Annotated in this window: 80 protein-coding genes, 4 tRNA genes and 1 pseudogene; 18 read left to right on the top strand and 67 right to left on the bottom strand. The window is 58.8% G+C overall.

Annotated features, from left to right (window positions below; genetic code table 11):
• Positions 1–205: 205 nt before the first annotated feature.
• The 36 genes and pseudogenes from DWV58_RS06125 to DWV58_RS05950 all read right to left on the bottom strand — a co-directional run bounded on the left by DWV58_RS06125 (position 206) and on the right by DWV58_RS05950 (position 37,151).
• A complete protein-coding gene (locus tag DWV58_RS06125) occupies positions 206–1,363 on the bottom strand; it encodes a hypothetical protein (protein ID WP_117776528.1) in 1,158 nt (385 codons plus the stop codon).
• 379 nt (positions 1,364–1,742) lie between these two features.
• Positions 1,743–1,817 (bottom strand) — tRNA-Val (locus tag DWV58_RS06120).
• A 138-nt stretch (positions 1,818–1,955) separates the two neighbouring features.
• Positions 1,956–2,610: pseudogene (locus DWV58_RS09940) on the bottom strand (DUF3825 domain-containing protein).
• A gap of 292 nt (positions 2,611–2,902) precedes the next feature.
• Entirely contained in the window at positions 2,903–3,580 is a 678-nt protein-coding gene (locus DWV58_RS06105; RefSeq protein WP_117776526.1) for an RloB family protein, read from the bottom strand.
• Positions 3,573–4,868: an ATP/GTP-binding protein gene (locus DWV58_RS06100; protein ID WP_117776525.1), complete on the bottom strand. Its 1,296-nt coding sequence runs from the start codon at positions 4,866–4,868 to the stop codon at positions 3,573–3,575. Before DWV58_RS06100 ends, DWV58_RS06105 begins: the two co-directional genes overlap by 8 nt.
• 199 nt (positions 4,869–5,067) lie before the next feature.
• Positions 5,068–5,997, bottom strand: coding sequence for an FRG domain-containing protein (locus tag DWV58_RS06095; protein WP_117776524.1), 930 nt, complete (start codon positions 5,995–5,997; stop codon positions 5,068–5,070).
• 253 nt (positions 5,998–6,250) lie between these two features.
• Positions 6,251–7,297 carry a hypothetical protein gene (locus DWV58_RS09815; RefSeq protein WP_147345866.1) on the bottom strand — a complete coding sequence of 349 codons (1,047 nt, stop codon included), beginning with the start codon at positions 7,295–7,297 and terminating at the stop codon, positions 6,251–6,253.
• 89 nt (positions 7,298–7,386) lie between these two features.
• A complete protein-coding gene (locus DWV58_RS10155) occupies positions 7,387–7,686 on the bottom strand; it encodes a type II toxin-antitoxin system YafQ family toxin (RefSeq protein WP_117641041.1) in 300 nt (99 codons plus the stop codon).
• On the bottom strand, positions 7,683–7,958 hold the full coding sequence (locus DWV58_RS06080; protein ID WP_117641040.1) for a type II toxin-antitoxin system RelB/DinJ family antitoxin: 276 nt from the start codon (positions 7,956–7,958) through the stop codon (positions 7,683–7,685). Before DWV58_RS06080 ends, DWV58_RS10155 begins: the two co-directional genes overlap by 4 nt.
• 208 nt (positions 7,959–8,166) lie before the next feature.
• The gene (locus DWV58_RS06075) at positions 8,167–9,261 is read right to left on the bottom strand and encodes a hypothetical protein (protein WP_117776522.1); all 1,095 of its coding nucleotides are present in this window, start codon (positions 9,259–9,261) and stop codon (positions 8,167–8,169) included.
• 545 nt (positions 9,262–9,806) lie between these two features.
• Positions 9,807–10,361, bottom strand: a complete 555-nt coding sequence (locus DWV58_RS06070) for a DUF2971 domain-containing protein (protein ID WP_117776521.1) — start codon at positions 10,359–10,361, stop codon at positions 9,807–9,809.
• A 242-nt stretch (positions 10,362–10,603) separates the two neighbouring features.
• On the bottom strand, positions 10,604–11,686 hold the full coding sequence (locus DWV58_RS06065; RefSeq protein ID WP_147345865.1) for a hypothetical protein: 1,083 nt from the start codon (positions 11,684–11,686) through the stop codon (positions 10,604–10,606).
• Between the two features lie 1,656 nt (positions 11,687–13,342).
• Complete coding sequence (locus DWV58_RS06055) at positions 13,343–14,176, bottom strand: DNA adenine methylase (protein WP_117776518.1); 834 nt, start codon at positions 14,174–14,176, stop codon at positions 13,343–13,345.
• 37 nt (positions 14,177–14,213) lie between these two features.
• The gene (locus DWV58_RS06050; protein ID WP_117776517.1) at positions 14,214–15,824 is read right to left on the bottom strand and encodes an AAA family ATPase; all 1,611 of its coding nucleotides are present in this window, start codon (positions 15,822–15,824) and stop codon (positions 14,214–14,216) included.
• A gap of 622 nt (positions 15,825–16,446) precedes the next feature.
• Entirely contained in the window at positions 16,447–17,166 is a 720-nt protein-coding gene (locus DWV58_RS06045) for a hypothetical protein (protein ID WP_117776516.1), read from the bottom strand.
• A gap of 30 nt (positions 17,167–17,196) precedes the next feature.
• The gene (locus DWV58_RS06040) at positions 17,197–17,964 is read right to left on the bottom strand and encodes a UDP-N-acetyl glucosamine 2-epimerase (RefSeq protein WP_304465961.1); all 768 of its coding nucleotides are present in this window, start codon (positions 17,962–17,964) and stop codon (positions 17,197–17,199) included.
• Positions 17,928–18,314 carry a UDP-N-acetylglucosamine 2-epimerase gene (locus DWV58_RS10110; RefSeq protein WP_304465960.1) on the bottom strand — a complete coding sequence of 129 codons (387 nt, stop codon included), beginning with the start codon at positions 18,312–18,314 and terminating at the stop codon, positions 17,928–17,930. Before DWV58_RS10110 ends, DWV58_RS06040 begins: the two co-directional genes overlap by 37 nt.
• 67 nt (positions 18,315–18,381) lie before the next feature.
• On the bottom strand, positions 18,382–19,641 hold the full coding sequence (locus DWV58_RS06035) for a nucleotide sugar dehydrogenase (RefSeq protein ID WP_117776515.1): 1,260 nt from the start codon (positions 19,639–19,641) through the stop codon (positions 18,382–18,384).
• 71 nt (positions 19,642–19,712) lie between these two features.
• On the bottom strand, positions 19,713–20,732 hold the full coding sequence (rfbB, locus tag DWV58_RS06030; protein WP_117776514.1) for a dTDP-glucose 4,6-dehydratase: 1,020 nt from the start codon (positions 20,730–20,732) through the stop codon (positions 19,713–19,715).
• Between the two features lie 2 nt (positions 20,733–20,734).
• Positions 20,735–21,622: a glucose-1-phosphate thymidylyltransferase RfbA gene (gene rfbA, locus DWV58_RS06025; protein WP_117776513.1), complete on the bottom strand. Its 888-nt coding sequence runs from the start codon at positions 21,620–21,622 to the stop codon at positions 20,735–20,737.
• Between the two features lie 178 nt (positions 21,623–21,800).
• The gene (locus tag DWV58_RS06020; RefSeq protein ID WP_117776512.1) at positions 21,801–22,799 is read right to left on the bottom strand and encodes an NAD(P)-dependent oxidoreductase; all 999 of its coding nucleotides are present in this window, start codon (positions 22,797–22,799) and stop codon (positions 21,801–21,803) included.
• A 2-nt stretch (positions 22,800–22,801) separates the two neighbouring features.
• Positions 22,802–24,013, bottom strand: a complete 1,212-nt coding sequence (locus DWV58_RS06015) for an acetyl-CoA carboxylase biotin carboxylase subunit family protein (RefSeq protein ID WP_117776511.1) — start codon at positions 24,011–24,013, stop codon at positions 22,802–22,804.
• Complete coding sequence (locus tag DWV58_RS06010) at positions 24,010–25,149, bottom strand: DegT/DnrJ/EryC1/StrS aminotransferase family protein (protein WP_117776510.1); 1,140 nt, start codon at positions 25,147–25,149, stop codon at positions 24,010–24,012. Before DWV58_RS06010 ends, DWV58_RS06015 begins: the two co-directional genes overlap by 4 nt.
• Positions 25,150–25,224: 75 nt before the next feature.
• On the bottom strand, positions 25,225–26,685 hold the full coding sequence (locus DWV58_RS06005; protein ID WP_158564534.1) for a lipopolysaccharide biosynthesis protein: 1,461 nt from the start codon (positions 26,683–26,685) through the stop codon (positions 25,225–25,227).
• Between the two features lies 1 nt (position 26,686).
• The gene (locus DWV58_RS06000) at positions 26,687–27,730 is read right to left on the bottom strand and encodes a glycosyltransferase (protein WP_158564533.1); all 1,044 of its coding nucleotides are present in this window, start codon (positions 27,728–27,730) and stop codon (positions 26,687–26,689) included.
• Between the two features lie 7 nt (positions 27,731–27,737).
• Positions 27,738–28,826, bottom strand: coding sequence for an EpsG family protein (locus DWV58_RS05995; protein ID WP_158564532.1), 1,089 nt, complete (start codon positions 28,824–28,826; stop codon positions 27,738–27,740).
• A gap of 1 nt (position 28,827) precedes the next feature.
• Positions 28,828–29,601, bottom strand: a complete 774-nt coding sequence (locus DWV58_RS05990; protein ID WP_117776506.1) for a glycosyltransferase family A protein — start codon at positions 29,599–29,601, stop codon at positions 28,828–28,830.
• A gap of 11 nt (positions 29,602–29,612) precedes the next feature.
• Positions 29,613–30,398, bottom strand: a complete 786-nt coding sequence (locus tag DWV58_RS05985; protein ID WP_117776505.1) for a glycosyltransferase family 2 protein — start codon at positions 30,396–30,398, stop codon at positions 29,613–29,615.
• Complete coding sequence (locus DWV58_RS05980) at positions 30,398–31,066, bottom strand: sugar transferase (RefSeq protein ID WP_117776532.1); 669 nt, start codon at positions 31,064–31,066, stop codon at positions 30,398–30,400. The genes DWV58_RS05985 and DWV58_RS05980 overlap by 1 nt, the downstream gene beginning before the upstream one ends.
• 40 nt (positions 31,067–31,106) lie before the next feature.
• Entirely contained in the window at positions 31,107–32,360 is a 1,254-nt protein-coding gene (locus DWV58_RS05975) for a DegT/DnrJ/EryC1/StrS aminotransferase family protein (RefSeq protein WP_117776504.1), read from the bottom strand.
• Positions 32,361–32,375: 15 nt separating this feature from the next.
• Positions 32,376–34,256, bottom strand: coding sequence for a nucleoside-diphosphate sugar epimerase/dehydratase (locus DWV58_RS05970; RefSeq protein WP_233540526.1), 1,881 nt, complete (start codon positions 34,254–34,256; stop codon positions 32,376–32,378).
• 87 nt (positions 34,257–34,343) lie between these two features.
• Positions 34,344–34,688 carry a KOW motif-containing protein gene (locus tag DWV58_RS05965; protein ID WP_233540525.1) on the bottom strand — a complete coding sequence of 115 codons (345 nt, stop codon included), beginning with the start codon at positions 34,686–34,688 and terminating at the stop codon, positions 34,344–34,346.
• Positions 34,689–34,709: 21 nt separating this feature from the next.
• A complete protein-coding gene (locus DWV58_RS10010; RefSeq protein WP_233540524.1) occupies positions 34,710–34,895 on the bottom strand; it encodes a transcription termination/antitermination NusG family protein in 186 nt (61 codons plus the stop codon).
• A 770-nt stretch (positions 34,896–35,665) separates the two neighbouring features.
• Positions 35,666–35,741: transfer RNA gene (locus tag DWV58_RS05960), tRNA-Ala, on the bottom strand.
• A gap of 69 nt (positions 35,742–35,810) precedes the next feature.
• A complete protein-coding gene (locus DWV58_RS05955; RefSeq protein WP_117776502.1) occupies positions 35,811–36,452 on the bottom strand; it encodes a thiamine diphosphokinase in 642 nt (213 codons plus the stop codon).
• Positions 36,453–36,461: 9 nt separating this feature from the next.
• Positions 36,462–37,151: an HAD family phosphatase gene (locus tag DWV58_RS05950; protein WP_117776501.1), complete on the bottom strand. Its 690-nt coding sequence runs from the start codon at positions 37,149–37,151 to the stop codon at positions 36,462–36,464.
• Between the two features lie 331 nt (positions 37,152–37,482).
• Here DWV58_RS05950 and glgB point away from each other — a divergent pair, with 331 nt between their 5' ends.
• The 7 genes from glgB (at position 37,483) to DWV58_RS05915 (ending at position 50,946) form a co-directional block, all read left to right on the top strand.
• Complete coding sequence (glgB, locus tag DWV58_RS05945) at positions 37,483–39,759, top strand: 1,4-alpha-glucan branching protein GlgB (RefSeq protein ID WP_117776500.1); 2,277 nt, start codon at positions 37,483–37,485, stop codon at positions 39,757–39,759.
• A gap of 94 nt (positions 39,760–39,853) precedes the next feature.
• On the top strand, positions 39,854–42,280 hold the full coding sequence (locus tag DWV58_RS05940; protein ID WP_117776499.1) for a glycogen/starch/alpha-glucan phosphorylase: 2,427 nt from the start codon (positions 39,854–39,856) through the stop codon (positions 42,278–42,280).
• 106 nt (positions 42,281–42,386) lie between these two features.
• Positions 42,387–43,535 (top strand): glucose-1-phosphate adenylyltransferase, encoded by a 1,149-nt coding sequence (locus DWV58_RS05935; RefSeq protein WP_035138263.1) that lies wholly within the window; start codon positions 42,387–42,389, stop codon positions 43,533–43,535.
• A 4-nt stretch (positions 43,536–43,539) separates the two neighbouring features.
• Positions 43,540–44,667: a glucose-1-phosphate adenylyltransferase subunit GlgD gene (gene glgD, locus DWV58_RS05930; protein ID WP_117776498.1), complete on the top strand. Its 1,128-nt coding sequence runs from the start codon at positions 43,540–43,542 to the stop codon at positions 44,665–44,667.
• 90 nt (positions 44,668–44,757) lie between these two features.
• Positions 44,758–47,109: a glycogen synthase GlgA gene (glgA, locus tag DWV58_RS05925; RefSeq protein WP_199586012.1), complete on the top strand. Its 2,352-nt coding sequence runs from the start codon at positions 44,758–44,760 to the stop codon at positions 47,107–47,109.
• A 215-nt stretch (positions 47,110–47,324) separates the two neighbouring features.
• Complete coding sequence (locus DWV58_RS05920) at positions 47,325–50,621, top strand: 4-alpha-glucanotransferase (RefSeq protein ID WP_117776497.1); 3,297 nt, start codon at positions 47,325–47,327, stop codon at positions 50,619–50,621.
• Positions 50,622–50,709: 88 nt separating this feature from the next.
• Positions 50,710–50,946: an FmdB family zinc ribbon protein gene (locus DWV58_RS05915; protein ID WP_117583493.1), complete on the top strand. Its 237-nt coding sequence runs from the start codon at positions 50,710–50,712 to the stop codon at positions 50,944–50,946.
• Between the two features lie 140 nt (positions 50,947–51,086).
• Here DWV58_RS05915 and DWV58_RS05910 read toward each other — a convergent pair whose 3' ends face one another.
• The 5 genes from DWV58_RS05910 to gltX all read right to left on the bottom strand — a co-directional run bounded on the left by DWV58_RS05910 (position 51,087) and on the right by gltX (position 58,430).
• Positions 51,087–52,487: an RsmB/NOP family class I SAM-dependent RNA methyltransferase gene (locus tag DWV58_RS05910; protein ID WP_117776496.1), complete on the bottom strand. Its 1,401-nt coding sequence runs from the start codon at positions 52,485–52,487 to the stop codon at positions 51,087–51,089.
• Positions 52,484–53,404, bottom strand: a complete 921-nt coding sequence (fmt, locus tag DWV58_RS05905) for a methionyl-tRNA formyltransferase (RefSeq protein ID WP_117776495.1) — start codon at positions 53,402–53,404, stop codon at positions 52,484–52,486. The genes DWV58_RS05910 and fmt overlap by 4 nt, the downstream gene beginning before the upstream one ends.
• 330 nt (positions 53,405–53,734) lie before the next feature.
• Positions 53,735–54,271, bottom strand: a complete 537-nt coding sequence (gene def / locus DWV58_RS05900) for a peptide deformylase (protein WP_117776494.1) — start codon at positions 54,269–54,271, stop codon at positions 53,735–53,737.
• Between the two features lie 18 nt (positions 54,272–54,289).
• Positions 54,290–56,683: a primosomal protein N' gene (priA, locus tag DWV58_RS05895; protein ID WP_233540527.1), complete on the bottom strand. Its 2,394-nt coding sequence runs from the start codon at positions 56,681–56,683 to the stop codon at positions 54,290–54,292.
• Between the two features lie 271 nt (positions 56,684–56,954).
• Positions 56,955–58,430 carry a glutamate--tRNA ligase gene (gene gltX, locus DWV58_RS05890; RefSeq protein WP_117776492.1) on the bottom strand — a complete coding sequence of 492 codons (1,476 nt, stop codon included), beginning with the start codon at positions 58,428–58,430 and terminating at the stop codon, positions 56,955–56,957.
• 283 nt (positions 58,431–58,713) lie between these two features.
• On the opposite strand from gltX, the gene metK reads away from it, so the two are divergent.
• The 6 genes from metK (at position 58,714) to DWV58_RS05860 (ending at position 67,318) form a co-directional block, all read left to right on the top strand.
• Entirely contained in the window at positions 58,714–59,994 is a 1,281-nt protein-coding gene (gene metK, locus DWV58_RS05885; protein ID WP_117583487.1) for a methionine adenosyltransferase, read from the top strand.
• A 313-nt stretch (positions 59,995–60,307) separates the two neighbouring features.
• Positions 60,308–61,915 (top strand): L-serine ammonia-lyase, iron-sulfur-dependent, subunit alpha, encoded by a 1,608-nt coding sequence (sdaAA, locus tag DWV58_RS05880; RefSeq protein WP_117583486.1) that lies wholly within the window; start codon positions 60,308–60,310, stop codon positions 61,913–61,915.
• A 140-nt stretch (positions 61,916–62,055) separates the two neighbouring features.
• Complete coding sequence (locus DWV58_RS05875; RefSeq protein WP_117776491.1) at positions 62,056–63,780, top strand: L,D-transpeptidase; 1,725 nt, start codon at positions 62,056–62,058, stop codon at positions 63,778–63,780.
• A gap of 132 nt (positions 63,781–63,912) precedes the next feature.
• Positions 63,913–65,334 (top strand): efflux RND transporter periplasmic adaptor subunit, encoded by a 1,422-nt coding sequence (locus DWV58_RS05870; protein ID WP_158564531.1) that lies wholly within the window; start codon positions 63,913–63,915, stop codon positions 65,332–65,334.
• The gene (locus tag DWV58_RS05865) at positions 65,334–66,107 is read left to right on the top strand and encodes an ABC transporter ATP-binding protein (RefSeq protein ID WP_117776489.1); all 774 of its coding nucleotides are present in this window, start codon (positions 65,334–65,336) and stop codon (positions 66,105–66,107) included. Before DWV58_RS05870 ends, DWV58_RS05865 begins: the two co-directional genes overlap by 1 nt.
• Positions 66,104–67,318 (top strand): ABC transporter permease, encoded by a 1,215-nt coding sequence (locus DWV58_RS05860; protein ID WP_117776488.1) that lies wholly within the window; start codon positions 66,104–66,106, stop codon positions 67,316–67,318. Before DWV58_RS05865 ends, DWV58_RS05860 begins: the two co-directional genes overlap by 4 nt.
• Positions 67,319–67,530: 212 nt before the next feature.
• Here DWV58_RS05860 and cobK read toward each other — a convergent pair whose 3' ends face one another.
• Genes cobK through cobM form a run of 17 tightly spaced genes read right to left on the bottom strand, consistent with a single transcriptional unit; the run spans position 67,531 to position 83,958 of the window.
• Entirely contained in the window at positions 67,531–68,304 is a 774-nt protein-coding gene (cobK, locus tag DWV58_RS05855) for a precorrin-6A reductase (protein ID WP_117776487.1), read from the bottom strand.
• Entirely contained in the window at positions 68,301–68,942 is a 642-nt protein-coding gene (locus DWV58_RS05850) for a precorrin-8X methylmutase (protein WP_117776486.1), read from the bottom strand. Before DWV58_RS05850 ends, cobK begins: the two co-directional genes overlap by 4 nt.
• Positions 68,943–69,458, bottom strand: coding sequence for a cob(I)yrinic acid a,c-diamide adenosyltransferase (locus DWV58_RS05845; protein ID WP_117776485.1), 516 nt, complete (start codon positions 69,456–69,458; stop codon positions 68,943–68,945).
• A complete protein-coding gene (locus DWV58_RS05840) occupies positions 69,455–70,954 on the bottom strand; it encodes a cobyric acid synthase (protein WP_233540523.1) in 1,500 nt (499 codons plus the stop codon). The genes DWV58_RS05845 and DWV58_RS05840 overlap by 4 nt, the downstream gene beginning before the upstream one ends.
• Positions 70,947–72,170, bottom strand: a complete 1,224-nt coding sequence (locus tag DWV58_RS05835) for a histidinol-phosphate transaminase (protein WP_158564530.1) — start codon at positions 72,168–72,170, stop codon at positions 70,947–70,949. The genes DWV58_RS05840 and DWV58_RS05835 overlap by 8 nt, the downstream gene beginning before the upstream one ends.
• Positions 72,167–73,141 (bottom strand): adenosylcobinamide-phosphate synthase CbiB, encoded by a 975-nt coding sequence (cbiB, locus tag DWV58_RS05830; protein WP_117716085.1) that lies wholly within the window; start codon positions 73,139–73,141, stop codon positions 72,167–72,169. Before cbiB ends, DWV58_RS05835 begins: the two co-directional genes overlap by 4 nt.
• Entirely contained in the window at positions 73,141–74,097 is a 957-nt protein-coding gene (locus DWV58_RS05825) for a histidine phosphatase family protein (protein WP_233540522.1), read from the bottom strand. The genes cbiB and DWV58_RS05825 overlap by 1 nt, the downstream gene beginning before the upstream one ends.
• Before the next feature lie 41 nt (positions 74,098–74,138).
• On the bottom strand, positions 74,139–74,906 hold the full coding sequence (cobS, locus tag DWV58_RS05820) for an adenosylcobinamide-GDP ribazoletransferase (RefSeq protein WP_117716083.1): 768 nt from the start codon (positions 74,904–74,906) through the stop codon (positions 74,139–74,141).
• Positions 74,903–75,451, bottom strand: a complete 549-nt coding sequence (locus DWV58_RS05815; RefSeq protein ID WP_117716082.1) for a bifunctional adenosylcobinamide kinase/adenosylcobinamide-phosphate guanylyltransferase — start codon at positions 75,449–75,451, stop codon at positions 74,903–74,905. Before DWV58_RS05815 ends, cobS begins: the two co-directional genes overlap by 4 nt.
• Positions 75,448–76,590 (bottom strand): nicotinate-nucleotide--dimethylbenzimidazole phosphoribosyltransferase, encoded by a 1,143-nt coding sequence (cobT, locus tag DWV58_RS05810; RefSeq protein ID WP_117776481.1) that lies wholly within the window; start codon positions 76,588–76,590, stop codon positions 75,448–75,450. The genes DWV58_RS05815 and cobT overlap by 4 nt, the downstream gene beginning before the upstream one ends.
• Positions 76,583–77,965, bottom strand: coding sequence for a cobyrinate a,c-diamide synthase (locus tag DWV58_RS05805; protein WP_233540521.1), 1,383 nt, complete (start codon positions 77,963–77,965; stop codon positions 76,583–76,585). Before DWV58_RS05805 ends, cobT begins: the two co-directional genes overlap by 8 nt.
• Entirely contained in the window at positions 77,962–79,434 is a 1,473-nt protein-coding gene (cbiE, locus tag DWV58_RS05800; RefSeq protein ID WP_117776480.1) for a precorrin-6y C5,15-methyltransferase (decarboxylating) subunit CbiE, read from the bottom strand. The genes DWV58_RS05805 and cbiE overlap by 4 nt, the downstream gene beginning before the upstream one ends.
• Complete coding sequence (gene cobJ / locus DWV58_RS05795) at positions 79,422–80,165, bottom strand: precorrin-3B C(17)-methyltransferase (protein WP_117776479.1); 744 nt, start codon at positions 80,163–80,165, stop codon at positions 79,422–79,424. Before cobJ ends, cbiE begins: the two co-directional genes overlap by 13 nt.
• Positions 80,165–81,298, bottom strand: coding sequence for a cobalt-precorrin 5A hydrolase (locus DWV58_RS05790; RefSeq protein ID WP_117776478.1), 1,134 nt, complete (start codon positions 81,296–81,298; stop codon positions 80,165–80,167). Before DWV58_RS05790 ends, cobJ begins: the two co-directional genes overlap by 1 nt.
• Positions 81,299–81,988, bottom strand: coding sequence for a precorrin-2 C(20)-methyltransferase (gene cobI, locus DWV58_RS05785; RefSeq protein ID WP_117776477.1), 690 nt, complete (start codon positions 81,986–81,988; stop codon positions 81,299–81,301).
• Positions 81,981–83,165, bottom strand: a complete 1,185-nt coding sequence (cbiD, locus tag DWV58_RS05780; protein ID WP_255413162.1) for a cobalt-precorrin-5B (C(1))-methyltransferase CbiD — start codon at positions 83,163–83,165, stop codon at positions 81,981–81,983. Before cbiD ends, cobI begins: the two co-directional genes overlap by 8 nt.
• Position 83,166: 1 nt before the next feature.
• Complete coding sequence (gene cobM / locus DWV58_RS05775) at positions 83,167–83,958, bottom strand: precorrin-4 C(11)-methyltransferase (protein WP_022094563.1); 792 nt, start codon at positions 83,956–83,958, stop codon at positions 83,167–83,169.
• 458 nt (positions 83,959–84,416) lie between these two features.
• Here cobM and DWV58_RS05770 point away from each other — a divergent pair, with 458 nt between their 5' ends.
• The 5 genes from DWV58_RS05770 (at position 84,417) to DWV58_RS05750 (ending at position 89,959) form a co-directional block, all read left to right on the top strand.
• Positions 84,417–85,343 carry a sirohydrochlorin cobaltochelatase gene (locus DWV58_RS05770; protein WP_117639389.1) on the top strand — a complete coding sequence of 309 codons (927 nt, stop codon included), beginning with the start codon at positions 84,417–84,419 and terminating at the stop codon, positions 85,341–85,343.
• 144 nt (positions 85,344–85,487) lie between these two features.
• Entirely contained in the window at positions 85,488–86,021 is a 534-nt protein-coding gene (locus DWV58_RS05765; protein ID WP_117639387.1) for a hypothetical protein, read from the top strand.
• Between the two features lie 4 nt (positions 86,022–86,025).
• Positions 86,026–87,597, top strand: coding sequence for an ABC transporter substrate-binding protein (locus DWV58_RS05760; RefSeq protein WP_147345864.1), 1,572 nt, complete (start codon positions 86,026–86,028; stop codon positions 87,595–87,597).
• A 22-nt stretch (positions 87,598–87,619) separates the two neighbouring features.
• The gene (locus DWV58_RS05755; RefSeq protein WP_117776475.1) at positions 87,620–88,642 is read left to right on the top strand and encodes an iron ABC transporter permease; all 1,023 of its coding nucleotides are present in this window, start codon (positions 87,620–87,622) and stop codon (positions 88,640–88,642) included.
• Positions 88,643–89,959: an ABC transporter ATP-binding protein gene (locus tag DWV58_RS05750; RefSeq protein WP_117776474.1), complete on the top strand. Its 1,317-nt coding sequence runs from the start codon at positions 88,643–88,645 to the stop codon at positions 89,957–89,959.
• A 112-nt stretch (positions 89,960–90,071) separates the two neighbouring features.
• Here the strand turns inward: DWV58_RS05750 and DWV58_RS05745 are convergent, their stop codons facing one another.
• The 9 genes from DWV58_RS05745 to DWV58_RS05705 form a co-directional block, all read right to left on the bottom strand.
• Positions 90,072–90,683, bottom strand: a complete 612-nt coding sequence (locus DWV58_RS05745) for a TetR/AcrR family transcriptional regulator (protein WP_117776473.1) — start codon at positions 90,681–90,683, stop codon at positions 90,072–90,074.
• A 118-nt stretch (positions 90,684–90,801) separates the two neighbouring features.
• Positions 90,802–92,106 carry a lysylphosphatidylglycerol synthase transmembrane domain-containing protein gene (locus DWV58_RS05740; RefSeq protein WP_117776472.1) on the bottom strand — a complete coding sequence of 435 codons (1,305 nt, stop codon included), beginning with the start codon at positions 92,104–92,106 and terminating at the stop codon, positions 90,802–90,804.
• A 150-nt stretch (positions 92,107–92,256) separates the two neighbouring features.
• A tRNA-Glu gene (locus DWV58_RS05735) sits at positions 92,257–92,333 on the bottom strand.
• 22 nt (positions 92,334–92,355) lie between these two features.
• Positions 92,356–92,432 (bottom strand) — tRNA-Glu (locus tag DWV58_RS05730).
• A 127-nt stretch (positions 92,433–92,559) separates the two neighbouring features.
• Positions 92,560–93,954 (bottom strand): CCA tRNA nucleotidyltransferase, encoded by a 1,395-nt coding sequence (locus tag DWV58_RS05725; RefSeq protein WP_117776471.1) that lies wholly within the window; start codon positions 93,952–93,954, stop codon positions 92,560–92,562.
• A 164-nt stretch (positions 93,955–94,118) separates the two neighbouring features.
• The gene (locus tag DWV58_RS05720; protein ID WP_117776470.1) at positions 94,119–95,051 is read right to left on the bottom strand and encodes a 1-phosphofructokinase family hexose kinase; all 933 of its coding nucleotides are present in this window, start codon (positions 95,049–95,051) and stop codon (positions 94,119–94,121) included.
• Positions 95,052–95,234: 183 nt separating this feature from the next.
• On the bottom strand, positions 95,235–96,167 hold the full coding sequence (locus tag DWV58_RS05715; RefSeq protein WP_055250439.1) for a 1-phosphofructokinase family hexose kinase: 933 nt from the start codon (positions 96,165–96,167) through the stop codon (positions 95,235–95,237).
• 74 nt (positions 96,168–96,241) lie between these two features.
• Entirely contained in the window at positions 96,242–97,945 is a 1,704-nt protein-coding gene (ptsP, locus tag DWV58_RS05710; RefSeq protein ID WP_035138206.1) for a phosphoenolpyruvate--protein phosphotransferase, read from the bottom strand.
• A 133-nt stretch (positions 97,946–98,078) separates the two neighbouring features.
• The gene (locus DWV58_RS05705; RefSeq protein ID WP_022094575.1) at positions 98,079–98,342 is read right to left on the bottom strand and encodes an HPr family phosphocarrier protein; all 264 of its coding nucleotides are present in this window, start codon (positions 98,340–98,342) and stop codon (positions 98,079–98,081) included.
• Positions 98,343–98,549: the final 207 nt, after the last annotated feature.

Here is a 98,549-nt window from a genome sequence, read left to right as displayed (position 1 = left end):
CCGGCCCATCTACTACGTTTGGGCGACATCCCCCGACCATGGCGTCTCGGGCAGAAATAAAACCGCAGGTAGACGGCCTGCGGTTTTCGCGAAATACGGGGTATGGTCGAGGGGTCGGGGTTAAACGTAGTAGATGGGCCGGTTTCGTGGCGGCGGCATCGCAGGCAGCCGACCGAGGGCGTCCGGAAGTGAGCAGGGCATCCGTCTAACGACCGATTTCCAGCCAGTTGCACAGTACGTTGGCTCGTAGCTCCATTTCCGTTGTCTTTTGCGCCTTAGTTTTGCACCTATAGCGTAATTCCAAGCGTGAGCAAAGACTTCTCACGATCGCATCAAGCTGCTCGGCATCGTTAAGCATGTCGTGCGTAACCAGGAAGACGTCATACCCCATACTTTGCAGCGCTGTCATGCGTTTGGCATCGTGGGCCAGCACAGCGCCTGATCCGTGGATGACCTCCCCCTGAATCTCCACGATGCCTGCTTTCATTATGGTTGGATTTACGATCACGATATCCCCGTAGCAGACTCTTTGCCCCGCAATGCTCTGCGCCGATGCGGTAAGCGGTGTAAGGTCGTTAACGTAAACGCTTCGAAAGCCGGCACCGCCGCGAGAGCGAGGAAGCGACAGCAATAAAATTCCTGCAACTTCAAGCGGAGAAGCTGCTATACCTGTCACCAGCTGCGCGGCGTTGTAAAACTTCGTACCCCACTTTCGTCTTTTCATCTTACTGGCGTACTCATGAAGCTCGTGTAATTCGATGAGCGGCTTCCTCATCCAGAGCGAAGTGCCCTTTAGCCTTGTGACCTCCTTCGTTTTCTTTTGCCCGTTGGGCCCCTTCGTATTTACCTGTTCTTTGGCATTTATGCGCGCATAAACGCGTTTCCATTGTGGTTCGTCTTGGCTTTCATCGAGGTCAAAGAGGGATTCGGTGGTTGCATTCTCGGCAGCGTCATTGGTTTTGTCTAGTTCCGCCTCTGCTGCTGCGGTGGGCTCAAAGACTGAGAACCATCCGCAAAATTCGTACATGGCAAGGACAAGATCGGTTGGAGACACAAAGCGCGCCATGGTAAATAGCGTCGCAAGAGGATTGGTAACCCTAAAGCTCATCGCGGTTTCCAGCGTGCTATCCACTCCCGAAGCATCATCACAGTGGATTGTTGTCCGTAATCCCGAATGGTAGTTAACGCCACCGGGCACTGTGGTGGTAATAATCGGGGTCTTGAGGATATCGGTTACGAAAGGGGCTTGGGCTAGAGCTCGCCAGCCGTCTTCTGGGCTTGGCAGTCTTGGGTAGAGGTCGCGGACCTGCGGTGGGCAGCGCCAGTAGCGGAACGCGGTGTTTGCACAAATGATCTCGTCCATATGGGCCTCCCCTAGCTTTGGCTGCGTGCCGTTATGTTTGCAGGTAGATCGATTATCAATGGCGGCATCATGCCGGTAAGTACCGGAAGCTGACCAAATGCCGACAAATAGCTCGACGCATTTCGTCTAAAGATCGCCGCGTGGCACAAATCTGCTGGCAGGCGTTCTGGGGTCGTGGTCCCTATCTCCACATTTGTGCGTGAATCCCATGGCAAATTCAATGAAAGATCGCATGAGCTTTATGCAAAACGCGCGATGACGTCAGCACATGTGAGATCAGCTAGAAACGCGTTTAAATTTTTCGATTCGAGTTTGGTGTCAAGCTTGGTGTCAAAAAGAAAAAGGCCAGAGACTTAACACCTCTGACCTGTTCTTTAGATGGTGGGCGATACAAGATTCGAACTTGTGACCCCATCCGTGTGAAGGATATGCTCTACCCCTGAGCCAATCGCCCGTCGCCTTTCGGCAAAAGAGATACTATCATAGCCGCGCGTGGTTTACCAAGAACTTTTTGCCCTCGATTGTAAATTCGTGAGAGCAAATCGCACTGTTTCAACCCAGTCAACCAACAAAACCGCAGCTTAACCACCCTTTATCGTTTAATCCACGAGGTTTCGGGACGGCAGATAAGTCGCGCGTTGTTGTAAGCCATGTCGAGCGTGAGACAGGTACGCGCGGCGTGCGGCCTCGACGACGGTGCCCTCAAAGGCGCGGCGCAGCAGCAGCGAATTGCCCTCCCCCATCAGGCTGGCGGGGATGCGCGTCAGGTTCTCCTCATCACCCAGAATGTGGTCGATGTTGGAACGGATAGGCAGGCGATAGTCAAAGACCAGCTCGGAGGGGTCCTCGGCAAAGCGCACGCGGCACGGCAGGTACTCAAACGAGACCAGCATGGGGTCGCTTTCCTTAAAGAAGCCCTTCAAAAACCAGCGTTGGCGCGCGTCGGGCTTGGTGTTGGGCTCAAAAAAGCCATAGATGGTCTCGTAGCGGCGCGTGTACAGGCCGGTGTTAAACAGGCAGCGGTCGTCGTCGAACACCAAAGGCAGGTTGGACGGCGCGGTCTGGTCCACGTCGCGCTCGGTTAGGAACACCGCGCGGCTAAACGAGAACGACAGGTAGTTTTTGAGGATGCGGTTGCCGGGACCCCAGTCCTCGGGGTCGGCGAGGTCGACCAGGCGGTCGTAGCAGGGCTCGGGGCAAAATTCGAAGTCGCACACATTGCTGCACAGGATGCTAGGGAGTTCCATGTGGCGTCCAATCAAGATAATGGCAGGCGTGCGGATGCTTTGATTTTATACGTGCGACGGATCGCCCATGCCCACAACGCAACCGCGGCGCAGCTCGTCGGCGAGTTCTTCTCGCGTGCGGTTTCCGGAAACAAGGTCCTGGATCCATGCAAAGTACTGGTTGTCTTTGGGCTCGGGGCTGTCAGACAGCGCGTCCAGTGCCGTCTTCTAGCTGAACATAGCTCCATAGCATTGCTACCTCGTTTACGAATTTTTGAGTTAAAAGCCTGCCCCTAACGCTGGATGAATCACACTAGTTACCCGACCCAAATACGTCATCTACAAGATCAGGCAAGTCTGTCCATACTTGATAGGCGGCAACGTTGTCCGGATTCATTTCTCTTGCACGACGTTTATCGTCCGTATTGTGCTTTGCGGCATTGGTCAAAGCCAGGCCCTTGTTACCATCAATCATTTCGAGATTTACCGACTTGAACTTTGACGCGGAGGACCTGTTGGGGTCAGTAGATTTTAGAACGCCAAGGTCGCGCGCTCTTTTCTCACATTGTGGCGTCGATGCAAAAGTTTCCGGGCATGGTGAGACATGATCGATTAGCCATACTTCAAAGCATGGATTGGAGATCGCGAGCCTAACTCCTTTTGTCTTTGCTTCTCGTTCTGCTGCGGCTAGATTTCTGAACTCATCTGAATCGACCACGATCCATGCGGAACTCAATGCTTCGATTTCGCCCGCTTTAACGGCCTTTTTATCTGAATCGAGCTCTCGCGAAAGCTGCTTGGCGACCTTCAAAGGGTCTCCGTCAATATGCCGATACCGCACGCTTCCGCGAACGTCCATTTCAGTAATAAGGAAGTTAAAGTATTCGGTTTCGGTCACCTTGCCATTGGACACAATTAGGTGGCGCTTTCTTTTGGCTCTTGTTTGCTTTTTGCGGCCACGAGCAAGTCCTCTCCTTTCCGCCTTAGCCATTTATGTCAGCGCCTTCCTTCATGAGTTGGGCCACAAGTTGATGAAAACTTGGGTTGGGCAGCGGCACATAGACACCGTTTAAGTAATTGCGCCCCAGATTCTCATTTGCACGAGGGGAATACTCCATCGCAGCAATTAATTGCGAAGCACCTTCAGAGTCCTTTTCCACAAACCAGACTTGGTCACGTTCGAGTACCTCTTCCATAGGGCTGGTTCGCGTCATCAAGGTGACATCATGGGTTGAGAAGATTAGCTGCGCGCCCTTTGGATTTGTGTCGGGATCGGCGAACAGTGAGACGAAGTCGCGCAGGAGCGTAGGATGAAGACTCGAATCAAGCTCGTCAATTACTGTTGTGGCCCCACTGCTTAAAGAGCGTAAGGCTACCGAGAAAAACGCGAGCGCAGCTTTTGTGCCCTCCGATTCATGGGCGGAGTCCAGCCAAAAGCCATCTCCCGAGCCTTTATGGTGGAAGAACAGATCATAAGCGAACGACCATTTAAAGTCTTCTGCTTTTTTATTGCGCGGCTCTTTTGGAATATCATCGGGTCCGATGAGTGAATCTTTTAAACTAGGGACGCCTTCAGCTTGACGAACGTCCATGCCATCAATTCCGATGTCAGCATATTTAATGAGCTGAGATAACATTTGGGCTCGCGGGTCATCGTTGATAAACAGTTTTTTAATGGTTGCAAGTTCTGCTAGATAATGCGTTGCGTCGTAGAGATAGACATCGTTGGCGAGAGCGGCGAATGCCGGCTGAATCACATTATTGCCTGCCGCCGCAACAACAGATAAGAACAAAGAGTTTTTACGTGTGATATCCCAAAGCTGTTTTTTAGCGCCCGTAAAGGAGCTGCCAAATTTAATCGACTGTTTCCCGTTAACCGAAGTGCGGTCATAGAGGAGGGACGGCTGTTTTGACCGGTATACGGTGAGGTTCTCATAAGTAACCTCATTTTTGTTTACACCAAATGAAAACTCATACTTCAAATTGCTGGCGGTAAATTCAATCGAGAACTCGGTATCACTTGATCGAGACTCTGAGTCAAGTAAAAAAGGAATGACAGGTATATGAGATTTCGAATCACCTGTTGCGTAACCGTTGCGAATAAAATAAGAGACAAAGTCTAGGGCGTCTAAGAAATTTGATTTGCCTGACGCGTTTGCACCGTAAACCGCAGCCACTCGCACGGGTCCAAGTTCCTTTTTGCTCGAAATCGGTTCAAACGAGAACTGCTGAGTATCTCGAAAGCTCTGAAAGTTCTTAAATGAAAAATTGAGGATCATCTTTAGAATCCTTCTCAAATAAATCGATTATTCACAGACATCCTTAAATAACAAAAACAATTATATAGTTTTAAAACCGATATTTGTTAGCTTTGAACAAATATCGGTTTTAAATTGAGATATTAGACAATGAACCTTATAAGTACGTATGACATAATGCCTGAAGCATAATTCTCTACACTGATATTAAGAGCAATCTTCAGTGACAGTGTCTCTTAATCTCACTCACTATGCCGGCGCATCTCTTCTCAATGCTGTCGGGAAAGAGCGAAGCTTCGGTAATGCCAAGTTTACTCAACTCGTTCAGTATTGATGCTTTCCTATCAGATGGCACTATGCAACGACCGGTTATTACGGGGCTGTCTTTGGGTAGTGGACTTATGAATTCCTCAAACGAAAAATAAGGATCTTCACCACGAATGTCATTTGGGAAAAGGATATATTGCCCCGACTGAGCGGCCTGTCTATCAAGATATCTAGTTCCGTAGACAAATAACGTGTCTTCGCAGCACTCCTTAAACCATTTTGCCTGATCGGTTGGTTCAGGGCAATTTGAAAGCACTAGATCACGTTGATAGTCAAAGTATGGTCTAGATATTGCAAGTGAAGCAAAGTCTGATAACACTTTAGAGTTCATAAACAGATGCCACGAGTCCGCGATTGCCTGACAGATGGGATATTCCTGCTTATCCCCTCCCGGTCGCCTAAAGATAAATACTTCGCCCACGTCATCCAGATTTCCGCAGGCGAAATAGAGGGCTGCAAGTGCATTTGAAGTGACATCTAATAGTCTGGTGGGGACTCCGTAGTGCTGGAGACAGGCTAAAAGATCAATTGGAAGCAAATCTCGATTAAAAACATTTGGCAATATGCGGCACGCAGTTTCAATAATATCCGCCTCGTGCTTAAGGGTGCCTATGGTAGGAGAAATGGCGTCACTTCCCGGTTTACGCCAAAGACTGTCTCTTCCGATTGACGGAACAAGATCAAACTTAGTGGATCCTTGTCCACGAAACACAAATGTAGACTCAATTGTTCTGGCGTCACCATTTATTGTTGGTGAAAGACCTTTGATGTATTTGATATACGAGGCTACATCTTCAACCTCAACTTTAGCTTCATTAGACATATATCAATCCTTTAGCGGAACAAGAAGCTTTATAAACGGCAGTATTTGAATTGCAATTATCTTATCGCTCTGGCAGATGGGGTGTAAGGTTCAACATCGGTAATAGATCGAGAGGCAGTTGAGCTGAATAAAATAGTGCCGTCGCAGCGATAGCTGATACGGCACCAATCTCTAATAAATTGATTTAGTAGAAGGCTAAAGACTTCTGCAATGGCTGCATTCACTTCTCCCCTGGTCTCACTTAAACGAGGCCTTAGCAGCGATATGCGGCAGCAAGGAGCGCTGTTCCCAGAATGAAAAGCGTTAAGGAAGCGGCGATCCAGCTGTTGTCGGCAGTCTTGGGGAGTGTCACTGCAGTCGCAGCGGCGGTTTTTGGTTTGGAGGACGCGGTCACCGTCGTCTTGGTCGTTATGTTTGTTTTGGGCGACGTGGCCGCAGGCTTCACCGCGGGATCGGTCGGCGAACTAGCACCGGGCTGCCCTGCAGCAGGACCGGCACCACCAGCAGTTTCACTAGCCCCGCCACCTGGCACCTCGCCCCTGTCCGTCTCCCCCGCCGGAGGCGTGGCGACATCGGGCACAACCACCACATGCGGTGCCATCGCACCGGAGGCATCCAACACGCCGCTAGCACCAAAAGCCCCACCAACAGGTGCTACAAACCGCGCAGACACAAGCGACCCGCTCAAGCACGCAACGCCGCCGTCGGCGCCGGTCGCATCAAGCCACGAGGCGTCGACGGAAAGCCGACAGCCGGCCGCACCATCGCCAAGGCCCGCGTCCTGCAGATACACACCGTAAGCGCGCACGCCCGCTCCGGTCCCTGCGCCCGCGGCAACGACGCGCCCGCCGGCGCGCACGGCCATGTCGCCAGCGATCACGCCGGCGACCGCCTCGTCCGTGATATCGGCCCCGTCCGCACGGACATCGACGGTGCAGCCGTCCACCGCGAACGCCTGCGAAACGTGGATCCCGCACTGCGAGCCCGTCGCCTTCAGTGTCCCGGTGCCGCGAAGCGTCAGGTTGCCCCACACCTCCATGCCGCACAGCGTGATGTCCGCATCGGGCGCATGCGACTCCGTCACGGAGTTTTGCCCGGCAAGCGTCAGCACCAGGTCGCCCTCGGCGCCGATGGCCTCGCCCGCGTAGTCGTTAAGTTCCAGGTGGTCGGCATCGGTCCAGGCCCAGCCGGGGCCCGACACGCCCGGCTCGTAGTACGTCGCGCCCGCGATGATGAGGCTCTCCGCGCCCGCTGCATAAGAAGGCCCGCCCAGCAAAACGCATAGGCAGGTAATCGTCATTGTGCAGCTACATATCCAACAAGATTGAACAAATTGGATGCCATTAGGTTGAAATCCGAATGGTTTTGGTGGTTTCGATATTGAGGGGATTATCGGAACAGCTCATCATGGCTGCCAGTGCGTTCAAAGAAAGCTACCTCTTCGTTTGATGACCATATGACAAGCCAGTCGCCAGAGTTTGCTACGTGACATTCGTTTCGCCCTGCCCAGTTGCCGCTTAGCCGGTGCATATTATGACGTCGCTTTAATATGTCCATTGACTCAGGTGTATTCTGTAGCACCAGGTCAATTAGCTTTTGAAGCTCAGATAAATCCCATTTACGGCGCTTTGCTTTTTTCTTTAAATCTCGGGAGAAGGCTGCAGAGAACTCTGCGGTTAACGTGCTCATTGTGCCATCGCCGCAGCGATCAGATCGGCGCCATTGTCAAAGCGTCCTTTTTTGCCAGATGCAAGAAAAGCGTCCCCCTCGCGAATGGCCTCAAGGCTTTCGGCACTGGGCTCCTCAGGGGCAAAAGTCAACGGGATGCGATGGGTGTTGACCATTTGCTTGAAGAAAGCGCGAGTCACGGACGACAAATCAAGTCCATAGTAATCAGCAACTTCCGCCGCCTCGCGTTTGAGGTCGTCGTCAACCCTGATGGTTAATGTTGAGCTTGCCATTTTTAGACCTTCCAATCGCGTGAGTGTACCCTTAGTATAACGCACATACAATAGTTGATTATGTTATTGCAAGTAATTACATAGTCATTTAAGTGGTATGGCACGTCATACATTGCATGCACGAAAAAGGCAACGCTCCCTATCCGGAAATGTTGCCCTTAAAGCTTCAACAGAGGTCTTGTATTGCAGCTAGGTGCGTCGCGCAGTCTCAGCAGCGATATGTGGCACCAAAAAGCACCAACCCCAGCAGGAATAACGATAAAGATGCAGCGATCCAGTTGCAGTCGCCGGTCTTGGGGAGTGCCGCAGTTGTCGCGGTGGCAGCCTTGGGCTTGGTTGTCTTGGCGACCGTGGTCTTGGTTACTGTCTTTGTTGTCTTGGTTGGCGTGGCCGCGTGTTTCAGAGAGGGATTTGCCGTGGGGCCTGTGGTGGGCTCTCCGGCTGCGGGGCTAGCATCGGTGGGTGACTTTTCCGCGCTATCGCCAGTCACCTCGCCCCCACCGGTCTCCCCCGCCGGCGCCGTGGCGCCCTTGGGTTCAATCACCACATGCGGCGCCATGTCGCCGGAAGCATTCGCCACGCCGCCGGCACCGAAGGCCCCTCCCGCAGGCGCCACGAACCGCGCAGACACAAGCGACCCGCCCGTGCACGCAACACCGCCGTCGGCACCGGTCGCATCGAGCCACGAGGCATCGACGGAAAGCCGACAGCCGGCCGCGCCAGCGCCAAGGCCCGCATCCTGCAGATACACGCCGTAGGCGCGCACGCCCGCTCCGGACCCGGCGCCCGCGGCAACGATGCGCCCGCCGCCGCGCACGGCCATGTCGCCTGCGATCACGCCGGCGAACGCCTCGTCCGTAATATCGGCCCCGTCCGCCCGGACATCGACGGTGCAGCCGTCCACCACGAGCGCCTGCGACACGTGGATCCCGCACTGCGAGCCCGTCGCCGTCAGGGTCCCGGTGCCGCGAAGCGTCAGGTTGCCCCACACCTCCATACCGCACAGCGTGATGTCCGCATCGGGCGCATGCGACTCCGTCACGGAGTTTTGCCCGGCAAGCGTCAGCACCAGGTCGCCCTCGGCGCCGATGGCCCCACCCGCGTAGCCGTCAAGCTCCAGGTGGTCGGCATCGGTCCAGGCCCAGCCGGGGCCCGACGCGCCCGGCTCGCAGTACGTCGCGCCCGCGATGATGAGGCTCTCCGCGCCCGCGGCATAAGAAGGCCCGCCCAGCAAAACGCATAGGCAGGCCATGGCAACAATCGCAATGTAATGACGGCTGGTGTAGGACTCGGCAGCAAACATACCCGCTCCGATCTTCGCAGGAGCCAATAGAATGTGCACCAGAAAATGCCCTGGTAGCAGCAGTTATTAGTTTAGCGAGATCAAGCCGTAAACAAAGAAAATGTCCCTGAGCAGCGCCAATAATTAGGTGTAAATCGTTTTGCCAATCGGTGAAAGTAGAGATAGCGTCCGGCTCGGGCGCCTAGAGGCCACTATGAGAACGCCCTTAACCTATAAGCGCTTCATGAAGCTATGGATAGGGTTCGAGAGGAGCTGTCAGGGTGGGAACCTACCTATGCCAGCTCAATCGAGCTCTCTGCGACCTCAATGCCTGGTGCGTATTTCTCTACCAGCGCGTCCAGAATTACGCGGTTGCCATTTGTCATCTTTGGAGAAGAAACGATCTTCATTGACGAAAAAGCTTCATCAGAGATAACGAGATCGTAATAGGGCGGGATTCCAGGATTGCACTTATCAAGTATGATGTCATTCGCTCTCTGAACCCGATCTATTCGGACATTGCTTACACTAGCGATACCTATTGGAACGGCTGACAAGATATAACGTCACTCTTGTTGATATGACCACGCAGCGGCTTTGTGAACTCCAAGGGCAAGTATTTTAGCTTCAACCCCACCATTTCCAAAAGTGCTAATCACTTTTGGAAATAAAAGGGACTCGTCATTTGTATATTCGACCTTGTGAAGCATGTTGATATTACGGGCGGTTTCAAAAAAGAAATAGTCTTTATCCCAAAACTCCTCGAGAGGCAGATGAAGGCCATCAAATGAACCACCAAGGGCATTCAGAACTGCTTCACTTGATAACTTATTGAGGCTCTCAGTAGACACAGAGTACCGCCTAAACGGATGACTCTTCATCTGGATTCTTACGCCACATTCAGCTCCAGCATACTCGCGCCACATGGGGATGCTCTCCTCATCAGAAGAGGTCCAACAACTGACGAGCTTCATTTTTCCAAGATTTTGAGAGTCTGCTGAATGCTGTTCTTGTGGGTCATCAACCTTATCTAACCGGCTGAACCTGATAGTCCGATTATGCAGAATCAAGGCCAGCGTATCTAGGCTTACATAATGATAGAGAACGGCGGGTGTTTCCATGTTTGGCTCCTAGCTATAACAATGAGTCCATATCGCAGTTCATAAAAATTTATAGACGCGATCGTCGACGCGCCAATGCCAATTAAGGCAGTAAACCTTAATTCTTGCCTTGCGAGCGCAAACACGGAGATGGCCAGAGATGACGTCGATGGCATATCGCTTTCACACCCCTAGCACGATGATTGACGCACATATGCACCACGATTTACGCCGTGCATACACATCAGCGTTAAGCCCAATCGTCACCACAGCCCTCTTCCAATGAAATGGAATATGACACTACGAATTACCATAATTTCCCGAGCCATCAAAATGCAATCGCGAACCATTTCAAGCAAATAGGTGTTGCCTTGAGAATCGTTGGTCCCATCCTCACGCAAAGTGCGAATGACTTGAGTCGCGCAATCGAAATCTGTCCGATTATGACTAAATGCATTGCGCAGAACCGGATTCCAACACTGCTTGATAAGGCCAGTAAATGGGCCCGTACCGACAGCGTTGAATCGCTTTGCCTTAGGGGCTGTAGAAAGTTTGTCGAACGACTTTGCACCTAGGTCTACGCCTTTGGGCATGACATCGAACGCCCCGTTACATTCGATGTTGTCGAGCCCGATAAACAGAACAAGCAGGCTGCCAATAAGCTCATATTCCCGACAATAAAGCTTCTCAATATCACTAGGAGTGCAGCAGAACGTACCGTACTTTTCCAAGTCATAGGCGTCTCCCGCCACAAGAAAAGTAAAACCGTTGAGGAGAACCGGATAAGATTCGGCTACGGAATCCAGAACTTCGTTGATTTCAGCAAGCAGCGACTTGGCACTCATATCGGTTTTGAGATAGTAACCTGCTAGGCCGGAAAGCGCCCCTGCCTCTAGACCAGAAACGAGTTTTTCACATTCAACAGCGCGCTCATACGCGTCACTTCCTGCAATCATGGGGAAACCGAGCCAAGACATTCTCGCGATTCGGCTCAGCAAGGGATAGTGTCGATTGTCCTCGTCGAGCAGTTTGCGTTCGAATTCCGAAAGAACCTTATCCGCATAATCGTCATGCCCATCGCAGTACAGTTGAAAAGCGGTCCTCAGGGCAGGCCAGTCTTCGCGGTAATAATGAAGACAATAAACCATATCGCTCACGTGCTCGCTGAGTTCATCAAACGGAATCAGCCCAGAGGCTCTGATAAAGGGGCTTGTCATGCAGGCACAATGTTCTACTGATATTTTATATGACGGAAGCTCACCAGATAACTCCACCATAACTCGGGCGCAATCTAAATTTCCATCCATGGAGGCAACCGTGCCAGGGTCGAGATTAAAATCAATCAAAGCGCAGCTCGGGTCAAGGCGAACCGCTCCGTCGATTCGGTTCCGGCACTGCGGACACAAGTATCTAACCGGATAGTCATTAACAAATCCAGCCTGGACGCGCAAACGATGCACGCATCCACATACTCCGCAAGTGACAAAGAAGTTCTTAACAACAAACACCTCTATTCAACTTCGCTGATTGCGTGAATCATAATTAACCAACCGATGTTAAATCTGATGCAAAGGCTATAGAAGAGAATTACAAAATCTCCTCGCATCTCCCGCGAACATCCTCAAATTCATGCTGTCGTCTTTATTCTATAAATAATGCCCAAAGCGACGCCTTGATAGCCCCTCGCCAATTGCCGAATCGGCAAATCCGCGTGAGCGACAAGATAATTCATCGGGCGAAAATCAAAAACTGGATAAACCTCGACGAGAGCTGCCACAAGATTACGGCGAACGCCTCACTCGAAGTCCTTCTTCCTCAATCTCGATACGTAACGATCGAGCTCGTAAAGAGCATCAATGTAGAGCTAGGCGACATCTCGAATACCCCCAATGTCAAAGCTAAGCCCTTGGAAATGGAGTCCTCCGTCCTCGTTCCAATCTTCCGAGTTTGTTGCCAGGACGACATCATTGTCCCGAACGCTTTCGGTCTCTACGATACCCTCTATGTATAGGCGATAGAGCTTCGCCTTAGGAAAGCCATCCATGATTGACTTGGTGCGGACATCCGCACAAATCCGTCCGCCGTCGAATTCGTACTTAGGGTGTTTGTTCGTTCTTTTTGGGTGCTCGACCACGAAAGAGCGGATAGACTCAAAGAAGTCCAGGCAAAGCTCAAGCCTTGCGTGATCTGAGAACTCAAATCCGTTCGAGACATCGTCACGCAGGCAGTTCTTGACCAGCCAATAAGAGCGCTTAATCCAATCGTCGAGAACAACAAGGTATACGACATCCTATGGCTTGCCGCTGAACCTGCCTTCGATTGTCGCGTTGAAATCCTGAATGCTATATTCAATTTTCAGTATCAATTCCCAAATCAGCTTACGGCGAGCCCCGTCTTTCGCGAGTCACTTTTTACCTATGCCAAGGTCCTTTTTATCAAGTCCGTCAGTCGTGCGAAGAGGCATCAATGTCTGCATAGATTCGCCTCCCAAGGAAATACAGTTCTGGTTACACTCGAAGGATACCGTGCTAAAAAGCCCAAACGATTGCCAAATCAATGGATCTGGACGAACAGCAAGAGATTTATCGGACAAAAGCTCGAAACCGGATAAGTCTTGGCAACATCAGAAAAACAAAAGCAAGACGCTATGAGCAGGACATGAAAAGCCGGGAAACCCTCCTGCATGCTTATCCGCGGATTAGGCCGACAATAATGGCGTTCAAACAACCAGCGCCTACGCCGCATTCATGGAAGGGGCATTCGATGAACAATGCTAACACTTTCACAGGGCTCGACGTTCACGCCCGTTCGATAAAGGCCAGCCGCCGACCGCGGCCGTAAGATGGGCTGTCGCGACGCGCATATCCTAGCTGCGTTCAGCACCAATGCAAACGCAGGCGAACGGTAAGGAGGGTTTAGGGCAGCGCATCAAGGCTCAACTTTTGGGTTATGTTTCAAAAAGTGTGGCATTTTTGAAACATAGTGGGGGTGAGCCCCAAGCGTCAGAGCTCTTCAGGCCAGACAAGGCCCGGTCCGAGAATGATTTTCTCCCTGCCGACGGTCTTCACATTGGCCGTGTAGCTAATCTCTAGGTCCCCGCGCTCGTAATTGCCGTAGATGTCGTCGATGAGCTTGTCGGCATCGTAGGTCACGACCCACTTGCTCCTGGCATCGCCGACCTTTCGGGCGAGCGACCTATGCTTCGCCTCGTCGAACGCGCTGCGATACAGACCGGGGCCCTTCTGCACATACGGCGGGTCGAGGTAGGCAAACAGTTCAGAGTCGCCCATCCTATCGTCGATGAAGTCCTCCGCGTCGAGTCTCGTCACCTCAATGTCGTCCCTTCGCGCCGCGATGTCCATGACCTTTTTCTTCAAGGTCCTGCGGTTGAAGCGAACGTCCATCTTGTAGTTGCCGGTCTGCTCGAGCCCGCCTATGACGCCGCCACTCAAGATACCCGATACGTTCGTCCTGTTGAGGTAGAAAGCCGCTTTGCCGAGCTCAAAATCACCCACCCCGTCATGATTCTGGTACATGTCGCGCATCTTCTTCCAGGTCTCGATGTTCAAGACGGCGGAGTCGATGAACTCGCACATCTCTTCGGCGTGATTGACGATGGCACCCCACATGCAGTACACGGCGCGGTCGTAATCATTAATCACGATCGAGGACACGTCGCCCTTCAGGAGAAGTTTGATGGCCAGCCCCGCACCGCCGGCGAACAGCTCGGCGTAGGGATGCCCAAGCAAGTCGTTCATCTCGAGGATCGCCCTGATCTCGGGGTACAGCTTCGTCTTCCCGCCAGGATACCTGATGGGCGTGTACGTAGTCGCCATCTTCTCACCTCCTCAATGTGTCGAACAAGCGGCCTCTCTATTGTTCCCGTTCATACTGCTGCCGTTTTATGATTGCGTCAACTCTTCGCTCGAGTTTCTCGTTAAAGTCCCTAATCTCCGACTCATACCTCTCTTTCCAGATGGCGGCGACAGCCAAGCCGTTTTCGCCCCACAGCCCTTCGGCCTTCTCTCTCCTGAACCATTTCTTGTAGTGCTTGCGCTCCTTATCCCCGCCGTTGTGCTCGAAGTCGCGCTTTGAGTCGGCAAATCGGCTGAGCATGACCTGCTTGGTGTAATGCCTGCCATTGCTCCAGAAGTCGTCTTCGTCCGAGAGGCCGCAAAGCAAATCGTATATGGACTGCTCAGGCGACTTGTCGCCTCCGGGTAGCACGAATCTTCTGGCGCAATCCTTTATCTTCTTTGCCGCATCCCTGTTTGAATCGGCGTCCACAACGAAGCACACGCCTCGCAGCGAGGCTATGTCCCTAACGGCGAGCTCTCCCAGCTCGCCGCAGCTGAGCTTCGCGGAGACAATATCGCATTTCCGCTTCAGCCGCGAAGGCATTATCTGCCCGAGCACCCACTTCGCCTCGTCGTCCTCGCACCAGATTTCGACCTTGGGGCCCTTTTTCGGCCTCAGCGGCTCAACCATGAGGTCGGCTTGAATCTCGTCTATCGGCGGATTTATCGTCAGCCTGATCCCGGACTCCCTCTTCTTGAGATACAGGACCTTAACCGCATCGTTTTTGCCCTGCGTCTCCTTGACGGCCTTCTCAAGGAGCGTCATCGAGTGGGTGGTGAAAACAACCTGCACCCTCTGAGCAGCGGCCCGCTCCTTCAGCAAATCGAAAAGTCTCACCTGGGAGGAGGGGAACAGGGTCACGTCGAGCTCGTCGATCAGGAGAAGGCCACCCCTGTACTCCTCGCCCATGGCGTCGGCGAGCCGCTCAAAGGAGATGAGGGCGCCCAATATCTGTCCAAGGTTGTCCTGCCCGGCGGAGTTGGCGAGGTAGTCGTAGGTGGCGGTGTTGACGAGAAGGGTCTCCTTCTGGCCGTGCTTCGACATCCTGACAACATCGGTGGTTTTATCCTGGTCGACCATAACGCGAGCGTACCACTGGTTAAAGCGCTCGATCTCGCTTTCCGAAAAGTCCGTCTGCTCGGCCTGCGGGTTAAGGAACTCGCCGACTGGGTTGGTCCTTTTCAGGCCGAGGTAGATTACGGGGTAGTCAATGTTACCCTCGCCCTTGGCTCGGGAGGAGCCGGTCACGATACGAATGGAAGATTTGTCTTTTGCGGGACGCTTAAACGATTTGACCTGGACGTGCTGCCCCTGGGATCCGGAAATGGCCTCGTCCCTGAAATCGACGTAATAGAGATGCTCGCCCGGGATATCGTGATCGGGCGACATGTTGAATATGTCGGTGAACTTGGTGCTGAACGGCCTACCGAAGATGGTCCTCCTGTCCCTGAGCCCGAACGGTTGCCCCAGCATGCCCAATATGGTGGACTTGCTCGTCCCATTCTGTCCCGCTATCACGGTAACGAGCCGCCCGAGCCCAATCTCGAGATCGTGCATGGCACGGAACCTGGAGACTTCAATCCCCTTGATGCCGAACGGTTCGAGACGCTTAGGTTTGCGCGACATGCCAGTGCTCCTGCTTCCTCAATCGAGCCTTTGGTACATCGGCCATTTTCCCACTTTGTAGCTTTTAGCGAAAGCGGACGACAGCGGCCACTCGGCAAAAAGAACGCCCGTTTCGGCAAAAGGTGCGGCCACACTGCCCGAAGTAGCTAAGCAGCGAGGCCCAGCGCCATCGTCGCGACGTTGACCGCGAACGTAGCCCTCGTCAGAAGAATCGTAGCTATGTCCTCTGAGCTGACCCGCCTGCCGATGCCGAGGGCTTTTCACAGCTCTCGAGAGAACAGGTCCTCCCTCACAGCGACAGGGCTGCCCGCTCCCCGTCCTGCGCCCAAGCCCGCTCGCTCTCGGTCAAAGCGTTATGGCGCCAGCGGGCGACGAGCCTGTCGATAAATATCTTGAAGCAGACAAACAGCACGGCGAAGGCAATGTAGCCGATGGCCAGAATGGCGAGCAATGTGAACGTGAACAGCGAATCGCCCGCAGCATCTCCGCGGATGTCAACGCAGGCCGATTAGTTTCTATCAAACGCACAGACTATGAACCAATCTTAGTAATTTTTCTTCTCCGGATATCAACAACAGTTGCAGCTAGAAGCTCTAAGCACAAACGCCAAGTAGGCTAGAAACTAACCAACAATGGCATCCGCAATCATTAGTACGTTGCCGTTTAAATGGCCCTCATCTACATTTTCTATAGCTTTGAATTCAATCCATTCGGCACCAGAAATATCTAAGTTCTCAAGCTGAATTGGAGAGGTCGATTTACTAATGTTTTTTTCAGTATGAATGCATCTGAAATCGGAATCGCCTTTGTATTTAACAAGAATTTCGAATGAAGTAGAGCTGCCCTTTCCATCAATATTTGTGCTGGAAGGGGCGATGGTAATGGACAGCTTGGAATAGTTTCCGCCCAAATAGTAGTCGGCAAAGCCACTGCAAGCTGAGCAAGATCCAATAATTCCCCAGCGGTTGGGGTCATAGCGATTTCCCGCAGTATCTTTCGCGTTCGTATCGCCTGACTGTGAATAATTGGATGACGAGCCGGGCTTATCTTTCAATAATGCCCGGCTAGAATCATCTGATGCAGCACTGGAAACAGAACCACCGCCATTATTCGAGTTCAAGCTCACGCGCTTTAGTTCATTAAGCTCATCTTCGAGCTCTTGGATTCGGTCAGTTGCCTTTTCATAATCGTCTGTAGATACAACAACATTATTGTTAACTACTATCGGATTTTGCACCTGTGGCACCAAATAGGCTACAGCCACTTCGGCGCCAATAGTAAACAGGCCGGTTATAACCGAAATTGCTAAATTCTTAGCAAAGCTATCGGATTCTTTTGCCATCCAGCGACTCCATAGTTCAAACCTCGTCGATTACAGATACTTCTTCCACACCATCTTGTCCACGATGCCGGTGTAGCTCTGGATGATCTCGACCACCTTGGTGGACACGGTCTCGTCGGCGTAGTCGGGAACAGGAGCCTTGGGCAGCGACCCCTCCGCGTCGAGCTCGACGGCGGTGTGGACGGCCTGGAGCAGGCCCCTCTCGGAGATGCCGGCTAGTGTGAAGCGGGCCTTGTCCAGCGCCTCCGGGCGCTCGGTGGAGGTGCGGATACACACCGCGGGGAACGGACGGCCGACACTTGCGAAGAAGCTCGACTCCTCGGGCAGGGTGCCCGAGTCGGAGACAACCGCGAAGGCGTTCATCTGCAGGCAGTTGTAGTCGTGGAAGCCCATGGGCTCGTGCATGCGCACGCGCGGGTCCAGCTTGAAGCCGGTGGCCTCCAGGCGCTTGCAGGACCGCGGGTGGTAGGAGTACAGGATCGGCGTGTCGTACTTCTCCGCCAGCGCGTTGATCGCGGTGAACAGGCTCATGAAGTTGGCCTTAGTGTCGATGTTCTCCTCGCGGTGTGCGGTGAACAGCATATAGCGCTTGGGCTCCAGGCCGAGCTCGGAGAGGATGTCCGAGGCCTCGATCTTATCCAGGTTCGCGCGCAGGACCTCCGTCACGGGCGAGCCCGTGACGGAGGTGCGCTCCGGGGCGCAGCTAGTATCCTTGAGGTAGCGGCGGGCGTGCTCGGAGTAGGCCAGGTTGACATCGGAGATCACGTCGACGATGTGGCGGTCTCCTTGGGCAGGCACTCGTCCTTGCAGCGGTTGCCGGCCTCCATGTGGAAATTGGGGATGTGCAGGCGCTTGGCCGCGATGGCGGACAGGCAGCTGTTGGTGCCACCCAAGATAAGCAGCGCGTCGGGCTGGACCGGGACCATCAGCTTGTACGAGGCCGCGATGATGTTGCCCACGGTCTCGCCCAGGTCCGCGCCCACGGCGTCTAGGTAGACGTCCGGGTCGGCGAGCGATAGGTCGCGGAAGAAGATGCCGTTGAGCGTGTAGTCGTAGTTCTGCCCGGTGTGCGCCAGCAAGCAGCCGAAGTGGCGGCGGCACTTCTTGATGACCTCGGACAGGCGGATGACCTCGGGGCAGGTACCCACGATGATGAGCAGCTTTAGGCGGCCTTCATTTTTGAACTGAAAATTTCTTTCCTTTATCTCCTTTCAGCTAATCGCGTTTAAATAGGTCCCTTGTATAAACCTTTTCTGAAACATCCGCGAGCTCGTCGCTCCAGCGGTTGGCGACAATCACGTCGCAGCCGGCCTTGAAGGCCTCCAGGTCGTGGGTCACCTCGGAGCCGAAGAACTCCGGCGCGTCCAGCGTGGGCTCGTAGACCACCACGGGCACGCCCTTGGCCTTCACGCGCTTCATGACGCCCTGGATGGAGCTCGCGCGGAAGTTGTCGGAGTTGGACTTCATCGTCAGGCGGTAGACGCCCACGACCGGCTTCGGCTTGCCCTCGTACACGCGGCCCCATACCATCTGCAGCACCTCGTCGGCCACGAAGTCCTTGCGGGTGCGGTTGGCCTCCACGATGGCCTCGATCAGGTTCTGCGGCACGTCCTTGTAGTTGGCCAGCAGCTGCTTGGTGTCCTTGGGCAGGCAGTAGCCGCCGTAGCCGAAGCTGGGGTTGTTGTAGTGGCTGCCGATGCGTGGCTCCAGGCACACGCCGTCGATGACGTCGCGGGTGTTGAGGCCGCGGACCTCGCAGTAGGTGTCGAGCTCGTTGAAGTAGGCCACGCGCAGCGCCAGGTAGGTGTTGGCGAAGAGCTTGACGGCCTCGGCCTCGGTGGTGCCCAGCACGAGCTCCGGGATGCCCTTGGAGCCGTCGGCGTTCACGCGCTCCAGCTCGGCGGGGTCGGCGCCCTGCGATAGCAGGCCGGCGAACTTCTCGGCGGCCGCGACGGCCTCGTCGTCGTCCTTGGGCGCGCCCACCACGATGCGGCTGGGGTGCAGGTTGTCGTAGAGCGCCTTGCTCTCGCGTAGGAACTCGGGGCTGAAGAAGATCTTGCTGTCGCCCAGCCTATCGCGAAGACCCGCGGTGTAGCCGACGGGAATCGTCGACTTGATGACAATCCAGGCATCCGGGTTCACCGAGCGCACAGCGGCGATGGCAGCCTCGACGGAGGAAGTATCAAAGAAGTTCTTATCGGAGTCGTAGTTGGTGGGCGTGGCGATTACGGCGTAGTCGGCGCCCGTATAGGCCTCGACCACGTCGACAGTGGCGTGCAGGTCGAGCTCGCGCTCCCCCGCCTTGGCCTCTGTCAGGAAGCGCTCAATCTCGTCATCCTGGATGGGCGATATGTAGTTGTTGATCTTCTCGACCTTTTCGGGCACGATATCCAGCGCGTGCACCTCGTTGTGCTGCGAAAGCAGGACGGCAAGCGACAGGCCGACGTAGCCGGTACCGGCGACAGCAATCTTCATGTCATTCTCCAGTTTCTTAAATATAGTTGCGCACCCATTGCTACTGGGCGCAAAGAAATTGTGCAGCGTAGCTACTGCCCCTGTGCCCTATACCTGGCCTCGGTGGCCTCCTTAGCCGGGCGCCACCAGGACTCGTTGGCGACGTACCAGTCAATGGTGGACTTCAGGCCCTCGGCGAAGTCGGTGTGCGCCGGCCTCCAGCCGAGCTCGCGCTGGAGCTTCGTGCTGTCGATGGCGTAGCGGCGGTCGTGGCCGGGGCGGTCGGCGACCCAGTCGAAGTCCTCGGGGTCGCGGCCCATGGCCTCGAGGATCATGCGCAGGACGGTGATGTTGTCCCTCTCGCCGTCCGCTCCGATGAGGTAGGTCTCCCCCGTGCGGCCCTTGGTGAGGATGTCCCAGACGGCCGATGAGTGGTCCTCGGTGTGGATCCAGTCGCGGACGTTCTCGCCCTTACCGTAGAGCTTGGGGCGCACGCCGTCGACGATGTTGGTGATCTGGCGCGGGATGAACTTCTCCACGTGCTGGTAGGGGCCGTAGTTGTTGGAGCAGTTGGAGATCGTGGTGCGCAGGCCGTAGGTGCGGGTCCACGCGCGGACGAGCATGTCGGAGGAAGCCTTGGTCGAGCTGTACGGAGAGGAGGGCCTGTAGGGCGTCTCCTCGGTGAACTTCGCCGGGTCGTCGAGCGCAAGGTCGCCGTAGACCTCGTCGGTGGAGACGTGGTGGTAGCGGACGCCGTATTTGCGGACGGCCTCCAGCAGGCGGAAGGTTCCCTCGACGTTGGTGCGCAGGAACGGCTCGGGGTCTGCGATGGAGTTGTCGTTGTGGCTCTCGGCGGCGTAGTGGACGATGGCGTCGTGGCCGGGGACCAGCTCATCGAGCAGCTCCGCGTCGCAGATGTCGCCCACGACGAGCTCCACGCGGTCGGCGGGCAGCCCGGCGATGTTCTCGGGGTTGCCGGCGTAGGTCAGCTTGTCCAGGACGGTCACGTGCACGTCGGGGTGGTTGTTGACCACGTAGTGGACGAAGTTGCTGCCGATGAAGCCGCAGCCGCCCGTGACGATGATGTTCTTGGGTTCAAAAATCTCAGACATATTTACCCCCTCTTTACCTCGTTTGCGACACTCAAAAGATACTTTCCATACGCAGTCTTCTTCAGTGCTTCGCCCAGTTCGTGCAACTGATCATGGTCGATGAAACCACGGCGATAAGCGATTTCTTCCAGGCACGCAATGTAATAACCCTGGCGGCTCTGCACGGCCTCCACGTACTCGGCGGCCTTCAAAAGACCTTCGGGCGTGCCCGTATCCAGCCACGCCATGCCTCGGCCCATCAGCTCGACCGACAGTTGACCTTGCTCTAGATAGGCATTGTTGATGCTCGTGATCTCCAGCTCGCCGCGCGCGCTTGGTTTAACGTTGGCCGCGATGTCGGAAACTTGTCCATCATAGAAATACAGACCCGGTACTGCGTAGTTAGACTTTGGGACCTTGGGCTTTTCCTCGATGCCAACCACACGGTGATTCTGATCGAACTCAACCACACCGAAGGCTCTGGCGTCCTGTACGGGGTAGCCGAACACTACGGCCCCGCCATGGTGTTCCACTTTCTCCTTTGCCCGCGTGAGCACGCGAGTGAGATCCTGTCCATGGAACATGTTGTCACCCAGAACCAGCGCACACGGCTCGCCGGCAAGAAAGTCTCGCCCGATGGTAAAAGCTTCGGCTAGGCCGCGAGGCTCGGCCTGTTCGGCGTAGTCCAATCGCATGCCCAACTCGGCGCCGTCGCCGAGAAGCTCCTCGAACGCTGGCAGGTCACGTGGCGTCGAGATGACAAGCACCTCGCGAATTCCTGCGAGCATCAATACGCTCAAAGGGTAGTACACAAGCGGTTTATCGTAAATTGGCAGAAGCTGTTTACTAAGGGCTTTAGTAATCGGATGCAGTCGAGTGCCGGACCCACCTGCAAGAATTATGCCTTTCAACGTTTTCCCTTCAGCGGCAGTCGAGATAAAGTGCGCATTGCTGCTCAAGTCACTTTTGGCTGCTTGGACAAATAATATATCGGTCGTAAATCTCTTAGGAGTCTGATACCGTTCTTGCTAATTTCCTTGATTGGATTCAGTGTTCGGTTCAGATTTAGCTTTGGTGATGGCTTTGGTTCTATCTCAGATCTTTAAACCTATTGAGAGCCATTTCAGCCTTGAAGTCTTCGAGAAAGTCTAAGAAGTCATATTTCGGCTCGTAGCCTAATAGCTCACGACAGTTTTCGATATCCATTACATAAGAAGGACCGCTTGGCATTTCCGGACGATAGACAATCTTTGACTCAACGCCTTCTGGATTGAATACCTTCGCGATACCGCGAATCCAGTCCTCGTTTGAAGTTCCAATACCGGTACCCACATTAAAGAAGCCGCCGTCAACGTTCTCTACGGTCACAGCTTTACGTAAGAGCTGACAGAAGTCCTTGACGTTTACAACATCTTTGGCGCGAGTGGGATCGCCCCAGATTTCAAGCGTTTCTCCTGCCATGGCTCGATCCATCAGCAATCGATATCCAAGTGTCCGACGCACGCCATCGACGTTGTATGTCTTGTCGGGGGTAAAGGCGTAGACAGTGGGAAGCCTAAACACAAAGCCTTTTAATCCGTACTCAGCCTGATAATGCTTGATCAAATCAACGGCGAAGCATTTGGAAAGAGCATAGACGGTGTGATCGCCAGTCATAATAATATTGCGATCATCGTAAGGATGAATTACGGGGTTTTCCGGAGTAACGGAACCCAGCACATCGGATATAGTCTGAGAATAAAGAATGCGATCAGCACCTGACTTACGGCAATACTCGAGTACGTTAAGGGCTCCACGGCTGTTTACGTCAATATAATCGGAAGGGTTATAGCCGCTCATATATGCTGGCAGTAAACCAGCGAGAAGAATCACCGCATGGATGCCCTCTTGGGGGAGCTGCTCCAGAGTAGAAGCATCAGACATATCTATGCTTGAATAACTAATGTTATAGCGATCGAAAAAATTCGTCTCTCTATGACCGGCGGCAAACACTTCATATTCATCTGCAGGCAGGTGATTTAATAGATCTTCGGTAAGGTATGCGCCAGTGTTGCCGGTTGCACCGATTACTACAATCCTCTTTTGCACGGCTAGCTCACCTTCGCCCTCATGAACTCACTCGGCTCGGCGCGAAATGCATCAAGCTCGGCTTGCGTGTCGAACCTAAGGAATACCGATCCGAATGCGTGATTTGCCGCTGTGAACGCCTTGACTTTGGCGCCGGGCTCAATCCACAGCTGCTCTTCGGCAAGATGCGAAGCGGCAAAACCAGATGCATATTCCATACCAGCAAATACACCGTCATGATCAGAGTGGAGCATTTGCTGATACCAGAAGCCGTCATAAACGGGCATCGAAAGATTGCCAACAGGTTCGCCGAGCGCAGCCTTCACCGCCGCCATGACAAGATCGGTCTTTCCGTCGGTGGCATATTTGAGCATCTCGCACAGTCGATTGCCGCCGCCGCGCGGAGAGCTCTCCATAATGTAGGCTTTGCCATCGGTTGCCACGCGAGTCTCTATGTTAAATACGCCGTCACGAAGGCCCAACAGATCAGCCAATCGCTGCAATTCCGAGACAAGCTCTTTTTGTGCCCACGCTGGCAATGATGCTGGCATTGCATACGCAGCTGGCGTGTAGGGATTTGGAACGGAGGGATCGAACAACTGCGAGGTAAAGCTTACACACGAGAACTTTCCGCCGCTAACGAATCCATCGGCATCGGACGAATCTCCCTCCTTTTCCAAAAATTGTTCGACAATACAGCGCCCATCACGCGAAAACTCGAGAGCGTACTCAACCGCTGCCTTAAGATCCTCAGGACCATCCACGCGAGAGCAGCCCTTCGATCCAGCCGAATCAACCGGTTTGGCAATCACGGGATAAGCAATCGAATCGGCTTCATTCATGGCCTCGTCGGCAGAGCGATAGATATGAAGCTCGGGACAATTAAAGCCATTATCACGAAGGAAGGCGCGGTAGCGCTCTTTATCTTGAAGTATGCTAACTGCCTCATAGCTTCCCTGGAACGGCAGCCCCAGTTTCTCGGCAGCATATGACGCGGACACCACACCCGGGTCTGCTGCAAACGACATAATTCCGTCCGCCTTGCATTTTTTAGCGGCGGCAAGAACAGCCTCGTTATCGATGATGCTTGCATTGATGTAGTCATCCGAAAAGGCATGTGCATAGTTATGCGGCAAATAATCGCAAGTAACAACCTTTGCGCCCAACTCATGCGCTGCCTTAATAACTGGCAGTGCATAACGTGCCCCACCAAGAAGGAGAAGTGTCTTACTCATCGGTTTTCCTTTCCTGCATCCAGAACCGTATTGCAGATGCGGTCAACGTCTTCCAATGCCAAATCGGCGTACATGGGAAGCGTGATCACCTGGGACGCCGCCTTCTTCGCCACAGGGGTGCGGTCGCTGGAGTACACGCTTCTGTAGCAAGCGTAATCGTTGACCAACGGATAGAAGTATTTGCGTGCGCCGACGCCAACCTTGTCCAGGGCATCGAAAACGTCATCGCGCGTGGCGCCGAAGACACTCGGATCGAACAGCACTGGAAGGTACGCATAGTTGTGGCGGATGTTATTGGCGGGACGGAAAACGGTCACGCCGGCCGTGCCTTCAAGGTTGTCCCAATAACGCTCAGCAACGGCCTTGCGCTTGCCAATCTCGACGTCCAGGTGACGAAGATTGCAGACGCCCATCGCCGCGCAGAACTCATTCATCTTGGCGTTGCCACCGACGTACTCGACGTCCTCGGGTCCCGTGATGCCGAAGTTCTTCCATTGGTTGAGCAGCGGATACAGATCCTCGTCCTTGAAACAGACGCAACCGCCTTCGATGGTGTTGAATACCTTGGTCGCATGGAAGCTGAACATGGCTGCATCGCCGAAAGTCGCCGCGCTATCGCTGCTTCCGTCTTCGTTCACGCGCTCGACGCCGAAGGCATGGGCGGCATCATAGATGACCTTAAGCCCGTGACGGTCAGCGATCTCCTGGATGGCATCAACATCGCAAAGATTGCCGTATACATGCACAGGCACGATGGCGCAGGTGCGCGGGGTGATTAATCGCTCGATGCTTTCGGGATCCAACGTTAGATTCACGGGATTCACGTCGGCAAATACGGGAGTAAGTCCCTTTCGCACGATAGCGTGAGTGGTCGAGGCAAAGGTGAACGGTGTAGTGATGACCTCTCCGCCGGTCGGAAGAGCCATGGCCTCGAGGATGCACTCTAGGGCATTGTGACCATTCGTGAACAGAGCAAGGTTGTCGATCCCCAAACGCTCCTTGAGGTCCGCCTCGAGCTTCTTATGCTCAACACCCATATTGGTAAGCCAATGGCTTTCCCATAGAGGTGCGACCTCTTCAAAGTATTCCTCCATAGGAGGCATGGATGATCGTGTGACAAGAATGCGGTTACCCATATCAGGTACCTTCCCTTCGCTATGCAGCTTTCAAAGAACGATGACTAAAGTAACTAGAGTTAATTCAAGGTGACGTTAGCGACGCCTTGTTCCTAAAAAGTCCCTTACAGTTTTAATGAGATAATCAAGTGTTTCGAGTTTGAAAACCCAAGCAATCCCTAGATAAACCAACGCCATTACGGTGATGTTAATAAATATTCTCAGAGCCGATGAAGTTACGAATGAGCCACACAACAAAGCGGCTATTCCTGAAACTGCTGAGATGCCAAATGCCGGAGCAATGTCACGCAATTGTTCAATATATGAGTAGCCAATAACTTTCTTGTTCGGATAGGCGTTGACGAAAGTAGAGAAAATGCCACTTATCATGTACATGCCAACCATCAGATGGATGTCATGCAAAATAAAGGCGGCAAATAAAATGAAGCAGATTCCGTATCCCTTTTTGATTAATTCTAATTTCAGAAATAAATCAGAGCGACCCATGCCATTTAGCGCTTGTAAATTCGTTGTATGAATCGGCAAAAGCGCATAGACGAAACAATACATTTGCAAAAAGGGAACACAGGGTAGCCATTTGGCTCCGAGAAGAATTCCCACAATGGGTTCTGCGGCAACAGCAAACAAAGTCATCGAGGGGACGATAAAAAATGTTGAGGTCTTTAGCGCTCTACGCACTAGGCGCTTAACATACGCTACGTCATCTTGAACGCGTGAGACCGCCGACAGCATCACAGGTTGTATCGCACCATCAAGCATGGATCCAAGTGCCTGCGGATATTTCTTTCCCTGAGATACCAATCCAAGACTCGAAGCACTAAATTGTTTCCCGATAATTAAGTCAGAAAGCGATTGGTAACCTTGATCTAATACACCAGAGACAAGCAATTTCCACCCAAATGAAAAGAGCTCACGAGCCCGCTTAGAGTTAAAGACGAGACGCGGTCGCCAATCGACTTGCGCTGCCATAAAAAAGCAATTGCACGTCTGATAACTGAGTTGCTGTAAAACAAGCGCCCATAATTCGGCCCCAAATACTGCTGAAATTACACCTATTGAACCAGACAGCACGGAAGACGCAATTGCGGCGTTAAAGACAGTGCGAAACTTCAGCTCTCGCTGAACAATGGCAATTTGGACCGCGTTATAAGCATTGATAATCAAGATCAATGCAAGTGCACGTAACGGCCATATGATAGCGTCCATTTGGTAGAAAGAAGCAATCGAGGGCGCCGCGAAAAAAACGCATAAATATAGGGCTGCTGAAACCGTCAAACTGATCCAATAGACGGTCGAACAATCGCTGTCATCCATTTTCGGACTCTGAACCAAAGCCGTGTTAAGTCCAGATTGTACAAATATATTGCCTACATTTACAAAAACAAGCATGATCGCCAAAGCGCCAAACAACTCCGGCGCAAGCAACCGAGCCATTACGATTTGAACTGCAAGCTCGACAAACGCTCGTGAGCCTCTCTCGGTTATTTTCCAAAATAAAGACTTAATTGCGCCACGCTTAATGTCAGTTGAGGCCAATTTATTTTCCATTCTTAGAAAGTCGATTTAAATATAGGGTCTTAGCAAGGTACGGAAATATAGCAGACAGGATAACGGCAACCTTTTTTTCCCATCGCAAGTTTTGAAGATTCTGCCAATCGTTATTCAAAAGAGATGAAATGGATCCATTCCCACAAAAGTAAACTTGGGCCATGTATCCAGCAGCCTGTTCTTGGCAGAAAGTACCATAAGCCCCCCTTGTATACGCATCAAAAGCCTCAAATACCCGAACCATAGTTTCTGCATGGACCGAAAGCCTATCAAGAGACCCTTGTCGAAACAGCCAATCGCTCATACTGGAAGTTGTACCCCGGCGATAACATGACATCATGTCATCAAAATAATAAACCGGCCCCAGATTTCCAAAAAAGAGAAGCATCGGGACATCCCCTACCGGGCACAACTGTTTAAACTCGGGAGGATATTTAATATAGTCATGCCATACATCAGCTCTAATAAAATAAGAACTTGTTTGAAATGCATACTCTTTATTCAATGGTATGAAAGTTGACCTATCAATAGGGCCAGTTTCCAAATGGAAACGAGGAAAGAATGTGTTTAGATTGTCACCCTCGTTAGTAACCTCCATAACCTTGTGAACGCAAAGGCAACATTCATGGTGTTTTTCTAGAGCGTCAAATTGTTTCTGAAGCTTTCTGTTATCAGTCCAATATTCGTCGCCTTCACACATGGCAATATAGTCACCCTCAATTAAAGGCTCAATATACTCTTTGACAATTGGAACCCCCTTACTGTATTGATTTTCGTTTTGTAAAACCAGCTTTATTTTTGTGGGATATCGAGCCTGATAATCCCTAAGAATTGCTTGAGTTGAATCGGTCGACGCATCATCGTGAACAATTATCTCGAAATCAAAATTAACTTCTTGCATCAAAAAGGAATTGATTGCACGTTCTATATACTGTTCATGGTTGAAAGCCAGGCAATAAATTGATACGCGGGGTTTAACTTTTCTGCAAGAGCAGTCGTCAAGAACGGTTCCCGACCATTTACTGGAAAACATGCACACCTCAAACTGTAAAGTGAAACCATAGCGATTCATAAGGGAGAATGCCCTGTCCATTTCCGGATAGAGCAGTAAACAAAACATAGAGGCTCAACAGCCATATCATGCGTTCATACTCCGCATTACCAATATCCTTTTGCGCTCGAGCAAGATATGAAAGGGAGACGACATCGAATATCGAAAAGAAATATCCGATCCTCTCCATATAATCAAATAAATAGCCAATGATCGAAATTGCTAGGCCAACTATGGTAAAGATAACAGTGGCTTTACCTTGCACATCAAAACGTTGAAAAAGCTTGTGCTTAGAGAGACCAATGAACAAAACGAGTAACTTGAGAATTGTCATTAGGCCAATTTTAATATCGTTCGATTCAAAGTATTTCGCATAGTCTGTCAAATAACCTGTATTAATTAAAATAATAGGCGCTGCTATTACGCAAACAGGCATAACTAGGCTGACACAAGAAAGCACCGTTCGAGAAGAATAGGACATCTCGTCTTTAATAAAATAGAGAGCGCATAGCAGCAAAATCGCAATCAGAGACGATCTATGAATTCCAACTGCGAATAATAGAAACGCTAAAAACAGCCAAACTTTATGGGTAAAAATATATCTAGAGCCCCAGAAGACAAGGGCAATCGCTAATAACTGTCTCGCAATATTTAGTTCAACTGGAATAAAAAAGGAATAAAAGAGTCCGAACGAAAGGCTTAAATTGACTTGTTCTTTAAAATCCCAGAGACGAAGTAGAATCAATAAGTTCGTTGCAAATGAAACAATGAAATTAAATAAGTAAAACCCATTTTCCATTCGAAATAAAGACATTCCATAAACATATACCGTGTCGTACCAACTTGCGGTTATGTTTGGTCCGTATTGTATGGTCTCAGTGTAGTATCTTAAGTAGTTAACGGTATCAATGCCGACCTTTTCAGTTCTTAGACCGAAAAACAAAGCTAAAACACAGGCTATGAATACAAGTATTTTTTTTCTATCGCTGGCTTGAGCCTCATTGGCGACAACAATTCCAATAATAAATACGAGAAAATATATAAGAGATCCGAGTGGATAGTTAGCAATGGCGCCCACGTTACATGCTCCGCCCGTTATTTAACATAATTTTTAGCGCTTTTAACCGAGAAACAGTAAATTCATTACCGTGCCTAATTACGTCTTGTAAACACAACAATTTCCATTTACGGCTATCGATTAAAGAAAAGAGCAAAGATTGATCGCGAAGATATTTTTCATTCTTACCTTGTTCCCACGTTGACTCTCGCTCTTCAGTCAAACAAGCTATGTAATCTGGTACCGCAATGATGCGTAGCTTCTTTTTTAGGCAATCAGCCAGGAAGAGCGTGTCCTCACCATGAGAATGATCAGTTCCCCCACCAAAACAAAGATTGAAGAACACGCCGTTTGTCCGAATCGAATCTAATCTGATAGCCATTCTCGCCGCACCGTAGCGCATAAAATTAAAAAATCCAACCGTAAATTTCTTCTTATTAATAAAACGATGCGGTATTGGCTCTTCTAAGTTAAAAATAATGACATCGGCATTAGGGTTTTCTTTAAAAGCACGTAAAACTATTTCTTCATATCCATCAAGATAGACCATATCATCGTCAGCAATGAGACAATACTCCGCAGTAGCTCTCATCAGGGCATTATTACGGTTAAGACCTACGCCGCGTTCATTAAAGTTCAAAACTTTAATACAATGTTCGTTCGCATTAAAGTCATAAATCCTATTTTCGTCACATTGATTGGCGACAATTGCGTCTGTCTGAATATTCATTTTATCTATAAGCGACTCAGGATTACAATCCAAAGCCGCAATAAGCACCTCAACGCGATCGCTCATCTTGGCTCCCGTCAAAAGGAATGAACATATCTAATCTTCTTATAAAAAGAACAAGCAATATTTAATGCTGTATGACCTAGAGCTGTAGCCTTGAAGCATCCTCTGCTATTCCAAAGTTTATATAAATGTTTGGCCTGGATTAATTTTGACGTCCCATGCGAAATGGAAGAAGATCTCACGCGGTAACGACCGAGCACTTCTGGTAAAAGCAAACAATCGGCAACATCAATTACATTCAACCACATGGCGTAGTCATTGTGCTTCTTAAGATTTGCGATTTGCACAACGCCAACGATATGCGCGTCATACATAACCGTTAAACACCCGGGCCAGCAGTAACAACGCATACCAGCCCTGTCGATACGAGCAGGCCCGCTAAAACTCTTTTGAAGCGGCCTGCCTTTCTCGTCAACAGTCTCATACTTTGTATAGGAAAACCCGCACCGATTATCCCTCATAAAGGAAAGCTGCTTCGCTAACTTTTCCTTATCCCATAAGTCATCGCTGTCAAGAAATGCAATCCAATCACCCTTGGCCTCTCGTAGTGCACGATTTCTTGAATAAGCCGCGCCGGAGTTTTGCTTATTTTGAAAAACGTGGATTCGAGAATCACCACGAGCGATTTCGTTTGCGATTGAAATTGTCTTGTCGGTAGAACAGTCATCAACGATCAAGAGCTCCCAATCACCGTAAGTTTGAGACTGAACGCTCCTGATGCTTTCATCAATGAAAGGTTCAGAATTATATGCCGGCATTACAATTGAAACAAGACCGAAGTTGCTGCAAGCAGTGGTCATTACTTCACGCTCATTTCAGAAATCAATTGTTTTGCCTGAATCTGAAGAGCATCATATTTGTTACGAGACACTCTTCCTACTGAAAGTAGGTAATCGCCTAAATCAGCTGCCGTGGCCATGCCTTCCTCGGTTATTCCTTCCTGTTTGACGAAAGCCTTTAAAATCGTTTTAAAGAAAATCGAAATATCTTCACTTAACGAAATCTGATCGATGTACTTCAAGTCGTATGCGAGCTTTTCGTCCCATGCGATGGCGTTTCGTCCGTTAATCTGGGCGAGGCCTGAGAGGCCTGGTCTTACTATGTGGCGTTTTCTCTGCTCGGGTGTCATAAATACCATATCCCGAACAAGTTGTGGCCTTGGGCCAATAATCGACATATCGCCCTTCACGATGTTGAAGACTTCAGGCAGTTCATCGAGACTTGTTGCACGAAGCGCCTTACCAAACTTGGTAAGGCGTACTTTATCAGGAAGCAACTTGCCATTCTCATCACGTTCGTTCGTCATCGTTCGAAACTTATATAGTTCGAAAATCTTTTCACCGCGACCAGGCCGTGGCTGTTTGAACAACACAGGCCCGCCAAGTTTGACGCGTACGAGAGCGGCCACGATGACAAGTACCCACCAAAAAAGCGCCAAGAGAAGACAGGACAGAGTGACGTCAATCATCCTCTTGCCGTAGCGCTGATAGAATGTTTCGTTACCAAGCCTACTCAAAACAACGCCTAATCACTTCGATGATTACGTCCTGCTGCTCGGGAGTCATCTTATTGTCGGAGGGCAGACACAAACCACGATGGAAGATGTCGGCGCCAATATCCAAAGGCAAGCCATCTGTACCCGTTGCACCGCCGGAAATATACGCGTTGGTCTTAGCTCGACCATTGCCCTCGCGCGTCACGAAAGCATTCATGCGATAAATAGGCTGCATGTGCATAGGCTTCCATATTGGACGACCCTCGGCGTTAATGGCGGCAATAGCCTCAAGAATCTCGGTGGGGCAGCTCTTTCCAGGTTCGCTTACGTAAAGCGCCTCACTCTCGCCACGAACCTGTTTGCACATCGCATCGGGATCAATCAGCATGCAAGAAAGCCAGAAGTTAGGCTCACAAACGTTAGGGTCATAGGGGTTCATGCTCACCGGCAGACCCTTAAAGCCCTCTTTGTAACGCATGTAAATAGCCTTCTTTTGGGCAATATGCTCCTCCAGATACGGAATCTGGCCACGCACGACACCGGCAATTACATTGCTCATGCGATAGTTATAACCAAGCTCCTCATGCTGGTACCAGGGAGCGGCTTCGCGCGACTGGGTCGACCATTTGCGAGTTTTATCGGCTGCCTCTTTACTATCAGTTAAAAGCATGCCACCAGCGGAACCGGTAATGATCTTATTGCCGTTAAAGCTAATGGCGCTAATGTCACCAAACGTGCCGGTCTGACGACCCTTATACGTGGCACCAAGTGACTCAGCAGCATCCTCAACAAGGACGGCCCCGTGCGCATCGCAAATTGAACGAAGTTCTTCAACTTTGCCAGGCGTGCCGTATAGATGCGCCGCCACAACGACCTTTGCAGTCGGATGCAGTTCGAAGGCCTTTTCAAGAGCGACGGGATCCATATTCCAAGTGTCTCGCTCGGTATCGATAAATACAGGGACACCGCCCTCGTAAACAACTGGGTTCACCGTTGCGTCGAACGTCATATCGCTGCAAAGGACCTCATCACCGGGCTTAATTCCAGCAAGCTTCATGGCAAGATGCAAGGCAGAAGTACCACAAGAAAGGGCAACGGCATAGCCGCAACCAATCTTTTCAGCCATTTGGCGTTCGATTTCGTTGATATTCTCGCCTACCGTTGACATCCAGTTAGTCTCATATGCCTCGGTAACGTATTTGAGCTCATCGCCGTGCATGGTCGGCGAGCTAAGCCAAACCTTGTTCTCAAAGGGTTTAATGTCCATCTTGGCTCCTTATCCCTAATCGTTAAACTGCGGATGATATGTAGGTACAACCTCAGCGAGAACGGACTTAACCGTGTCGTTATCCTTGTCGAGGCAGTCATGAAGCTTCTCGAGCTTGTCTTTGATCTCTTCCATCCTGTCGGCCTCGGCTGTGGAAATGCGAATCTCGGAATGCTCGGTAGGCAGGAGCTGCTCGTTGTCCATAAGAAGCTCCTCGTACATCTTTTCGCCAGGACGCAGGCCGACCTCTTTGATCTGGATATCTATGCCAGGCTTAAGACCGCTCAGCGTAATAAGGTTGATGGCAAGGTCGTAGATCTTGACCGGCTCACCCATGTCCAGAACAAAGATCTCGCCGCCATGAGCAAGTGCACCAGCAGTAATGACCAACTTACTAGCCTCGGGGATGGTCATGAAGTAACGCGTGATGTCCTTGTGCGTAATGGTGATAGGGCCACCCTCACGAAGCTGGCGCTTAAACAGCGGAATAACCGATCCATGACTACCCAGAACATTGCCAAAGCGAACAGCCGTAAAGATGGTCTTACTGTTTGCCGCGTAATACTGAACGATCATCTCGTCCATACGCTTGGTGGCACCCATTACGTTAGTGGGATTAACGGCCTTATCGGTGGAAATCTGCACATAGTGACTGCACTGGTACTTGTCGGCAAGGCGCACGACGTTGAGCGTGCCAAAAACGTTATTCTCGATTGCCTCGCGGGCGTTGTGTTCCATAAGAGGAACGTGCTTGTGGGCTGCAGCGTGGAAAACAACTTGCGGATGGTATTTCTCAAAGACTTTGGTAATCGCAGGGAGATGCGTAATGGAGCCGATATAAACTTGAATATCAGTTCCTTGATCATGAGCGGTCTTGATGATGTCGTGATACAGCTCATAGGTAGTGTTCTCGTAAATGTCGAACAACACGATTTGCGCAGGCTTTGCCGGAAGCAGCTGACGTACAAGCTCTGAGCCAATAGATCCGCCGCCGCCCGTGACCAAAATGCGCTTACCGGTAACATAGCCCATCTGGTTAAGGTCAAGAGACTTCTCCTCACGAGAAAGCAAGTCGCTGATCTCGACCTCACGAAGAGCAACCCTGCCTACACCATCCTGCGGAATATCGCGGACATTGGGGAGCGTGAGAACCCTAAGACCTGTCTTCATGCACAGGTCATAGATACGCTGACGCTCTTCATGCGTAGCGCTAGGAATTGCCACGACAATCTGTTCTGCTTCGCAATCGTGCGCAATAGTAGGGATATCGGCGCAAGTACCGTAGACCTTAACGTCATGAATACGCTGGTTTTGCTTATTGGGGTCATCGTCAACTACGGCAACCGGATCACCGATCATATCGGGGTCTCCGTTGAGCATACGTTTGATGGAAAGAGAGCCGGTCTCCCCTGCTCCTACGATGAGCGTACGCGGGAGATGAGCATCGGAATTGCTTTTAAAGCGCCAGAGCTGGCTACCATAAATGGCGCGAATCGCAAAGCGTCCGCCTCCGCAAATAATGAGGAAGACAGCCCATGCCATAACGTCCTCGCGAAGGGTCATGCCCTTGCCAAATAACACGTTAAAGATAACATCGCCAATGACTGAGCCTACCGTTACAGCAGCAACAATACGTCCAGCCTCGGAAATGCTCGCATAGCGCCAAAGGCTGCTATACATGTGGAAGAACCAAAAGACGACAACGTTAACAAGCGCAAGCACAAGAATAGCCGGGCATGCGCCGGCTGCTCCGCTGAGCGTCGCCCAATGCTGCGTTCCCCACGATGCAACAAACACAGCAATATAAGTTGCCGCAATGTCATATGCCATCAACGCATACGGCTCAAAGGTACTCAGCTTCCCCTTTTGCTTTGCGCTCTTAGATTCGGTATTCAAAATCTCTTCTACTCTTCCCTATTGATCCCGTTGTCTACGTCCCCGCCCCCGGGGATCCTCCCTATCCCGTTAGACAGCCGCCTGCAGCTAGGCGATCGCCTTTTTAAGGTTTCGCATTGCGCGCTGCTCGTTTGAAAGCACCGCGAGGCCAACGCGCGTAGTAACGCGACGGCCGCATAGATCGAGCTCCAAATAGGCAGTGCTCTTGCGTCTGTTAATGGTTTTGATAAGGCCTTCGTGGCCCAGCAGCGGGCCTGCCGTCACTACGACCTGGTCGCCGTCTTTTAGGGCTTCGCTCATGGGCACTACGCGGTCTCCCCTATGCGTAAAGCCGCTAATAAGCTGGACCTCTTCTTTTGCCAGCGGCACAAACTGACCGTCCTGGGAAAGCACCCGGGCAAAGTCGTCCATGCGCAGCAGATACTGTTGCACGGTTCGGGGATCTGCCGTATCTCAGATAAGATAACCGGGAAAGAGCGGCTTGATCGTCTTGACCCATTCGCCGTGTATCTTAATCTCGGTTTGATATTGGGGATAAAAGAGCTCTCGCATGGCACCAGCCGGCACCATGTGCTCGATGCGCTCGCGCATTACATCTTCTCGACCGTTAATGACCTGGATCACATACCACACGAGCACCACCCCCTTGCTGTCTTACGTGTGGCTCGCGGGGTTTGGGTATGGCTTCGCCAGGGCGCTTGTGCGCGAAGGCGCTCCATATTCAAACCCTGAGCCCAGTCAGACAAGCACGTGGCTCTGCCCCACCGTGAACGGTATGTATAAAAGCAGTTGCTAGAGACGCGGACGTGTATCACAAAATGACCGCATCTCCAGCTGGCTGCGTGCGAGCCGGTCAAGTAATTTCAAAACTGGACCGCACGCAAACAGCTGAAGAACTGCTACGTATTTGCATGCGATCTAATACTTATTTGCATTTGAGAATAAACTCGATGCAAATAAACAACGTCGCATGACTTCTTTATTGGAGCTCGTGGTGTTTCTGGCACCGCCGTTACGGCCGGATGCTGATCGACCCTGCGCTTTGTGGCTTGCTGGGGCCATGAGCACAGTTGAACTCATGTAACGTTAGGTATCCTAGCACAAGCTGTTAGTTAAACTGATTTGGGCTGCGTTGGACAACATATCGTTCATTTGACGTGCTTAAGGGGGTTGTTTTGGGATGCTGTTCACGTTTACGCAGGTTATTGGGGTGCTGGCAATAATTGGGAGCGTTCCTGAAGCCCAAATGGAGCAGCGAGCTGCACCGGTAATTGCGATTGGATAACAAACTATGTACAGACATGGGAAATAAATTGTGCAACTTTTTGTTGGCGTAGGTGGGGTTTGTGGCGTGTGGTGTTTCATATGAAAAAAGGCCTTCGAAATACCGAAGACCTTTGCATTCACGATGGTGGAGACGAGGGGGATCGAACCCCTGACCTCTTGACTGCCAGTCAAGCGCTCTCCCAGCTGAGCTACGCCCCCGTGACGGGAGATACTATAGGGGAAGTTGGCACGGCGTGCAAGGACTTTTTTGAGCCAGACTCTAAATGCCTATTGATATAGAAAAGCGATGGCGATGCCGGTGTGGACTTGAATCGTGGCTGTTGACCTGACGACGTTGCTAATGCCCGTGTCGGCTAACAAGCCCAGGGGGGCGTGATCTAGCTCCCATTCTAGGCCGTGTTCGCTTACCTCGGTGTTGGGGGCAATGGCGATGATGGAGAACGTCTTGCCCTCGGCGCCTTCGATGGTCCACGATTCACCTGCGTGGAGGATGCGGGCAACCACCTTGTCCTCGGCGATCCAGATGGGGGCATCTTCGTAGCCCGCGAGCAGGCCCAATACGGACAGGGCCATGTCCGGGCGGCCGCCCGTGGCGCAAGTCGCGACCACTTCGGCACCTGGCCAGCGGCGACGGACGGCATCGAGCGCCAGCGCCAGATCGGTATAGTCCTTGTAGGGGTCGTGGCGCTCTACCTCAAAGGTTTCGGCGGCATCGACCATCGCGCGGCCTGCGTCGCTCACCGTGTCGGCATCCCCCACATAAACGTCGCAGCCCAGACCGGCGCCCAGCAGCGCGTCGAGCCCGCGGTCCACGGCGACAACGTGGTCACACTCCCCCACCAGCTGGCGCAGCAGCTCCGCGCTTGCCACAACGGGCGAACCACAGACCACTAATACCTTACAAGCCACAGCTCTCGCCTATCCCTCAAACGAAAGAACGCGGGCCAGATCCAGCTCCTCGTAGCTGTCGATAAAGATATCGCAGTTGGCGCGTACGTCGTCGCGCTTCATGCGGCCATGCGGGTCATAAATACCCACACGCTTAAAGCCGGCGACCCCAGAGCTCTTAAGGCCAAAGACTGCGTCCTCAAACACCCACGCGCGCTCAAACTCGCACCCGTGGCGCTCCTCCAGGCGACGCAGCGCCAGCTCGTACACATCGGGGAACTGCTTGGAGCGCCCCGCCTCGCCCGTAGTGGTCACAAACTCCGTGTAGGCATCGAGCCCGGCGCCCGCAAGCGCAGACTTAACCAGCTCGGCTGGCGTAGACGTGGCAACGCACATGGCAATGCCCGCCGCCTTCGCCTGCTCCAAAAATGCCAAGAGCCCCTCGCGCGGTGGCACCTTGGAGTAGCCATCAATCAGGATGTCGCTCAGCTCGCGATACAGCTCCTCGCCATTCGCTCCAATACCCCAGGTGTCGTGGTAGGCCTGGCACTCATCCTCGAGCGACAAATGCTCAAACTGGGCAAAATCGTCGACCGTCACGTCAACTCCGTGGCGTCGCAACAACTCGGGCTGGGCATAGCCCCAGACGGGGGTGCTATTAACCAGTGTGCCGTCGCAATCGAAAATAAAAGCGACATTGGGAGCAGCGGTCTGGGACATAAACGAACCTTTCGATGTCAAATGGTAAACATCCTGCTAAAAACGTTTTACCAAACGTTAATCTAATAGTCTAGAAACTCTATTTGGTAAAACTGTCAAGAGTTTTACCATCGCAATTCTGCCAGTGGTATAAACATGGCGCTCGCCGATTAAACGCCGCCGCAAATCCACTTTTCTCCATAAAAGTAACGAACAGGTGTTATCGTATTTCGTGCCGAAAGTTCCACCGAGCACGCGAGGTGGAACGAATCATAGAACTATCGCCGTCCCCTCGATTCGTGCAGCCTTGGACCTTTCGCATCTAGTCACCAAGGCAACACGCTGCCGCGTCATGATGGGATCAAACGTGAGCGATACAAAGCTAAAGCCAGCAACCAAAAAGCCTGCTACCCGTAAAGCCGCCCCGCACGCACCGGAGCTCTCTAAAGACGATGTCTACCTGTTTGGCATTGGCATGTGGGAGCGCAGCTGGGAAAAGATGGGCGCGCACCCCGACACGCAGAACCGTACGCGCGGTTGGCGCTTTTGCGTTTGGGCGCCCGACGTAAAGAGCGTCCATGTCATTGGCGAATTTAACAACTGGAATGAGGAAGCCAACCCTCTGGTGCCCGTGCATACGAGCGCTATTTGGGAAGGCTTTATTCCTGGCGCAGAACAAGGTCAGCTCTATAAGTATCTCATTGAGACCAACGAGGGCGAGAAGCTCTACAAGGCCGATCCGTACGCCTTCAAGGCCGAGTGCCCTCCGGGAACGGCAAGCGTGCTGTGGACCCTCGATGGCTACAAGTGGAACGACGCCGCATGGCTCAAGCGCCGCGCCAGTCATAACCACATGTCGCAGCCCCTTAACATCTACGAGGTGCATATTGGCTCGTGGAAGCGCCACGGCGACGCGCCACAGGGCGAGCCGGACGAGTACGGCAACTACCCCGGTCCCATGGACCCCTTCCCCGCGCAGCGCGGCGAGTTCTACACCTACGACGACCTGTCGGTCGAGCTCGTGGACTACGTGCACGACATGGGCTACACGCATATCGAGGTCATGCCGCTTATGGAGCATCCCTTCGATGGCTCCTGGGGCTACCAGACGACCGGCTACTATGCCGCCACGTCGCGCTATGGCGACCCGCAGCAGCTCATGCACTTTATCGATGCGTGCCACGAGGCGGGCATTGGCGTGATCATGGACTGGGTGCCCGGCGGTTTTTGCGCCGACTCCCACGGCCTTGCCACCTTTAACGGCCACATGCTGTTTGAGCACGAGATTCACCCCAACTGGGGCACGCACAAGTTCGACTTTGCCCGCGGCGAGGTCCGCTCCTTCCTGGTTTCCAACGTGCTGTACTGGCTCGAGAACTTCCACGTGGACGGCATTCGCATGGACGGCGTGTCCAGCATGCTGTACCTCAACTTTGGCATCGACGATCCCGGCCAAAAGAAGTTCAACAAGTACGGTACCGAGGAGGACCTGGACGCCAGCGCGTTTATCCGTCAGGTCAACTGCGCCGTGGAGGCCCACTTCCCCGACGTGATGATGATGGCCGAGGAGTCCACCGCGTGGCCACTCGTGACCTATCCGCCGCAGGACGGCGGCCTAGGCTTCCACTACAAGTGGGACATGGGCTGGATGAACGACACCCTGCACTACATGCAGACCGATTTTCCGTGGCGCCCCGGCAACCACGGCCTGCTCACGTTCTCCATCATGTACGCCTTTACCGAGAACTTTATCTGCCCGCTGAGCCACGACGAGGTCGTGCACGGCAAGTGCTCGCTGATCGGCCGTATGCCGGGCGACTGGTGGCGCCAGTTTGCCGGCCTGCGCACGCTGGCGTTCTACCAGATGACGCACCCCGGTGCCAAGCTCAACTTTATGGGCAACGAGATCGGCCAGTTTATTGAGTGGCGCTACTACGAGTCCATCCAGTGGTTCCTGACCGAGGAGTACGAGACCCACCGTCATCATCAGGCGTTTATCAAGGCACTCAACCACCTGTACACCGCCGAGCCCGCCCTGTACGAGCGTGGCTACACCGACGACGGATTTACCTGGATCGACGCGGATAACTCCAAGCAGTCCGTCGTGAGCTTTGTGCGCCAGGGCGAGGACATCGACGACGATCTGGTGATTCTGATCAACTTTGACCCGGCGAGCTACGAGAGCTTCCGCGTGGGCGTGCCGCGCGAGGGTGACTGGGAGGTCATCTTTGACTCCGACCGTCCCGAGTTTGGCGGCAGCGGATATGCCGGCGAGGAGCCCTACACCTGCTCGAGCGAGCCCTATCCCTGGAACGGGCAGATGGACTCCATTGAGATTAAGGTGCCCGGACTGGCTGGCGTGGTGCTTAAGCGCCGCGGTCCCAGCAGCTATAAGCCGCCCGTGGTCGAGGAGCCCAAGGCTGCGCCCAAAAAGCGCATGTCTTCGGTGAAGCCCAAGCCTGCGGCTGCTAAGAAGGCTCCGGCTAAGGCCAAGGCTACGACGACCAAGGCCAAGGCCAAGGCTGCCGCAAAGCCCGCTGCTAAGGCCGCAGCCAAGAAACCGGCTGCCAAAAAGGCCGCTACCAAGGCCAAGTCTGCTTCTGTTAAGCCGTCTGCCAAGGATGCGTAACAAAACCGTTACAGCTGTAATTACCCGCCCCGACGAGGCGTAGGATACAAGTCATAACCGTTCCGGGAGAAACATCCCCGGGGGAAAGGAACGTATGAATAAGATCTTCGACAACAAGCAGGAGTTTACCGAGCTCTATCGCGATGCCGTCATGAGCATTAGCGGCAAGAGCGTCGAGGCCGCCAGCGACCTTGACCGCTTTAACGCCCTGGCCAAGCTCGTGGCCGAGAAGGCGCGCACCGTTGCCACCAAGAGTGACGCCCGTGTTACCGCCGAGGGCAAGAAGCGCGTGTACTACTTCTCGATCGAGTTTTTGATCGGCCGCCTGCTCGACAACTACCTGCTCAACTTTGGCGTGCGCGACATGGTCGCCGAGGCGCTCGACGACATGGGCTTTGACCTGTCCGTCATCGAGAACCAGGAGCCCGATCCGGCGCTGGGCAACGGTGGCCTGGGCCGTCTGGCCGCATGCTTCCTGGATTCCATGGCAGCCGAGGGCATTGCCGGCTACGGCAACGGCATGCGCTACCGCTACGGCCTGTTTAAGCAGGAGATCGTCAACGGCAGCCAGGTCGAGACCACCGACGAGTGGCTCACCCACGGCTATCCCTGGGAGGTCCGTCGTCAGGACAAGGCCGTGACCATCAAGTTTGGTGGCCATGTTGAGGGCTTTGAGGAGAACGGCCGCACGTTCTACCGCACGGTGGACACGCAGGACATCCTGGCCGTCCCCTACGACATCCCCGTTGTGGGCTATGCCGGCGATACCGTCAACAAGCTGCGCGTTTGGGCTGCCGAGCCGGTTGAGGAGCACTTTGACCTTGAGGCCTTCAACCGCGGCGACTATGCCCTGGCCGACGCCGAGCGCGCCGAGGCCGAGGCCATCAGCGCCATCCTCTACCCCAACGACGCCGGCGAGCACGGTCGTCTGCTGCGCCTGAAGCAGGAGTACCTGTTCGTTTCGGCCGGCATCTACAGCCTGCTCGACACCTTTGAGAAGGAGCACGGCGAGAACTGGGAGCTGCTGCCGCAGTTTGTGGCCATCCACACCAACGACACGCACCCCGCCATGTGCGGCCCCGAGCTCATGCGTATCCTCATCGACGAGAAGAAGCTCGAGTGGGATGACGCCTGGAACATCGTGACGCAGGTCGTGAGCTACACCAACCACACCATCCTGCCCGAGGCCCTGGAGAAGTGGCCCATCGGCACGTTCTCCAAGCTGCTCCCCCGCGTGTACCAGATCATCGACGAGATCAGCCGTCGCTGGCACGAGTCGTTCGACACCACGCAGGAGGGCTGGCAGGAGCGTCTGCGCCAGACCGCCATTCTGTGGGACGGCGAGATTCGCATGGCCAACCTATCCGTGATCTGCAGCCACAGCGTCAACGGCGTGGCAAAGATTCACTCCGACATCATCAAGAACATCGTGCTCAAGGACTTCTATGCCCTGACGCCCGAGAAGTTCAACAACAAGACCAACGGCATCTCGCACCGTCGTTTCTTTGCCGAGGCCAACCCCACCTACGCCAAGCTCGTGACCGAGGCCATTGGCGATGGCTGGCTCAAGGACGCCTTTGAGCTGGAGAAGCTCAAGGAATTCCAGAACGACACCGAGTTCCTCAAGGCCGTGGGCGCCTCCAAGCGCGCCAACAAGGAGCGTCTGGCCGCCTATGTTAAGGCCGAGACCGGTCTGGTCATCGACCCCAATACCGTCTTCGATGTTCAGGTGAAGCGCTTCCACGCCTACAAGCGCCAGCTCATGAACATCATGAAGGTGATGGACATCTACAACCGTCGCATCGCCGATCCCAACTTCCACGTGACGCCGACGACCTTCATCTTTAGCGGCAAGGCTGCCTCGAGCTACACCTTCGCCAAGGAGACCATCCGCCTCATTAACTCCGTGGCCGAAGTCATCAACAACGACGCCCGCGTCAACGAGGTCATGAAGGTCTGCTTTATCCCCAACTTCCGCGTGAGCAACGCCCAGCTCATCTACCCCGCCGCCGAGATCTCGGAGCAGATCTCCACGGCCGGCAAGGAGGCCTCGGGCACGTCCAACATGAAGCTCATGATGAACGGCGCCATTACGCTGGGCACCCTCGACGGCGCCAACATCGAGATCGCCGATCTGGCCGGCCGCGAGAACGAGGCCATCTTTGGCCTGACCGCCCCCGAGGTCGAGCAGCTCTGGGCATCGAACAGCTACTTTGCGTGGGATACCCTCAACGGCGACCGCGAGCGTCTGGGCCGCGTGATGGACGAGCTCAAGGACAACACGTTTGCGGGTCTTTCGGGCAACTTCGAGAGCATCTATAACGAGCTCATGAACAACAACGACCCCGACCTGGTCATGGCCGACTTCCGTAGCTACGTGGATGCATGGGAAAAGCTCACGAACAGCTATGGTGACCAGGAGACCTGGAACCGCAAGGCCCTGCTCAACACCGCCTCCTCCGGCTGGTTCTCGAGCGACCGCACCATTCGCGAGTACCGCGACGAGATCTGGCACGCGTAAAGGCGCGCGAGCCCCCTTTGCCACACGGCATTACTCGACGGGCGCGACCGAGCGCCGTGCCCGTCGCTAATGGGTTTAGGAACATCGATGACAGAAGGAGAAATCGATGAGTAAGAAAGAATGCATCGCGATGCTCCTCGCAGGAGGACAGGGCAGCCGATTGGGGGCACTCACCCAAAAGATCGCTAAGCCGGCGGTTAGCTTTGGTGGCAAGTTCCGCATTATCGACTTTTCGCTCTCCAACTGCTCCAACTCGGGTATCGACACGGTGGGCGTTCTGACGCAGTACCGTCCCTACCTGCTGCATGCCTACGTGGGCTCCGGCGAGGCGTGGGATCTGGACAGCCGTGACGGCGGCGTGTCGATCCTGCCGCCGTACGAGACGCAGACCGGTGGCGCCTGGTATGCGGGCACGGCCGACGCCATTACGCAGAACCTCGACTACATCAAGGCCAACGACCCCAAGTACGTCCTGATTCTTTCGGGCGATCACCTGTATCGCATGGACTACCGCAAGATGCTCAAGACGCACATTGAGAACAACGCCGACCTCACGGTGAGCGTTATGCCCGTGCCGTGGGAGGAGGCCAGCCGCTTTGGCATCCTGACCACCGACCCCGAGGACGGCCGCATCACCAAGTTCACCGAGAAGCCCGAGAAACCCGATTCGAACCTCGCGTCCATGGGCATCTACATCTTCTCGGCCGACGTGCTGATCGAGGCGCTCGAGGAGGATGCTCTGGACCAGCGCTCGAGCCACGACTTTGGCAAGGACATCATCCCCAAGCTGCTCGGCGAGAACAAGCGCCTGTACAGCTACGAGTTCCACGGCTTTTGGAAGGACGTCGGCACCATCGCCAGCTTCCACGAGACCTCGATGGACCTGCTGGGCAACAACCCCGAGTTCGATCTGTTTGACAAGAACTTCCCCATCATGTCCAACATCACCACGCGTCCGCCGCACTACATTGGACCGGACGGCCGCCTGGACGACTGCCTGGTCTCCAACGGCTGCAAGATCTACGGCACCGCTCGCCACTCGATCCTTTCGACCGATGTCATCATCGAGGAGCGCGCCGTGGTCGAGGACTCCGTGCTGCTGCCGGGTGCGCACGTTAAGAGCGGCGCGCACATCTGCCGCGCTATTTTGGGCGAGAACTCCACGGTCGAAGAGGGCGTGAAGCTCGGCTCTGTCGATACCACCAAGGATACGGCCGTCGTTGGAAATGACGTCGTTATCGGGAAGGGGGAATGATCCGATGATCAATCGCAAGGCCATCGGCTATATCACCGCTAACTACTCTTCGACCTACGGCAGCGTCCTGCTCAAGGACCGCCCCATCGCGTCCGTTCCGTTTTTGGGCCGCTACCGCCTGATCGACTTTCCGCTGTCCAACATGATGAATGCCGGCATTAAGACCGTCGGTGTCGTCATGCCGGGTAACTACCGCTCGCTGATCGACCACGTGGGCTCGGGCAAGGACTGGGGCCTTGATCGCAAGAAGGGCGGCCTGTTCATGGTGCCCGGCAACGCGTATGGCACCACCAAGGGCGGCATGCGCTTCCTGCTGCGCGACATCATCTCCAACAAGACGCTGTTCCAGCGCTCGGAGAATCCCTATGTCGTGATGATGGGCACCAACATCATCTTTAACATGGACCTCAACACCATCATCGAGGCGCACGAGAACTCCGGCGCCCAGATGACCGTGGTGTACTGCAAGGCCACGCGCAATGTCGAAGACGAGACCAAACTCGAGATTAACGAGAACGGCCGCCTGACGGGCGTGAGCGCCGGCGTCGCGTACGGCGACAACGCCTCCATGGACTGCTGCATCGTCAACCGCGAGACGCTCCTCGAGATTATCGACCACTACCAGGCCGCCGACTATCTGGACCTGCTCGAGGCACTCCAGGGCGACTTTGGCAACATCGACGTGTGCAGCTACGAGTACAAGGGCGAGGTCGTGGGCGTGTTTAGCGAAAAGTCGCTGTATCGCCGCAGCATGGACCTGCTCGACCAGACCGTGGCCGACCAGCTCTTCGTTCCCGAGCGCCCGATCCTGACCAAGGCTCACGACGTGCCGCCTTCGCGCTATGCGACCGGCAGCCACGCGTGCAACTCGATCATCTCGGCCGGCTGCATCATCAAGGGCACCGTGCGCAACTCGATCCTGTCGCGCGGCGTCGTGGTCGAGGAAGGCGCATCGGTGACCAACTCGATCATCAACCAGAGCTGCATCATCAAGAGCGGCGCCCGCGTCGAGAATGCCATCCTGGACAAGAACAACGTGGTTCCCACCAACACCGAGCTTCGCGGCACGCCCGAGAACATCCTGGTGCTGGGCAAGGCTCCGTTAACTTCCGACACCACCATCGTGCGTTAACGTTGGCACCGCAACATCGCTCGTAACATGTAGAATAGCCGCCCGGTTAGCGCCAGGCGGCTATTCTCGAATTGCAACATGGGAGACAATATGGCAGATTCCAGCAAAAAGATGCAGATTGTGTTTGCCTCGGCCGAGTGCGCACCGTTTGTTAAGACCGGTGGCCTGGGCGACGTGGCGGGCTCGCTGCCTGCGGCGCTCGTGCGCGCCGGCGCCGAAGTTATCGTGATGGTGCCCAAGTACGCCACCATCAAGGACGAGTACAAGGCGCAGATGGAGCACTTCTCCGACTTTTACGTGAGCCTGGGCTGGCGTAACGAGTACTGCGGGCTCGAGAAGCTCGAGCACGACGGCGTCACCTATATGTTCATCGACAACGAGCGCTACTTTGCTCGCGACTATCCGTATGGCTTCTTTGATGACGGCGAGCGCTTTGCGTTCTTCTCCAAGGCCATCACCGAGAGCCTGCAGCACCTGCCGGCCGGTTTTGAGTGTGACATCCTGCACTGCAATGACTGGCAGACGGCACTGGCGCCCGTTTTCTTGCGCGAGTTCTACCAGGGCCTTCCGCTGTACGACCGCGTCAAGACCGTGTTCTCGATCCACAACGTGGCGTTCCAGGGCCAGTTTAGCGACACCGTGATGGAGGACATCCTGGGTGTGGCGCATATTCCGGCGGCCGCCTCGCAGCTGCGTTGCGACGCCTGCAGCGTCAACTACATGCTGGGCGCGCTGCGCTATGCCGACGCCATCACCACGGTGAGCCCCACCTATGCCAACGAGATCCAGACGCCCGAGTTTGGCGAGGGCCTGGACGGCGTGCTGCGCGAGCGCTCCTATGCGCTGCAGGGCATCCTCAACGGCATTGACGTGGCGGGCTTTGACCCGGCGACCGACAAGCGCATTGCCGCCAACTACACGGTTGACGACCGTTCCGGCAAGGCCGTGTGCAAGGCCAAGCTGCAGGAAGAGCTGGGGCTCGAGGTTCGCGACGACCGTCCGCTCATGGTGATGGTCACGCGCCTGACGCGCCAGAAGGGCATGGACCTGGTCATGTACGCGCTCGACCGCATCCTGGCCGGAGGCGTACAGGTGGCCGTGCTGGGTACCGGCGACCGCGACTACGAGGACGGCCTGCGCTATTTCCAGGACAAGTACCCCGGCACCATGGCCGCGCGCATCGAGTTTGATCCGGCGCTGTCGCAGCGCATGTACGCCGCCGCCGACATGTTCCTGATGCCGTCGAAGTTTGAGCCCTGCGGCCTGTCGCAGATCATCGCCATGCGCTACGGCACCCTGCCCATCGTGCGCGAGACCGGCGGTCTGAAGGACACCGTAATCCCGTATAACGAGTTTACCGGCGAGGGCACGGGCTTCTCGTTTAGTAACTTTAACGGCGACGAGATGGGCGACGCCGTGTTCCGCGCGGCGCGCCTGTTCTGGGACAACCGCGATGCCTGGAACCAGCTGGTCACGCAGGCCATGAGCCAGGACTTTAGCTGGACGCGCTCGGCCGACAAGTATCTGGACCTGTACTTCTTTATGCATCCGGAGATTGAGAGGCCAGCGGCTGTTGTCGACGAGCCTGAGGCTGTTGCTGAGCCGGTGGCCGCCGAGGAGCCCAAGGCCGAGGAGAAGTCTGTTGAGGCTGAGCCCGCAAAGGCCGAGCCTGAGGTGAAGGCTGAGGTTGCTCCCAAGGCAGAGGTCGAGGTCAAGCCTGCTGTAAAGCCCGCAGCTAAGAAGACCGCGACTCGTAAGACGACGGCGAAGAAGGCCACGACCACGAAAGCCGCTGCGAGCAAGACCGCGACCGCGAGCAAGACCACCGCTGCCAAGACAACGACCGCGCGCAAGCGCACCACCGCCGCTGCCAAGAAAGCCGCCGAGGCCGAGGCTGCTCCCGAGGTAAAGGCCGAGGTCGCAGAGGCCAAGCCGGCCGCCAAGGCTCCGGCAAAGACCGCTGCCAAGAAGACGACCACGACCGCCAAGAAGGCAACGACCGTCAAGAAGAACACGGCAACGAAGTCGACGGCCGTCAAGGCTACTGCGACCAAGGCCGCTCCGAAGGCCGCCGCAAATGCTACTGCGACCAAGGCCGAGGAGGCAGCCGCCGAGCCCAAGGCCGAGGCAGCTGTCGAGGCCAAGCCGACCGCCAAGACCACCACGCGCAAGCGCACTGCAACGACGGCCAAAAAGACCACGACCAAGGCTGCTGCTCCTAAGGCAGAGGCTATGCCCGCCGCCGTCAAAGAGGAGACCAAGCCCGAGCCGGCACCGAAGGCCGCCGAGGTCAAGGCTAAGACCAAGGCTGCCCCGAAGGCGGAGGCTAAGCCCGAGCCTGCCAAGGAGACCCCGGTCTCCCCTGCCGCTCCGACCGAGAAAAAGGCTCCGACCAAGAAGACTTCCGTCCGCAAGGCAACGGCCACCCGCAAGCGCCGCTAATCCAGACGATCCAAAACCTCATCAAACCCTAAGCAAGGGGCGCTCCAACCGGGGGCCCCTTCTCTGTTAATAGTTGGTAAAACGATTTTCTAGGACAACCGTTCGCCGATGGTAAACGGATGTTGTTTATACAGCCTATGTACAACAGATATACTTACATCCTGTGCGTAAAGCCATGGCCCGCAGGCCGTGATTCTATTGAACTGGACCGTATTATGAGATTGATACACAACAGCCGTCTGCCGCAGTTTCGCACTCCGTTTGGCGCTGTGACCATAGGAACTTCCGTTTCGCTGTCGGTAATTTTGGAGGATGCCGACCCCAACCAGGCAACGCTTACGCTGCGAACCTGGGTCGATGAGATCGGGGAAACTCTGTATCCCATGACGCACGAGGGCGACGGCATCTTTACCGTAGAGCTTGAGTGCACCGAGCCCTGTCTTATCTGGTACAGCTTTATCTGCAATATCGAGGGCCAGCCCGAGGTTCGTCTGGGCGCACCGCAGGGCCGCACCGGCGGCGAGGGCGTAACCTACGACTACGCCGAGGTTCCGTCGTTCCAGGTCACCGTCTACAAGCACCGCGAAGTTCGTCCCGAGTGGTACGAGCGTGGCATGGTTTACCAGATCTTCCCCGACCGCTATGCCCGCGACGAAAACTGGCGCGAGCGCACGCTGGCCGAAGTCGAAAAACCGCGCAACGGAATCCAGCGCCGCATGGTCGAGGACTGGAACGAGCCGCCCGTGTACGAGCGCGCCGAAGACGGCTCCATCAAAACCTGGGACTTCTACGGCGGGTCGCTCAAGGGCATCCAGGAAGACCTGCCTCGCATCGCCGAGCTGGGCTTTACGGCCATCTACCTCAACCCCATTTTTGAAGCCGCGAGCAACCACCGCTACGACACGGCCGACTACACCAAGATCGACCCGATCCTGGGCACCGAGCGGGACTTTACCGAGCTGTGCCAGGCGGCCGAGAAGCTGGGCATCTCCATCATTCTGGACGGCGTCTTCAACCACACGGGCGATGACTCGATCTATTTCAACCGCTACGGCAACTACCCCGGCGTGGGCGCGTGGCAGAGCGAGGATTCGCCATGGCGCGATGCGTTTTATTTCCACGAGGACGGCTCATACGACTGCTGGTGGGGCGTGGGCAATATGCCCGCCATCAATGAGAGCTCCGAGCTGGTACGCGAGCGGCTTCTGGGCAAGGACGGCGTGATCCGTAAATGGCTACGTGCCGGCGCTCATGGCTGGCGCCTGGACGTCGCTGACGAGCTTTCCGACGACTTCCTGGCCGAGATCAAGAAGGCCGTACTTGCCGAAAAGCCCGATGCGCTGTTGCTCGGCGAGGTCTGGGAAGATGCCTCCAACAAGATCAGCTACGGCCATCTGCGTCGCTACCTACAGGGCTCCGAGTTGGACTCTGCTATGGATTACCCCTTCCGCGACATGGTCATCGGCTTTTTGATGGGCTACAAGAACGCCTACCAGGCAGCCGAGGATATCGAAACCCTGCGCGAGAACTATCCCCGTGAGGCCCTGTCCTGCGCACTTAATCTGCTTTCGAGCCACGACCGTCCGCGCATTATCTCGGTGCTCGGCGGCGGCCCCGACGAGTCGCAGCTGCCCGAGTGCGAGCGCAGCAAATGGCGCCTGGACGAGAACTCGATGGGCCTAGCCAAGAGCCGTTTTTGGCTCGCCACGCTCATGCAGATGACCTTCCCCGGCGTGCCTTCGATCTACTACGGCGACGAATACGGCCTGGAGGGTCTAACCGATCCGGGCAACCGCCGCACCCTGCCGGCCAAGGACCAACTGCACGACTTCGACACGCTGGCTATTGTCAAAAACGCCTCCGCCGTACGCCGCGCACTGCCGTTTATGATCGACGGCGAGATCAAGGCCTTCGCGCTCAACGACGAGGTGCTGGCATACAACCGCACGGGCAAGGATGGCGAGTCCGCGACGGTTATCATTAATCGTAGTCTGCGCAATTCGCACCGCGTGACGATTCCGGCGCTCGATGAATGCGCGAGTGACGTGATCAGCGGTCACGAGTGCGAGATTCACAACGGCACGGTCACGCTCGATTTGTATCCGCTGGGCTCGTCGATCATCTATCACCATGCCGAGCAGCGCCTGCAGGAGCCGCTCGATCACGGCGCGGGCGTTGTGTGCCATATCACCTCGGTACCGACCGATGACGGCAAGCCCGGCACGATCGGCGCACCAACGCGTCGCTTTATCGACCATCTGTCCGCTATGGGCATGCGCTACTGGCAGGTCCTGCCCGTCAACCCGACGGATTTCTTCCGCTCCCCCTATGCCGGGCCCTCGGCTTTTGCTGGCAATATCGACCTGCTGCCCGAGAGTCACAAGGAGCTAGCCGCCGACTTTGAGACCTGGAAGGCCCGTGGCGGCGAAGATGCCGATCCGCTCTACACCGCGTTTAAACATCGCAACGCCGATTGGCTCGAGAAATACTGCGTCTACATGGCCGTTAAGAAGTACTTTGAGGGCGAGTCGCGCCACGATTGGCCGACGGATGTCGCGCGCTACAACGAGCACCTGATTGACGACAAGCGTTTCCACGACGAGGCAGAGCTGCAGGCGTACATGCAGTACCGCTTTGACCTAGCCTGGTGCGAGCTCATGAACTACGCGCACAAGAAGGGCATCGAGGTCATCGGCGATATCCCGATGTATGTCTCGGACGATTCGGCCGATGCATGGAGCGAGCCCGAGAACTTCTGGCTGTCCGATACCGGTAAGGCGATTGAGATTTCTGGCGCGCCGCCCGACAACTTTGCGCCCGAGGGCCAGGTGTGGGGCAACCCGACGTTCCGCTGGGACCACATGAAGCAGAACGGCTACCGCTGGTGGATGGATCGCCTACGTCGTGCGTTCTCGCTCTACGACCGCGTGCGCCTGGATCACTTCCTGGGCTTCCACAGCTACTTTAGCATTCCCGCAGGTAAGGCCTGCGCCGACGGGCGTTGGCTGGCAGGCCCGGGCAAGGACCTTTTCCAGACCGCCTATGACGAGTTGGGGCCGCTCAACTTTATCGCCGAGGACCTGGGCTACCTGACGCCCGGTGTTCGCGCCATGGCTTCGACTTGCGGCTTCCCCGGTATGGACGTACTGGAGTTTAGCGATTACGACGTTCGTTGCGGCGTGCACCCTACGCCCGGCAAGATCCTGTACACATCGACTCACGACACGTCGACGCTCGCGGGTTGGTGCACGCGCTCCTTTGCGGGCGGCGACGAGCCGAGCGGTGTTGAGGTGGCAGCCAAGCTGATGAGTGACGCGCTGACAAGCGACGCTCCCCTGGTGATGATGCCGCTGCAGGATGTCCTGGGGCTGGGCGACGACGCGCGCATGAACGTACCGGGCGTGGCCACGGGCAACTGGACCTGGCAGGCTGACGAGGCCGACGTTGCGGCCGCCGAGAGCAAAACCGCACAGCTCCTGCGCAACACGCATAGATTCTGGGGCGAAGCGTGATAAAACGCCCGATATAGGGTACAGTTACAGACGTTTGAATTTTTGCGGGCAGAGTAATCTGCCCGCTTTGTGCTGAAAAGGAAGTATTATGGCGCGCTACGATTACAAGTGCTCGAGCTGCGGCAACGTGTTTGAGGTTGAGCATCCCATGTCCGAGACCCCCGAGGTCGTGTGCCCCAACTGCGGCGCTCCGGCCGCCAAGACGTTCTCGGCCAGCGGCATCAAGTTTGAGGGCAGCGGCTTCTACAACACTGATCAGCGCAGTGGCGGCTCCAGCACCAGCGCCACCAGCGGTTGCTGCGCCAACTGCCCGCATAGCCACTAGAAACCAATCAGCCCCGCGACCAACACCAATCGCGGGGCTGATTCTTTAGCTGCCCAGGTTCCTTATGAGTTGCGGTGAAATAAGGACTGTTTGGCGGGCAGAAGCCGCTATTCAATCCCTATTTCACCGCAACTTAGTCGTTACTTGTGGACCAGGCGGGCGCAGAAGTGGCCGTCGTAGGAGTCGGCGTTTACCGGCACGCTTTGGAAGAGGCCTCGATCGTTCTGGCGTACGGATACGAGCTTCTTGGCCTGGGCGAACTCAGGCAATTGAAGAATCTGCGCCTCGGAAAGCGGTGCAACGCTAAAGCCGGCACCCTCGGGAGAAGCAAGGAACGCGTCCACGACCTGCGTGTTCTCCTCGTCGAAAACCGAGCACGTCGCATAGATGAGCTCGCCGCCGGCAGCCACGCGCGCAGCAGCCTCTTTGAGCATCGTCAGCTGCAGCTTGGGCAGCTCAACCGTCACATCCTTTTCGGTCAGGCGCCACGGGATCTCGGGATGACGACGCATGGTTCCGGTGCCAGAGCACGGCGCATCGATAAAGACCGTATCGAACTTAACCGGCTCGCCAAGCATGGCATCAAACGACGTCAGTACTTCATCAAGCTCGCAAGCATCACCCGAAACCGTACGAACGCCCTGAATACCTGCCTTATGCAGGCGAGCGAGATTCTGGTCGCACTTGCGATCATGCAAATCGAGCGCCGTATGCTGACGCTCATAGCCCGCACGCTTGGCCTGGCACATCATCACATAGGTCTTGGTGCCACGGCCGGCACCAATCTCAAGGCAGCAACCAGGGCGCGTGGCAGCTGTGGCGATAAGCTGGGCGTTAAGGTCCGAGGCCACCGCGGCAGCACGCTCAAACACACCCGAAGCAACGGTAACCTGGGCATCAACCGGGGCATGGCAGCCCGGGAAGACAGGCGCGACGAGCTGCGAGATATACGGATCGGGCTTGGAAGCAAAAGCGTTCTCATGCAGGGCCAGCGGCGCGGGGGCCAGATTGCCGGCAAAGTTAAGCGCACCCTCTGGTGTGTCAAACGATGCCATAATGCGAGCGCACAGCCATCGCGGCAAGCCCATCAGGCGAGACAGGCGAACCAAGCGTCGCTCAGACTCATCGGCATCCACCGCGGCGGCAAAATCATCGACGTTGTCCGCAACCTTATGCAGAACGGCGTTCGCCAGACCGGCGGCGGACTTAGCACCGCAGCGAACCAGCTCAACTCCCTGACTTACGGCAACGCGGCCAGGCGTATGCAGGTAGAGCATCTCGAAGGCAGAAATACGAAGCGCCATGCGAACGCGCGGCGCAACCTTTTTGGGCTTATCGAGAAACTGATCGAGCAGCTCGTCCAAAATACCCTGCGTGGCGGCAACACCCAGCGCCAAGCGGGCGGCAAAAGCGGAATCGCGCTGGTCAATAGCCTTGGCCGATGCGCGAGAGGACAGCACGTCACGTGCATACATGCCGCGGCGATCGGCCTCCATCAGCACATCGAGCGCAAGCTTGCGCGCGGGAGACAGCCTGCTCATGACAAAACACCCCAGATAAGATCGGCACCCTGCAGGCCAGCAGACCAAGCAGAAGCAGTCATAGCACGCTTGCCATCGGGCTTAACCTCGAGCAACTCAATCGAGCCATCGGAAAGACCCAGGTAAACACGCTTGTTCTTAACGTCAACAGCGCCCTCGCCAAGCGAAACATCGGCCAGCGCAGTATCGAGCACGCGAACGGTCTTGCCGGCAATCACGCAGCGAGCAGGTGCGGTATCGGACGAAGCGAGCACATGACGCACGCAATCGAGCGCCGCCATCTGCGGATCAAGACGCATCTCCTGCTTGGAAATCTTCGCAGCATGGGTGACAAGCGACTCATCCTGCTCGATCCACACCGCCGTACCATCGGCAAGCGACGGTAGCGTATCGGCCAGCAGCTTACCGCCAAGCTCACCAAGCTCCATGGTCAGCGCCTCAGCATGCTTACCGGCAACCGAGGTCGAGGCCTGCGCACAATAGGCGCCGGTATCCACGCCATGCCCAATGCGCATAATAGAAACGCCAGCAATCTCATCACCAGCAAGAATGGCACGCTGAATAGGAGCAGCCCCACGCCAACGAGGCAGCAAGGACGCATGAACATTCACAATACCGAGCGGTGCCATATGCAGCACCTCATCGGGCAAAATGCAGCCATAGGCAGCCACACAGAAAATATCAGCCTGGGCAGCCTGGAGCACCTCAACAACCTCAGGCGTCATACGATTCGCCTCAATGACCGGCAACCCCAGCTCCAGCGCCTTAGCCTTAACAGGAGACGGCTCCAGCTTCTTACCACGCCCACGAACAGCATCAGGACGAGTAACAACAAGCGCAATCTCATTCCCAGCCTCAACAAGCGAAGTCAAAGAAGGCACAGCAAAATCAGGCGTACCCATAAACACAATACGCATAAAAGTTAGTCTCCTCTCAATAACGAGCCGAGACGGCTACAAAAAAGCGTTCCTGGTCGCAAGCGCGCCCAGCCGCAAGAATAGTTCAACAGAAACAAATATACCCAAAAACAAAGAAAGAGCCGCATAAAAGCAGCCCTCCCAAGAAAGCACCTATCAGCGAAGACGCCCCTCCCTGGCCCGACGGCACCCGGGCGAAACGAAGAGCGACAACGTAGTCCCTGGGATGGGGCCCACACATATCGTCCCGCGCGCAGTTTCGCAGCAAAGCGAGAATGTTTGAGCACGGGATGATATGTGTGGGCCCCATCCCAGGGACGGACAATTAACCTACTCCGTCTCGCCCGGTCGAGCGCCGCGGGCCAGGGCGTCCTGGTACTCCTTGACGGCCTTGAGCCTCTGCATCGGCTTCAGTCGCTCGAACATGGTGTTGCCGTGCAGGTGATCGATCTCGTGCTGCAGGCACACGCAGAACAGATCGCCCGAGGCCTCATAGCGAATCAGGTTGGCGTCCAAGTCGTACGCCTCGACGACGACATGGTCGGGACGCTCGATCTCGCAGCTAATGCCAGGGATGGACAGGCAGCCCTCGCTAAACGGCACCAGATGGTCGCTCTGCTCAACAATAACAGGGTTGATGAGCACGTATGGGTCGTAGTCATTCTTGTCGGTGTAGTCGCAGTCGATGGTGACGAGCTGAATGAGTTCACCGATCTGCGGGGCAGCAAGGCCGCAGCCGCCGTTCTCGAACATCATCTTCTTCATCTTCTCGGCAAGTGCCTCGATCGCCGGGGTGATCTCCTCGATGACGGCGCACTCTTGACGCAGGCGGGGGTCGGGCGACAGTACGATTCCGTTGGCTTCCATGGCCATCCTTTCGGGTTGTTACATCAAATCATAGGCATCGACGTCAACGCTCACGCTCACGCCGCGCACGGAGCCCACCTCTTTGAGGCAGGCGTCGATATCATCAGAAACATGGTACCCCACGGGCGACTTCACAAGCAGATGGAAGCGGTAACGGTCCTTGGCTCTCTCGATTACACACGAAGCCGGACCCAGCACCTGCGGCACGGCACTCCCCGCCCGCAAAAAATCGGGCGCGGCGGCATGCCAGCGGCGCTTAAGAAGCTTTGCGATACGCCCGATGTAGTCCTGCGCGTCGTCTCGGTTCGCCGACCACACCAAGATGTTGACCAGGCGCACAAACGGCGGGTACAGCGCGTCGCGACGCTGGTCCAGGTCGTAGTCGGTAAAGATCGAGCGATCGTGCTCGGCGACGGCGCGAATGACCGGATCCTCGGGCAGATACGTCTGGATGATGACCTCGCCAGGGCGATCGCCGCGACCGGCGCGACCGGCGACCTGCTCAAGCAAATCGTAGGCGCGCTCCCCTGCGCGGAAATCCGGCAGCTTGAGGGCGAAGTCAGCATTGACCACACCCACGAGCGTGACCTCGGGAAAGTCAAGGCCTTTGGCGATCATCTGGGTGCCCAGCAACACGGCGCAATCGGCAGCATCGAACTGCTCGAGCAGCTTTTTGTGCGCATCCTTGCCGCGCGTGGAATCGGCATCCATGCGGATGATGGCGACGTCCTCGGGCAGCATCTGGTGCAGTGCGTCCTCGATCTGCTGCGTGCCCAGCCCCATTTTTGCCAGGTAGCGACTGCCACATTTGGGGCAACGACTCGTGGGCGCGGGATACGGCTGCACGCGCCAGGAGGATCCGCATGTGTGACATTGCAGCGTGTGCGTGCGCTCGTGATACGTAAGCGCGGTGGAGCAGTGGTTGCAGGTGGGAACGCAGCCGCACTCGCGACACATCAGGAACGGCGCAAAGCCACGGCGGTTATGCAGCAGCACGGCCTTCTCGCGGTGCTCTACAACGCGCTCCAAACCTTCCATCAGCGGTTTAGAGAACATTGAACGGCTACCGTGCGAAAACTCGCGGCGCAGGTCGGCAATGCGGACCTCGGGCAGCACGGCGTGTCCCGGGCGCTCGGGCATCTCGACGCGCGTCCAAGTGGTGCCGTTATACGTTCCACGGCGGCAGTGGTCGAGGGCCTCGGCCGAGGGCGTGGCGGAGCCCAACACGAGCGGGCAGCGGTAGCGCCGCGCCATCTCGGCCGCCACCTCGCGCGCGTGGTAGCGCGGACTGGACCCCTGCTTGTAGCTGGTCTCGTGCTCCTCGTCAATGATGATGAGACCCAAGTCGCTGAGCGGGCAAAAGAGCGCCGAGCGAGCGCCGACGACCACGCGGGCCGCACCGCTGGCAACCATATCCCACTGGTCCAGGCGCTCGCCGGCCGAAAGCCGCGAATGGAACACGGCGACCGTCTCGCCAAAGCGCGAGCGGAAGCGGCCGACGGTCTGGGCTGTCAGCGATATCTCGGGCACCAGTACGCAGGCTGAGCGGCCGGCCGCGAGCACGCGCTCGATAGCGGAAAGGTAGACCTCGGTTTTGCCGGATCCAGTGACGCCATCGACTAGGACCACGTCGCCGTGAGCGTCAAGGCGTGCGCGCTCAATCTGCGCGAGGGCCTGTCGCTGACCGTTGGTGAGTGCCATCGGGGCCTTGCCGCTCGCCGAGGACAGCGTGGTCTGCTCGCTGCAGCCACGCCAGGCGCGGCGCTCCTCCACAACCACGACGCCGCGTTTTTCGAGCGCCTTGATGGTCGCCGACATGCTGTTATAGAGAAGGTTGAGGTCGCGCGTCGTGACCGGGCCGCACTGGAGCGCCTCGATGAGTTGGCGCTGGCGGACCGCGGTCTTGGGCGGCGTATAGTCGAAGCCTTCGGGCGTGAGCATGACCCAGCGATTTTGGATGGGTTTGACGGCTGGACGTTCAACCGTCCACACGCCGTCGTCACCCTTGACCACACGCGGACTGCCGCCCGGGGGCAAAAACAGGCGCAGGCACTCGGAAAGCGTTGCGACGTACTCGTGGCTCATCCAGCGTGCGATACGGGCGGCTTCGGCGGTAAAGAGCGGTTTGCTGAGGATAGCCTCGACGGCTTTAATACGCGCGGGGTCGAGGGCGTTGTTACCCTGCAGGTCGCCCAGCTCAGGCGCAATATCAACGATATAGCCCGCGGCGGCACGGTTACCAAAGTGGACCAGGACCGTGGATCCGATCTGCGCCTCGTTGGCAAGGGACTGGGGAATGCAGTAGGCGAATGGCTCGGACAGCGCTCGGGTAGGAATGTCGAGAACCACGCTCGCGTAGGCAGCGATGGGCTCAGGTGCAGGCTTAGGCTGAGCCGAGGCAGCGACAGGCATGAGCTTCACCGGAGTCTCCTCCGGTTCCGGCGAACCAAACAGCGACAGTTGTTGAGCCATACACCACCTCTAACGAACGGACCTGAAAGGGGTGGGACAAAATAATCAGTAGAGTTTGTCCCATGCCCGATACGAGTGTCGAGCTTGTTGCGTCACTCGAACATGGGACAAACACTACTGATTATTTTGTCCCAGCAACCCACTCATCGGTACAGAAACAAGAGCCCCGCTCTGAGTGAACGGGGCTCGGATACAAACGTTTGCGCAGCGATTACAGCGCCATCGTGCGGGCGCGATCGATGCGCGCTAGGCAGTCGTCGCGGCCGACGAGCGCCATGGTCTCGCCCAGCGGAGGGCTCACCATGTTGCCGCAGACGGCGACGCGCACGGCCTGGAACACCACGCGCTTCTTAAGGTCCATCTGCTCGGGCAGCGGCTCAAGCGCGGCGTCGATGTTGGCAGCCGTCCACTCGTCCACGCCCTCGAGCGCGGCCTTGGCGGCGTCCAGAATGGCACCCATGCCTTCCTTGGCCAGGCCCTTGTTGACGGACTTCTCGTCATACTCGAGCGTCTCGGCCGTAGCGAAGATGGGAGCGGCGACGGTCACAGCGTCGGCCGGCATCTTGGTGCGCGGCTTGACAATGGCGGCAAGCGCGTCGATCCAATCCTCGCCGTACTCGACATTACCCTCGATGAGACCCGCCTCGTGCAGCTCGGGGACCATGATCTCGTCGGCAAACTGAGCATCGGACATGCCGTTGATGTACTCGGCATTGACCCAGTCGAGCTTCTTGGGGTCGAAGGTCGCCGGGTTCTTGGAAATGCGGTCGAGCGAGAACTTGCTGGCCAGGACATCGCGCGGGATGATTGTGGTCTCGCCGTCGAGCGACCAGCCGAGCAGCGCCAGATAGTTGACGAAGGCGTCGGACAGGTAACCGGCGTCGCGGTACTCCTCCACCGAGGTGGCGCCGTGGCGCTTGGAGAGCTTCTTGCCGTCGGCGCCCAGGATCATGGAGATGTGGGCGAACGTGGGCACGGGCGCGCCGAGGGCCTCGTAGACCATGACCTGGCGCGGGGTGTTGGACAGGTGGTCGTCGCCGCGGATGACATGGGTGATCTTCATCATGGCGTCGTCGACGACGGTCGCGAAGTTGTACGTGGGCGTGCCATCGGAGCGGAAGATGACGAAGTCGTCGAGCTCCTTGGCGTCGAAGGTCACCTCGCCGTGGACGGCGTCGTGGATAACGACGTCGCCGCGGTCCTCGGGCACCTTGATGCGCAGGACGTAAGACTCGCCGGCCTCGATGCGGCGGCGGGCCTCCTCGGGATCAAGATCGCGGCAACGGCGCTGATAGCCCTGGAAGGGGTCCTTGCGCTCCTGCGCGGCCTTGCGGTCGGCATCAAGCTGCTCCTTGGTGCAGAAGCAGGGATAGGCCTTGCCCTCGTCCCAAAGCTTCTGGGCGGCCTGCTTGTACAGGTCCAGGCGCTCGGTCTGGGCGTAGGGGCCAAAGTCGCCGCCCACCTCGGGACCCTCGTCCCAGTCCAGGCCCAGCCAACGCATGGCGCGCAGGATGATCTGCGTATTCTCGTCGGTGGAGCGGGTGGGGTCGGTGTCGTCGATGCGCAGGATGAACGTGCCGCCGTTTGCACGGGCGAAAGCCCAGTTATAGATAGCGGTGCGGGCGCCGCCGATGTGCAGCTTGCCCGTGGGTGAGGGTGCAAAGCGGACGCGAACGTCTGATGCCATGGAAATCTCCTCGATTGCAGGATGGATGTCTAACCGCACTAGTATAAAGCATCAAAGCAACCTCCGCACAAAGGGCACCGACCTACTCATTGGGGACAGACTTAAATGATCAGTCTTTGGGCAACCTGTCGGCACTTAGGTAAGGCTGATCATTTAAGTCTGTCCCCAATGAGTAGGTGCGGAAAGGGTGTGAATGTTTGATTTACGCGCTATGATGTGCCATTGCATAGAGAGCCCAGCGGAATGGTAACGGTCGCCGGGACACGTTTTTGAAAGGACAATCATGTCAGAAGAACTTCGTTCCATCCCACCCCAACACGGGTCCTTTGTTTTTACGTCGGAGTCGGTGACCGAAGGTCATCCCGATAAGATCGCTGACCAGATCAGCGACGCCGTCCTCGACGCAATCCTCGCCAAAGAAATAGAGCTCCAGGAGCAGGGCTACATCGCCCCCAACGGCGTGCCTGCCAACGTGGAGAACGTCCGCTGCGCCTGTGAGACCCTCGTGACCACCGGCACCGTCATCGTCGCCGGCGAGATTCGCACCCAGGCCTACGTCGACGTACAGGAAATCGCCCGCGGCGTTATCCGTCGCATTGGCTACAACCGTGCCAAGTTCGGTTTTGACTGCGACACCTGCGGCGTTATGAGCCTTATCCACGAGCAGTCGCCCGATATCGCCCAGGGCGTCGACGAGTCCTTCGAGACCCAGACCGGCGCCACCACCGACCCGATCGACCTGATCGGCGCCGGCGACCAGGGCATGATGTTCGGTTATGCCTCCAACGAGACCAAGACCCTCATGCCCATGCCGCACTACCTGGCAAGCCGCCTGGCCGAGCGCCTGGCCGCCGTGCGTCACGACGGCACCCTCGCCTATCTGCGTCCCGACGGCAAGACCCAGGTCACGGTGCGCTACGAGGAAGGCAAGCCCGTGGAGGTCACGACCATCGTCATCTCCACGCAGCACGCTGCCGAGATTGAGGACATGGGCAAGATCAAGGCCGACCTCATCGAGCATGTCATCGCGCCTGTCATGGCTGCCGAGAACATGCCTTGGGACGGCGCCGACATCTACGTAAACCCCACCGGTCGCTTTGTCGTGGGCGGCCCCATGGGCGACACGGGCCTGACCGGCCGCAAGATCATCGTCGACACCTACGGCGGCTACGGCCGTCACGGTGGCGGTGCCTTTAGCGGCAAGGACTGCACCAAGGTTGACCGCTCCGCCGCGTATGCCGCGCGCTGGGTCGCCAAGAACGTGGTCGCCGCCGGTCTGGCCGACCGATGCGAAGTCGAGCTTGCCTACGCCATCGGCGTTTCCAAGCCCCTCTCAATCATGGTCGACACCTTCGGTACCGCGCATGTTGCCGAGGACAAGATCGTCGAGGCCGTAGAGAAGACCTTCGACCTGCGCCCGGGCGCAATCATCCGCGACCTAGACCTGCGTCGCCCCATCTACGAAAAGACGGCAGCCTACGGTCACTTCGGCCGCGAAGACGCCGACTTCACCTGGGAGAAAACCGACCGAGTCGATGAACTCAAAGCAGCCTGCGGCCTGTAAGCTAACGAGAAAAGCCACAGCCAAATAGAAACGCACCAATAGAAGTACCGGCTCCAACCGGTACTTCTTTTTTATTAATCCGGTGGTGAAGATATATCGATATGAGCCCACGCTGCGTCACCAGCTAATGAATTTTGCAGCATGCGCACTTCTACCATGTATCCTTAGTCCCGAGGGGCGGGGCATAAGGTCGATCGCGAGTTCCGCACGAGCCGGAGAGCACTTAATGTGCTCTCCGTGCGAGCAGGACTGCCCGAGCAGGCGACCTTATGCCCCGCCCCTCGGGACGACGAGACAAGGCAAAGGAGCAGCCATGGCAGGCAAGCCGCAAACACTAGCTACGACCTCGGCATTCGAGATCTTGGGCCCCGTCATGGTCGGCCCCAGCTCATCGCACACCGCCGGCGCCCTGCGCTGCGCCCAAGTTGCCGCCAGCCTGCTGGAAGGCCGCATCACTAAGGTCACCTTTGGCCTGTGGAACTCCTTTGCCCACACCTACCGCGGCCACGGCACCGATCGTGCGCTCGTCGCGGGCATCCTGGGCCTCGACACCGACGACGAGAACATCAAGCAGGCCTTCGACCTCGCACGCGAGCAGGGCCTCGACTACCACTTTGACATCAAGGGCGACGACGCCTCCATCCACCCCAACACGGTCGACATCGACATGGTCGACGCCACGGGAGCCACGGCTCAGGTACGCGGCGAGAGCCTGGGTGGCGGCAAGATGCGCATCAGCCGCATTAACGGCGTCGGCGTCGATATCTCGGGCATGTATTCCACGCTGTTTGTGGCACACCAGGACGTCCCCGGCGTGCTCGCCGCGCTCACCAACCTCCTCGCCTACGCCCATGTGAACATCGCCTTCTGCCGCACCTACCGCACCGAAGTGGGCGGCCAGGCCTACTCCGTCTTTGAGACCGACGGCGCCCCCGACGACACCGTCGTCCCCATGCTCCGCAAGCTCGACAATGTCGATTACGCGACCTTTATCGAGCTCCCCGGTTCTGCCTCGTCGCTCTCCCCCGGCGTCTCGGCAAAGGAAATCTTCGACGACGGCGAGCAGCTGCTCGATGCGTGCGAGGAACTGGGGCTCAACATCGGCGCCGTCATGGCCGTGCGCGAGGCACGTCTGACCGGCGAGGCACACGCTATCGCCGCCATGCGCCGCGTACTCGACGTCATGCGCGAAGAGACCACAGCCCCCATTTCCAATCCACAGCGCTCGCTCGGCGGCCTCATCGGCGGCGAGGCAAAGCTTGTCGATGCCACCAGCCGAAACGATCTGAGCATAAGCCTGATGGGCGCCGTCCAGACCGATGCCGTGGCCCGCGCCATGGCCGTCCTTGAGCGCTCCGCCACAATGGGAGTGATCGTCGCCGCCCCCACGGCCGGCTCCGCAGGCGTCGTGCCCGGCTGCGTGCTGGCGCTCGCCGACCATCTGCAACTGGACGATGAGCAAGTCATGGACGCCCTCTACTGCGCCGCCGCCATCGGCCTCAACCTCACCACGAGCGCCTGCGTCGCCGGCGCCGAGGGCGGCTGTCAGGCCGAGGTCGGAAGCGCGGCCGCCATGGCCGCCGCCGCGCTGGTGCAGATGCTCGGAGGCACGCCTGAGCAGGCACTCGACGCCAGCTCCATCGCCCTGAGCAACCTGCTGGGCCTGGTCTGCGACCCGGTGGGCGGCCTCGTGGAGGTGCCGTGCCAAAACCGCAATGCCATCGGCGTGGCCGCGGCATTTAGCTCGGCGCAGCTTGCACTTGCCGGTATCAAGAGCCTGGTGCCGTTTGACCAGATGGCGCACGTCATGCTCTCCGTGGGCCACGCGTTGCCGGCCACGCTGCGCGAGACGGCAAAGGGTGGCATCGCGCAGGCTCCGGCCGCACTTTCGGCCTGTGCAAAATGCGGTGTGTGCGGATAGCGACAAAGAAAGACTCGAAGGCGGGACAAATGTCCCACCTCTTTTGAATGCCACCGTTTCCATACCACAAACAACTGGGTAATCGCTATAATGCAAGCCCAGTAAAAACACGATGAGCCGCAAGGCGAAATCCGAAGGATATGCATACGATGTCGCAAAACGATCGAACTCAACTGATTCCCGATCCGCAGCAGCCGAGCAGGCACACCGGCGGCGTTCAGTCGCCGCGTCCTATCGCGCCGAGCCACGGTCAGCAGCGTGGTGCGGCAAACGCTTCGCAACGCCCGAACCAGCAGCGCCAGCAGCGCCAGGCAAACGGCAATACGCCCAAGCAGCCCCCCACGCACGGTCGAGGCGATCGCGACCCCGCGCGCAAACCCACCGGGAACAATAAGTCGGGCAAAAAGACGACGCTCTTTGTCCTCCTGGGTCTTATCGTCATTGTCTATATCGTAGGCGTCGTAGCGTTTTCGCAGGTAGCCTACCCCAACACCACCATCGCCGGCGTCGACGTCTCGTTCTCCAACGCTTCGTCTGCCGCCACCAAGGTCAACTCAGCGTGGAAGCACTATAAGCTCACCGTGGCGGGCGATGACTTTAGCTGGACCTATCAGCCCGAGTCCGATGAGCCCATCGTCGACGGCGAAGCTGCCGCAAAAGAGATCATCAACCACAACGAAGCCTTTGTATGGCCGGTCCGCCTTGTAGAATCCTTAAGCGGCAAGACCAAAACAACCGCTACCTCCAACGAAGTAGATCTTGATCAAGACGTCGACCTGTCCATGCTCTCCGATACCTTTGACCAAAAGCAGTTTGAGAAGGATCTGGGCACCGCCATCGATGAGTTTAACGAGGGCCGTTCGGGCACGTTCGAGGCCAATAGCTCCTATGACGAGCAGGCCGGCAAGTTTACCGTCGAGAAGGCGCGCTCCAACGAAAAACTCGACCGCGAGCATGTCATTAAGTATGCCGAGCTCGAGCTTGCCTCGCTGTCCGAGACCGTAGACCTTTCCAAGCTCGGCAACGATGCCTATGAGCCGCTCAATGGAACGCTGACCGATGATCAGATTCAGGCCGCATGCGATGCCGCCAACAACTTCTTGGGCGTCAACGTGACCCTCAAGCTCAACGGCGAGGATGCCGGAAAGGTTGATGGCAGCTCCGTGTTGCAGTGGATCAGCTTTGCCGATCCTGCCAACCCCACGCTCGATACGTCGCAAATCAGCAGCTGGGCAGCCGAGCTCGCCAACGGCTTTAATACCGTGGGCTCCACTCGCTGGTGGACGCGCGCCGATGGCAAGCAGTGTGCCGTCGAAGGCGGTGACTTTGGTTGGTCCATTGACAGCAGCTCGCTCGCCAAGCAGGTCGAGGACGCCATTAACAACAAGCAGACCGGCGAAATCGAGATCAAGTACTCCCAGAAGGCCGACACCTTTACCGCAAAGGGAGAGCCCGACTGGAAGGCGTATATCGACGTCGATCTGTCCGAGCAGCACGCGCGCTACTATGACGAGAACGGTAATATCGTTTGGGAGGCCAACTTTATTTCTGGCAAGCCGGGAGAGGACGCCACCCCCGAGGGCGTATGGCAGATCAACAGCAACAATGGCGCCAGCAAGCTTATCGGTGCCAAGGACCCCGAGACCGGCAAGCCCAAATACGAGAGCCCGGTCAGCTATTGGATGCCGTTCGAGGGCAATATGGTCGGATTCCACGACGCCACCTGGCAAAACGACAAGAGCTTCGATAATGCCGAGTCGTACAAGTGGTGCGGCAGCCACGGTTGCATCAACCTGCGCCTGGCCGATGCAAAGGCACTTCACGACTGCATCAAAGTCGGCCTGTGCGTGGTTGTCCACTCGTAGTGCAACGCGCGCATTAATACAACGTGGAACCGCTGCAAACAATCTAACAGTTCCGAAAGAAACCGTCCTATGCGCCCATCCCAACCGATGGGCGCATATACTTATCGAGGTTCTATCTATAAAGGAGACGCTATGCCGAATGTCCCCACGATCGCCCCGGGCCCGGATGATACCGAGCACACGCCCGAAGGTGCCACCGAAACGATTCCTCTGATTACAAACGTACATGCCGACAAGCAGAGCGAACGCACGAACGATACGGCCGAGATTTCCGATGAAGAGGCGTACGCCAAGCTCAAGGCAAAACGTGCCGACCGTCGACGCAAAAAGCTGATTCGACGCGGTATTGCCGTCGGCGTCGTAGGTGCCATCGCGCTCATTGCCATTGTCGCAACCCTGGTTACCAATGCGCAGCCACAGGGCGCTAGCGAGCCGGTAACCGACATGGTGACCGAGGGCACGTTTAGCACAACGGTCGAGGCGAAAGGCCAGCTCAAACCCATTTCGTCCTCAGTGGTCTCCCCTTCTGTCGACGGCACGGTCGATTCGATCAACGTGCAGGCGGGCCAATCCGTCAACGAGGGCGACGTGCTCATGACCATTAAAAACGACGAGCTCGATCGTAACGTTGCCGAGGCGCAGCGTGCAGTTGCAGCCGCTCAAGAAGACCTCGCCAACGCGCAGAAAGCCGCAGCTGCCGCGCAGGCCAACCCAACGACGGACGTCGACGGAGGTTCCGCAGCGGCTGGCATCTCCGCCGCATCAGCGGACACGAACGCCGTATCGGCCGCTCAGCGCAGTCTCGCATCGGCCCAGGCAAACCTCGATCAGGCGAACGCCAAGGCCGCCAGCCGAACGGTCACGGCCCCGAGCTCGGGCAGCATCGTGGAGCTCAACGCCAAGGTGGGCGCCACGGTAACAGGCGGAATGATCATGGGCGAAAGCGATACGAGCGGCGGCAAGCAGTGCATGCAGATCGCCGACCTGTCCAAGATGAAGGTGACGGTTCAGGTAGGCGAAAAGGATATCGCCAAAATTGCCGTGGGCCAAAGCGCCAACGTGACCTATCCCGCGTTTCCCGATATCGTGAGCCAGGGCACCGTCACGGCTATCGCCTCGGTTGCAAACTCTGACTCCGGCTCCGGTAGCGGCGGCAGCGTGACCTTTAACGTCGACATCCTCATCGAAGCACCCGACAGTCGCCTCAAGCCGGGTATGACTGCCGAGGTCTCGGTAGTGACCGAGAAGCTCGACGACGTGGTTATGGTGCCGACGATGGCACTCATGACCGAAGATGGCGAACACTATTACGTCAACGTGGCAACCGATGACGAGGGCAAGCAAACCCGTCGCGTGAAAGTGAACGTCGTGACGCAAAACGATAACGAAGCCGTAGTCGGCAAGACGCAGGTCAAGCGCGACGACCAGGGCAACGAAATCAACCCAGACGTCCCGGTTACCAAGCTACGCGACGGCGACACCATCGTGACGGATACCGGCACAGGCATGACGGCAGACGGCGGCGACAATACGTCTGCCGACGAGGGCATGTAATGCGTCCCGTCATCGACATCCGCAACGTGCACCGCATCTTCGAGAGCGAGGCCGGCTGCGCCCATATTCTGCACAACGTGAGCCTGGCGGTTGATCCCGGCGAGTTCGTCGCCATCACCGGCCCCTCGGGCTCAGGCAAGTCGACGCTCATGAACATCCTGGGCTGCCTGGACAAACCAACGGCGGGCGACTATTACCTGCAAGGGCTCAACGTCGCCGAACTCGACGATGATGAGCTCACCGAGGTGCGCGCGCTGAGCATTGGCTTTGTCTTTCAAAGCTTCAACCTGCTGCCGCGCCTGTCGGTTATCGAAAACGTCATGCTGCCGCTGGCCTACACCAACGTGCCCCGAAGCCAGCGCGAAATGCGCGCCGTGCACGCGCTGCAGGCTGTCACGCTGCCCGTCGACCACTGGGACCACCGCATATCCGAGCTCTCGGGCGGTCAGATGCAGCGCGTCGCCATCGCGCGCGCCCTTGTCAACGATCCACCCATCATTTTGGCCGACGAGCCGACGGGCAACCTGGACTCCGCCACGGGAGCGCTCGTCATGGAAACCTTCCACAAGCTCCAGGAGCGCGGCAAAACCATCGTGCTTATCACACACGACCCCGGCATTGCCGCCGAGGCCGACCGTGCCGTGACCATCCGCGACGGTCGCATTCACGACGGCGCGTATATTCCGCATGCACCGCGGACCCTACGCAGCGCCATAGATAGCCTGCCCATGATTTCCGCCTCCGCCAACCCGCCGAAAGGAGTGATGACATGAGCGCCCGCGATCTTATCCAGGAAGCCCTTCACTCGCTCGAGGCCAACAAGGGTCGCAGCCTGCTCACCATCCTGGGCATTGTCATCGGCATCGCCTCGGTTATCGCCATGACTTCGCTCATCGGCGGCATCCAAAACAGCTTGGTCAACAGCTTGGGCCTCAACGCAGCTCGCATGGTTCAGATCTATTCGTCCCAAGAACTCTCTGATTCTGACGTCCAGAAGCTTAAAAAACTGGTACCGCAGATAGAACAGATCGGCATTGTCAACAGCGCGTATACCGAGTACAAGATCGGCGATAAAAGCTATACCGTCATGGCACAGGGTGTCGATAGCGACATGCTCGACGCCGTGGGTGCCAGTAAGCTCGTTGTGGGGCGCACCTACACCGATGTCGAGTCAAAGGCAGGCTCGCGCGTGGCGCTCATCAGCCGCGGCGGCGCCGATCAGCTTTACGGCAACGAACAGGATGCGCTGGGAAAAACCATCAAAGTGTCCAACGGCGAGGTGCAGATTGTAGGCGTGATTGATGGCGGCAGCGACTCCATGGGCTCGCTCACGCTGTATATGCCACGCGAAACCATCTCCGGCCTGTTTGGCGACGAGAATCCTTCATTCCCCAGCGTGACGGCACTTGCCGCCGAGGGCACGGACATGGATGAGCTCTGCAAAAACATCGAGTCCAAGGTGCGCGCGATGAAGGGCATCTCGGAGGACGATGAGTACGACAGTGTATCGGCGACCTCCATGAAAAGCGCCATCGATGCACTCAACTCCTTTATGGGCGCATTCTCGCTCATCATGGGTGCTGTCGCCAGTATCTCGCTGCTTGTCGGCGGGATCGGCATTATGAATATGATGCTCACCAACGTGACCGAGCGAATCCGCGAGATCGGTATTCGCCGTGCCCTGGGCGCCAGTCGTCGCGATATCACCGCGCAGTTTTTGGCCGAGTCCTCGGCGCTGTGCGTCACCGGTGGCCTGCTGGGTGTCCTGATTGGCTATCTGCTGGCCTGGGGCCTCGCGATGTTTGCCGCAGGATCAGGGGTTCTCAGCGAGCTCGGTGCCAGCGGGCAGATCACACCGAGCTATTCAATCGCCACGGTGCTGCTGGCCTTCGCCGTCTCCGTCGGCATCGGCGTAATCTTTGGCTTCTACCCCGCCCGCCGAGCCGCCAAGCTCGACCCGGTGGAGTGCCTACGCTACCAGTAAGCCACCACCAACAAGTTGCGGTGAATTAGGGACTGAAATATGCTATCTAGCAGAAAAAACAGACACTATTTCACCGCAACTCATTGAAGGGCTGTTTGCGCCAGTTCCGGGCGTCGTCCTCGAGCTACTGGCGGATGACGGGCTTGTACGGGTCGAGCTTGCTCGGGGCGCTCCTCCTCGCGGGCGGGAGGGCGCGCAGGCGCTGCGAGCGCCTAGCGCGCGAACTCCCGTAAGAGCGCTTCTTCCACTTCCCGAAGCGAAAGGGCCCCGCCTCCCTCGGCGGGACGGGTGACCACGATACAGCGCGCTCCCACGGCGCGCGCTGCGGCGAGCTTCTCGGCCGTGCCGCCTACGGTTCCCGAGTCCTTGGTCACAAGCCACTGGGCGCCCACCTGCCGAAGCATCGCCTCGTTGAGCTCGCGGGTGAAGGGCCCCTGCATGCCGATGACGTGCGACGGCGAAAACCCCGCGTCGATGCACTTCGTTATAGCACCGGGCAGCGGGAGCACACGCACGAAGAAGCGCTCCGCGAAATCGGCGACGCGCGTGTAGGGAGCAAGCTCCTTGCTCCCCGTCGTGAGAAGAACGCGACCCGGGTTCTCGGAGAGAAAGCGCGCCGCGCAGGCAATCGACGCGACCGGCACGACGCCTTTGGGCAGCGCCTCGACCGGGCGCGCAAGGCGCAGGCATCGTGCACCCACGGCGAGCGAAGCGGCCCGGATGTTGTCGCTTGCGAGCGTAGCGAAGGGGTGCGTGGCGTCGACGACGATGCGCGCGCCGGAAAGCTCGCGCTCCATGTCGGCATCGTCGAGCCTGCCCGCATGCACCTCGATGCCCGGAAGCTCACCCAATAGCTCGCCTCCGTACTCGGTTGCCGCGTAGGCACGGGCGGGGATGCCCGCCCCGCTCGCCCATTCGCACAGAAGGCGGCCCTCGGTGGTGCCGGCGAAGATGCGCAGCGCCGGCACGGATGCGGGGGCCGTCACTTCGCGCCACCCGTGCGCGTGATCTGGTAGAGCAGCGCGTTCATAATAGCGGCCGCCACGGTCGAGCCGCCCTTGCGACCCCTCGCGACGATGGCCGGCACGCGTCGCGCAAGTAGCTCCTCTTTCGCCTCGACCACGTTCACAAACCCGACCGGCACCCCAACGACGAGCGCGGGCGCGATCTTCCCCGCGTCCATAAGCTCGGCGAGGCGCAGAAGTGCTGTGGGAGCGTTGCCGACGGCCACGATGAGCGGACCCTCGATGCCGCAAGCTTTGTCCATGCTCGCAACGGCGCGAGTCGTGCCCGCGGCGCGCGCATCCGCGGCGACATCAGGGTCGGCCATGTAGCACACGGCCTTGCAGCCGAGCTTCGCGAGCGCGGGCTTGCTTATGCCTGCGAGCGCCATGTTCGTGTCGGTGAGCACCGTGGCCCCTGCACGCAGTGCGTCGAGCGCACAGTGCGCGGCGTCATGGGTGAACACGAGGGAATCGGCGTACGAGAAGTCGGCAGTGGTGTGGATGACGCGTTTCACGACGGGCCCTTCGAGCGGCGGGAACGTGCGGCTGCCGAGCTCTTCGGTGATGATCTCGAAGCTGCGCCGCTCGATGTCGCCGGGCGCCATCTCCTTGGAATCCATCTAGTACTCCACTCCTTCCCTTGCACATATCCCCTGAGAGTAGGGGTGTTTCTCGCACTGCATCTCGGTTATGTAGTCGGCCTTCTCCACGATCTTGCGGGAAGGCGCGCGCCCGGTGAGCGCTACTTCGACGCCGCGCGCGGACATATCGAGCGCGCGGTCCACGAGCGCCTCGTCGACAAGCCCCTTCGAAAGCGCGTCGAGCGCCTCGTCGAGCACGAGCAGCCCCTCCTGAGCGCCCTCGAGCTCGGCGAGCGCGGAAGCGAGGTTCCCATCGTGCAGCTCGCACGTCGCGGCAAGTTCTTCCGACGTCATCGACCAGGTAAACTTGTCCGACACCTTCCCCGCGAACAAGGGCACGCCGAAATGCTCGGCAAGCAGGCGCGCCTCCCCGCTTTCGCCGTCTTTCAGGAACTGCACGACAACGACGCGGCGGCCTGCGGCGAGCATGCGAAGGGCGAGGCCCATCGCCGCCGTGGTCTTGCCTTTGCCGTCGCCATGATACACGTGGATCATACGCCCTCCTCGATAATGCGGTAGACATACTCCATGTCAAGCGCCCCGCGCACGACGTCGGCCAGGCGGTCGAACTCGCGCGCACGGTGATCGGCTGCGGACGCTGCGCCCGCAGCACCCACGACGCTCTCGGGCAGGCCGCGCATGCGCGCGAGCGAGCGCGCGAGAGCGAGCGCCACCCCCGGTTCGTCGAACAGGCCGTGGAGATAGGTTCCGAACACGTTTCCGCAGGCCGCGCCTTCTGGTTTGCCGCCAATCGTGCCCGCAGGGGCACAGGAGACGGTCGTTTCGCCGTCGTGAATCTCGTACCCGCGCGCCGTCATGCCGTTCCACACCGAGAACGCGCCTTGGGCGCCCGTGATGCGCAGCTCCGACTGGGCGAGGCGCTTTTCCTCCTTGAACACCGTACTTGCAGGGATGAGCCCGAGCCCGCGCGCGGTGCCAGCGCCTTCCCTGCCGTGCGGGTCGGAAAGCTCGTCTCCCAAAAGCTGGTAGCCTCCGCATATGCCGAGCACCGGTGTGCCCGCGCCCGAAAGCGCGCGTACACAGGCTCCGATGCCGCTAGCCGCAAGCCAGCGCGCGTCGTCGAGCGTGGTCTTCGAGCCGGGAAGCACCACCAGGTCGGGTCGGCCCAGATCGGTCGTCGAGGAAACGTAGCGCACGCCCACGCCGGGCACGCGCGAAAGCGGGTCGAAGTCGGTGAAGTTCGACAGATGCGGAAGACGCACGACGGCGACGTCGATGACGCCGCGCGCCTCGCGGGCAGATAGGCGCGGCGCGAGCGAGTCCTCGTCGTCCAGGTCGAGCGTAAGATACGGCACGACACCCACGACGGGAACCCCGCACATCTTCTCGAGCGGGGCCAAACCCGGGCGCAGGATTTCCACATCGCCGCGGAACTTGTTCACCACAAGCCCCCGCAAAAGCGCGCGGTCCTCGGGCGCAAGGAGCGCGACCGTGCCGTAGAGCTGGGCAAATACCCCGCCCGGGTCGATGTCGCCCGCAAGCAGCACGGGGGAGGACACGGCGCGCGCGAGCCCCATGTTGACGATGTCATTTTCGGCAAGGTTGATTTCGGCGGGGCTGCCGGCGCCCTCGATGACGATGACGTCGTTTTCCTCCGCGAGCGAATCGAACGCCTCCAAAATCTGCGGCATGAGCGCCTTCTTTCGCGCGAAGTAGTCCCTCGCAGCGAAGGCTCCCTGCGCCTTGCCGGCCACGATGAGCTGGCTTCGGTGGTCGCTTTCGGGCTTGAGAAGGATGGGGTTCATGCGCACGTCGGGCGCGATGCCGCACGCCTCGGCCTGCATGATCTGGGCGCGCCCCATCTCGAGCCCGTCGGCCGTGACACCGCTGTTGAGCGCCATGTTCTGGCTCTTGAAGGGAGTCACGCGCAGGCCGTCCTGCGAAAGCACACGGCACAGCCCCGCCGCAAGCAGGCTCTTCCCCGCGTTCGACATGGTGCCCTGGATCATGATGGGCTTCGCCCTACCCACGGGTATCGACCTCCTTCGCCGAGCCTCGGCCATCCGCGCCCGCCATAGCGCCGCTGCAAGAAGCGCCGCTCCGTTCGTCGGGTTCGCCTTCGCCCGATGCACCTTCCGCCCGAAGTGCGCGGCTGAACGCCATCGCAAGCCGGGCATTCTCCTTGCGCGTGCGCACCGCGACGCGGCACCAGAAACGGGACAGTACCGAAAACGAGTCGCACGTGCGGACCAAAACCCCCTGTTTATACAAGCGCTCGGGGATATCTTTCGCCGGCGTGCGGACTAAAAGGAAGTTCGCATCCGATGGCACGACGGAAAGCCCGAGCGAGGAGAGCTCGTGGGAAAGCCACGCTCGCTCACCCGCCAATACATCGCGCGTGCGCGAGACGTATTCAACGTCTTCCAGGGCGGCGATGCCCGCGGCCTCGGCGACCGAGGAGACGGGCCACGCCTGCCCCGCCCGGCGAATCCCCTCGATGAGTTGGGCGTTTCCGCTGATCAGATATCCCAGCCGCAAGCCCGCCATTCCGTAGAGCTTGGTGAACGCGGAGAGCACGGCCACGTGGCGCGAACACGCGGCGCGTGCGGCCACGCTCCTTTCGCGGGCGTCGGGCGCAAATCCGAGGAAGCACTCGTCCACGACGAGCAGCGCGCCCACCTGCTCGCAGCGGCAAGCCGCGGCATCGATCACGCTGGGGTCGACGAGACGCCCCGTCGGGTTGTTCGGATTGCAGAGGTACGCCACGTCTCCCGGCCTCTCAATCGCGCGGGCGAAGGAGGCGGGCACGTCGAAGTCGTCCGCTTCGGAGAGCGGGAACTCCTGCACGCATGCGCCGTAGTACGATGCCGCCTCCGCATATTCAGAGAACGTCGGCGCGCACACGACGATGCGTTTCGGGCGCACCGCCGCGGCGAGCCGCCAGATGATGTCGGACGCGCCCGCGCCGCAGACGATAGTATCTTCGGGAATGCCCTGGGCGCGCGCTAGGGCGCGAACGAGGGCGAGGCTTTCCCTATCGGGGTAGGCGTCGATTCGAGAAAGCGCCTTGCAAGCTGCGGCGACGGCGCGCGGCGAGGGGCCTGCCGGATTCACGTTCACCGAGAAGTCAATGAGGTCGGAGGCGCCCCCTTCGCAAGCGATGCCGAGCGATTGCGTACTACCCCCATGCGCACGGGCACGCAGGATTCCCCCGGCAGCCCGGGGCGCGACGTGGTCTTCCCTCATGCCATCGCCCCCACGGCGAGCACGACCGCCGCGCGCGCAGCACCGAAGACGACAAGCGCGCATACGGACGCGGCGAGCATGAGCCTTGTCGCCCGGGCGATGTCGCCCCACTCGATTTCGCGGGACGCGTCGCCTATCGTCGGTTTCTCAACGAGCTTGCCGAAATACACCGCGGGTCCTGCCAGGCGCAGCCCGAGCGCGCCCGCGCACGCTGACTCAGTCTGTGCCGCGTTCGGGCTCGCATGGCGACGCCTGTCGCGGCGCCAGATGCGCGCCGCCCCGCGCGCGTCGAGCCCGACGATCGGGCACACGGCGATCATGATCAGGGCCGATAAGCGCGAGGGAATCCAGTTCACCGCATCGTCGAGGCGCGCCGAAGCGCAGCCGAAGTCGATGTAGCACTCGTTTTTGTAGCCCACCATGCTGTCGAGCGTGTTCACCGCCTTGTACGCCATGCCCAAAGGCGCACCCCCGATCATAAGGTAGAAAAGCGGCGCGATGACACCGTCGCTCGCGTTCTCCGCCACCGTTTCCACGGCGGCGCGCGCGACGCCCTGCTCGTCGAGAACAGACGTGTCGCGTCCCACGATGAGCCCGACGGCTTCGCGCGCCGCGACAAGTCCGCCCTTCGAGAACGCGCGGGCCACGGCCAGGCTCTGGCGGCGCAGCTCGCATGTCGCGAGAATCTGATAGCTCGCCCATGCCTCGGCAACGAAGCGCAAGCCGGAGTGAACCATGCCGCAAAGATGCAGGATGCCCCAGGTCAAAAGCCCACACGCAAGCGGAAGCGCCACGGCGAGCACAAGACCTGCGGCGCGCGTGCCCGCGGACGTTTGCGGGAATGCGCCCCGCAGGCGGCCTTCGGCCCACGTGATCGCGCGCCCCATGGCGACGACGGGATGGGGAAGCCAGCGCGGGTCGCCGAAGGCAAGGTCGGCCGCGAACCCGGCGGCGACGGCAAGAATCGTCATCACCGGGCATCGCCCCCCGAAGCGGGGCGAACGTCGCGAAGGTAGCGCCCATCCCAGGTGGCGGCCCATGCGCCGCCCGGCTCAGTATGCACGTCGAAGTATCCCATTTTCGGGACAGCTAACTCGGAGAGCAGCGCTTTCACGGTACCCGCGTGAACGACGAAGACGGCGCGCCCACTCCCCTGGGCACGCTCCGATTTGCACGCCTCCCGAAACGCCGCGACGACGCGGCGGGTGAAATCGTTCTTGCCCTCGCCATGCGGGCAGCGCGTCTCGCACCAGGAGTCTACCCAGGCGCGGTAGCGCGCATCCTCTTTAAGCTCGGCGGCGCCTCGTCCCTCGAAGTCGCCGAAATCCATCTCGCGCAGACCGGGGCACGCCATAAGCTCCGCGTTCGGGAAGAGGATGCGCGCCGTCTGGTCGGTGCGGGCCATGCCGCTCGTGATAACACGGAACACGTCACGATAGCACGCGAGGTCGCGCAAAGCGCGCTCGCCCGCGCTCGACAGGGGCTCGTCGGTGCCCGCCCCGCTGTAGCGATGGTCTTCCGTGCCCGCCGTGGCACCATGGCGCACGAAGACGACTTCCAAAGGCGCGCCCGCGCCCTGCGTCCCTCGAGGCGCATCATCAAGGTTTCCCTTGATGACCTGGGGAATCCCGCACGTCATGCGCACGACGACGTCGGCGCGCGCAGCGAGCGCGCATCCCAGGCGCCCCGCGCGCTCGCGCCATTGGGCGTCTTCCGCACGCATAGGGACGACCCCCGAGCCGACCAAGGACAGAATCACTACGTCGAAGCCGATCAGCCGCTCGAGCGCCCGGCCAGCGTCGAGCGCGCGTACGAGTTCCTCAGCACAGTAAGCGACACGGCCGGCAAAAGCCGCGGGCACGCCGCCTTCCGCAAACTGCGCCGCGTCGACGAAATCGTCCGCCGCGAACCCGAGCTTTTCGCGCACGAAGGTCCTCTTCCCGGAATGCGCGCCACCTACCACGAGCATCATAGGAGCATGCCCCCCGCCACCAGCATGGCAAGCATCGCGAGCTCGGCCCATTGCAGAAACCATCCGGCCAAATCCCCCGTCACCCCGCCGAAGCGGGACAGGGCAACATGGCGGTACCACGCGAGCACCAAAAGCCCCGCCACCGCCATAAGGGCGCCGACGGCCTGAGCGCACGCGACCATCCCTGCAGCCGAAGCCGCAGCGAAAGCGCAAAGCGGCACGACGATCGCCGCGCGCTTCTTAGCAGGTGAGAGCCCCGCGGCCATGCCGTCCGCACGCGCGGCAGGCCAGCATTCAACGGCGAGCCCCGAAAGCGAGCGGGAGAACACGAGCGAGCACAGAAGCGCGAGGAACGCCCCCGCCGTAAGCGACAACGCGGTGAAAAGGGAAAACTGCAGAATAAGGTACACAACAACACCGATGACCCCGAAGGCGCCCGCCCGCGGATCGTGCATGATCTCGAGCTTTCGCTCGCGCGGGGCCCAACTTGCAAGCGCATCGGAGGTGTCGCAGAGCCCGTCTAGGTGGATGCCTCCCGTCACCGCCACAGGCAGCGCCACGAGCACGGCCGCGACGATGGTCGCGGGCACGCCGAGCAGGTTCGCCACGTGCCCCCACGCCGTCATGAGGAAGCCTTCCGCAAGGCCCACCAGGGGAAACGCGGCAAGTGCATGGGTTGACCCGAAATCGGTCCAGGCCGATTTCGGGACGGGGATGCGCGAGAACGTTCCGAACGCCGCGCCGATTGCCTCTGCTATCTTCACCTTGTAGGTCCTTCACCTTTCATCCACACGGGAATCCCGCATACCACTTCGACTGCGCGGTCGGCCAGCGCCGCCACGCCCGCGTTCACGCGCGCGAGCGCGCGCCTCCATGCCTCGGTCCCCTCATCGTAGCGCATCCCATCGGCGAACACGTCGACGGTGACCACCACCGTATACGCAGCGGCCTGAGCGAGCCGTTCGATGCCTCCGAGCACCTCGCGCGCCGCAGCGTCGGGGTCACGTGGGGACAAGCCGCCTTCCGCGAAAAGCTCGTTCGCAACCAGGTTGCCCACGTCCTCCAAAAGAAGCGTGCAGCCGCGCGGAAGCCCGGGCACTGCGTCGCCCACGTCACGCGTGCGCTCGAGGGTGGAAAACCCCTTGCCCTCGCGCAGCGCCCGATGGCGCGCGATGCGGCGGGCGCCCTCTTCCCCGAAGGGCTCCATCGTTGCCAGGTACACGCGGGGGCCGTCCTGCCCGAGGCACAGGGACTCGGCGTAGGCGCTCTTGCCGCTCGCGGCGGCGCCGATGACGAGCGTCACCGTCATTTCCCGGCCTCGAAATGCTCGTAAGCAGCCATGCCAGTCGCCGTGAACGTCTTCCCATCCCGGTACACGCGCAGCGCCGAATCCAGAAGGGGCAGATACGCCATGGCGCCCGCGCCCTCGCCCAAGTGCATGCCTGCGTCGAGGGGCGCCTTTATGCCGAGCTCGCGAAGGAGCTCGTGGCTTGCGGGTTCGCTTGATGCGTGGGTGCCCACGAGGTAGCCCAAGGCGTTGGGGCACAGGCGCACCGCGCACAGGGCCGCCGTGCAGGATATAACCCCATCGAGGAGCGCCGGCGCCTTCGAGGCCGCGGCCCCCAGGTAGAAGCCGCACATCGCCGCGATGTCGAAGCCGCCCACCTTCGAGAGCACGTCGATCGGGTCGGCGGGATCGGGCGAGTTCGCGTCGATAGCGCGCTCGACCACGTCGCGCTTGCGCGCGAGCGAGGCGTCCGAGAGCCCCGCGCCGCGCCCGACGAGGCTCCGCACGTCCGCCCGGATGAGCACTGCGGCCACCGCCGCCGAGGTGGTCGTGTTGCCGATGCCCATCTCGCCCGCGGCGAGAAGGCGCACGCCGGCGCGGACAAGCCCGCACGCGACGGCGATTCCGACCTCGATCGCGCGCACGGCCCCATCGCGAGACATAGCGGAGCCGTGAGCGATGTTGCCGCTCCCCCGCCGCACGTTCGCGCGCACCATGCGCGCGTCTTCTATGCCCCGGGCCATACCCACGTCGACGGGCACGACCTCGGCACCCGCGAACGCCGCCATGCGGCAGGCGCTCGCGGCCCCCTCGCACATGTTACGCGCGACGGCTCGCGTCACGTCTTGTCCGCTTTGCGACACGCCTTCGGCAACGACCCCGTTGTCGGAGAAGAATACCGCGAGCGCACGGGGAAACTCGGCCACCTCGGCGCTCCCCTGAGCTGCGGCGATACACGCGACGGCGTCTTCAAAGTCGCCCAATCCCCCCAAGGGGTGCGCGATGGAGTCCCACGCGGCGTACGCGGCGGCACGGGCGCACTCGTCTGCGGGCGCGATCCGGGAAAGCGCGGCTTCGAGCACGGCGCCCGGAGCCGACGAGAACGCTCGCTCGACTTCCTCGCGGATGCAGGCAAGCGCGGTTTCGGTTGCTTCAGCCATGCCGTCTCCTCTCTGCGAACGACGCTGCGGCAGACGCGAACGCGCGCGCAACGTCGGGGTTAGCAGGATAGTACACATGCGGGAAGCCCGCCACCAGGGACGGGGTGGTCGTCATGCACGGCCAGCCCTTGTCGCGCCGGGGCTTCTGCGCCCAAAAGTCGCCGCCCGGGCAGGTGGACTGCCAGTAGTGGAACTCGTGCGCGCGGATGCGTGTGCCGCGCGGCCCGTAGAGCCCGTCGCGTTGGGAAGTAAGCTCCACGTACCCGAAATGGGACAGCCTTCCCCCGTTCTCGCTTGCGCCCTCAAGGGCGCCCGCAACAGGCCAGCGCCGCCCCTCGCTATCGGCGATTTCGCGCTGCAGGTACAGAAACCCACCGCATTCGGCGACCGTCGGCATGCCGGATTCCACCGCGCGCCGCACCGCCTCGCGCATCGGCGCGTTCTCGGAGAGCTGCCGCGCATGGAGCTCCGGGTAGCCGCCCCCCAGATAGAGGGCGCTTGTCCCCCGGGGCAACTCGCTATCACACAGGGGGCTGAAAAAGGCCAGCTCGCAACCCAGATCCTCGAGCGCGCGCAGGTTCTCCTCGTAGTAGAACGAGAACGCCTCGTCACGCGCAACGGCGACGATGGGCCGCGCTCCCGCGATCGGCTCCAACCGGTAAGGTTCCTCGCGGATATCGGGTGCCGTCGCCGCTATTTCGAGCAAGCGGTCGACGTCGATGCTCTTTTCCACCAGCTCGGCCATCTTGTCGATGCGCGCGGAGAGCTGCTCGACCTCGTCGGCGGTCACAAGCCCCAGATGCCGGCTTTCGAGCGAGAACGCCTCGTCGGCGGGGATATTCCCCAAAACCGCGACGCCCGTGTGCTTCTCGATCGCAGGCGCCGCATAGGCGCAGGCAGCGGCGCTCGTCTTGTTCAGCACGACGCCGCGCACGTTCGCACAAGGCAGGAACTCGGCGATGCCGCGGATTACAGCGGCGAGCGATAAAGACGCCCCGCGCCCGTTCACCACTAAAACGACCGGCGTTTCCGTGTCGCGCGCAACCTGGTAGCTGCTCGCGTCGGCCACGCCGGGCGCCATGCCGTCGTAGAAGCCCATAACCCCCTCGAGCACCGCGACATCCGCGCCCGCGACGCCGCGTGCGAGCAGGGCGCGCAGCGTCGGGGCGTCGGTGAAGAAGCCGTCTAAATTGCCCGAGCGCGCACCCACGACGCGGCGATGAAAGAGCGGGTCAATGTAGTCGGGGCCGCATTTGAAGGCCGCGCATGCAAGGCCGCGGCGCGCGAGCGCGCGCAGGAGCGCGCACGTTACGACCGTCTTGCCGCTCCCGCTCGAGGGCGCAGCGACCATGAAGCGCGGGATGGACGTGCTCACCGGGCGCCGCCTTCCCCACCTGCGGCGCTGCAGTAAGCAAGCGAGACCACCTCAACGGATGGGTTCCCCTCGACAGAGAGGTCCTCCCCGACAGGCGACTCAGCAAGCGCGCCGACTTCGGCAAGCTCCTCGGCATCCGCGCCCGCACCACGCGCGCTGACGAGGAACACGGGGTTTTGCGCCTTCATAAGATGGTGCGAGCCTACAGCCTCGGCACGGGCGGCCGACACCTGGCACGCCTCGAACCCCTTAAAGCGCGAACCCGAGAGGAGCGCGAACGCCTCGGTGAGCGTCTCAACGGTGACGCATGGCACGCACAGGCGAACCTGCGAGTTCTTCTCGAGCGCCGCCTCCACGATGGAGGGAAGCTCGCCCGCGCTCCCGCCGACGAACACGGCGTCGGGGACGGGCAGTTTCGCGAGCGCTTCGGGGGCGACACCGGGGACCACATGCACGTTGCCGCACCCGAATGCATCCGCGTTCTCTCGGATGAGCCGCACGCCGGCCGCGTTGCGCTCGACCGCCCATACCGACCCCGCTCGCGCGACGAGCGCCGCCTCGATCGAAACGCTCCCCGTGCCGGCGCCGACATCCCACACGGTGTCGGTCGCGGTAAGGCGCAGCTTCGCGAGCGCGACGGCGCGCACCTCCTGCTTGGTCATGGGAACGTCGCCGCGGATGAAGAGCTCGTCGGGAATGCCCGAGGAAGCGTACGGCCAGCGGGAGCTCGCGGCGCGGGATGCGCCCGCAGAGTCCGCCGCGAAAGAAGCCGCCGCGGGCGCAGACGCGCCGGCCGGCGCCTCGGAGGCTGCGCTAGAGCCCGCAGGCGAACCGGCGCAGCCTGCGAACTCGATAAGCATCACGTTCAAGTCGTCGAACGTCTGACCTGCGATTTCACTTGCGGTCGCGCAGGTGATGCGCTCGTCGGGGTACGACAGGCGCTCGGCCACCGTCACGCGCGCGTCCCCGAAGCCCGCCTGCACAAGCTCGCCCGAAAGCCGCGAGGGGTCTTCCCCGCCCGACGTGGCGAGGAAGAGCTCACCTGCGCGCTCGGCCTCGGCCACGATGTCGCACGCCACGCCGTGAGCGCTCGCGAAGCGCCAATCCTGCCATGGACGCGCGAGGCGCGCGGCGAGATACGACGCTGAGCTTATGCCGGGAATGACGCGCACGTCCACCTGCGCGTCGCCGGAGAGCGCCTCCACCAGGCGGCGCGCGCCGCTGAACAGCCCCACATCGCCCGTCATCACGACCACGGCGCGCTGCCACGACGCCGCATCGGTGAGCGCGGCGACGATGTCCGCCGTCTTCACGAGCTCGCATCTCACCACATCGGGCGGCACGTCGATGCTGACAAGCGCGCGATGAGCGCCGATGACCACGTCGGCGATGTCGATCGCGTCGAGCGCCGCGCGCGAGAGCAAGTCGGGGTTTCCGGGCCCCGCCCCGATGATCGTTACCTTTCGCATGGAATCTCCCGATACCCGCGCGGCGTGACCATACGGCCGCCTACGCGCTTCGTGTCCGCGTTGCCGACGAACACGGTGGTGAACATGTCGGCGTCGAACTCCCCCAGCTCGGAGAGCCTGCACATGCCCGACTGCTGCCCCTCGCGCCCGATGTTGCGTACCCAGCCGCAGAGCGTGTCGGGGGCCTTCCATTCGAGCATAATCTTCGCCGCGCGCGAGAGCCTATCGGCGCGCTTTCTGCTGCGCGGGTTGTACAAACAGATGCAGAAGTCGGCGCTCGCCACGGCGGCGAGCCTGCGCTCGATGACCTCCCACGGCGTGAGCAGGTCGGAGAGCGACACGACCGCGAAGTCGTGGGCAAGCGGGGCGCCGAGCACCGCCGACCCGCTCTGAGCCGCGGTGGCCCCGGCGATAACTTCCACGTCTACATCGGGGTAGTCCTCAGCAAGCTCCAGCACGGGGCTCGCCATGCCGTACACGCCCGCGTCACCGCTGCACACAAGCGCCACGGCTTCTCCGCACTGCGCGCGCGAAAGCGCCAGGCGGCACCGTTCGACCTCGTGCATCATCGGCGTCGCGAGATGCGCCGCGTCGGGCACGGCGGCGAGCGCGAGCTCCACGTATTTCGTATACCCCACAACGATGTCGGCCGCCTCGAGCGCGCGCCGAGCCGCAATCGTCATGCCGTCGGGGCCGCCCGGGCCGATCCCCACCACGAAGAGCTTTCCCATCACCGCTCCTTAAACGAAAGTTCGATAGTTACCTTGGAAAACGCGACGGTCACGCCGCCGTGAGCGAGCTTCGGGAAGATAAGTTTGCCCCCGCCCGCGAGCGCCGCGCGCTCGCACACATTGTCGACCCCCACCGTCGCGCGCACGAAATCAGATGGCGAAACGCTACCTTCGACCTGCGACAACTCCTCTGCGGAATACGTCGCAAGCGGAATCTTGCGCGCGCGGCAGAAGGCGAGCAGACCCTCCTCGTGCGCCTTCACGTCGATCGTCGCCGCCTCGCGCACGGCCGAAGGCGAGATACCCGCCTGCCCGCACGCGAGAAGAAACGCCTCCCCGATCGCTTCGGCGCACGCACCGCGACGGCACCCTATGCCCGCAACGATGCAGGGCACGACAAGGCGAAGCGGCTCGGGCGCAGGCGCCTGCGCCCGCACGCCCGCCGGCTTCCCCGTCTCACCGGCGGGCACGACATCGCCCGTCGTCTCCGCTGCGCGAACGGACGCACCTGCATTCGCGCCAGCGAACGGCGACACGACAATATCGGCCCGAGCGCGGTCGGACGCAATGTCAACCCCCTCAGGCGGCTGTCCCGAAATCGGCATGTCGGAATAGAGCACCACGCGCCCGCCCGAAAGCAGCCGCGCCGACACTCGCTTGATGGCCTCGGGATTCGAAACGGCGAGCCCCGCACAGCGCGCCCACGTATCCACCGCCCACACGCCGCGGACGTCGGTCGCCGTGGTGATGACGGGGATGGCCCCTGCCGCGCGTGCCACAGTTTGCGCAAGCTCGTTCGCACCGCCCAAATGCCCCGACAAAAGCGGGACGGCAAAGCGCCCCGCCTCGTCGATCGCCACAACCGCGGAATCGCTTGCCTTCGAGGCGACATGCGGCGCGATCGCCCGCACGGCGATGCCCGCCGCGCCCACGAACAGGAGCGCGTCCGACGCTTCCCACGCGAGCGCCGTCCATGCGCGCAGGTCGGCCTTCCCCTCGCCGAACCCGCGCGAAACGGAAACGTCCCAGCCAGGGTCATCTTCACCTGTCTGCGCGCAATCGGAAAGCGCGCGTGCGGTGCGCTCCGCCAACGCATATCCCCTCTCAGTGAACGCTATGCAGGAAACCCTCATCTAGCGCACCACCATCGTCGAGAAGTAGCTGCCCCGATCGGGCACATCGTCGACCGAGCGGTACACGCGCTCGCCCGGAAGCCCACAGTCCTCTACGAGCTCGGCACCGTCGAAGGCGCCCTCCTCGCGAAGGATACACTTCGTGTCCGCAAGCGAGCGGCGCGCCTTCATGACCACCTTCGTCCCCGGCCAGCTGATTGCGCGGCGCACGTCGTCGTAGCCGCCGGGCACGATGTGCAGAGGCGACGACATCTCGGGCGTGAGGTCGCGCTCGAGCGCCGCGGCGACCGCGCAGAAGCTCGGCACGCCGGGAATGGCGCGCGCCTCGAACCCGCGGGCGCGCACGTCGGGCGCTATGCGCTGGAAGGTGGCGTAGATGCTCGGGTCCCCCAAGTTCAGCAGCGCGACGTCGCGGACCGCATCCAGGTGCGCGACAAGCTCGCGAACAAGCGAGGCATGCTCGGCCGCGCGGCGCTCGACGTCGCACGTCATCGAGAATCGCACGGGGATCACCGTCTTGCCTGTAAGGTCGACGGCGCCGCGCACGATGTCGAGCGCGACCATGGCCCCGTCCGCCGTCTGCGGTGCGGCGATGACCGGACACGATTCGATTGTGCGGACGGCCTTGATCGTGAGCAGCTCGGGGTCGCCAGGCCCCGTGCCCACGCCGTACAGCACGCCTTTACTCATACGTCGCCCCCAATTCCCCGATAACAGCATCGGCGCCCGACGTGCGGAAAAGCTCGCGGCGCCCGGCGTCGAACACGACCGCGGCGATGTCGCATGCGCCCGCCGCGCGGCGGCGCAACCTGTCCTCGATTGCCGCAGCGAGCGAGGCGCGCACAGCGTCCCCCACGCCAGCGGCCTCGATTACCTCAAGCGCCGTCGTGGTCGTGACCGACGACATGATCTCGTGCACGGTCTTCGCGCCCGCGCCGGCCAAGGCCGCGTGGGCGGCCAGAATCTCCGCGCGGCAGTCGGCGGTACGCGAATGGGTGTCCATGATGCCGCCCGCGACCTTCACTAGCTTGCCGATGTGTCCCACAAGAAGGACATTGGTAAATCCCTCGCGAACGCAGCAATCAATCGCATCGCCCACAAAGTTGGAGATGAAGACCACCGGCGCACCGTTTAGGTGGAAATGCCCCGAGATGAACTGCCCGCCGTAGTTGCCGGGCGTGAGCACGACTCCGCGCCGCCCCATAGCCGCATGCTGCCGGATCTCGAGCTCGATGCTGTCGCGCAAGGCAGCGAGGCTGCGCGGCTCGACGATGCCCGTCGTGCCCAGGATGGAGATGCCGTCCTCTATCCCCAGGTGCGGGTTGAAGGTCTTTTCGGCAAGGGCAACACCCTCGGGTACCGAAATCGTCACAGCAATATTTCCAGAAAAGCCATGCGCGACGCACACCTCGCGCACCGCCGAAGTGATCATCGCGCGCGGCGTCGCGTTGATGGCGGCCGCCCCCACCGGCTGCTCGAGCCCGGGCAACGTCACGCGCCCCACGCCCACGCCGCCATCGACGGAAATTTCCGATTCGCGCGCGGGCACGCCCTTGCTGCCCGTAGCACCCGTGCCCGACCCCGCATGTTCCACGCGCGCGTACACGAGCACGCCGTCGGTCACATCGGCATCGTCGCCTGCGTCCTTTCGCACGGCGCACTGGGCGCACCCCTCGCCGATACATGCGTCTACCACGTTCGCCTCGACGGGCAGCCCGCCGGGGGTGACGATCGACACGCGGCCGACGGGCTTTCGTGACAAGAGCATCTCACAGGCCGCCTTCGCCGCGAGCGCGGCGCAACTCCCCGTGGTGTAGCCGCAGCGCAGGCGGGTCGTCCCGGTATATATGTAGTGCTCGAAGGCCACGCTAGCTGCTCGCCTTCCGATACCCCGTGGCAAACGAAGGGTCGTAAAGCTTGCTGCGCTCGTACGACTCCGCTTGCGCGCCGTCGTGCGCAAGCCCGCCGCGAGCTCCGAGCACGCGGCCCACCACCACGAGCGCCGTGCGGTCGATGCCCTCTCGCGCGCCCGCATCGGCGAGCGTGCCCACTGTGCAGCGCACCACGCGCTCCTCAGGCCAGGTCGCCTTGTACACGAGCGCCGCCGGCTCGTCGGAGCTGCGGCCCGCGGCCAAAAGCTCGGCGGAAAGCTCGGCGAGCATACCCGAGCTCAGGAAGATAACCATAGTCGAGCCGCTTTCCGCCATGGTGCGCATGCCCTCGCCCGCGGGCATGGGGGTACGTCCGGAAAGCCGCGTGATCACGACCGACTGGCTGATTCCCGGCAGCGTGTATTCCTGGCGAAGCGCCGCCGCGGCACCGCAAAAGCTCGACACGCCGGGCACCACCTCGTAGTCCACGCCGCGCGCGTCGAGCGCGTCCATCTGCTCCTGGATGGCGCCGTACAGGCACGGGTCGCCCGTGTGCAAGCGCACCACTTCCTCGCCCCGCGCATCTGCCGCGCACATCACGTCGAGCACTTCCTCCAAGGTCATGTGCGCGCTGTCGTAGACGATGCAGGATTCCTTGCACTCAGCGAGCAGCTCGGGATTCACAAGGCTTCCCGCCCAAACGACCACGTCGGCCGCGCGCAGAAGGCGCGCCCCGCGCAGCGTGATAAGGTCGGCGGCGCCCGAGCCTGCGCCAACGATATGAATCATCCGAGCCTTCCCTTCCCGTTTCTCATCGCAACCGTTTACGCCGCCCTTCGCGCAGCGGGCAAAACACGGCGCCCGCAGCGGCAATCGGCGCAAATACGCAGGCAGGAGGCGCAATGCCGCCCGCCCTGGCTTTGACACGTTCACAAGTGCCCACTATCATAGTAAAAGATTCGGCAACGAGCATATGACAATCGGATAAAAGGAAATGACCGGCGCGGCGCCCGCACAGCCCGCGCTGGCTTGCGGAGGGAACCAGGTGGGAATCCTGGGCAAGGGACATTACTGTATAGGACGCGCGGGCGAACCGCCTCGCGCCCCAAGCCAGACTGCTTCGCCTTTTCCTCACGGCATCGCCGTGGCGTTAGCTCCTTGTGAACCCCGAGGGGTGCGCTTTTCTTTCGCTTGTGCCGACAAGCAACTGTCGCCGGGGGACCGGCAAACCGAGGAAAGGAAAAACCATGTCCGACCAGATGTCACGCCGCAGCTTCATGGGCGCCGCAGCAACCGGAGCCGTCGCGCTCGCCGGAATCACGCTCGCGGGCTGCTCCAGCACCTCCGCAAGTTCCGAGAAATCGAGCGAAAAGGAGAAGGCCGTGAAGCCGGTCATCCTCGTCACGAGCTTCGGCACGAGCTACAACGACTCGCGCCACATCACCATCGGCGCCATCGAAGACGCTATCCGCGAGAAGTACTGGCAGGACTACGACATCCGCCGCGCCTTCACCGCGCAGATCATCATCGACAAGCTGAAGAAGCGCGACGGCATCACGATCGACAACATGACCGAGGCGCTCGACCGCTGCGTGAAAGACGGCGTGAAGGAAATCGTCGTGCAGCCGACGCATCTCATGGGTGGCCTGGAATACACCGACGTGAAAGACGAGCTCGACAAGTACGCCGACAAGTTCGACAAGATCTCGCTCGGCGACCCGTTGCTCACCTCCGACGACGACTACAAGAAGGTGGCCGCAGCCATTAAGGAGAACATGGCGTCCTTCGACGACGGCAAGACGGCGCTGTGCCTCATGGGCCACGGCACCGAAGCCGATTCCAACGCCGACTATGCCAAGATGCAGGAAGTGTTCAAGAACGAGGGCTTGACACAGTTCTTCGTCGGCACCGTCGAGGCTGAACCGACCTGCGAGGATGTTATCGCCGCCGCGAGCGCCGCAGGGTACAAGAAGGCCGTGCTCGCGCCGTTCATGGTGGTCGCGGGCGACCACGCGAACAACGACATGGCAGACGAGACCGACCCCGACAGCTGGGCTGCGAAGTTCGTGGCCGCCGGCTTCGAAGTGACGTGCCTGCTCCAGGGTCTGGGACAGAACGTCGCGGTCGACGACATCTACGTCTCACACGTGGACGACGCCATCGCCAAGCTCTAAACTCGCCGCGCACGGGGGCGCCGGTCGCGTCCCCGTGCAACGGGCATGCGCCTTCCCCGACCGACGGCGCATGCCCGTTGCATTCGCATCCCGCCCGACCACCGCACGGCGCGGGCGGTCGAAGCGATTGAAAGGAACCCCTCCATGTTGAAGAAAACCCTCGTCTTCGCCCTGTCGGCGGCGCTTCTCGCGTTCTCGCTCGCCGGCTGCGCCGGAAATTCAAGCGACAGCGCAAAGGCAAGCGATGCCGATTCCCAGGAAAGGACCGAACAGGCGGCAGATGCGCCCGAGGGCACAAGCGCTGCCCCCATCACCGCCGACAAGGTGGCCGACGGCACCTATCCGATCACCGTAGATTCCAGCTCAAACATGTTCAGGATTGTGGACGCACAGCTCATCGTGGAAAACGGCTCCATGCACTGCGTGATGACGCTTTCCGGCACGGGCTACGGCAAACTCTTCATGGGCACGGGCGACGAGGCTGCCGCCGCGAGCGAGGCCGACTTCATCCCCTATGTGGAAAACGCGGAAGGCAAGTACACCTACGACGTGCCCGTTGAAGCGCTCGACGAGGACACCGCCTGCGCCGCGTGGAGCATTAAAAGGGAGCGGTGGTACGACCGCACGCTCGTGTTCGAATCCGCCGGCGTCGATCTGCGCGCCGACGCACTGAAGTAACGCCATGCGGTCGATTCTTCCCAAGGGGGAAAACAGGAAGCGCCACAGCATCGCGGCGCGCGCGATCGCCTGCGTTCTCGTCGCCCTGCTCGCGCTTCCCTTCGCGGGGTGCAGTGCGAGCCCGAACGCGACCGGTGGCACGGCGGGCTCTCAGGAATACACTGTGAGCGTCTCGCTTTCCGGCGGGTCAGGGCGCGCAAGCATCGCCTCACCCACCACAATTGTGAAGGATGGCGACACCTACACCGCGACCATCACCTGGTCGAGTTCGAACTACGACAAGATGACCGTCGACGGCGTGGACTACGCGCCCGTAAACGACGGCGGCAACTCCACGTTCGAGATACCCGTCACGCTCGACGAGGACATCGCCGTGTCGGCCGAGACCGTCGCCATGTCGACGCCGCACACCATCGACTACACGATCCACTTCGACTCATCCACCATGAAGGAGAAATCGGGCGACGATGCAAGCGGCGGCTCCCCTGCAGGAACGGCTTCAAGCGCCGCGGCCGACTTCCACAACGCCGATTTGGGCTGCGGCTGGGAGCCGACGGGGGCGCTTCAGCTTGAATACGCCGAGCACTTCACTGTCGACGAGTTCGAAGGCGGTCTGCGGCTTATCTGCGTTTCGAATGGAGAACGTTTCCTCGTGGTGCCGCAAGATGCGAAGGTACCTGATGGGTTGAGCTCCGACATCGCGGTCATAAGGCGCCCCGCCAACAAGGTGTACCTCGTGTCGTCGGCGACGATGTGCCTAGTCGACGCGCTCGATGCGAACGACAATATCATCATGTCGGGCACGAAGGCCGACGACTGCTCGGTCGTGGGCTTCAAAAGCGCACTCGAAAGTGGGGCGATCGCCTACGGCGGCAAGTACAGCGCGCCCGACTACGAGCGAATATCGGCCTCGGGCTGTACGCTCGCCATCGAGAACACCATGATCAACCACACGCCCGATGTGAAGGAAAAGCTGCAGAAGCTCGGGCTCGTCGTGCTCACCGAACAGTCGTCGAGCGAGCCCGAAGCACTCGGGCGCGTCGAGTGGATTAAGCTTTTCGGCGTCCTGTTCGACAAGGAAGACGAGGCCGCGCACCTGTTCAACGAGCAGAAGGCCCGCGTCGAGCAAACGTCGGGGCTCGCGTCGTCAGGTAAAACCGTGGCGTATTTCTACATTAACTCGAACGGGGCCGCCGTCATGCGGCGGGCGGGCGACTACGTGGCGCAGATGATCGAGCTTGCAGGCGGCAGCTATGCGCTCGATGACGCGCAGACGGCGTCGACGTCAGGTTCGTCAGTAACGCTCGAAATGGAGCGCTTCTACGCGACGGCGAAGGATGCCGACATCATCGTCTACAACGGCACCATCGACGAATCGGTTACCACCTTGAACGACTTCGTAGGCAAAAACGCGCTATTGTCGCAGTTCAAAGCCGTGAAGAACGGCAACGTCTGGGTCACAAGCGCCGACATGTACCAGCAGATGACTTCTACCGCCGACATTATCGACGAGCTGCACGGGGCGTTCACCGGCGATGACGCGAGCGACTTCCATTATCTGAGGAAGCTCGGTTAGCGCCATGAGAAGCCGGCTTTCCATGGCATACGACGAATCGGGGCGCGCCGCGCGGTGTCGCGTCGTGACGGCGCTGCTCGCTGTTGCCCTCATCGTGCTCGTCGGGGCCAACCTGTGCATCGGGAGCGTGCTCGTGCCCACAGACCACATCCCCGGCATCCTTTCGGGCGGCGCGGCCAATTCCATGGAAAGCCAGGTCATCTGGGAGATTCGCCTGCCGCGCGTGCTTTCAGCCGTGCTTCTCGGCGGGGCACTTTCGCTTTCCGGGTTCCTGCTGCAGACGTTTTTCAACAACCCCATCGCCGACCCGTTCATCTTGGGCGTCTCCTCGGGCGCAAAGTTCGTCGTCGCGCTTACGATGATCGTACTTCTAGGCGCGAACATGGCCATGTCTTCGCCGGCCATGGTGGCCGCAGCGTTTCTGGGCTCGCTTATCACCATCGGCTTCGTGCTCCTCATCGCACGGCGCATAAGTTCCATGGCCATGCTCATCGTGGCGGGCGTCATGGTGGGATACATCTGCTCGGCGGCGACGAACTTCCTCATCGCCTTCGCCGACGACCAGTCCATCGTGAACCTGCACAACTGGTCTTTGGGTAGCTTCTCGGGTTCGAGCTGGGACGACATCGCGGTCATCGCGGTCGTGGTGATCACCGTGAGCGCATGCGTATTCGCGATATCGAAGCCCCTTTCCGCCTTCCAGCTGGGAGAAGCCTACGCGAAAAGCGTCGGCGTGAACGTCGAACGCTTCCGCGTGGTGCTCGTCCTTCTAGCGAGCATGCTCTCCGCCTGCGTGACCGCGTTCGCTGGTCCGGTGTCGTTCGTAGGCATCGCGGTTCCGCATCTCGTGAAGTCGGCGCTAAAGTCGTCGAAGCCCATCCGCGTGATTCCTGCGTGCTTCTTGGGAGGCGCCATCTTCTGCGCGGGCTGCGATTTGATCGCGCGCACGCTTTTCTCTCCCGTCGAGCTTTCCATCAGCGCCGTCACCGCCATCTTCGGCGCTCCGGTGGTTATCGCGCTCATGTTGAAGAAGCGGGTGAGGTAGATGGGGGAATTCGTGCCGCGGCCCAAAACGCTCGGAGGGGACATTCCATGCTTAGACAGTCCTGAGCTCGCACGAAAGCGCCAGAAGGCACTTTCGGCTCGTGCGGAACTGCGCGCGGAACGCCTCCTCCGAGCGGAGCCGAACCTCGAAACTACGGTCGAAACGCAGGCTGACGGAGCGCCGCTTTTCCACATAAGCGACCTGTCGGCGGGCTACGACAAGAAGGTCGTAGTCGAAGGCGTCGATCTGGAGGTTCGCGCGGGCGACGTCGTGGCGCTCATCGGGCCGAACGGCTCGGGCAAGTCGACCATCTTGAAAACCATCACACGCCATCTGGCACCGCTTGCCGGCGCGGTCGAGCTCGACGGGCGGGAGATTTCCCGATGGAAGACGGCGGAGTTTGCAAGGAACCTTGCCGTTATGCTGACAGATCGCCCCCGGACCGAGCTCCTCACCTGCCGCGATGTCGTAGAGGCGGGAAGGCACCCCTACACCGGGCGAATGGGCACACTCTCGCCCGACGACCATAGTCGGGTCGACGAGGCCATGAAAACCGCACATGTGGAAGAGCTCGCCGAGCGCGACTTCATGCAGATAAGCGACGGGCAACGCCAGCGCGTCATGCTCGCACGCGCCATCGCGCAGGATCCGCGTGTGCTCGTGCTCGACGAGCCCACGTCATATCTCGATATCCGCTACCAGATCGACCTGCTGCGAATACTTCGCCACCTTGCGAAATCGCGGAATGTGGCTGTCATCATGTCCATCCACGAACTCGAGCTCGCGCAGAAAAGCGCCGACAAGGTGATTTGCGTGAAGGACGGCCGGGTCTTCCGCGCCGGCGCACCCGAGGACATATTCACGCGCGAGACGATTGGCGAGCTCTACGGCCTTCAACATGGCACCTTCAACGAGCGCTTCGGCAGCGTGGAAATTGGACGCCCGCACGGCGATGCGCACACGTTCGTCATCGCCGGCGCAGGTACGGGGTCGGCTGTGTTTCGCCAGCTCATCCGGCAGGGCAAGGCGTTCTACACGGGCGTTCTGCACGAAGGGGACATCGACTGCGAGCTCGCGCGCGACCTGGCGGCGGAATGCGTGGCCGAGCGCGCCTTCGAGCCGATCGGGGATAGAACCATAGCCCGCGCCAAAGAGCTCCTCGTCCACTGCGCGCGCCTTATCGTGTGTCCCGCCGCCTTCGGCACCATAAACGCCCGCAACGCAGAGCTCGTCGAGTTCGCACGCTCGCACGGTATCGAGGTCATGCGAGCGTGCGAAGGCGCATCGGAGGATTCCCAATTGGAGTGGAAAGGATAAACTGGACTTTCTTTTAAGGATCCTCAGGCTACAGCTCCTACGCCGGCGAGGTCTACAAGGCGCCGGAGAACTTCATGAACAGGAATTTCCACGCCGACGAGCCCAATTAGGCCTAATCCAAGCGAGATTCCAGACTCGACAGGCCATTGAGAGTCAGGTCGTTGGCGACCTCAGAGACGCGCTCAATAGGAACCGAGCCGTCAGACAGCGCCCACGTGCGATAGATACCGATAATGCCTGACAGCAAAAACGCCAGATAGTAGTCGAACATCTCATCCTTAAGGCCTTGGGGCAGCAGATTGCGCTCGGCAATCTCGTGCTCGAGAGGTGCACGAAGACGAGCCATAAAATCATCGAGCGGAATGTTCTCGATCAGCTGACGATTGAGCACGAGGTTATTGCAAAGTGCCTCGTTGATGGTCTTAAAGAAGGTAGCCGCCGCTCCAAGGGCGCGCTCGTTGGGGTCACTGCCCATAGTGGAAAGCGTCTTTTCGACCGAGTCGACGATCATCTCGACCACATCGGCGGCGATGGCATCGAGCAGGCCGTCGACCGTGCCAAAGTGCACGTAGAAGGTCTTGCGATCGACATTTGCCTCACGCGCGATGGCACTCACGGTAATATCGGCAAGCGGTTTATCCATCAGCAGGCGCTCAAACGCAGAAAGGATGGCATTGCGGCTGCGAACGATGCGGCGGTCGAGGCGCGGTTTGCTGGTGTCCATGGACGTGTCCCTTCGGAATGTGAGTATTCATCAACAGATGAGAGTTAATCTACGTAAGAGGATTATCCCCCATCCGGCACAAAAAAGCCCGGCAACATGAAGAACGCACGACCAACTGTTACGCCTTAGGGAGCTTCTTTTTGTTCAAAGCAGCCGGGGACACACGAATGCCGTCACCTGTCTGGCGCACATAGGCCTTATGCGAGGGTTTGGCGGCCCCAGAAGCCTTCTGAGCATGCTGATTGGGATCCACGGTAACCGCATTCACAGGATGGGGCTTTGCAGGCTTAGAGGACGTCTGAGGCGATCGTCCGAGCTTGCGCATCGCGCGATCCCAGCGTGAGTGGATACTCTCGTTGTGAGCGCTCTTAAGACCCAGCAGGGGCGCGGCCAAAATCGTCGGCGCGATAAACGTAATGAGGCGCCACAGCAGATAACCGGCGGTCGACGCCGACCCAAAGAAATGACCCAGGAACAGCGCGAAGCCACCCTCGGCACCGCCGGTGCCACCGGGCAGGGGAACAGCAGAGCTCAGCAGCTGGACAAAGGCGCTCGCGGCCATGACCGAAAAAAAGTCGACCTCGTGGTGGCCAAAAGCAAGCATCAGGAAATATGGAACCAGATAGAAAAACGCGAGCTGCAGCATGGTGATAAACACGGTGAGCAGCATGGAAGAAAAATGTCCGGCCGAAAGCTTGAACTTCTCGGAGAAGGAGTAGATCTCGCCATCGACAAACGTGCGCCATCCCTCGATCTTAGTGGCCGAGACACCAATGCGCTCAAGCCAATTGATGATGCAATGGGCGACGCGCGTGACGGTCTTAGGCATGAGCGCGACGGCGAAGATGCCAAGCAAGATGCAGCAGTGCCCACCAAAGCTAAAGACACACAGCAGCGTCATGTCGCCATAGCGCTCGGCAAAAAACGGCATGCGAGCAAGCAGTAGGATAGCGCCCCAGGCAACGAGGCCAAACTGATACACGATAAAGCGCGTGAATTGCGTGGCTCCGGCCTCGCCGACATTTTGGCCCGCTTTGGTCAAGCGGTAGATCTGGGCAGGCGTAGAGCCCATCATCATGGGCGTCAGGTTGCCAAAGAAAATGCCACTCGCCTCGACCGAGATCAGATCGCGAATGCCGACGGGTGAATTGGGGTCGAGCCAGACGGCGATCGCATAGGCCACAATGCCAAAGAACAGATACATGAACATGCAAAGACACGCGACAACGAGCCAGGGCGCCTGGACGCTCGACATAGCAGCCCAGAACTGCCCCATCTGCCCGGTTACCACCAGATAGACGATATAACCCACCAGCACAACGCCGATAAAGATTGCGCCGCGGCGTGCGCTCTTATTGTCATCGCCGCCCGAGGCCTCAACCTCGACCTGGGGCTTGGACGTATGCTGAGAGGACTCCGTCATGAGACTCCTTCTAACAGTCAAAATATCATGGTTATTGTACCCGTAAGGGCCATAAGCAGAACGCAAAGCTCTTGTTCAAACGGGAATGACAGACAGTTGTTTGATAATAAAAAACCCGGCCTTCCGTGGAAAGACCGGGTATCAGATGCGTGGTAGCCCGTACCAGATTCGAACTGGTGATCTCCGCCTTGAGAGGGCGGCGTCCTAAACCGCTAGACGAACGGGCCATAGGCCTCGGCAGAAAAGAAGTGGTAGCCCGTACCAGATTCGAACTGGTGATCTCCGCCTTGAGAGGGCGGCGTCCTAAACCGCTAGACGAACGGGCCACATGACATCTGCACTGCCGTGCTGCGAGGAAATATATTACGGGACAAAAAACATCAGCGCAAGAAGAAATTCCAAATTGCCGAAAAATTGTCGACAGGTTATGGAACGCGCAGGTCAACTAATTAGCTAATTCAAGTTGAGATGAGCCAGGAGGGCTTCGCGGTTGTTGGGGATGTTGTCCTCGATCACGGCGTCGAGGGCGGCGTTGAGAAGCTGTCCCAGCTCCGGCCCCGGCTTGACGCCGGCGCGGATCAGGTCGCCACCATTGATGGCAAGCATCTTGAGTGTATAGGGCTCCCCCGCCTGCAGCAGATCGTGGGCGAGCGTACGCATCTCCTCGATCGTCTCGACGTAATAGAAGCACGAGGGCGCCTTGCCCAGCGTGTCGGCACGCTTAAGGTCCATAAGCTCGTCCATCAGGCGCGGCGTATCGACGCCCTCGCCCGAAAGCAAGCGCATCATATTGAGCAAGCAGGAGCGCTCGGGGCGCAGCGGCTTGTCGTGGTACTTAATGAGCAGGCACACGTCGCGGACCAAGTCGTGCGAAAGCGCCAAGCGATCCATGATGGCGCGCGCCTTCTTGGCCCCGAGCTCGGGGTGACCGTAAAAGTGGCCGCCGCCCGCATGGTCGACCGTAAAGCAATCGGGCTTGGAAACGTCGTGCAAAAACGCCGCCCACATTAGGCTCATTGAGGGTGTAAAGCCGTCGCACAGCGCCAACTCCCCCGCCACCGTCAGCACGCGGGCGATATGCTCGTAGACGTTAAACGCATGATAGACGCTGCGTTGATCAAACCCGCGAGCGGACGCGAGCTCGGGCACCGCGGCGCAAACAAGCTCGGGGTAGCGCAGCATCGCGTCTCCCCCATGGCCGGTCGAAAGGATACCCTCGAGCTCAATGCCCACGCGCTCGCGCGCCACAGCATCGAGCAGCGGCGCGCACTCGGCAAGCGCCTGTTTAGTCTTAGGCTCGATCATAAAATCCAGACGGCAGGCAAAACGCACCGCGCGCAGCATGCGAAGCGCGTCCTCGTTAAAACGACGCTTGGGATCTCCAACGGCGCGGATGAGCTTGCGGTCTAGGTCGCCCTGACCATCGTAGCGGTCGACAAGACCACGCTCGGGATGCCAGGCCATAGCGTTAACGGTAAAGTCACGACGCGCCAGATCGTCCTCAAGCGACGCCGCACGCTCCACACTCTGGGGATGGCGGCCGTCGGTGTAAAAGCCGTCTAGGCGGTAGGTGGTGACCTCAATGCGCTCATCATCGCAAATAGCCGTGATGCCGCCAAATTTTATGCCCGACTCAACCACGGCAATATCAGCCGCTTCGAGCGCCTCTTTGGACTCCTGCCACAGGCCGCTGCAGCACATGTCAACATCGTGGCTGGGGCGTCCCATCAGGGCATCACGTACCCAACCGCCCACGTACCAAGCCTCAAGACCTGCTGCCTCAAGCGCACGCAGGACACGGATAGAGGCATCGGTCGGCTGCGTACCGTTGAGCGAAACATTGCACATGCCTATGGCCTCCTGCGACTATCAAATTGGCTATCGATTGCGTCTGCAAGAAGTCTAGCAAGAAACAGCCTCCACTGCACACGCAAGTCCGATAAACAAAAACGCATCCGTCCTGGTCTAAGACGGATGCGAAATAATTGAACTATTCAGGCAAGGTGCCGGAACTAGCAAACCTGACGGATTGCAATACCCTTCTGATACTCATCGACCTTGGCAAAATCGCCCAGACCCGGGCACTCGACCACGTTGGCGCCGGTGGCCATCGAGAGGCGCAGGGCATCCTCGACGCGCTCGGGGGCGTCGTGCCACACGGACAGGAAGGCGGCCAGCGAGGAGTCGCCCGCGCAGACGGTCGACAGCAGCTTGACGTCGAAGGTGCGGTTGGCAAACCAGATGTGCTCGCCGTTGGAGAAGTACGCGCCGTCGCCGCCGAGCGTCAGCAGTACATTCTTAGCGCCCTTGGCGTGCAGCTCGGCCATGGCGCCCTTGACGGACTCGTCGTCGCCACCGCTCACCTTAATGCCAAAGATGTCGAGCAGCTCGTCGTCGTTAGGCTTAATGAGCAACGGCTCCATAGCAATGAGGTCGGCCAGCTGATGGCTCGAGATATCGAGCACGAACTCGGCGCCCTTCGCCTTCACGCGACGCAGGACCTCTGCCAGGAAGCTCTCGGAGGTGTTGGGGGGCAGCGAGCCGCTGATAACCAGGCAGGTCATGTCATCGAGCGAATCGATAAGCTCAAACATCTCCTGCTCGTTGGCTTCGTTGATGGCGGCACCGGCGTTGACCATGTTGTACTCGGTGTCGGGACCGGCGTTGAGGAACACGTTAACACGCGTGATGCCGTCAGCCCACACGGGCTTGACGGGCACGCCCAGGGCCTCGGCGCCCTTAACGATATACTCACCCGAGAAGCCGGCGAAGAAGCCCAGGATCGTGGTGTCGACGCCGTAGTGGTCGAGCGTAAACGAAACGTTGAGACCCTTGCCGTTGGGGGTGTAGACAGCGTTACGGGTGCGGGTAACGGTGTTGGCGGACAAGCCATCGCAGGAGATGTTGTAGTCAATAGCGGGATTTGCAGTAAGCGTGTAAATCATGAATGTTCCTTTCACGAAGCAACGTGTTAATGAAAGTATATTCCACGCTTCGGCAAAAGGCTACAACAACTCGGTGGACGGTGTGGAACGCGTGAAGCGCGGCTCCGAGGTTCGAGTGGGACAAAAAACGGCGCCCCGGTCGAAACCGGGACGCCGTATGCGCACGAGTTTGTCGTGTTTCGCTTACTTGCGATCGAGCTTGCGAACGGCAACGCGCTTGCTGTACTCGTCGACGTGACCAAAGTCGCCGATGCCGACGGACTCAGCAACGTTGGCGCCGGTGGCCATAGCGAGCTTCATGGCCTCCTCGACGTTGTCGCGATCCCTGTACCACTTGTGCAGGAACGCAGCGAGGGTGCAGTCGCCGGCGCAGACGGAAGAGACAAGCTTGATGTTGAACTCACGCTTGGCATACCAGATGTCCTCGCCGTTGGAGAAGTAAGCGTCACCGCGGCTACCACGGGTGAGCAGCACGTTCTGGACGCCGGCCTCGTGAGCCAGCTTCATGGCAACGCGGACCTCGTCGTCGGTGTCGACCGGCACGCCGAAGATAGCCTTCATCTCGTGATGGTTCGGCTTAATGAGCAGCGGCTTCTTGTGAGCGAGCTCCTTGAGCTTGTCGGAGGACAGGTCCAGGACGACGTCGGCGCCACGGGCCTGAGCGTGCTCCATGACCTGAGCCAGGAAGTCGGGCGTAGCTTTGGGAGGCACGGAGCCGGAGACGATCAGGCACTCAAGGTCGCCCGCGGTGTCCAGGATGTTGTAGAGCTCCTCCTGATGCTGCGGCGTGATCGGAGCACCGGGGTTCAGGATGCCGTACTCGTGCTGGCCATCGTTGACGTAGGTGTTGATGCGCGTGATACCGTCGGTCCAGACCGGGCGGCACAAGCAGCCCAGGTTCATGACCTCCTCGACGATAAACTTGCCCGTAAAGCCAGCGAAGAAGCCGAGCGCGACGGTGTCGACGCCCATCTTCTTAAAGGCGAAGGACACGTCGAGGCCCTTGCCGTTAGCCGTGTAGCTGGCCGAACCGGTGCGGACGTTCTCGTCGGGCTCGAGCGGAGAGCTCGAAACCGTCATGTCGACAGCCGGGTTAGCGGTTAGCGTGTAGAACATTTACAGTACCCCCTGTATATGTGAGGGCCGCGTGGCCGGCCCATTCCAACCACGCGGTTACCTCTGATACCAAATTAGCGAGCTGCGGACTCGAGCAGTGCCTTGACCTCGGCGGCGGTGTTGCAGGCGAGCGCCTTCTCGGCGAGCTCGTCGCACTCGGCCTTGGTCCACTGGCTGATGGTCTTGCGGGCGCGTAGGATCGACGGAGCGCTCATCGAGAACTCCTCCAGGCCCCAGCTGATCAGCAGCGGCTCGAGCAGCGGATCGGCAGCGGCCTCGCCGCACATACCGACCATGATGCCGGCCTTAACGCCGCTCTCGATGATGTTCTTGAGCGAGCGGAGCACGGCGGGATAGTACACCTGGTACAGGTTAGAGATGGTGTCGTTGCCACGGTCGGCGCACATGGTGTAGCCGATTAGGTCGTTGGTGCCGATAGAGAAGAAGTCGGCGACCTCGGCCAGACGGTCTGCGAGCAGCGAAGCGGCGGGCGTCTCGACCATAATGCCGACCTCGATGTTCTCGTTGAACTTGCGACCCTCTTCGGTCAGCTCGGCCTTGCACTGCTCGACGAGCTCCTTGACAGCCAAGACCTCCTCGACGCAGGTGACGAGCGGGATCATGATCTTGACGTCACCGAAGGCGCTAGCGCGCAGCAGAGCGCGGAGCTGTACCTTGTACTGGTCGGGATTGGCCAGGCAATAACGCACGGCGCGGAAGCCCATGAAGGGGTTATCTTCCTTGACCATGTGCAGATACGGAATCTCCTTGTCGCCGCCCACATCGAGCGTGCGGATGATGACCGGAGCACCCTTGAGCGCGCTGGCGACCTTACGGTAGGCGTTGAACTGCTCCTCCTCAGAAGGAAGCTCAGCAGAGTCCATGAACAGGAACTCGGAGCGGAACAGACCGATGGCCTCGGCGTCGTGATCGAGCGCGTTGGGCACGTCATCGGGGTTACCGATGTTGCAGGCGATGATCTTCTTGATGCCATCGGCAGTCACAGACGGCTTGCCACGGAAGGCCTCGAGGGCTGCCTTCTCGGCAGCGAAAGCCTCGGCCTTGGCGGTGTAGGCTGCGAGCGTCTCCTCGTCGGGATCGGCCTCAACGATACCCTTGCCGCCGTCGACGACAACGGTCATACCGTTGCGCAGCGCGGTGCAGCTGTTGGAAACCGAAAGGACAGCCGGGATCTCGAGGGCGCGCGCAATGATCGCGGAGTGCGACGTGCGGCCACCGGTCTCGGTAACGATACCGGCAACGTGGGCCTTATCGATCGTGGCGGTCATGGACGGCGTGAGGTCGTGCACGACAACGACGGTGTTCTCGGGCAGGACGGAGAGGTCGACGACCTCCTTGCCCAGCAGCTCGGCCAGAATACCGGTGCGGATGTCGGCGATGTCGGCCGCGCGCAGACGGAACATCTCGTCGTCCATGGACAGGAACATGTTCTCGAACATGGTCGAGGTGTCCATGAGCGCCTGCTCGGCGCAGGTACCGCCGTCAATGGCGGCGTTGATGGCGTCGGTCATGCCCGGGTCCTGAGCCAGGACAATGTGTCCGCTCATGATCTCGGCCTCGGCCTCGCCCACCGTCTCCTTCATGTGGTCGGCCTGAGCCTGGGTCTTCTCGCAGAAGACCGAAAGAGCGGACTGATAGCGCTCCTTCTCTGCTGCCGAATCAGCAACCTCGTGCGGCTCAAACGTCAAGTCGGGATCGACGGCGACCATGACGGTGCCGATACCGATGCCCTCGGAAGCGTTGACTCCCTGATACATTCCCATTCCTCTCTCCGTGTCATGTGATAAAGCGTTTTGCCATATCCATGACAAAAGAGCGCAGCTACCTTACAACAGGTCACTGCGCCCCCAAATATGAACTTAGTTGTTCAACATGCGACCCGTTTGAGTTCTACTCGCCAAGACCGCTCTTGATGAGCTCGATGGCAGCAGCCAGAGCCTCGGCCTCGTCAGCGCCGTCGCACTTGACCTCGACCTCGGTACCGCAGGGGATACCAGCAGCCATGAGGGCCATCGGGGACTTGCCGTTGACCTCCTTCTCGGGGGTGACGACCGTCACGTCGCAGGCGTACTTGCCCATGGTGGAGGCGAAGAGGCCAGCCGGACGCATGTGAAGACCCTGCGGATTGACGAGGGTAGCCTTCTCAGAAACCATAATTGACTCCTTTTTGTGTTTAACCCCTGTCATGCATGCGGCAGGAGTCAGATTCACGACGTTGTTTATATTAACTCACATCAAACGGTTTTTCATTGTGTTTCGCACGAATTGTTGGACAGATGTCGTTGTCGTCCGCTCGCCTGCCGGGCGGGGCGGTTAAGTTTGCTGCTCTACAGTCCTGCGCAAGACGGAAAGCACATTAAG

Origin of the sequence: Collinsella sp. AF11-11, assembly GCF_003465485.1 — a bacterium.
GTDB lineage: Bacteria > Actinomycetota > Coriobacteriia > Coriobacteriales > Coriobacteriaceae > Collinsella.
This window is presented reverse-complemented; position numbering and strand designations above follow the sequence as displayed.

Coding starts and splice junctions, on each gene's coding strand:
- DWV58_RS06125 (WP_117776528.1), bottom strand. CDS start 1,363: ATGGACGAGATCATTTGTGCAAACACCGCGTTCCGCTACTGGCGCTGC.
- DWV58_RS06105 (WP_117776526.1), bottom strand. CDS start 3,580: ATGGCTAAGGCGGAAAGGAGAGGACTTGCTCGTGGCCGCAAAAAGCAA.
- DWV58_RS06100 (WP_117776525.1), bottom strand. CDS start 4,868: ATGATCCTCAATTTTTCATTTAAGAACTTTCAGAGCTTTCGAGATACT.
- DWV58_RS06095 (WP_117776524.1), bottom strand. CDS start 5,997: ATGTCTAATGAAGCTAAAGTTGAGGTTGAAGATGTAGCCTCGTATATC.
- DWV58_RS09815 (WP_147345866.1), bottom strand. CDS start 7,297: ATGACGATTACCTGCCTATGCGTTTTGCTGGGCGGGCCTTCTTATGCA.
- DWV58_RS10155 (WP_117641041.1), bottom strand. CDS start 7,686: ATGAGCACGTTAACCGCAGAGTTCTCTGCAGCCTTCTCCCGAGATTTA.
- DWV58_RS06080 (WP_117641040.1), bottom strand. CDS start 7,958: ATGGCAAGCTCAACATTAACCATCAGGGTTGACGACGACCTCAAACGC.
- DWV58_RS06075 (WP_117776522.1), bottom strand. CDS start 9,261: ATGTTTGCTGCCGAGTCCTACACCAGCCGTCATTACATTGCGATTGTT.
- DWV58_RS06070 (WP_117776521.1), bottom strand. CDS start 10,361: ATGGAAACACCCGCCGTTCTCTATCATTATGTAAGCCTAGATACGCTG.
- DWV58_RS06055 (WP_117776518.1), bottom strand. CDS start 14,176: ATGGCGACTACGTACACGCCCATCAGGTATCCTGGCGGGAAGACGAAG.
- DWV58_RS06050 (WP_117776517.1), bottom strand. CDS start 15,824: ATGTCGCGCAAACCTAAGCGTCTCGAACCGTTCGGCATCAAGGGGATT.
- DWV58_RS06045 (WP_117776516.1), bottom strand. CDS start 17,166: ATGGCAAAAGAATCCGATAGCTTTGCTAAGAATTTAGCAATTTCGGTT.
- DWV58_RS06035 (WP_117776515.1), bottom strand. CDS start 19,641: ATGAAGATTGCTGTCGCCGGTACCGGCTACGTCGGCCTGTCGCTTGCC.
- rfbB (WP_117776514.1), bottom strand. CDS start 20,732: ATGTCTGAGATTTTTGAACCCAAGAACATCATCGTCACGGGCGGCTGC.
- DWV58_RS06015 (WP_117776511.1), bottom strand. CDS start 24,013: ATGAGTAAGACACTTCTCCTTCTTGGTGGGGCACGTTATGCACTGCCA.
- DWV58_RS06010 (WP_117776510.1), bottom strand. CDS start 25,149: ATGGGTAACCGCATTCTTGTCACACGATCATCCATGCCTCCTATGGAG.
- DWV58_RS06000 (WP_158564533.1), bottom strand. CDS start 27,730: ATGTTTTCCAGTAAATGGTCGGGAACCGTTCTTGACGACTGCTCTTGC.
- DWV58_RS05990 (WP_117776506.1), bottom strand. CDS start 29,601: ATGAGCGATCGCGTTGAGGTGCTTATTGCGGCTTTGGATTGTAATCCT.
- DWV58_RS05985 (WP_117776505.1), bottom strand. CDS start 30,398: ATGACCACTGCTTGCAGCAACTTCGGTCTTGTTTCAATTGTAATGCCG.
- DWV58_RS05980 (WP_117776532.1), bottom strand. CDS start 31,066: ATGATTGACGTCACTCTGTCCTGTCTTCTCTTGGCGCTTTTTTGGTGG.
- DWV58_RS05975 (WP_117776504.1), bottom strand. CDS start 32,360: ATGGACATTAAACCCTTTGAGAACAAGGTTTGGCTTAGCTCGCCGACC.
- DWV58_RS05950 (WP_117776501.1), bottom strand. CDS start 37,151: ATGTCCCAGACCGCTGCTCCCAATGTCGCTTTTATTTTCGATTGCGAC.
- glgB (WP_117776500.1), top strand. CDS start 37,483: ATGATGGGATCAAACGTGAGCGATACAAAGCTAAAGCCAGCAACCAAA.
- DWV58_RS05940 (WP_117776499.1), top strand. CDS start 39,854: ATGAATAAGATCTTCGACAACAAGCAGGAGTTTACCGAGCTCTATCGC.
- DWV58_RS05935 (WP_035138263.1), top strand. CDS start 42,387: ATGAGTAAGAAAGAATGCATCGCGATGCTCCTCGCAGGAGGACAGGGC.
- glgD (WP_117776498.1), top strand. CDS start 43,540: ATGATCAATCGCAAGGCCATCGGCTATATCACCGCTAACTACTCTTCG.
- glgA (WP_199586012.1), top strand. CDS start 44,758: ATGGCAGATTCCAGCAAAAAGATGCAGATTGTGTTTGCCTCGGCCGAG.
- DWV58_RS05920 (WP_117776497.1), top strand. CDS start 47,325: ATGAGATTGATACACAACAGCCGTCTGCCGCAGTTTCGCACTCCGTTT.
- DWV58_RS05915 (WP_117583493.1), top strand. CDS start 50,710: ATGGCGCGCTACGATTACAAGTGCTCGAGCTGCGGCAACGTGTTTGAG.
- DWV58_RS05910 (WP_117776496.1), bottom strand. CDS start 52,487: ATGAGCAGGCTGTCTCCCGCGCGCAAGCTTGCGCTCGATGTGCTGATG.
- fmt (WP_117776495.1), bottom strand. CDS start 53,404: ATGCGTATTGTGTTTATGGGTACGCCTGATTTTGCTGTGCCTTCTTTG.
- def (WP_117776494.1), bottom strand. CDS start 54,271: ATGGAAGCCAACGGAATCGTACTGTCGCCCGACCCCCGCCTGCGTCAA.
- priA (WP_233540527.1), bottom strand. CDS start 56,683: ATGCCTGTCGCTGCCTCGGCTCAGCCTAAGCCTGCACCTGAGCCCATC.
- gltX (WP_117776492.1), bottom strand. CDS start 58,430: ATGGCATCAGACGTTCGCGTCCGCTTTGCACCCTCACCCACGGGCAAG.
- metK (WP_117583487.1), top strand. CDS start 58,714: ATGTCAGAAGAACTTCGTTCCATCCCACCCCAACACGGGTCCTTTGTT.
- sdaAA (WP_117583486.1), top strand. CDS start 60,308: ATGGCAGGCAAGCCGCAAACACTAGCTACGACCTCGGCATTCGAGATC.
- DWV58_RS05875 (WP_117776491.1), top strand. CDS start 62,056: ATGCATACGATGTCGCAAAACGATCGAACTCAACTGATTCCCGATCCG.
- DWV58_RS05870 (WP_158564531.1), top strand. CDS start 63,913: ATGCCGAATGTCCCCACGATCGCCCCGGGCCCGGATGATACCGAGCAC.
- DWV58_RS05865 (WP_117776489.1), top strand. CDS start 65,334: ATGCGTCCCGTCATCGACATCCGCAACGTGCACCGCATCTTCGAGAGC.
- DWV58_RS05860 (WP_117776488.1), top strand. CDS start 66,104: ATGAGCGCCCGCGATCTTATCCAGGAAGCCCTTCACTCGCTCGAGGCC.
- DWV58_RS05850 (WP_117776486.1), bottom strand. CDS start 68,942: ATGGATTCCAAGGAGATGGCGCCCGGCGACATCGAGCGGCGCAGCTTC.
- DWV58_RS05845 (WP_117776485.1), bottom strand. CDS start 69,458: ATGATCCACGTGTATCATGGCGACGGCAAAGGCAAGACCACGGCGGCG.
- DWV58_RS05835 (WP_158564530.1), bottom strand. CDS start 72,170: ATGAGGGAAGACCACGTCGCGCCCCGGGCTGCCGGGGGAATCCTGCGT.
- cbiB (WP_117716085.1), bottom strand. CDS start 73,141: ATGACGATTCTTGCCGTCGCCGCCGGGTTCGCGGCCGACCTTGCCTTC.
- DWV58_RS05815 (WP_117716082.1), bottom strand. CDS start 75,451: ATGACGGTGACGCTCGTCATCGGCGCCGCCGCGAGCGGCAAGAGCGCC.
- cobT (WP_117776481.1), bottom strand. CDS start 76,590: ATGGCTGAAGCAACCGAAACCGCGCTTGCCTGCATCCGCGAGGAAGTC.
- cbiE (WP_117776480.1), bottom strand. CDS start 79,434: ATGCGAAAGGTAACGATCATCGGGGCGGGGCCCGGAAACCCCGACTTG.
- cobJ (WP_117776479.1), bottom strand. CDS start 80,165: ATGGGAAAGCTCTTCGTGGTGGGGATCGGCCCGGGCGGCCCCGACGGC.
- DWV58_RS05790 (WP_117776478.1), bottom strand. CDS start 81,298: ATGAGGGTTTCCTGCATAGCGTTCACTGAGAGGGGATATGCGTTGGCG.
- cobI (WP_117776477.1), bottom strand. CDS start 81,988: ATGAGTAAAGGCGTGCTGTACGGCGTGGGCACGGGGCCTGGCGACCCC.
- cobM (WP_022094563.1), bottom strand. CDS start 83,958: ATGATTCATATCGTTGGCGCAGGCTCGGGCGCCGCCGACCTTATCACG.
- DWV58_RS05770 (WP_117639389.1), top strand. CDS start 84,417: ATGTCCGACCAGATGTCACGCCGCAGCTTCATGGGCGCCGCAGCAACC.
- DWV58_RS05765 (WP_117639387.1), top strand. CDS start 85,488: ATGTTGAAGAAAACCCTCGTCTTCGCCCTGTCGGCGGCGCTTCTCGCG.
- DWV58_RS05760 (WP_147345864.1), top strand. CDS start 86,026: ATGCGGTCGATTCTTCCCAAGGGGGAAAACAGGAAGCGCCACAGCATC.
- DWV58_RS05755 (WP_117776475.1), top strand. CDS start 87,620: ATGGCATACGACGAATCGGGGCGCGCCGCGCGGTGTCGCGTCGTGACG.
- DWV58_RS05750 (WP_117776474.1), top strand. CDS start 88,643: ATGGGGGAATTCGTGCCGCGGCCCAAAACGCTCGGAGGGGACATTCCA.
- DWV58_RS05745 (WP_117776473.1), bottom strand. CDS start 90,683: ATGGACACCAGCAAACCGCGCCTCGACCGCCGCATCGTTCGCAGCCGC.
- DWV58_RS05740 (WP_117776472.1), bottom strand. CDS start 92,106: ATGACGGAGTCCTCTCAGCATACGTCCAAGCCCCAGGTCGAGGTTGAG.
- DWV58_RS05725 (WP_117776471.1), bottom strand. CDS start 93,954: ATGTGCAATGTTTCGCTCAACGGTACGCAGCCGACCGATGCCTCTATC.
- DWV58_RS05720 (WP_117776470.1), bottom strand. CDS start 95,051: ATGATTTACACGCTTACTGCAAATCCCGCTATTGACTACAACATCTCC.
- DWV58_RS05715 (WP_055250439.1), bottom strand. CDS start 96,167: ATGTTCTACACGCTAACCGCTAACCCGGCTGTCGACATGACGGTTTCG.
- ptsP (WP_035138206.1), bottom strand. CDS start 97,945: ATGTATCAGGGAGTCAACGCTTCCGAGGGCATCGGTATCGGCACCGTC.
- DWV58_RS05705 (WP_022094575.1), bottom strand. CDS start 98,342: ATGGTTTCTGAGAAGGCTACCCTCGTCAATCCGCAGGGTCTTCACATG.